We start from the raw sequence: 109,867 nt of genomic DNA on the forward strand, positions 1-109,867 counted from the left end.
GGAAGGGACTCGAGCCGCACGTGGCGCGGGTGCTGTGGGGCGTCCAGCCGGAGTTCCTGCAGGCGGCCTTCGATGCCATCGAGGAAGACCATGGCGGGCTGGACCGCTACCTGCGCGACGCGCTCGGCGTCGGACCCCGCGAACGGGATCGCCTGCACGCCCTGTACGGCGCCGGCGCCCCGGACCAGTCCTAGCGCGGCCGTTTCCTACTTCATCGGTTGGGCGGCGCCGACAGGTCGCGGCTGGGCCTGGGCGCACCATCGACTGCAAGAAACCGGCATCGCAGCCGGTGCTCGCGAAGGGAGAGGTCATGGCAGTCGGCTACCCGGCATCGTGCAAGCGCGATGCGACCAACGCAGGAGCAGCGCCATGGCACGCCTCATGCACCCGCTGATCGCGCTGCCCGCGGTGGGCGCGGCCCTCTACGGCGCGGCGCTGGCCTGGCTCTGGTTCCGGCAGGAGCGGCTGCTGTTCGAGCCGGAGCAGCTGGCGCAGGACGAACCCGTCTGCTCCGATGCCGACACCCGCGAATTCACGGTCGACGTGCCCGGCGCGCAGCTGTCGGTCGCACAGCTGAGGCGGCCCGGTGCCCGCGGCGTGGTGTTCTACCTGCACGGCAATTCGGGCAACCTGCGCAAGTGGTTCGTGGGCCTGGACGCCTTCCGCGAGCTGAACTTCGACGTGGTGATGATGGACTACCGCGGCTACGGCAAGAGCACCGGCCGGATCGAAAGCGAGAAGCAGCTGCAGGACGACGTGCTGGCGGTCTGGCAGGCGGTGGCGCCGCAGTACGAGGGACGGCGCATCGTGGTGTCGGGCCAGTCGCTCGGCACCGGCCTGGCCGCGGGACTGGCCGCCGAGCTGTGCGCTGCCGGCCACGCGCCGGACCTCACGATCCTGGTCTCCCCGTACAGCAGCATGCGCGCGCTGGCCGACGAACACTATCCCTGGGTGCCCAGCGGCGTGCTGCGCTACCGGCTGCCGACCATGGACCACGCGTGCCGCGTCACCGGGCCCGTGATGCTGGTGCACGGCGACAAGGACGAGCTGATCGGCTTCCATCACAGCGAGGCCATCCTGCGCGCGCTGCCGCAGTGCCGCCTGTTGCGTGTCGAGGGCGCCGGCCATGGCGACGTGCACCAGTTTCCTTCCTTCCGCGAGGGCGTGGCCTCCGCGCTGATCGGCCTGGCGGGGCTGGCGCAGGCGCCGGCCCCGGCTTCCTACGCCCCTTCCGGCGAGATGCCTACAGTCGCGGCGGCCTGAGCGCGCCACGATGGCTGGACACACGGCCCGGGCGCCGGCTGGCCGCAGGCCTGCCGTCGCGCCGCAGGGCCCAACACAAGGAGCCAGCATGCCGAACCAGGAACAATCGAACGACGGCCGCCCGCACGTGAGCGGCGACCGGCCCGCGCCCGACGTGGAGCGCTACGCGACGGATGGCCAGTCGAACGCGCGCGGCAAGGGCGCGAGCGACGAGCAGGGCGAGATGCCGCCCCGCGCGGCCGAACGCCCGCTGGAGCGCCGTGCCGAGGCCTACGAGGGCGACGGGCCCGGCAAGGTCGGCCTCACCAGCGACCGCCAGCCCGACCTGGTCGCGCCCAGTGGCGTGAACGAAGGCGACCACGGCATGGCCGGCGACAAGCCGATGGGGGGCGGGTCGGTCAACTTCGACGACTTCGACGAGGAACGGCCCCGCGGCAACACCACCCGCACCGGCGGCACCTGGCAAGCCCAGGGCGGCGACGCCGGCGAAGTCGGCAAGGCGCCCGGCGCGGGACTGTCGAACCGCAACGGCCCGAGCGACCCCGACGCCAAGAACGTCAGCGACCGGCCCGGGTCCTGATGCCGCTGGGCGCGTGGCGTGACGGCCTCCTGCCTGCATCCCGCGCCGTGAGCCGGAGCGCGGGCCCCGCCCACGAGGGATGACCTTCGCCCTCTGGTCGATCCTGATCGGCGTGCTGCTGATCGTGATGGCGCTCGCGTCGACGGCGCTGCCACGGCTGCCGCTGTCCACCGCGATGCTGTACCTGGCCGTGGGGGTCGCCGTCAGCCCCGTCGGGCTCGGCTGGGCCCGCTTCGGCCCGCTCACCCACACCGTCCTGCTCGAGCGGCTCACCGAAGTCGTGGTGCTGGTGTCGCTCTTCACCGCAGGCCTGAAACTCAGCCATGGGCTGAAGGACCGGCGGTGGCTGTTGCCGCTGCGCCTGGCGACGCTGTCGATGCTCGTCACGGTCGGCTGCATCGCGCTGGTGGCCTGGGGCCTGCTCGGATTGCCGCCCGGCGCGGCCATCCTGCTGGGCGGGATGCTCGCGCCGACCGATCCGGTGCTGGCCTCCGACGTGCAGGTCCAGGCCCCGGACGACCGTGACCAGCTGCGTTTCGCGCTGACCGGCGAGGGTGGCCTGAACGACGGAACCGCGTTCCCGTTCGTGATGCTGGGCCTGGGATTGCTGGGGCTGCACGAGCTGGGGGAGCTTGGCTGGCGCTGGGTCGCCGTGGACCTGCTCTGGGCGGCGGCCGCGGGGCTGGGCATCGGGGCCGGCCTGGGCTTCGTCACCGGCCGGCTGGTGCTCTACCTGCGGCGGGAGCATGAGGAAGCGGTCGGCATGGACGACTTCATCGCGATGGGCCTGATCGGTCTGGCCTACGGCACTGCCGTGCTGGCCCATGCCTATGGGTTCCTGGCGGTGTTCGCGGCCGGTGTCGCGCTGCGGCACCTGGTCCAGCAGCAGAGCAGTTCGCCTGAGGAAAGCCGCAGCGCGGTGGAGCAGGCCGTCGCCGTCCCCGACCGCACCGCGGCGCAGAGCATCGCCGTCGACCCCAAGCACGCGCCGGCCTACATGGCCCATGCGGTGCTCGGGTTCAACGAGCAGGTCGAGCGCATCGGCGAGGTGGCGGCCGTCGTCGTCATCGGCGCGCTGCTGTGGGCCGTGCAGTGGGGGCAGGTGCCCTGGTGGTTCGTGGCCCTGCTGTTGCTGGGCATCCGGCCGCTCTCGGTGAGGATCGGGCTGGCCGGTTCCGGCATCAGCGGTTCGCGGCGGCGCCTCACCGCCTGGTTCGGCATCCGCGGCATCGGTTCGCTGTATTACCTCATGTATGCGGTCAACCACGGCTTGCCGGCCGACCTGGCCGGGCAGCTGACAGCGATCACGCTCGCGGTCGTCGTGACGTCCATCGTGGTGCACGGGATCTCGGTCACGCCGCTCATGGCCGCGTATGAGCGGCGCACCGTGCGCACCCGCTGAATCACCGACCCACTGTCCTACACCGGCGGCAGAGGCACGCTGACAGGGCTGGCGGAAGGCCCTGCCTACATTGTTGCGATGGCACAGGAAAACCCGCAGCAGCGCTCGACCCCGCCGGAGGCCACGACGCCTCGCGCCCAGGACGTGCCGCCGCAGCCGCCGCCGTCGAACGACAGCGCCGACGCCGGCCGCGGCACCGCGGCCGAGAGCGCCATGAAGCAGACCAGCAAGACCGAAGCAGAAACCGGCAGCCGCGGCTGAAGCGGCCTTCAACGCACGAGGAAGGACAGACCATGACCGACAGGACCGAGGATGCGCTCGAATTGCTGGACGCCGACCACAACGCCGTCCGCAAACTGTTCCAGGCCTACCGCGAACTGGCCGCCAACGACGCGTCGGAAGCCCGCCGCAAGGCGCTGGCCGAGCAGATCTGCATGGAGCTCACCATCCACGCCAAGCTCGAGGAAGAGCTCTTCTATCCGCCGGTGCGCGACGCCATCCGCGACGACGACCTGCTGGACGAGGCCGAGGTCGAGCATGCGGCAGCGCGCGACCTCATCGTGCAGATCCTGTCGATGGATCCGCACGAGGAGCTCTACGACGCCAAGGTGACGGTGCTCGGCGAATACATCGACCACCACGTCAAGGAAGAGCGCGACGAGATCTTCCCGAAGGTGCGCAAGAGCGGCCTGGACCTGGTCCGGCTGGGCGAGCGGCTGCGGGTGCGCCGGCGCGAGCTGGAGGCGGTGCCCGAGGCGCTGCGCGAGGAACTGTTGGTGTCGCTGGCGGCCTGAAGGCCGCGGTCGGCGGGTGTCGCGGCCGGCCGAGCCCGAGTCTGCGCTTGTCCTACAGGGTTCGACAGTGCCAGACGACAGCTTGCCCGGCGGCGCTCCTTAGAGTCAATGGCAGGCAGCAAGGGCTGCCGTTTCCATTCCATTCCAACGACCTCCAAGGAGTTCCCCGATGAACGCAACCTACCTTTCCCGCAGCGCCGCCCTGGCCCTGGTGGCGGCCGCCGCCCTCTCGCTGTCCGCCTGCAACCGCGGCGGCGAGTCCGGCAGCGCCGGCGCCGGCGGCACCTCGCCTGGCAGCTCCAGCACCGCCGGCGGCTCCGGCGCCGGTGGCAGCGGCAGCGGCGGTGCCATGGGTGGCTCGGGCTCCTCCGGCTCGGCCAGCTCGGGTGCCGGCGGCGCGGGCGGCAGCAGCGGCTCCGGCACCACCGGCAGCGCGAGCAGCGGCTCCACCGGCGGCGCGACCGGCGGGTCCACCGGCGGCACCAGCAGCATGGGCGGCTCGGGCGCCACCGGCGGCGGCAGCAGCACCACCACCCCGGACACGTCCGGCGCCTCGAGCTCGGGCGGCACCGCCGGCAGCTCGGGCGGCGCGACCGGCAGCTCGGGTGGCATGGGCTCCTCCAGCTCGTCGAACAGCACCGGCACCACCACGCGCTGACATGACGGTTCGCGCGCTCGCTCTCACGATGGCCGTCGCGGCCGCGCTGGCCGGCTGCCAGCGCGGTGCCGACACCGGTGCCTCGGCCAACCCGAACGCGCCCGGGAGCCCGGGCTCGAACGCCGCCGTGACCACGGCGCCGCAAGGCGGCGAGGGTCCGCCCGGCGGGCCCTCGGGCGTCGCCGGGTCCGCGGCGCATCCGGGCGCCTCGGGCGGTGATGTCGTGCCCGGCACCAGCGGGCGCGGCATGGCGGAAGCCTCGGGCCAGGCGCAGACCGCCCAGCCCGGGTCGGGACTGCAAGGAGGACTGGGTGCCAGCAACGGCACCGCCGCGCTCGGCGCCGGTCCGTCGGCAACCAACCCGATGAAGACCGGCGGCGCCGACCAGGCCAACCAGCAGGAATCGGCGGCGCAAGGCACGAGCAACCGCACGTCAGCGGGGGCGGTCGGGCGGCGCTGAAGCGTCCAGCGACACCGGCCCGTCAAGCGGGCCACGCCGAACGGGACGCAAGGCGTCCCGTTCGCGCTTCGGGCCCGCGTCAGCCCCGCGCCACGGGCCGCGACGGATCGCGGCACCACTCGCTCCAGCTGCCCGCATACAGCGCCGTCGGCGCGAAGCCGGCCAGTTCCATCGCGAGCAGGTTGGGAATCGCGCTCACGCCGCTGCCGCAGTGGTGCACGACCGTCGACGGATCGCGGCCCTGCAGCAGCTGCTCGAACTCGGATCGCAGTTGCGCGGCGGGCTTGAAGCGGCCATCCGGCCCGAGGTTCTGCGCGAACGGACGGTTGAACGCCCCCGGGATGTGGCCGGCCACCGGGTCCAGCGGCTCGACCTCGCCGCGAAAACGAGGCGTGGCGCGTGCATCGATGAGCGTCTGGGCACCACCCAGGCCGGCCTGCACATCGGACGTGGCGACCAGCCGGCGCAGCGGCGGGCCGAGGCGGAAGTTGGCCTGGAAGTGTGCCGGCTCCTCACCCGCCGACACCGCCCCGCCCGCGGCCTGCCACGCCTGCAGCCCGCCATCGAGCACGGCCACCGCATCGTGGCCGGCCCACTTGAGCATCCACCACAGCCGGCCGCAGTAGTTGGCGTTCTGGCGGTCGTACACCACCGCCTGCATGGCATTGCCGAAGCCCACCTTGGACAGCCACATCGCGAACTTCTCGCGGCTGGGCAGCGGGTGCCGCCCGCCCGAAGCAGCGTCGGCGTGCGGGTGGTGCGTGCCGTCCGGCTCGACCACGCCGGCATCGGCCAGGTCGGTGTCCAGGTTGGCGTACACCGCGCCCGGGATGTGGCGCTCGAGGTACTGATGGGCGCCGGCTGCCGGGTTCATCAGGTCGAAGCTGCAGTCGAAGACCATCAGCGGCGCGCCCGAGGACTTCAGGGCGAGCAGCTGCTCGGCGGTGATCAGGGTGGTGAACATCTCGGTCTCCTGTGGATGGGCCACCGCCGGGCGATCGGCGGTGCGGTTCGCCTCAGTGTTCCTCGGCCGGCGCGTCCGGTGCCGCGCGCGACCGCAGCACGGTCGCCCCGACGCCGCTGGCGACGATCAGCGCCATGCCGAGCCAGCCCATCGGCGTGATGGTTTCGTCGAACAGGGCCACGCTGTAGAACGCGCCGAACACGATGCCGGAGTATTGCAAACTGGCGACCACCAGCGTGGCGCCGTGGCTGTACGCGCGCGTCATGCACCATTGGCCGAGCGAGGCGAGCAGGCCGACCGGCACGAGCCACAGCGCGTGCAGCCAGTTCCAGGACGACACGCCGGTGAAGAGCATCCCCACCGCGCCTGCCGCCGCCGAGCCCACCGCGAAATAGAACACCGTGCGCGCTTCCGGCTCGCCGATCCGGCCCAGCGCCATCACCTGCATGTAGGCGAAGGCGGCTGTGAGCCCCGACAGCAGGCCGACCAGCCCCGCGAACACCTGGTTCTGGTCGATGGTGGGGCGCAGCATCAGCAGCACGCCGGCGAAGCCGGCCAGCACCGCCGCGGCCAGCGGACCCTGGCGCAGCATGCCGGTCCTGGGATTCCACGCGAGCAGGGCGCCGCCGACCAGGAACGCCGCGATCCACACGCTGCTCATGTAGTTGAGCGTCATGGCGGTCGCCAGCGGCAGGCCGGCGATGGCGTAGAACCAGGCACCCAGCGAGATCACCCCCACCAGGCTGCGCCATGCGTGCATGCCCACGTGCGCCGTGCCCAGCGACACCTTCTGCCGCCGCGCGAGCATCCACATGAAGAGCATGCCGAGCAGCCCGCGCCAGAACACCAGTTCGGCGCTGTTGAACCAGGCCGAGGCGACCTTCACGCAGACCGCCATGGTGGCGAATGAGAACGCCGCCAGGACCATCCAGAGCGATTGCATCAGCGGGACGGCCCCGTGCGGCCGGGCGGGCGACCCGCGGACGCCGGCATCAGGCGGCGAAGCGGCTCGCGCCCAGCTGCGTGCGGTACCACTCGTGGAAGTGCTGCATGCCGTCCTCCATCGGGCTCTGGTAGGGGCCGACCTCGTTGTCGCCGCGCTTCATCAGCGCGAGCCGGCCGGCATCCATGCGCAGGGCGATCTCGTCGTCCTCGACGCAGGTCTCCATGTAGGCCGCCTGCTGGGCCTCCACGAAGCCGCGCTCGAAGGCGGCGATCTCCTCGGGATAGAAGAACTCCACCACGTTGAGCGTCTTCTGCGGCCCTTGCGGGTACAGGGTCGAGACGGTGAGCACGTGCGGGTACCACTCGACCATGATGTGGGGGTAGTAGGTCAGCCAGATCGCGCCGTACTTGGGCGGTTCGCCGTTGCGATAGCTGAGCAGCTCCTTGTGCCAGCGCTCGTACACCGGGCTGCCGGCGCGGCCCAGGCGGTTGGCCACGCCCACGGTCTGCACCGAGTAGTGGTCCTTGAACTCCCAGCGCAGGTCGTCGCAGGTGACGAAACTGCCCAGTCCCGGGTGGAACGGGCCGACGTGGTAGTCCTCGAGGTAGACCTCGATGAAGGTCTTCCAGTTGTAGTTGCACTCGTGCAGCTCGACGCGGTCGAGCACCATGCCGGAGAAGTCGAGGTCGGCACGCGGCCCCATGTCGGCCAGCTCGGCGGCGACGTCGCGCCCGTTGTCCTCGAACAGCAGGCCGTTCCACCCGCGCAAGCGGTAGTTGTTCAGGTTCAGGCAGGGATCCTGGGCGAAGTGGGGCGCGCCCAGCAGCGTGCCGGCCTTGGCGCCATGGCCCGCGCTGTAGGTCCAGCGGTGCAGCGGGCACACGATGTTGCCGCCGGCCGACGGCCCGCTGTCCACGTTGCCGCGGCCGCGCAGGATCACGGCCTGCCGGTGGCGGCAGACGTTGGAGATCAGTTCCACGCCATCGGGCGTGCGCAGCAGCGCGCGGCCCTCGCCCTCGTGGGGAAGGGTGTGGTAGTCGCCGATGTTCGGAACCGCGAGTTCGTGCCCCACATAGCGGGGCCCGTGCTGGAAGATGGTGGACATCTCCCGCTCGAAGAGCGCCTGGTCGAAGTAGCTGGAGACTGGAAGTTGGCTTGTGGCCTGCTGGAGCTGAAGACTTAAATCAGACATTTCACCTGACCTAGAGACTCCCCCTATGAAGGGGCAGGTAAGCGCTTGATCCGGGGACTTGGGCGCGGAGAGGGACGGGGATTGTACCCCTGGGGTGCACGCGGGGATGCCCGGCCTAGAATCCGTCCTTTGCCCGCAAGGAACCGATGGCCAAGGACCCGTTGAACCCACCCGCCAGCTACGAGGCAGCCCTGGAAGAGCTCGAGCAGCTGGTGCAGGTGATCGAGTCCGGGCAGCTGCCGCTGGAGCAGCTGCTGACGGGTTATCAGCGCGGCGCCGAACTGCTCGCGTTCTGCCGCGGCCGGCTCGACGCGGTGGAGCAGCAGATCAAGCTGCTCGACGAAGGCTCGCTCAAGCCGTGGGCACCCCAGTGATGCACGCGCCCTCCACCTCGTTCACCCTGACCGACTGGAGCCGCGAGCGCCTGGCGCGCACCGAGGCGGCGCTGTCCGCGTGGGTCGTGGCCGATGCGCCCGCCGGCCTGGGCGAGGCGATGCGCTACGCCGTCCTGGACGGCGGCAAGCGGCTGCGGCCGCTGCTGGTGCTGGCGGCCAGCGAGGCGGTCGGCGGCAACGAAGCCGCAGCCTTGCGGGCCGCCTGCGCCGTCGAGCTGATCCATGCCTATTCGCTCGTGCACGACGACATGCCGTGCATGGACAACGACGTGCTGCGGCGCGGCAAGCCGACCGTGCACGTGAAGTTCGGGCAGGCCCGGGCGCTGCTGGCCGGCGACGCGCTGCAGGCGCTCGCGTTCGAGCTGCTGGCGCCCGAGGACGAGGGCATCCCCGCCTCGGTCCAGGCCACGCTGTGCCGCCTGCTCGCGCGTGCGGCCGGACACAACGGCATGGCGGGCGGGCAGGCCATCGACCTGGCCAGTGTCGGCGTGGCGCTCGACGAGGAGCAGCTTCGTCGCATGCACCGCCTGAAGACCGGTGCGCTGCTGCAGGGCAGCGTGATGATGGGCGCGGCCTGCGGACGGCCCGACGCGACCGCCGCCCGTGAACTGGAGCGCTACGGCGCCGCGGTGGGCCTGGCGTTCCAGGTCGTCGACGACATTCTCGACGTGACGGCCGATTCGGCCACCCTCGGCAAGACCGCCGGCAAGGATGCCGAGCAGGACAAGCCCACCTACGTCTCGCTGCTGGGCCTGGAACGTGCGCAGGCGCATGCGAAGGAGCTCCTGGCCCAGGCGTTCGAGGCGCTGGACGCCTGCGGCCTGCCCGACACCCGTGCGCTGCGCGCGCTGGCCCGCATGGTCGTCGAGCGGGACAACTGAACACTTCAACTCCATGGCAGCCTTGCTCGAAACCATCCACTCCCCGGCCGACCTGCGCCGGCTGCCGCGCGCGCAGCTCGGCCAGCTTGCCGACGAACTGCGCGCCTACGTGCTCGACAGCGTGGCGCGCACCGGCGGCCACCTCAGCTCCAACCTCGGCACGGTCGAACTGACGATCGCACTGCACTACGTCTTCAACACGCCGCACGACCGGCTGGTGTGGGACGTGGGCCACCAGACCTATCCGCACAAGATCCTCACCGGCCGGCGCGAGCGCATGGCCACGCTGCGCCAGCTCGGCGGGCTGTCGGGCTTCCCGCGCCGCGACGAGAGCGAGTACGACACCTTCGGCACCGCGCATTCGTCCACCAGCATCTCCGCGGCGCTGGGCATGGCGGTGGCCGCCAAGCGCAAGGGCGAAGACCGCAAGTCGGTCGCCATCATCGGCGACGGCGCGATGAGCGCCGGCATGGCCTTCGAGGCACTGAACAACGCGGGGGTCGCCGAATGCGACCTGCTGGTGATCCTGAACGACAACGACATGTCGATCAGCCCGCCGGTGGGGGCGCTCAACCGCTACCTGGCCCAGCTGATGAGCGGCCAGTTCTATGCCGCCGCCAAGAGCGTCGGCAAGAACGTGCTCAAGGTGGCGCCGCCGCTGTTCGAGCTGGCCAAGCGCTTCGAGGAGCATGCCAAGGGCATGGTCGTGCCGGCCACGCTGTTCGAGAAGTTCGGCTTCAACTACATCGGCCCGATCGACGGCCACGACCTCGAGTCGCTGGTGCCCACGCTGGAGAACATCCGCCACCTGAAAGGCCCGCAGTTCCTGCACGTGGTCACCAAGAAGGGCCAGGGCTACAAGCTCGCGGAAGCCGACCCCGTGGCCTACCACGGGCCCGGCAAGTTCGACCCCAAGGTCGGCATCACCAAGCCGGCGGGGCAGTCCAAGCCGACCTTCACCCAGGTGTTCGGCAACTGGCTGTGCGACATGGCCGCGCAGGACAAGCGGCTGGTGGGCATCACGCCCGCGATGCGCGAGGGCTCCGGCCTGGTGGAGTTCGAGCAGCGCTTCCCCGACCGCTACTTCGACGTCGGCATCGCCGAGCAGCATGCGGTCACCTTCGCCGCGGGCCTGGCCTGCGAAGGCCTCAAGCCGGTGGTGGCGATCTACTCCACCTTCCTGCAGCGCGCGTACGACCAGCTGATCCACGACGTGGCGCTGCAGAACCTGCCGGTGGTGTTCGCCCTCGACCGTGCCGGGCTGGTGGGCGCCGACGGCGCCACCCATGCCGGGGCCTACGACATCGCGTACCTGCGCTGCATTCCGAACGTCAGCATCGCGTGCCCCGCCGACGAGAACGAGTGCCGCCGCCTGCTCACCACCGCGTTCGAGCAGGAGCACCCGGTCGCGGTGCGCTATCCGCGCGGTGCCGGCGCCGGCGTCGCCATCGAGCCGGGGCTGCGACCGCTGCCCTTCGGCCGCGGTGAAGTGCGCCGCCAGCGCGAGGTCGGCGAGGGCGCGCCGCAGGGCGTCGCCATCCTCGCCTTCGGGACCCTGCTGCACCCGGCCTTGCAAGCGGCGGAACGACTCGATGCCACGGTCGTCAACATGCGGTGGGCCAAGCCGCTGGACACCGAGCTGCTGCTGCAGGTGGCACGCACGCATGCGGCGCTGGTGACGGTGGAGGAGGGCTGCATCGCGGGCGGGGCCGGCAGCGCGGTGGCCGAGGCGCTACACGCCGCTGGCCTCGAGCGGCCGCTCCTGCAGCTGGGACTGCCGGACCTGTTCATCGAGCATGGCGATCCGGCCAAGCTGCTGTCGCTCGAGGGGCTGGACGCCGCGGGCATCGAGCGCTCGGTGCGCGAACGCTTCGCCGACCTGGTGCCGCGTCCGACGCTCAAAGTGGTCGGCTGACGTCCGCCGCCGCCCTGGCTGGAGGGGCGGCGTGAGCGTCCGGTCCTGGAGGGTCAGGGCCCGGTCAGGTTGATTCGAAAGTGTTCGGGGTAGCCCTTACGGGCAAACCCCTGAATACGAAAGTGTGGGGCGTCCCGAGAATGGGGATGACACTTTGTCACGCCAACAGACATCGGTCATCTCGAAGAGGAGCCCCCATGGATCGTCGTTCCCTGATCAAGCACGCGGGCATTGCCGGCGTCCTGGCTGCCGGCGCCGCGCCCGCGGTGCACGCGCAGGCCGCCCTGCGCTGGCGCCTGGCCTCCAGCTTCCCCAAGTCGCTGGACACCATCTTCGGCGCCGCCGAGACCTTCTCCAAGGCGGTGCGCGCGATGTCGGGAGGCAAGTTCGAGGTGTCGGTGCATGCGGCCGGCGAGCTGATGCCGGCCTTCGGCGTGGTCGACGGCGTGCAGCAGGGCACGATCGAGTGCGGGCACACCGCGCCCTACTACTTCTTCGGCAAGGACGAGTGCTTCGCCCTCGGATGCGCGATCCCCTTCGGCCTGAACAGCCGCCAGATGTCGGCGTGGATGTACGAAGGCAACGGCCTGAAGCTGATGCGCGAGTTCTACGCCAAGTACAACATCGTCAACTTCCCCGGCGGCAACACGGGCGCGCAGATGGGCGGCTGGTTCCGCAAGGAGGTCAAGGGCCTGGCGGATCTCAAGGGCCTGAAGTTCCGCATCGGCGGCTTCGGCGGCAAGGTGATCGAGCGCCTGGGCGTGGTGCCGCAGAACATCCCCGGCGGCGAGATCTACCAGGCGCTCGAGAAGGGCACCATCGACGCGGCCGAGTGGATCGGCCCCTACGACGACCAGAAGCTGGGGTTCGCCAAGGTGGCGCCGTTCTATTACTACCCCGGCTGGTGGGAAGGCGGCCCCGAGCTCGACTTCTTCATCAACCAGAAGGCCTTCGACGCCCTCTCGGCCGAGAACAAGGCGATCGTGGAAGCCGCGGCGGCGCAGGCCCACGTGGTCATGCAGGCGCGCTACGACGCGCTCAACCCGGCCGCGCTCAAGCAGCTGGTGGGGCAGGGCACCAAGCTGCGCCCGTTCCCGAACGACATGATGAACGCCGCCTTCAAGGCCGCGATGGACCTGTACGACGAACTGAACACCAGGAACGAGAGCTGGAAGAAGATCTACGCCGACTATTCCCGGTTCCGCGCCGAGCAGAACCTGTGGTTCCGCTTCACCGAGGCGACGTTCGACCGCTTCATGCAGACCCAGAAGCTCTGACCTCCCGCCGGGCGGCTGGCGCTCCGCCAACCGCCCGCCTGGGACCCGCGAGCAGGCCGCACACCCGTGCGGCCTTCGTGTTTTCCGGACGCTTGCAGAAGGCTGACACGGGCCGGCGCCGCGTCAGGAGGCTGCAAGACTCCCCCAGGGGGCCAGGGGATCATCGCGCGCGCGCCACTGCGGTGCGCGCATCCACAAAGCCACTAGGAGACTCCCCATGGATCGCCGTTCCCTCATCAAGCACGCCGGCGTCGCCGGCATCGTGGCCGCCGGCACCGCCCCCGCGGTGCATGCCCAGCAGGCCATCCGCTGGCGCATCGCGTCCAGCTTCCCGAAGTCGCTGGACACCATCTACGGCGCGGCCGAGGTGTTCGCGCAGAAGGTCAAGGCGCTGTCGGGTGGCCGCTTCGAGGTCTCCGTGCACGCGGCTGGCGAACTGATGCCCGCCTTCGGCGTGGTGGACGGCGTGCAGAACGGCACCGTCGAGGCGGCGCACACCGCCCCCTACTACTTCTTCGGCAAGGACGAGACCTTCGCCATCGGCGGCGCCATCCCCTTCGGCCTGAACAGCCGCCAGATGAGCGCGTGGACCTTCGAGGGCAACGGCCTGAAGCTGATGCGCGAGTTCTACGCCAAGTACAACATCATCAACTTCGCCTGCGGCAACACCGGTGCCCAGATGGGCGGCTGGTTCCGCAAGGAGGTCAAGGGCCTGGCCGACCTCAAGGGCCTGAAGTTCCGCGTCGGCGGCTTCGCCGGCAAGGTGATCGAGCGCCTGGGTGGCGTGCCCCAGAACATCCCCGGTGGCGAGATCTACCAGGCGCTGGAGAAGGGCACCATCGACGCGGCCGAATGGATCGGTCCGTACGACGACCAGAAGCTGGGCTTCAACAAGGTGGCGCCGTTCTACTACTACCCCGGCTGGTGGGAAGGCGGCCTGCAGCTGGACCTGTACATCAACCAGAAGGCCTATGACGCGCTGAACGCCGAGCAGAAGGCGATCGTCGAGGCGGCCACCGCCTACGCGCACGTCGAGACGCAGGCCAAGTACGACGTCAAGAACCCGCAGGCGCTCAAGCAGCTGGTGGGCGCCGGCGCCAAGCTGCGCCCGTTCCCCAACGACGTGATGGCGGCCTCGTTCAAGGCGTCGATGGAGCTGTACGAGGAACTGAGCAGCAAGAACGAGAACTGGAAGAAGGTCTACAGCGACTACGCCAAGTTCCGCGCCGACCAGAACCTGTGGTTCCGCTTCACCGAAGCCACCTTCGACCGGTTCATGCAGAGCCAGAAGCTGTAAGCGCTCCGCGCACCAGCCCGCAAGCCGCACGCCGTGCGGCTTTTTCTTTGGTCCGGCCCGCGGCGGGCGAGACGCGGCAGGTTGCCGCCGGTCAGGGCGGCGGCACTGCCGGCGCGCGCTGCGAAGCGGCCCCGGGCAGGTCCTTCACCTGGCCAGCGTGGCGTTGTCGATCACGAAGCGGTACTTGACGTCGCCCCGGAGCATCCGCTCGTACGCGGCATTGATCTGGTCGGCCCGCACCAGCTCGATGTCCGCCACGATCCCGTGCTCCGCGCAGAAATCCAGCATCTCCTGGGTCTCGGGGATGCCGCCGATCATCGACCCCGCGAGCGAGCGCCGTTTCATGATGAGGTTGAAGACGTTCGGTGACGGGTGGGGCGTGGCCGGAGCGCCGACCAGCGTCAGGGTGCCGTCGCGCTTGAGGAGCACCAGCAGCGCATCGAGATCGTGCGGCGCCGCCACCGTGTCCAGGATGAAGTCGAAGCTCCCGGCATGGCGGGCCAGCTCCTGCGGATGGCGGGACACCACGACCTCGCTCGCCCCCAGTGCCCTGGCCGCCTCGCGCTTGGACTCCGATGTCGTGAAAGCCACCACGTGCGCGCCCATGGCATGGGCCAGCTTGACCCCCATGTGGCCGAGGCCGCCGATGCCCACCACGCCCACCTTCCGGCCCGGACCTGCATTCCAGTGGCGCAGCGGCGAGTAGGTCGTGATCCCGGCGCACAGGAGCGGTGCGACGGCGGCCAGCTGCGACTCGGGGTGCCGGATGCGCAGGACGTAGCGCTCGTGCACGACGATCTTCTGCGAGTAGCCGCCCAGCGTCCAGCCCGGCTCGTCGGGGGTGGGGGAGTTGTACGTGCCGACCATGCCGTCGCAGTAGTTCTCCAGGCCCGCGCCACAGTCGTGGCAGTGCTTGCAGCTGTCGACGATGCAGCCCACCCCCACCAGGTCACCGACCCGCAAGCCCGAGACGTCGGGCCCGACGGCCGCCACCCGCCCGACGATCTCGTGGCCCGGGACGCAGGGAAACCGGGTGCCCGCCCACTCGGCGCGCACCTGGTGCAGGTCCGAGTGGCAGATGCCGCAGAACGCGATGTCGATCTGGACGTCGTGCGCACCCGGTGTGCGGCGGGGGATCTGCAGCGGCTCCAGGGGCTTGTCGCCCGCGTGCGCGCCATACGCTTCGACCAGCATCGCATGTCCTTCCGTGGGTTGGAGGGTCGCCATTCTGGGCGGGATCCGGCCCGCGGACTGCAACGGAATGGAACCCCTGTCGTCGCGCGTCTCGCCCGGCATCCGGTCGCCTGTCGGGCACCACCCGGGCCGGCCCGCACCCCCGGGAAACCCCGTCCGTGCTGGTGCGCCGGGTCCAATAGAGTGCGCGCTGAAAGCCTTTTGACAGCTTTCTCCGGTGGGCAAGCCCATCATGGCGCGCGCATTTCCCTCGAACAGAACACAGGAGCACTCATCCATGGATCGCCGTTCCCTCATCAAGAACGCCGGCATCGCCGGCGTTCTGGCCGCTGGCGTCGCGCCGGCCGTCCACGCCCAGGCCGCCGTGCGCTGGCGCCTGGCGTCCAGCTTCCCGAAGTCGCTGGACACCATCTTCGGCAGCGCCGAGACCTTCTCGCGCACCGTCAAGGCCCTGTCGGGCGGCAAGTTCGAGGTCTCGGTGCATGCCGCCGGTGAACTGATGCCGGCCTTCGGCGTGGTGGATGCCATCCAGAACGGCACCATCGAGATGGCCCAGACCGCCCCGTACTACTTCACCGGCAAGGACCCGATCTTCGCGTTCGGCTGCGCGGTGCCCTTCGGCCTGAACGCCCGCCAGATGGACTCCTGGATGGAGCACGGCAACGGCCGCAAGCTGATGGACGCGTTCTACGCCAAGTACAACATGAAGAGCTTCAGCGCGGGCAACACCGGCACCCAGATGGGTGGCTGGTACCGCAAGGAGATCAAGTCGGTGGCCGACCTCAAGGGCCTGAAGATGCGCATGGGCGGCGGCCTGTTCGGCGAGGCGATGGCCAAGCTGGGCGTGGTGGCACAGAACATGCCGGCCGGCGAGGTGTACCAGGCGCTCGAGAAGGGCACGCTGGACGCGACCGAGTTCGTCGGCCCCTACGACGACGAGAAGCTGGGCTTCAACAAGGTCGCGCCGTTCTACTACTACCCCGGCTGGTGGGAAGGCGGCGCCGAGCTGGAGTTCTTCGCGAACACCAAGGCCTACGAGGCCCTGTCGGCCGAGAACAAGGCCATCGTCGACGCGGCCACCCAGGTGGCGGCGCGCGACATGACCGCCAAGTACGACGCCCTGAACCCGGTCGCGCTCAAGCGCCTGGTGGCCGCCAAGACCCAGCTCAAGCCGTTCAGCAAGGACGTCATGGACGCCGGCTTCAAGGCGTCGATGGAAGTCTTCGCCGAGCACGAGGCGAGGTCGCCGGAGTTCAAGAAGATCCACCAGGACATGCGCGCCTTCCAGCGCGACCAGCTGCTGTGGACCCGCTTCTCGGAGTACCGCTTCGACAGCTACATGACCAACGTGAAGATCTGACGCGTCACCGGACGCTGTCGACCGAGGGCCGCGCATGCGGCCCTTTTTTTCGTCCGGGCCCAGGCGGGGCCGGCCTGTGCGCCGGTCGCCGCCTCTCGGGCTTCTGTTGCATCTGGAGGCCGCCGGCCCGCCATGGGCACGCGCCGGCGTGCGATAGATTCCAAGCATGGATCACCATGTGCCACTCATCGCCACCATCGCGGCGGGCCTGGGCCTTGCCCTGCTGCTCGGCTTTCTTGCCGCCCGCCTGAAACTCCCCGCCCTGGTCGGTTATCTGCTGGCTGGCGTGCTGATCGGCCCCTACACGCCCGGCTTCGTCGCCGACACCGGGCTGGCTGCCCAGCTGGCCGAGATCGGGGTGATGCTGCTGATGTTCGGTGTGGGCCTGCACTTCTCGCTGGGTGACCTGCTGGCCGTGCGCAAGCTTGCCGTGCCTGGAGCGATCGTGCAGATGGTGGTGGCCACCGCCATGGGCGCCGGGCTCGCCGTGTGGTGGGGCTGGAGCGTGCTGGCCGCGGCGGTGTTCGGCCTGTCGCTGTCGGTGGCCAGCACCGTGGTGCTGCTGCGGGCGCTGGAAAGCCAGGGGCTGCTCGAGAGCTTCAACGGCCGCGCGGCGGTCGGCTGGCTGGTGGTCGAGGACCTGGCCATGGTGCTGGTGCTGGTGCTGCTGCCGCCGCTGGCCGCGGCTTTCGGCCCGCAGGGCGGGCAGGGCGTCGGCAGCCTGTGGCGCACCATCGGCCTGACGCTGGTGCAGGTGGGCGTGTTCGTCGCGCTGATGCTGGTGGTCGGCCGCCGGCTCTTCCCCTGGCTGCTCTGGCACGTGCAGAAGGTCGGTTCGCGCGAGCTGTTCACCCTGTGCGTGGTGGCCGCGGCCGTGAGCATGGCCTGGGGCGCCACCCAGCTGTTCGGCGTGTCGTTCGCCCTCGGCGCGTTCTTCGCCGGGATGGTGCTGCGCGAGTCCGAGTTCAGCCACCGTGCTGCCGAGGAATCGCTCCCGCTGCGCGACGCGTTCGCCGTGCTGTTCTTCGTGTCCGTGGGCATGCTGTTCGACCCGGCCGTGCTGCTGGAGGACCCGCTGGGCGTGCTCGCCGTCACGGGCGTGATCGTGGTGGGCAAGTCGCTGGCCGCCGCGCTGGTGGTGCTGCTGCTGCGCTATCCGCTGAACACGGCGCTGACCGTGTCGGCCAGCCTGGCGCAGATCGGCGAGTTCTCATTCATCCTCGTCGGGCTGGGTGCTTCGCTGCAGGTGCTGCCGCCGCAGGCCCAGAGCCTGGTGGTCGCCGGTGCCATCCTCTCCATCGCGGTCAATCCGGTGCTGTTCCGCGCGGTCGCGCCGGTGCAGCGCTGGCTGCTGCGGCGCTCCGCCCTTGCGCGGCAGCTGCACGCCCGTGCCGATCCGCTGGCCGAGCTGCCGATGGCGACCGATGCCAGGTACCTGTCGCGCCAGGTGGTGCTGGTGGGCTATGGCCGGGTGGGGCGCGAGATTGCGGCTGCGCTGCGCGCCGCCGGCCTGCCCTTCGTGGTGGCCGAGACCAACCGCGAACTGGTCGAGCGGCTGCGGGCCGAGGGCACCCCGGCGGTGGCGGGCGACGCTGCCGAACCCGAAGTGCTGATCCAGGCCCACATTGCGCATGCGCGCATGCTGGTGATCGCGACGCCCGACACGCTGGGTGTCCGACGCATGGCACAGGCCGCGCGCCAGCTCAACCCCGACGTCGAGATCGTCGTGCGCAGCCACAACGACGCCGAGGCCCGGCTGCTGGAGGCGGAGATGCGCGGGCGGATCTTCCTGGGCGAGCGCGAACTGGCCCTGGCGATGAGCCGCTACGTCGTCGAGCGCTGCGCGGCCTAGCAGCCCGCCGCGCCGCGGCGCACCGTCCTAGAGGTGGAAGGCGACGACGGCCACCAGCGTCGGCGCCAGGGCGCCCAGCAGCAGCCCGCCGGCGCCGATGGTGCCGTCGTTGAAGCCCGGGCGCAGCAGGGCGACGCCGGCCGGATTGGGCGCATTCGCGATCACCGTCAGGCCGCCACCGGCCACCGCGCCCGCGACCAGGGCGTAGCGGGCCTGCTCGCTGAGGCCCTCGATCAGCGAGCCCAGGTAGGTCAGCGCGGCGTTGTCCGTGATCGCCGTCAGCGCCAGGGCACCGAAGAACAGCGCCTGCGGGCCCAGGCTGGACACCAGCGGCTGCAGCCACCACTGCTGCAGCCCGCCCAGCACCACCAGGCCGGCGAGGAAGAACGCCACCAGCAGCGCCTCCTTCAGCAGCAGCGGGTCCTGGTGGCGCTCGTACGCCTTGGTGTAGCCCATGAAGAAGAGGAACAGCCCGATGAACGCCACCGGGTGGTGGGCGAACACGACGACCGCCGCCAGGAACCCGAGGTGGACCGCGCTCACCACCAGCGGCACCGGTTGGCGGCCCTGCTCCGGCCCGGCCGGAACCGCGGGGAGATGGCGACGCAGCAGCAGGGTCACCACCGTCGCATTCACCAGCACCGCCAGCGCGGCCTTCCATCCGAAGTGCGCGGCCATGAAGGCCGAGTCCCAGCCCCAGGTGCCGGCCACCATCAGCACCGGCGGCGCGGCATACGAGGTGAGCGTGCCGCCGATCGACACGTTGACGAACAGCACCCCGAGCGCCGCGTACTTCAGCCACTCGGGGATGCCCGGCCGGAACACCCGCGGCGCCAGCATCAGCGCCGCCAGCGTCATCGCGGCCGGCTCCGTCACCAGCGATCCGATGAGCGGCAGCAGCGCCAGGCCCAGCCACACCGCCGCCGTCCCGGTGGGCACCGGCGCCAGCCGCGCGAGCCCCTGCACCAGCGAGCGCATCGCCTCCAGCACCGGCCGCGAGGCGGCCACCACCATCACCACGAACACGAACAGCGGTTCGGTGTAGTGGCGGGACTCGACGTATTCCAGCGCGGTGTCGCCGCCGCCCAGCACGGCCATCGCCACCACCAGGACGAAGGCCCAGAACCCGAACACCACCTCGACCTCGCCAAGCAGGTGGAAGACGCCCTCATGGCGCGGGAACCGGTGGCTCAGGCGCTCCAGCTGCTTGGCGGCGAAGGTGTGCAGCAGCGCCAGGGCAAAGAGGGCTGCCGCGAGGAGATCGGTGGTGGTGGCGTCGGGCATCGGCCGAGTCTAGCGAGCCGCCCGCCATCCAGAGCTGCTCCATCCGGCAGGGCCTGGCCGGTGCGGCGGCGTTCCCGAACTGCCTTGCGGCCGCGCGGGCACCGAGGCTTTCAAACGCAAGAGGCCTCCCGAAGGAGGCCTCTTGCGCAGCGGCGGGGTGCCTACCGCTTGATGTTGAACAGCTCGTCCATCTTCTTCTGCTCGTCCTCGCTGCTGGTGTCCGGCGCCGGCGGTGCGAGCGGATCGGAGGCGGCAGGGGTGGCGGGGGCGGCCTGCGGCTCGGTGCCGGAGGGCGTGTACTCGATGTCGGCAGGCATCTCGATCTTGACCTTGTCGAGATCGATCTTCTCCTCCTTGTCGCGCGACACGATGCCGGGGAACGCGATGATCAGCGCCACCATCAGGATCTGGATCAGCACGAACGGCACGGCGCCCCAGTAGATCTGCATCGTCGTGACGGGTGCGATCGTGCGGTTGGTCACCTTGTCGGTGTACTCCTTGTGCGGGGCCACGCTGCGCAGGTAGAACAGCGCGAAGCCGAACGGCGGGTGCATGAACGAGGTCTGCATGTTCACGCCCAGCAGCACGCCGAACCAGATCAGGTCGATTCCCAGCTTGTCGGCCACCGGCGCCAGCAGCGGCACCACGATGAACGACAGCTCGAAGAAATCGAGGAAGAACGCCAGCACGAAGATCAGGATGTTCACCACGATCAGGAAGCCGAGCTGGCCGCCGGGCAGGCTGGTCAGCAGGTGCTCCACCCAGCGCGGGCCGTCCACGCCCTGGAAGGTCAGGCTGAAGATGGTCGAGCCGATCAGGATGAACACCACGAAGCACGACAGCTTGGTGGTCGTGTTCAGCGCCTGGGTCAGCAGCGAGAAGCTCAGGCGGCCGCGGGCCACCGCCATGATCAGGGCGCCCAGCGCCCCCATCGCGCCGCCCTCGGTGGGGGTCGCGATGCCCAGGAAGATGGTGCCCAGCACCAGGAAGATCAGCAGCAGCGGCGGGATCAGCACGAAGGTGACGCGTTCGGCGATGCGCGAGAGCAGGCCCAGGCGGGTGGCCTTGTTGACCAGCGCGATCACGAAGGCCAGCAGCACGCCGGCGCACAGCGACACCACGATGGTTTCGTCGGTCGCCACGCTGGTGATCTCGCGGCCCTGGAGCCAGCCCAGCACGCGGGCCCAGTTCTCGCCGAGCGTGATGGCCGCTGCCGCCGAGACGAGGGTCAGCACGACCAGCGATGGCAGGCCGGACTTGCCGTTGTCTTCGCGGATGGTGCGGGCTTCCAGCGGCAGCGCCGGGGCCCAGTTCGGCTTGAAGACGGCCACGGCGATCACGTACAGCAGGTAGAAGCCGGTGAGCACGAAGCCGGGGATGAAGGCCCCCTTGTACATGTCGCCCACGCTGCGGCCCAGCTGGTCGGCCAGCACGATCAGCACCAGCGACGGCGGAATGATCTGGGCCAGCGTGCCCGACGCCGCGATCACGCCGGAAGCGAGCCGCCGGTCGTAACCGTAGCGCAGCATGATGGGCAGCGAGATCAGGCCCATCGAGATCACCGAGGCGGCCACCACGCCAGTGGTCGCCGCGAGCAGCGCGCCCACCAGGATGACCGCGATCGCCAGGCCGCCGCGCAGCGGGCCGAACAGCTGGCCGATGGTGTCCAGCAGGTCCTCGGCCATGCCGCTGCGCTCGAGGATCAGGCCCATCAGCGTGAAGAACGGGATCGCCAGCAGGGTGTCGTTCTGCATGATCCCGTTGATGCGCAGCGGCAGCGCCTGCAGCAGCGACTCGGGCAGGACGCCCAGCTCGATGCCGATGAAGCCGAAGAACAGGCCGCAGGCGCCGAGGCTGAAGGCCACCGGGAAGCCCAGCAGCAGGAAGATGATCAGGCCGCCGAACATGATCGGGGCCAGGTTCTGGGTGATGAATTCCATCATGTCTCCTCGTGACGCGGGCCGCTCAGGCCTCGCCCCGCGCCTTGGCCTCGGCCAGTCGGCGGATCTCCTCGGCAAGCTCCTCCTCGGCCGACTTCTCGCCCTTCTTGGCTGCGGGATCGGCGATCAGGCCCATCTGGAACGCGATGCGCTTGATCAGTTCCGAGACGCCCTGCAGCGTGAGCAGGACGAAGCCCACCGGGATCATCAGGTAGACCGGCCAGCGGATCAGGCCGCCAGCGTTGGAGGACACCTCGCCCGAGCGGTAGCCCTGCAGGAAGAAGGGCACGCCGTACCACAGCACGACCAGGCACACCGGCAGCAGGAAGACGGCGAAGCCGAAGATGTCGATCATGTTCTGGGTGCGGCGCGACAGCCGCCCGTAGATGACGTCGATCTTCACGTGCTCGCCCTGCAGCAGGGTGTAGCCGGCGGCGAGCAGGAAGGACGCTGCGAACAGGTACCACTGCACTTCGAGGTAGGCGTTCGAGCTCGTGTTGAACACCTTGCGGATGATGGCGTTCACGGCGCTGATCACCGTGGAGCCCAGGATCAGCCAGATGACCCACTTACCGACCAGGGATGTGAGCCAGTCGATGGCCCGCGACAATTTCAGCAATGGCTGCATGTGCTGTCTCCGAGTGCTTGCGTTGGATGTCCCCTGCGCGCAGCTCCTTGCTTCGCCGCTTGCCAGCGAAGTCCCGCGCACTTTCGTTGTAGTGTCAAATTGTGCGACGGACTATAAGTGCAAGCTGACGCCTGATTGACGCCGGCCACCCCGTGTTTGTCCCGTAGCATCCATTCCGCCATGCCTCCACCCGTGCTCGGCCTGGCCCCCCAGGGCATCGATCTCGCCGACGTGCGGCGGGCGGGAAGCGACCGGCTGTCCCTGGCATTGATGGACGCGCGCAACCAGACGCTCCAGCTTCTCGCGCTCTGGGAGGATGCGATCGCCCAGGGCGCGCCTGTGCCTTGCGAGCCGGGCCTGGAACTGCCGCAGTGGCTGGCCGGCCACGTGGCCTGGTTCACCGAATTCTGGATCGCGCGCAATCCGCGTCGGGCCCAGGGCCGCCGCTGCGCGGCCGACGCGCCGCGCCTGCCGTCGCAGGAGCCCACCGCCGACCGCTGGTGGAACCCGTTGCTGGCGCCGCATGCGCGCCGCTGGGACATGCCGCTGCCCGAGCTGGGCGAACTGCGGCGCTACCTCATGGAGACGGTCGAGGCAACCCTGGCGCTGCTCGAGCATGCGGAGCCGGACGACGATGGTCTGTACTTCTACCGTGCGGCCCTGTTCCACGAGGACCTGCGGGGCGAGCAGCTGCTGCGCCAGGCGCAGGCGCTGGGCGTGGCCATGCCGCTGCCGCTGCCGGGCGCCGTCGCGGCGCGGGAGCCCCTGCTGCTGCCGGCCTGCCGCTGGGTCCTCGGCGCGCCCGAGCCCGGTTTCGTGTTCGACGTCGAGCGCGGTCCGCTGGAGGTCGCCGTGCCGGCGTTCGAGATCGACGCCCAGCCAGTGGGGTGGGGCGCGTTCGTGGAGTTCGTCGACGACGGCGGCTACGACCGGCCGGAGCTGTGGCATCCCGAGGGCTGGGCCTGGCTCACCGCGCTGGCGCAGGGCGAGGGCCGGCGCGGACCGCGGCACGTCGAGCAGATCGGGGTGGCCAGCGGCGCGGTCATGCAGACGATGTTCGGTCGGCCCACCCGCATGGCCGCCAGCCAGCCGGCGCTCCATGTCAGCTGGTGGGAGGCCGATGCCTGGGCCCGCTGGGCCGGCCGCCGTCTGCCCACCGAAGTGGAGTGGGAGATCGCCGCCACGCAGGCCGGCAGCCGCGGCTTCCGCTGGGGCGACGTGCATGAATGGACGGCCGGGACGCTGCGTCCGTGGCCGGGCTTCGAGCCCGATCCCTGGACCCGCCACGGCGAGTTCGAGGCCGAGCCGCTGTTCGGCCAGGCGCGGGTGCTGCGGGGGGCGTCGTTCGCGACCCGCGCGCGGCTGAAGTGGCCGCGCCGCCGGGCGTTCGCGCTGCCCGGCCGTGACGACCTGTTCGTCGGCTTCCGCACCTGCGCCGTCTGACAGGCAGAGGCTGGCGCTGCCTACAGCGGCCGCCCAGCCTGCTGCCTAAGGTGGTTCCATGCCCGCTCCCCCCAGCACCCGCGCCGTCTGGAAAGGCGCCATCAGCTTCGGGCTGGTCCACATCCCGGTCGTGCTGTACAGCGCGACGGCCGACACGCGTCCCAAGTTCAACCTGATCGATCCGTCGACGATGAGCCCGGTGGGCTACAAGCAGGTCAGCAAGACGACCGGCGAGTCGGTCCAGCGCGACGAACTGGTCAAGGGCGTGCAGGTCGACGAGGGCCAGTACGTGGTGCTGTCCAAGGAGGAGATCCGCAGCGCCTTGCCCAAGTCCACGCAGACCATCGAGATCGAGGCCTTCGTCGACGCGGGCGAGATCCCGGCCACCTTCTTCTCCAAGCCGTACCACGTGGCGCCCGGCGCGCGCGGCCTCAAGCCGTTCGCGCTGCTGCGCGACGTGCTGCAGCGCACCGGCAAGGTGGGCGTGGCGCGCATCGTGATCTCGACCAAGCAGCACCTGGCGGCCCTGATGCCCGCAGGGGACGGCCTGGTGCTGGAGCTGCTGCGGTGGTCCGAGGAGGTGCGCGAGCCGCCCGCATCGACGCAGGGCGACACCGCTCCGGCCGCGCCGAGCGAGCGCGAGCTGAAGATGGCCGAGCAGCTGGTCACCGACATGGCCACGGCCTTCAGTCCGGACCTGTTCCACGACGAGTTCCGCGAGAAGCTGCAGCAGCTGGTGCAGGCCAAGGCGAAGGCCGGCGACGTGGCCGCGCTGCAGCCGCTGCCGGGCGAGGAGCCGCCGGCGCCCAGCGCCGATGTCCTGGACCTGACGGAACTGCTGCGCCGCAGCCTGCAAGGCAAGACGGCGGAGGCGGCGAAACCGGCCACGCCGGCCCGCCGCGCCGCGGCCAACGACGAGCCGGCCCCGGTGCGCAGGAAGGCCGCGGCCAGCAAGGCCCCGGCCAAGGCACGCGCCACCGCCAAGCCGGCGCCGAGGAAACGCAACCCCTCCTGAGCGCACGCCTGCCTGCGCGCGGGTGGTCAGCGCGCCGTCCGTTCTGCCACCAGCAAGCCCTGGCGACGACGCGCGAACCCGATGATCTTGTGCACCCCGAGCCGCAGCGGCTGGTCGGTGCGCTGTGCGCAGGACCCTGGCGCGGGGCTGGGCGGCGCATGGAAGCCGGCGACCGTGCAGCGGCCCTCGTTGCGCGCCGCGATCGCATCGACGCTGCCGGTGAAGCGGATGGCCAGGTGCGGCCGCGCCAGCGCGGCAGCGTGGCCACGCTGCCGCATCAGGTCATCGTCGTGGCTGGCGTAGAGCGTGAGCACATGCGCGCCGCCGAAGGCCACCGCAAAGGCCCGCTCCAGGTCGGCATGCAGCGGCGGCCGAGGATCCGGTCTGCACGTCGTGTCATCAGCGAAACAACGGATCGCGGTCGCCGGCGGCGGCACCTACGATGCCGCCATGCTCCGCTTCCTCCTGTCCCCCCGCGGCTGGTCCGCCCTCGTGCTGCTGGCTGCGTGCGGCCTGGCCGCCGCCCAGCCGTCGTCCATCACCGTGGCCTCGACCACCTCCACCGAGCAGTCGGGACTGTTCGCGCACCTGCTGCCGGCCTTCACCCGGGCGACCGGCATCGCCGTCAAGGTCGTGGCCGTCGGCACCGGCCAGGCGATCGACATGGCCCGGCGCGGCGACGCCGACGTGCTGTTCGTGCACGATCAGCCGGCCGAGGAGAAGTTCGTGGCCGACGGCTATGCCGCACGCCGCCATCCGGTCATGTACAACGACTTCATCCTGCTCGGGCCCCGGGACGATCCCGCCGGCGCCAGGGGCAGCGACATCGTGGACGCCTTGCGCAAGGTTGCGGCCGCCAACGCCGCCTTCGTCTCGCGCGGCGACAAGAGCGGCACCCATGCCGCCGAGCTGCGCTACTGGGCACTGGCCGGGGCCGGCAAGGGCGGCGGCTACCGGGAATGCGGCTGCGGCATGGGCCCGGCGCTGAACATCGCGTCCTCGACCGGCGCCTACACGCTGGCCGATCGCGGCACCTGGCTCGGTTTCAGGAACCGCGGCGATCTCGCGGTGCTGGTCCAGGGCGACAAGCGCCTGTTCAACCAGTACGGCGTGATGGCGGTCAGCCCGGCGAAATTCCCGCACCTCCAGGCGGCGCAGGCCCAGCGCTTTGTCGACTGGGTGGTCTCGCCCGAGGGCCAGCAGGCCATCGCCGCCTACAAGATCGGCGGCGAGCAGCTGTTCTTCCCCAACGCGCAGCGCTGATGCGCCGCGCCGGCGCCACCGCCGGGCGCCCGGTGATCAGCGCAGGAGCCCGGCCGACTTCACCTGCGCCCACACCGCCTGCCCCGGCGCCAGGCGCAGGGCATCGGCTGCGCGGGCGGTGATGCGCGCGACCAGCACGCTGCCGCCGCAGGCCACCTGCACCAGCACCTGCGAGGGGTGCGCTGCGGGGCCGAGGGCCCGCACGGTGCACGGCAGCACGTTCTGGATGCTGGCGATGCCGGGCGGCGACGCTTCGGTCGCCAGGCTGACGTCGCGCGCCAGCACCCGCAGCCGCACCGCGCGGCCGGCCGCCAGCCCGTCGTCGCGCAACCAGAGGGAGCCGCCGTCGAAGTCGATGCGTGCCAGTTGCCAGCGCGTGTCGCGCTCGGCGATGCGCCCGTGCAGCAGGACCGCGGCGTCGTCCTCGTGCGCGAGCGGCAGGTCCAGCCGGGCCAGTGTCGGGACCGGCTCGCCGCAGGCCCGCACCCGCCCCTGCTCCAGCAGCACCAGCGTGTCCGCCAGCCAGGCCATCTCGTCGGCCGAGTGGGTGACGTACAGCATGGGCAGCGCGAGCTCGTCGCGCAGCTGCTCCAGCCAGGGCAGCACCTCGCGGCGACGCGCCGGGTCGAGCGAGGCGAGCGGCTCGTCCAGCAGCAGCAGCCGCGGCTGCGTCGCCAGCGCGCGCGCAATCGCCACCCGCTGGCGTTCCCCGCCCGAGAGCTCCGCCGTGGGGCGGCGCAGCAGGTGGCCGATGCCCAGCAGCCCCACGGCCGCGTCCAGGGACGCTGCACCGTCGCCGCGGCGCGCGCGCCGGCTCGCATAGTCGAGGTTGCCCTGCACGTCCAGGTGCGGGAACAGACCGGCTTCCTGGGTCACGTAGCCGAGCGGGCGCCGCCAGGTGGGCAGGAAGATGCGGCGGGCGTCGTCCTGCCAGTCCTGTCCGGCGAACCGCAGCTGCCCGCGGGCGCGCTCCAGGCCGGCGACGCAGCGCAGCAGCGTGGTCTTGCCCGACCCGGAAGGACCGAACAGCACGGTGATGCCGCGCGGGGGCAGCTGCAGGTCGGCGTCCAGCACGAAGCCGGGCCGGTCCAGCGCCAGCCGCAGGTGCAGCCCCGCGTCGCTCACGGGCCCAGGCGCGCCGTGCGGCGCGTGAGAAGGCCCAGGGCCAGCAGGACCACGAAGGAGAACAGCAGCATCGCGGCCGAGAGCCAGTGCGCCTGCGCGTACTCGAGCGCCTCCACGTGGCCGTAGATCTGCGTGGAGACCACGCGGGTCTGCTCGGGGATGTTGCCGCCGATCATCAGCACCACGCCGAACTCGCCGACGGTGTGCGCGAACGCCAGGATGCCGGCGGTGGTGAAGCCGGGCCGGGCCAGCGGCAGCGCCACGGTGAAGAACGCATCCAGTGGGCGCGCGCGCAGGGTGGCGGCCGCTTCGAGCGGGGCACGACCGATCGCGGCGAAGGCGTGCTGCAGCGGCTGCACGGCGAACGGCAGCGAATAGAGCACCGACGCCACCAGCAGGCCGCCGAAGGTGAAGGGCAGCAGCCCCAGCCCCAGCGACTGCGTCAGCCGGCCGCCCCAGCCCTGGGGGCCGAACACGACGAGCAGGTAGAAGCCCAGGACGGTGGGCGGCAGCACCAGCGGAAGCGCGACCACCGCGCCGACGACGGCGGCCCAGCGGCTGCGGGTGCGGGCCAGCCACCACGCGATCGGGGTGGCGACGAGCAGCAGCAGCAGCGTGGTCGCTGTCGCCAGGCGCAGCGTGAGGCCGATGGCCTGGAGATCGGTGGCGTCCAGGGACATGCGGTCAGAGCTCGTAGCCGTGCGAACGGATCACGGCACGTGCGGTCTCGGCGCGCAGGTAGGCCAGCAGGGCGAGCGCGGCCGGCTGCCCACGGCCGGCGGCCAGCAGCACGGCGTCCTGCCGGATCGGGGCGTGCAGCCGTGCGGGCACCAGCCAGCCCGACCCCTGTGCGATGCGGCCGTCGCGCGTCACCTGGGACAGTGCCACGAAGCCGAGCGGGGTGTTCCCGCTGCGCACGAACTGGTGCACCTGGGCGATGCTGTCTCCCTGCACCAGGCGGGGCCGCACCTGCATCGTGAGACCCAGCGCTTCGATGGCCTGCTCGGCAGCGCGGCCGTACGGCGCCAGGCGCGGGTCGGCGATCGCGATCCGGCCGCTCTCGCGTGCCAGGACTTCGCCCTTTGCATCCACCAGCCCGGGCGTCGCGCTCCACAGCACGAGGCGGCCGGTGGCATAGGTGAAGCGGGTGCCGCTGACGGCCAGTCCTTCCTGTTCGAGCCGGGCCGGCGTCTCGGCGTCCGCGGCCAGCAGCACCTGGAACGGCGCGCCGTGCCGCACCTGGGCGGCGAAACGTCCGGTGGAGCCGAATGCCAGCACCGCCCGGTGCCCGGTGTCGCGCTCGAATGCCGCGGCGATCGCCTGCATGGGCGCGGTGAAGTTGGCGGCCACCGCCACGCTGACGTCGGCCGCACGGGCGGTGCCCGTCGCGCCCAGCGCCGGCACGGCGAGGACGGCCGCGGCAAGACGGCGGGCGAGGGCCAGGAGGGAGGCGCAAGCGCTATTCATCGCAGGAATAGCGCCAGTGTACGGCCGCGTCCGGCGGCGCCACAATCGCGGCCATGGCTCCACGATTGCAGCTGGCCGGCGCGCTCGGCCACCAGCCCGCCGACAAGCGGCTGGAGATCCTGCGCCGCGTCGGTGAGAGCGGTTCGATCTCGCAGGCCGCGCGCGAAGCGGGCGTCAGCTACAAGGCCGCGTGGCAGGCGCTGGACATGCTGTCGAACCTGGCCGGGGTGCCGCTGGTCGAGCGTGCGGTCGGCGGCGCCGGTGGCGGTGGCGCCAGGCTCACCAGGGAAGGTGCCCGCCTGCTGGTGGCCGCCGGCGAGATGGAGCGTGCGCGCGAGCAGGTGCTGGCACGCCTGGCCTCGCCCCGGCGGCCGGCCGGGCTGGACGCCCTGGGGCTTCGCACCAGCATGCGCAACCAGCTGCCTTGCACGGTGGCCGCAGTCCACCTCAGCGGTCCGCTGGCGCGGGTCGTGCTCGCGCTCGACGACGACACGTCGGTGGCGGCGCGCATCACGGCGGAAAGCGCCGAGCTGCTCGGTCTCCAGCCGGGTCAGGCCGTCATTGCCCTGTGCAAGGCCACCGCCGTGCGCGTCGACCGGGCCTCGAACCCCGCACCTTCCAGCGGGAACCGCCTGCCCGCACGCGCGACCCGGGTCTCGCGCAGCGACGCGGGCGACGAGATCGCGGCCCGCCTGCAGGGTGGGCAGGGCCTGGTGGGGTTTGCGGGCGCGCGCAGCGGCCTGCGCGCCGGCAGCCGGGTGCTGCTGCACCTCGACGAAGCGGCCGTCGTCATCGCGCTGGCCAGCTGACCCGCCGCCGTCACTTGGGCGTGCGCCGTCCCAGCTTGCGATACACCGTCGCACGGCTGATGCCCAGGGCGCGGGCTGCCGCCACCACGTTGCCGCGGGCGTCCCGCACGGCCTGCCGGATCAGTTCGGTTTCCAGGTCGCGCAGCGGCAGCCGCCCGTCGGCGGTCGCTGCCTGCGCAGTGCCGAGCTGGCCGGCGGCGCGCGGCAGGACCTGCAGCGCCAGGCCCGACCACAGCGGCACGTCCAGCGTCTCGTCACGGCGCACGGCGTCGAACAGCGACTCCCAGGCCATGGCGAACAGCTCGCTGCAGTGGGTGCGGGCGCGGGCGTCGGACAGTGGCGCCAGCATCTGCCGCGCGCCGGGGTTGGCGCCGACGACCCAGCCGTCATCGTCCAGGCACAGCAGACCGTCCTGCTCGTCGCCCAACCGATGGCCGATCCAGCCCAGCCGCAGCAGGAGCGCGTGCGGCCGGGCGATCGCGAGCGCGTTCTCGATGCTGCGCGCCGACTGCGCCACCAGGTGCCGCAACTCCGGGCGCTCGGCGGCATCGATCCCGGTGAGGTCGAGCATGCCGACGGTGGCGCCGTCCGGCCCCACCAGCGGGGCGCCGGCGCAGCTGTAGCAGCCGGTGTCCTCGAAGAAGTGTTCGCCGCGGTGCAGCCACACCGGCTGCAGTTCGGCCAGCGCTGCACCGATCGCGGTGGTGCCGACCGCCGGCTCCGACAGGTCGACGCCGATGCGCGTGATGAGCTGGGCGCGGCGGTCGCTGCGGTCGATCGCGCCGTCGACGCCGACCACGATGCCCTGCGCATCGGTGAGCACGGCGAAGTAGCGGCTGCCCGCGATGGCGCGCGCCAGCTTCGACATCACCGGGCGTGCGGCCTCCAGCAAGGTGTGGCTCGCCTCCTCGGCGCGACGGCCGGCCTGCGCGGGCACGATGTCGAAGGCGACCGGCTCGTCCGGCCGGTGCCCCCGGGCCAGGCAGCGCCGCCACGAGCGCTCGATCCAGGCGGCTTCCGGCCTGCGTTCGAGCAGCCCATCGGTGGCGGCGGCGCCCTCCGCGAGCACGGCCTGCCGCGCCTGCGCGATCGCCTGCAACCGGGGCTCGGACGCGAGGGACATGGTGGGGTTCCGCTGGTTCCTGCTGGGTGACGCCCTGAGGCGCGCTGTTCCATTTTGAGAATTTCGCTCCGCACGGTCCATCCCCCTAGGGTTTCGCCTAGGTAGGGTGGGGAGGGTGGCTTCAACAATGGCCGCGCCAAGTGAACACAGGAGACAGCATGCAGGTCCAATTCACCGTCAACGGCAAGCCCGCCAGCATCGACGTTGCGCCCAACACGCTGCTGGTGCAGGCCATCCGCGAGCAGCTGCGCCTGACCGGCACGCACGTGGGCTGCGACACCGCGCAGTGCGGCGCCTGCACCGTGCTGGTCGACGGCCGCGCGATCAAGTCGTGCAACACGCTCGCGGTCCAGCACCAGGGCGCCGCCATCACCACCATCGAGGGCCTGGCCGCGGCCGACGGCGCCATGCATCCGATGCAGGCCGCGTTCAAGGAGTGCCATGGCCTGCAGTGCGGCTTCTGCACGCCGGGCATGGTCCTGAGCGCGATCGATCTGTGTCGCGATCACCCGCAGGCGGACGACGCGAAGATCCGCGAGCTGCTCGAGGGCAACATCTGCCGTTGCACGGGCTACCAGAACATCGTCAAGGCGGTGCAGCAGGGCCGCCAGGCCATGGCAGCGGCCTGAGGCCGCCCGCCCACACCGAAGGAGACCGACCATGGGTGCATCCGACCTCTCCAAGCTGCCGCACATCGGCCAGGCGCTGCGCCGCAAGGAGGACTACCGCTTCCTCACCGGCTCGGGCCAGTACACCGACGACATCAACCTGGCCAACCAGCGCTGCGCCGTGTTCGTGCGGTCGCCGCACGCCCATGCCGCGATCCGCGCGATCGACGTCTCGCGCGCCGAGGCGATGCCGGGCGTCGCCAAGGTGTTCACCGGCCGGGACGTGGAAGGCAAGATGGGCGGGCTGCCCTGCGGCTGGCTGATCACGAGCACCGACGGCACGCCGATGAAGGAGCCGCCCCACCCGGTGCTGGCGCAAGGCAAGGTGCGCTACGTCGGCGACCACGTCGCGATGGTGGTGGCCGACACGGTCGAGCAGGCCAAGAACGCGGCCGAGGCCGTCGAGGTCGATTACGACGTGCTGCCGGCGGTGGTCGACGTGCGCGATGCGGCCAGCGCCACGGCGCTGCACGACGCGGCCCCGGACAACCACTGCTACAAGTGGGCCATCGGCGACAAGGCCCAGGTGGACGCCGCCTTCGCGAACGCGGCGCACGTGACCCGGCTGGATCTCACCAACAACCGGCTGGTGCCCAACCCGCTGGAGCCGCGCGCCGCGATCGGCAGCTACAACCGGGCCAACGACGAGTACACCCTGTACGTGTCCAACCAGAACCCGCACGTGGAGCGCCTGCTGATGACGGCGTTCGTGCTGGGCCTGCCCGAGCACAAGGTGCGCGTGATCGCGCCCGACGTGGGCGGCGGCTTCGGCGCCAAGATCTACCTCTACGCGGAGGACGTGGCGCTCACCTGGGCCGCCAGGCAGCTGAACTGTTCGATCAAGTGGGTGTGCGAGCGCAGCGAGGCCTTCCTGTGCGATGCCCATGGCCGCGACCACGTGAGCCACGCCGAGATGGCGATGGACCGCGACGGCAGGTTCCTGGCCTTGCGGGTGCACACCGACGCCAACCTGGGCGCCTACCTGTCGACCTTCTCGACGGCCGTGCCCACCATCCTCTACGCCACGCTGCTCGCCGGCCAGTACACCACGCCGCTGATCCACGTCGAGGTGGACGCCTGGTTCACCAACACCGCACCGGTCGACGCCTACCGCGGCGCCGGCCGCCCCGAAGCCACCTACCTGCTGGAGCGGCTGGTGACGCGCTGCGCGTGGGAGCTGGGTCTGTCGCAGGACGAGATCCGCAAGCGCAACTTCATCACCCAGTTCCCGTACCAGACGCCGGTCGCGCTCCAGTACGACACCGGCGACTACCACGCGTGCATGGACAAGGCCAAGGCGCTGCACGAGGTCGACGGCTTCGCCGTGCGCAAGGCCGCCAGCGAGGCCAGAGGGCTGCGGCGCGGGCTGGGCTACAGCAGCTACATCGAGGCCTGCGGCATCGCGCCGTCCAACATCGCGGGTGCGCTCGGCGCACGGGCGGGCCTGTTCGAGTGCGGCGAGATCCGCGTGCACCCGACCGGCAGCGTGACGGTGTTCACCGGCTCGCACAGCCACGGCCAGGGCCACGAGACCACGTTCGCCCAGGTGGTGGCGGGACGGCTGGGCATTCCGGTCGAGAACGTCGACGTGGTCCACGGCGACACCGGCCGCGTGCCGTTCGGCATGGGCACCTACGGTTCGCGGTCGATCAGCGTGGGTGGGGCGGCGATCATGAAGGCGCTCGACAAGATCGAGGCCAAGGCCAAGAAGATCGCGGCGCACCTGATGGAGGCCAGCGACGCCGACATCGAGTTCTCGGGCGGCGAGTTCAAGGTCAAGGGCACCGACAGGAAGATCCCGTTCGGCCAGGTGGCGCTCACGGCGTACGTGCCGCACAACTACCCGCTCGACAAGCTCGAGCCTGGGCTGAACGAGACGGCCTTCTACGACCCGACCAACTTCACCTTCCCCGCCGGCACCTACATCTGCGAAGTCGAGGTGGACCCCGCCACCGGCGTGGTGCGCGTGGACCGCTTCACCGCGGTGGACGACTTCGGCACCATCATCAACCCGATGATCGTCGAGGGCCAGGTGCACGGCGGGCTGGCGCAGGGGCTGGGCCAGGCGCTGATGGAGAACTGCGTCTACGACCGCGAGAGCGGCCAGCTGCTCACCGGCAGCTTCATGGACTACGCCATGCCGCGCGCCGACGACCTGCCGTCGTTCCGGCTGGCCACCAACGCCACGCCCTGCACGCACAACCCGCTGGGCACCAAGGGCTGCGGCGAGGCCGGCGCCATCGGCTCGCCGCCCGCGCTGATGAACGCGGTGCTGGATGCGCTGCAGGACCTGGGTGTCCGGGACCTGGACATGCCGGCCAGCCCGTCCCGCGTCTGGGAAGCCATCCGCGCGGCCGCGCACTGAGCCGACGAGCACAGGAGACGAGCATGTACGCATTCACCTTCGAGCGTCCCCCCACCCTGGCCGACGCCGCGCAGCTGGCGGCCGCCGGCGGCAAGGTGCTGGCCGGTGGCCAGACCCTGCTGGCCTCGATGAAGCTGCGTCTGGCCAACCCCGACCAGCTGGTCGACCTGGGCGGCGTGCGCGAGCTGTCGGGCATCCGGCATGAGGGCGGGCAGGTGGTCATCGGCGCGATGGCCCGCCACGCGGAAGTGGCCGCCAGCCCGGACGTGCGCGGCAGCATCCCGGGGCTGGCGGACCTGGCCGGCCAGATCGGCGACCGGCAGGTGCGCGCACTCGGCACGCTGGGCGGCTCGGTCGCCAACAACGATCCCTCGGCCTGCTACCCGACCGCGGTGCTCGCGCTCGGCGCGACCGTGGCCACCACGCGCCGCCGCATCGCGGCCGACGACTTCTTCGCCGGGATGTTCACCACCGCGCTGGAGGACGGCGAGCTGATCACCTCGGTGGCGTTCCCGCTGCCGCGCCGGTCGGCCTACATCAAGTTCAAGCAGCCCGCATCGCGCTTCGCGCTGATCGGTGTGTTCGTCGCGCAGTTCGACAAGGGCGCGCGGGTGGCGATCACCGGCGGCGGCAACGGCGTGTTCCGCCACCCGGGGCTGGAGCAAGCCCTGACCACGAGCTTCACGCCCGAGGCCGCGGCCGCGGTGGAGATCTCGGACGAGGGCCTGTCCAGCGACCTGCACGCCAGCGCCGCCTACCGCGCCAACCTCATCGGCGTGCTGGCCCAGCGCGCGGTCGCCAAGGCGCTCGGTTAACCTCGTCTCGCCGGTGCCCCGCCGCGCAGCGGCGCGATCCTGCTCCATCCGATCCACGTGCCGTTCTCCATCGATGCGCTCACCCAGGCCCTGCAGCAGGCCGGCTATTTCGCCGATCGGCGGCTGGCGGTGGCGGCGTTCCTGGCGTTGAAGCTGCAGCGGCCCTTGCTGCTGGAAGGCGAGCCGGGCGTCGGCAAGACGGAGCTGGCGAAGGCGCTGGCCCTGGCACTTGGTCGCGAGCTGCTGCGGCTGCAGTGCTACGACGGGCTGGAGCAGCGCGAGGCGCTCTACGAGTGGAACTACGCGGCGCAGCTGCTGCACCTGCGCGCCGCCGAGGGCAGCGGGAGTGCCGCCGAAGCCGAGCGTGAGGTCTACCAGCCGCAATACCTCATCCGGCGTCCGCTGCTGCAGGCGCTGCAGGCACCCGCGCCGGGCGCGCTGCTCCTGATCGACGAGATCGACCGGGCCGACGAGCCGTTCGAAGCCTTCCTGCTGGAATACCTCGGCGAGTACCAGGTGAGCATCCCGGAGCTGGGCACCGTGCGGCCGGTCGTGGCGCCGGTGACCATCCTCACCAGCAACCGCACCCGTGACCTGCACGACGCGCTCAAGCGCCGCTGCCTGTACCACTGGCTCGACTACCCGGACCGCGCGCGCGAGCTGGCCATCCTGCGCGCGCGCGCGCCGGCGGCCGGCGAGGCCCTGTCGGCGCAGGTGGCGAGCTTCGTCGCGCGGCTGCGCAGCCAGCCCTTCGCCAGTGCGTTCCAGCGCGCACCGGGAATCGCGGAGAGCGTGGAATGGGCCAAGGCGCTGGTCGCGCTCGACACGCTGGAGCTGGACCCCGACGTGGTGTCCGACACCGCCGGCATCCTGTTCAAGCAGCGCGAGGACGTCGCGGCGCTCACGCGCGACCTGGCGGGCAGCCTGCTGCAGCCGCAGGAGGACGGCGGCCAGGACATCCGGCCATGACACGGACCACGCCGCGTGGCGGGAGCGCGTGATGCAGCTGGGCGATGCGCGCAGCGGCAAGCTCGCCGGCAATGTCGTGGCCTTCGGTCGCGCCCTGCGCCGCGCGGGCGTGCCGGTCGATGCCGCGCGCATCGGGATGGCCGTCGAAGCCGCGGGCCTGGTCGGCGTGGCGAGCCGGTCCGACCTGGGCGCTGCGCTGGAAGCGGTGCTGGTCGGTCGCGAGCAGGACCGGGCCGTGTTCCGCGAGCTGTTCGACGCGTTCTTCCGTGACCCGGCGATGGCGCAGAAGCTGCTGGCCCAGATGCTGCCGCGTGGCGAGGGTCAGGCCGAGCCGGTGCCCCGCCGGCCCCGGGTGCAGGACGCGCTGGCGCCGCGCCGGACGCCGGATGCTGCCGGGCAGCGCCGGCCCGACCGCGACGTGCGGTTCGATGCCGTGATGACCGCCAGCCGCCTGCAGCGCCTGCGCCACGCCGACTTCAATGCGCTGAGCGGCGAGGAATACCGGCTGGTCGAGCGCATCGCGCGCGACGTGGCGCTGCCGGTGCCGCAGGTGCCGGCGCGCCGCACCCGGCCCGGCCTGCGGGGCGACCGGCCCCACTGGCCCGGCGCGATGCACGAGGCGGCCCGCACCGGCGGCGAGCTGGTGCGCCTGCCGCGCCGCAGGCGGGTGCGCCAGCCGCTGCCGCTGCTCGTGCTGGTGGACGTCTCCGGGTCGATGGAACGCTACGCCCGGCTGCTGCTCGCGTTCCTGCATGCCGCCACCCGCCGTGGGCAGGGGCCACGTGGCCGCTGCGACGTGTTCGCGTTCGGCACCCACCTGACCGAGTTGACGGCGGCGTTCCGCATCGCGGACACCGACGAGATGCTCGCGGTGGCCGGCCGCGCCATCGACGACTTCGCGGGCGGCACGCGCCTGGGCGACTCGCTGGCGGCGCTGCGCACGCGGCATGCGCGCCGGCTGGTGGGACGCCGCACGCTGGTGCTGCTGATCACCGACGGGCTGGACACCGGCGAGCCCGAGGTGCTCGCGCGTGAACTGGCCTGGCTGCGGCTGCACAGCCGGCGGCTGCTGTGGCTCAATCCGCTGTTGCGGTTCGCGGGCTACGAGCCGCTGGCGCGCGGCGCGGCTGAGCTGCATCGGCAGGTGCACGGCATGCTCGCCGTGCACAACATCGAAACCCTGGAGCAACTGGCCGCCAGCGTGGCGGCCGTGATGCACCGCTGAGCACGACAGGACGCACGACATGGACATGCAAGGAAGCCGCGAACTGGCCGCCACGCGGGAGCAGGCCTGGGAGGCGCTGAACGATCCGCAGGTGCTCAAGGCGTGCATCCCCGGATGCGACAAGGTCGAGCCCACGGGCGAGAACCAGTACGCCGTCGGCATGTCGGTGAAGGTGGGGCCGGTCTCGGCCAAGTTCGCGGGCAGGATCCTGTTGCAGGACGTGCAACCGCCCTCCAGCTACACGCTGAAGTTCGAAGGGCAGGGTGGCGCTGCGGGCTTCGGCAAGGGCCAGGCGCAGGTGCGGCTGGCGCCGCGCGCTGCCGGCTGCGAACTGTCGTACACCGTCAACGCCCAGGTTGGGGGCCGCATCGCCCAGGTCGGCCAGCGGCTGATCGACGGTGTCGCCCGCTCGATGGCCGAGGACTTCTTCAAGCGCTTCGAAGCCCAGTTGCAGCAGCGGCATCCACCGGCCGTGGACGGCACGCCGGGCAGCGCCGGAAGCACCGGAAGCACCGGAAGCACGGGTGGCACCACCGCCGCCCGCATGGCAGCGACGTCCGCCGGGGCGGCGCAGCCGGCGGGCACGGGCACGCCGGTGGAGGGCGTGAACGGGGGCGCCGCCGTGTCGTCCGGGTCGGTCGTGCCGCTCTGGGTCTGGGCTGCCGCGGCCGTGCTGGTGGCGGTGCTTGCCTATTCGGTCCTGCAGTGACGCGATCGGCGACCCGGTGGAGCCGGCGGCACGCCCGCGACGGCGGCCGCTCGATGAGAATGCCGGCAGGAGGAGACACATGAAGCAGTCCTTGGTGGCCGCAGCGGCATTGGCCACGCTGCAGGTCGCGGCGCAGGCGCCGACACCCCCCGCGAGCCCGGCCGGTGAACGCACGCTGAACCCGGTGGTCGTGACGCCGGGGCTGGGCAGCGCGCAGGCGGCCTTCGACACGCCGGCCTCCGTCGACGTGATCCGCGGCGACACGCTGCGCGACGCGCAGCTGGGCATCAACCTGTCGGAGTCGCTGCAGCGGGTGCCCGGCATCAGCGTGCTGAACCGGCAGAACTACGCCCAGGACCTCCAGATTTCCTCGCGCGGCTACGGCGCCCGCTCCACCTTCGGGGTGCGCGGCCTGCGCCTGTACACCGACGGCATCCCCGCCACGGCCCCGGACGGGCAGAGCCAGGTGTCGCACTTCGACCTGCTGTCGGCCGACCGGATCGAGGTGCTGCGGGGTCCGTTCTCGGCGCTGTACGGCAATTCGTCCGGCGGGGTGCTCAGCCTCTTCACCGCCGACGGCGGACCGCAGACGGTCGCCGAACTCGGCACCGCCTTTGGCAGCAACGGCACCCGCCGCCACAACGTGCGGCTCTCGGGGCAGGAAGGCCGGATCCAGTACAACCTGAGCGCCACGACGTTCGACACCGACGGCTGGCGCGAGCACAGTGCCGCGCAGCGCACCGGCTTCAACGGCAAGGTCCGCTACAGCGCGGACGAGGACACCCGGGTGACGGTGGTGCTGAACCACGTGAACCTGCCCGACGTGCAGGACCCGCTCGCGCTCGAACGCCGCCAGTACGAACGGGATCCGCGGCAGGCGCCGCTGGCCGAGCAGTTCAACACGCGCAAGTCCGTGGAGCAGCTGCAGGCGGGTGCCATCCTGGAGCACCGGGTCGACCGGGCCAACTCGCTGAAGGTAACGGGCTGGCGCGGGCAGCGCAGCACCGAGCAGTTCCAGGCGATCCCGCCGGCCAACCAGGTCCTCAATTCGAGCGGCGGTGTGATCGACCTGGCGCGTGACTACCAGGGACTGGATGCCCAGTGGGTGCACCGCGCGCAGCTGCTGGGCTCTCCGCTCACGCTCACCGGCGGCCTCTACGCCGACGAGCTGGAAGAGCGGCGCAAGGGCTTCCTGAACTTCCTCGGGCCGGCCGCCGCCCCCACCCAGCTGGGCGTGCTGGGGCCACTGCGCCGCGACGAGGACAACCGGGTGCGCAGCTTCGACCAGTATCTGCAGGCCGTGTGGACCCGGGCACGCGTGAGCGTCACGGCGGGACTGCGCCACTCGACCGTGAAGTTCGCGTCGCGCGACCGCTTCATCCAGGGCACCAACGGCGACGACAGCGGCAGCGCCCGCTACAGCGCCACGACGCCCGTGCTGGGCGTCGTCCTGCATGCGACCGAGCGCCTGAACCTCTATGCCTCGGCGGGACGCGGCTTCGAGACGCCGACCTCCAACGAGCTGTCCTACCGGCCGCTGGGCGTGCCCGGGCTGAACTTCGACCTGCGCAGCGCCGACAGCCGCCAGTGGGAGCTGGGCGCCAAGGCGCAGCTGGCCGAACGGTGGCACGGCAACCTGGCGCTGTTCCAGGCGCGGACCGACGACGAGATCGTCGTCTTCAGCAACAACGGCGGCCGCAGCACCTTCCAGAACGCCGGCCGCACCGAGCGCAAGGGACTGGAAGCCGCGCTTGCCGGCGACCTGGGCGCAGGGTTCACGGCGGCCCTGGCCGCCACCTGGCTGCAGGCGCAGTACGACACCGGGTTCCTCACCTGCGTGGCGGCCGGCTGCACCGCCGCCACGCGGCAGGCGGTGGCCGCCGGCAACCGGATCCCCGGCGTGCCGGCGCGCACCGCCTTTGCCGAGCTCGCCTGGCGGCACCGTCCCCTGGGCCTGCTGGCAGCGGTCGAGCTGCGCCACGTGGGGCGGATCTACGCCAACGACCTCAACGACGAGTCCGCGGAACGGTCCACCACGGCCAACGTGCGCGTCTCGCTCAGCCAGCCCCTGGGCCGCTGGACCCTGAGTGAATTCCTGCGGGTGGACAATGTCACCGACCGGCAGTACGTCGGCTCGGTGATCGTGAACGAAGGCAACCGGCGCTACTACGAATCGGCGCCGGGCCGCACCTGGCTGGTGGGCGTGAACGCGGCCTACCGGTTCTGACCGGGCCCGCACCGGGGAGCAAGACGCATGGAAAACCTCGACGTGACGGTGCTGCGCACGCTGCGCGACTGGCGCGCAGCCGGCCGGCGCGCGCTGCTCGCGACGGTGGTGCGCACCTGGGGCTCGTCGCCGCGGCCGGTGGGGTCGATCATGGCCCTGGCCGAGGACGGCGCGGTGGTCGGCTCGGTGTCGGGCGGCTGCATCGAGGACGACCTGATCGATCGTTTCACCCGGGCCTATGCCGGCAAGTCGCGGGACCGGGCGATCCCGTCCGGTCCGCCCGAGCTGGTGAAGTACGGCATCACCGCCGACGAGGCGCACCAGTTCGGGCTGCCGTGCGGCGGTACCCTGGAACTCCTGCTGGAGTTCGACCCCGATGCGCGCGGCCTGGCCGACCTGGTGGCGGCGCTCGAGGCCGGCCGCCTGATGCGGCGCACCGTGGTGCTGGCCGACGGCAGCGCCATGAACGAGCCGGCCGACACGCCCTCTGACCTGGCCGTCGACGAGGCGCGGATGGCCAACACCTTCGGCCCCGAGTACCGCATGCTCCTGATCGGCGCCGGGCAGCTGACCGAGTACCTGGCCACCATGGCGCTGTTCAGCGGCTTCGCCGTGACGGTGTGCGATCCGCGCGAGGAATACCGCGGGGCCTTCCACGTCCCCGGCGCGACCCTGGTGCAGGACATGCCCGACGACGTCGTGGCCGCCTTCCGCCCCGACCGCCGCAGCTGCGTGGTCGCGTTGACGCACGATCCCAAGCTCGACGACCTGGCGCTGCTGGAGGCGCTGGACACGGACGCCTTCTACGTCGGCGCGATCGGCAGCCGACGCAACAACGACGCGCGCCGGCAGCGCATGATGGAACACTTCGGCAAGACCGAGGCGGCGCTCGCGCGGCTGCGGGGGCCGATCGGGATCTACATCGGCAGCAAGACGCCGCCCGAGATCGCGGTCAGCGTGATGGCCGAGATCCTGGCCGTCAAGAACGGGGTGCCGCTGCCGCGCGACATGGACGTCGCGCAGGCCAAGAACCAGCGGCAGCTGGTGGCCGCGGGCGAGGCGGACCCGCTGGCCTGCGCCGTGCGCGGCTGACGCCGGCGCACGGGCCGGGCGCTATTTCTCGGCGCCCATCACCAGGTTGGGCAGGATCGTCACGATCTGCGGGAACACCGTGATCAGCACGATGCAGGCCACCAGGCAGCCGAAGAACGGCAGGGCCGCCCTGGCCACGGTGTTGCTGTCCTTGCCGGTCATGTTCTGCAGCACGAACAGGTTGAAGCCGACCGGCGGGGTGACTTCGGCGATCTCGACCAGCAGCACGATGAAGATGCCGAACCACACCAGGTCGAAACCGGCCTTCTGGATCATCGGCAGGACCACCGCCGAGGTCAGCACGATCATGCTGATGCCGTCGAGCGCCGTCCCCAGCACCAGGTACACCACGGTGAGCACCGCGATCAGCGAGAACGGCGAGAGGTTCATGTGGTTGACCCACTCGGCCAGCTCGCGCGGGATGCCGGTGAACGCCATGGTCTTGGTCAGGAACGCGGCGCCGGCCAGGATGAACATGATCATGCAGCTGGTGCGGGTGGTCCCCATCAGCCCTTCCCAGAAGTTCTGCCAGGTCAGCGAGCCACCCCACCACGCGATGGCCAGCGAGCCGGCCACGCCGTAGGCGGCGCATTCGGTGGCGGTGGCGTAGCCGGCCACCAGCACCCACACGATGAACACGATCAGCACGGCGCAGGGGATCAGGCTGCCGGACTGGCGGAACTTCTCGCGCCAGCTGCTGGGCGCGTCGGGTGGCGGCACCTGGTCGGGATGCCGCAGGCTCCACCACATGATGTAGCCGGAGAACAGCGCCATCAGCAGGAAACCGGGCAGGAAGCCGGCCAGGAAGATGCGGATGATCGACGCGTCAGCCGCGACGGCATACACCACCATCGTGATCGACGGCGGGATGAGGATGCCCAGCGTGCCCGCCGTCGCCAGCGAGCCGAGCGCGATCTTCTCGCTGTAGCCACGCTTGACCAGCTCGGGCAGGGCCACCTTGCTGATGGTGGCGCAGGTGGCTGCCGACGAACCCGAGACCGAGCCGAAGATGCCGCAGCCCAGGATCGTGGTGTGCATCAGGCGCCCCGGGACGCGGTTCAGCCAGGGACGCAGGCCCTCGAACATCTCCTCGGACAGCCTGGTGCGGAACAGGATCTCGCCCATCCAGATGAACAGGGGCAGGGCGGCCAGCTCCCAGCTGGCGTTGCTCTCCCAGAAGGCCGAGAACAGGTTGTTGCCCGGCGAGGTGCTGGTGAAGAAGGCCTGGCCGACCCAGCCGCAGATGGCAAGGGTCATCGCGATCCAGACGCCGCCGGAGAGCAGCAGCATCATGACCAGCAGCAGCAGGCCGCCGACGAGAAGGATGTCCATGGAAAGTCCGCAAGAAGGTCAGACGTCGGAGGAGAAATCGCCCTTGGCATGGCGTTCCTCGACCGCGACCACGTAGGTGGGCTTGCCGCCGCGCAGCACGATCACCAGTTCGTCGAGCACCGCGATGAGCAGCAGGATGGAGCCGAGCGCGAAGCTGGCCTGCGGGATCCAGATCGGGATCGGCAGCAGGCCCTGGGCCACTTCGTTGAAGCTCCAGCTGTCGTAGGTGAAGCGGTTGGCCCACCATGCGAGGTAGCCCACGCTCACCGCGGCGATCGCCAGGCAGGCCGCCTCGACCACGCGCCGCGCGCGCGCGGGCAGCGAGTCGAGCAGGAGCGTGACGCGCACGAAGTCGCCGTGCTTGAAGGCGTGGGCCATCGCGAAGAACGAGGCCGCGGCGCAGAACCAGGCGACGATGTCGTTGACGGCGCCGGTGCGCACGCCGAACTCGCGCAGCACGCTCTGCGCGATCATCAGCACGCCGATCAGCAGCACGAAAACGGCGCCGATGGCGCCGCATGCGAGATAGAGCCGGTCGAGGAATCGGCGCATGGGCTCACTTCTTGTTGTAGGCCTCGATCAGCGCCTGGCCGTCGGCGCCCGCCTTCTTCTGCCAGTCGGCCAGCATGATGGAGCCGACCTGCTTCATGTCGGCCATCAGCTTGGGGGTCGGCTTGACGATCTTCATGCCCTTGTCGGCCAGCGCCTTCTTGTACCACTCGTTCTTTTCCTCGCTGACCTTCCAGCCGCGCGCCTCGGCCGCGGCGGCCGACTTGAGCAGTGCTTCCTGGGTTGGCTTGTCGAGCGCGTCGAACGCCTTCTGGTTCATCAGCACGGCGTTCTTGGGCATCCAGGCCTGGGTGTCGTAGAAGTACTTGATGCTCTCGTACGTCTTGGAGTCGTAGCCGGTGGAGCCCGAGCTCATGTAGCTGTTGATCACGCCGGTGGCCAGGGCCTGGGACAGCTCGGCCTGCTGGATGGTGACGGGCTGCGCGCCGACCAGCTCGGCGATCTTGGCGGTGGCGGGGCTGTAGGCACGCCACTTCAGGCCACGCATGTCGGCCACCGAGGTGATGTCCTTGTTGGCGAAGATGCCCTGCGGCGGCCAGGCCACGGTGTACAGCAGCTTCATGCCCTGGGCCGCGAGCAGCTTGTCGAGGATCGGCTTCTGGGCGGCCGCGAGCTTGCGCGCCTCGGCGTAGCTGGTGGCCACGAACGGGATGCCGTCGGCGCCGTAGATCGGGTTCTCGTTCTCGGCGTTGACCAGCAGCATCTCGCCGATCTGGGCCTGTCCGCTCTGGACGGCGCGCTTGATCTCGTTGGCCTTGAACAACGAGGCATTCGCGTGCACGGTGATCTTCAGCTTGCCCGCGGTGGCCTTGTCGACGTCGTTGGCGAACTGCACCAGGTTCTCGGTGTGGAAGTTGGAGGCCGGGTAGGCGGCCGGCAGGTCCCACTTGGTCTGGGCGAAGGCGGTGCCCGCGGCGACGGCGGTGGCGGCGATCAGGGCGTGCTTGAATGTCATGGACTCTCCGGGGCGATGGCACGGAATGGATGGGGAAGCGAGCATACGTGCAAGTCTCGGGCCAGCGCCACGGGTGTTTCCCGGCCACGGCGGGTTCGCCGCCCTGCCGAGCCTGCCGGCCGGGTCGCTGCGGCGCCGCTGCGGGAGAATCGCGCGATGACCGAGCCCGATGCACCGCCGCCCCAGGCGACGTTCCTGGACAACTACCGCTGGCTGGCACGCTACAACCGCTGGTTCAACGAGCGCCTGTACGACGCTTGCGAACAGCTGACGGATGCCGACCGCCGCCTCGACCGGGGTGCGTTCTTCGGCTCGATCCACGGGACGCTGAACCACCTGGTCTGGGCAGACCGGCTGTGGCTGCGCCGGTTCGCCGGACAGCCGACGCCCGCACCGGCCCTGCGGGCCGAACTGCTCGCGCTGCCGGCGGACGCGGTGCACGAGACGGTGCTCCACGCCGACTGGGCAGGACTGCGTGCCGCGCGCCGCGATCTGGACGCCGCCATCGAGACCTGGACGCAGCAGATGCCGCCCGGCTTTCCCGCGTCGACCATGCGTTACGCCAACACCCGTGGCGCAGTGCGCGAGCACCCGGCATGGCAGGCGCTCACCCACTTCTTCAACCACCAAACGCACCACCGCGGGCAGGTCACCACGCTGCTGGTGCAGGCCGGCGTGGATCCGGGCCTCACGGATCTGATCGCCCTGGCCTGAGCCGCGGGCGCTCCTGTCGTCCGGCGTGTCGCGCAGCGCTGGCGCCGCGCCGTGCCCGGTATCGGCCACCGGTGGCCGGCGGCCGCTCGGGCCAAGCAAAAGGCCCGCCGAAGCGGGCCCGGGGCTGCGGCGTGTGCCGACTTACTTGCTGGCGCTGGCGGCCGGCTTGGCGGCGGCAGCGGCCTTGGCGTCGGCCCTGGCTTCCTTCTTGTCCGCCTTGGCTTCGGCGCTGGCGGCCTTCTTCTCGGCCTTCGCATCGGACTTGGCCGCGGCCTTGTCGGCGCCGGCTTCGGCCTTCGCCGCCTTGGCGTCGGACTTGGCATCCGACTTGGCACCCGTCTTCGCGGCCGCCTTGTCGTCCTTGGCGGCGCCCGCTGCCGCCGGCGTGTAGCCCTTGCCACCGACCGTCAGGCCGGCTTCGGACAGGTTGCCGGCGCGCTTGTCGCCCACGCCCTTGACCCGGGAGATGAAGTCGTCCCAGCTCTTGAATTCACCCTTCTTGCGCTCGGTGATGATCAGCTTGCTGGTGCCCGGGCCGATGCCCTTGACGCTGTCGAGCTCGGCTTCGCTGGCCTTGTTGACGTCCACCGCGGCCATGGCCAGGGCGGTGTACAGCATGGCGACGACGGCCAGGATCTTCTTGAACATGGGGGACTCCTCGGGAGTGATGGGTCTGCCCTCAACGAACCGTCGGCGCGGCCGGTTGACCGCGCCGGGGCAGGGCTGACCCTAAGCCGGATTGCCGAGCCAGTCCATGTAGTGGCCCACGCCGGTGCGCACGTCCGCGAACGCGTGGTCGCAGCCGGTCGCGCGCAGCCGCGCCAGGTCGGCCTGGGTGTAGCACTGGTACTTGCCGCGCAGCGCGTCGGGGAAGGGGATGTACTCCAGCAGGCCTTCGGCGGCAGCGGACTCGGAGGTGTGCTCCTTGCCGGTCAGGGACGAGATCACCGCGGTGGCGACGTCGTTGAACGGCTGGGCCTTGCCGCTGCCGAGGTTGAACACCCCGCGCTGCTCCGGGTGGTCGAAGAACCAGAGGTTGACCGCCACGACGTCGTCGACGAAGACGAAGTCGCGCATCTGCTGGCCCGGGCCGTAGCCGCCGTACTCGCCGAACAGCCGCACCTTGCCGGTCTCGCGGAACTGGTTGAACTGGTGGAACGCCACGCTCGCCATGCGGCCCTTGTGCTGCTCGCGCGGGCCGTAGACGTTGAAGTACCGGAAACCGACCACCTGGTGGGCGGCGCCGGCGAAGTCGGGGCCGAGTTCGCGGCGCAGGCGCTGGTCGAACAGCAGCTTGGACCAGCCGTACACGTTCAGCGGCTTCTCGAACTCGGGCGATTCGCGGAAGGCTGCGGACCCGCCGTAGGTCGCGGCCGAGGACGCGTACAGCAGCCGGGAGCCGCGCTCCTGGCAGGCGCGGAACAGGCCGCAGGACAACGTGTAGTTGTTGTCCATCATGTACTTGCCGTCGCTCTCCATCGTGTCGCTGCAGGCGCCCTCGTGGAAGACCGCCTCGACCTGGCCGAAGTGGCCGTCGGCGAACGCGTCGTAGAACAGGTCGGCGTCCACGTAGTCGGCGATCCGCAGGTCGGCCAGGTTCCTGAACTTGTCGCCCTGCGTGAGGTCGTCGACGGCGATGATGTCGTCGATGCCGCGGGCGTTCAGGCCCTTGACGATGTTGCTGCCGATGAAACCGGCGGCGCCGGTGACGACGATTCGGGTCATGTGGTGGCTCCGATGGTGGCGGGGGGACGGGGCGGGGCGGCCGCGCGGCTCATGCGAACAGTTCTTCGTAGGACACGGTGGCGGTGCCGAACTTGCCGACCACGATGCCACCGGCCCGGTTGGCGATCGGCACCGCATCGCGCAGGCTCAGCCCGGCGGCGGCCATGGCGGCCAGCGTGGCGATCACGGTGTCGCCCGCACCGGTGACGTCGAACACCTCGCGTGCCTGCGCCTTCACGTGCAGCTCGCCCTGGGCGTCGTAGAGCGTCATGCCTTCTTCCGAACGCGTGACCAGCAGCGCCTGCAGGTCGAGCGCCGCGCGCAGGTTCTGGGCCTTGGCGCGCAGCTCTTCCTCGCCGCTCCAGCGGCCGACCACGTCCTGCAGCTCGGCCCGGTTCGGCGTGATCACGGTGGCGCCGCGGTAGCGGTTGTAGTCGGACCCCTTGGGATCGACCAGGACCACCTTGCCGGCCTGGCGGGCGCTGGCGATCATGGCCGGGATGTGGGCCAGGCCGCCCTTGCCGTAGTCGGAGAAGAGCAGCGCGTCATGGGCCGGCGCCAGCTCGGCGAAGGCCTCGCTCTGCATGGCGAGCACCTCGTGGTCGGGTTCGTTCTCGAAGTCCATGCGCAGCAGCTGCTGCTGGCGCCCGATGACGCGCAGCTTGACCGTGGTGCGCAGCCCCGCATCGCGCTTGAGGTGGGTGCGGATGCCGGTCTCCCGCAGCAGGGTCTCCAGCCGGTGCCCGGGCTCGTCGTCCCCGACCACGCCCAGGAAGCTGGCCTGGGCGCCCAGGGTGCTGACGTTGTAGGCCACGTTGGCGGCCGCGCCGATGCGCTCCTCCTCGCGGCTGACCTTCACGACGGGCACCGGCGCCTCGGGCGAGATGCGCTCCACCGCGCCGTGCCAGTAGCGGTCGAGCATCGCGTCGCCGACGACGAGCACGCGGGCGCGCGCGAGTTGGTCCTTGGTGGGCTTCATGTTCTGACGATCCTGTGGACGTGCACCTGCACCCGCGCGCTCGCTGCGCAGGCAAGAAGGTCGCGTGCGAAAGGGCTCCGGCCCTGCGGGCCGACGGGCGACGTTGCGACAGGCCGGGGGGCCCGGCGGCGGCTAGCGATGTTCACAGCTCCTCCACGCGTCGGGGCGGGTAGCTGTCCCAGGCCTGGCAGCCGGGGCACTGCCAGAAGTGCTGCTTGGCCTCGAAGCCGCACGCCGCGCAGCGGTAACGCACCAGCGGCCGCGCCGCATGTTCGAGTGCCCGCTGCACCTGCGGGTGGTACTGCTCGTGCTCGAGCTTCTCGCCGGCCAGCCACTTGCTGGCCGCGACCAGCGAGGGCTCGCGCTCCAGATGGCGGGCATACCACTGGCGGGCTTCGTCGGCCGGCACCAGGGTCACGATGGCCTCCAGCACGTCGAGGGTGGGGGACTGGTCGTAGCCGGCCTGCAGCATGACCAGGGCGCGCGCCTCCAGCCCGCACGCTGCGGCATTCTGGGCCAGCGGCCGGGCGATCAGTCCCAGCGAAGCCGGCGAGGCCTGCGCGAGCCGCGCGAGCGTCTCGAAGGCCGTGCGCCCGTCGCCTGCACGGCGCTGCAGCGCGGCAAGTTCGATCACCGGCCGGGCGGCGCCCGGGGCGATGGTCATGGCCTCGCGGAGCAGCCCTTCGGCCTCGGCATCGGCGGCATGTGCTGCGAGTTCGCACAGGTAATGCGCGCGGCGTCCGCTGAAGTTGCCCTGGCCGGCCGTCTCGAGCTTGCGTGCCACGTCGGCGGCCTGGGCCCAGTCGCGCGAGCGCTCGTAGATCGCCAGCAGGGCGAGCAGCGCCTGGCCCTCGTAGGCGGTGCCCTCCAGCTTTCGCAGCGCTTCCTCGGCCCGGTCGAGCAGGCCGGCCTTCAGGAAGTCGAGCGCCAGTGCGTGCTGGGCCCGGTGACGTTCGGCCCGGCTGAGGTCTCCGCGCGAGAGCAGGTGCTCGTGCACCCGCACCGCCCGCTCGTACTCGCCGCGCCGGCGGAACAGGTTGCCCAGCGCGAAGTGCAGCTCGGAGGTGTCGGGGTCGTTGCGCACGGCCTCGATGAAGGCATCGATGGCCTGGTCCTGCTGCTCGTTCAGCAGGAAGTTCAGGCCGCGGAAGTAGGCCTTGGGCGCCTGCCGGTTCTCCATGCGCAACTGGCGCAGGTCCAGCCGCGAGGCCAGCCAGCCGAGCACGAACGCGATCGGCAGGCCCCACAGCAGCCAGCTCAGGTCAAAGTCCATGGGCGTCCGAAGGGGTCGGGGGCGCCGCCGGCGCGGCCTGCCGCTGCGCCGCGGCGCGGTGCCGCCACCAGCGCGGGACCATGCCCAGTGCGCCGACCGCCAGGCCGGCGGCGAAGGCGGCCAGCACCACGAGCACGAGGGGGGCGCTCCATGCCGTGCCGAAGAAGAAGTGCACCGTGGCCGGATGCTGGTTGTTCAACGCGAAAGCGAACAGGGTAAAAAAAATGGCTGCCTTGAGCAGCCACATGAGGTATTTCATTGCGCTCCTCGATCCCGAGGAATTGTAGAAGGCCCGCAGGAGCCTTCGTGGCGCGTCAGCCGCGGCCTTCCATCTCCTCGGTGCGCTTGTCCACCGCCTCGCGCAGGGCCTTGCCCGGCTTGAAGTGGGGGACGCGCTTTTCCGGGATTTGCACGCTCTCGCCGGACCGCGGGTTGCGGCCCAGGCGGGGCGGACGGCGGTTGATCGAGAAACTGCCGAAGCCGCGGATCTCGATGCGGTGCCCCCGCACCAGCGCATCGCCCATCGCGTCGAGGATCGCCTTGACGGCGTACTCGGCGTCCCGATGGGTCAGCTGGCTGAAGCGGGCCGCCAGTTCTTCGACGAGGTCGGAGCGGGTCATGCGTTCTGGAAAAGCGGGGAAGAGCGTCCGGTGGTGAAGGCTGGGGCAGGCGGGGAGGGGAGGCCGCCGGCAAGCCGGCGGCCTCCGACGCGCCGGGACCTTACTTCTCCAGCTTGGCGCGCAGCAGCGCGCCGAGGCTGGTGGTGCCCGCGTTCTCGCGCGAGGACTGCTGGCTCAGGTTGGCCATCGCACCCTGCTCGTCGGCCATGTCCTTGGCCTTGATCGACAGCTGGATGTTGCGGGTCTTGCGGTCGATGTTGACCACCATGACGGTGACCTCGTCGCCTTCCTTCAGCACGTTGCGCGCGTCTTCCACGCGGTCGCGGCTGATCTCGGAGGCACGCAGGTAGCCCAGGATGTCCTGGCCCAGGTCGATCTCGGCGCCCTTCGGGTCGACGGTCTTGACCTTGCCGGACACCACGGAGCCCTTGTCGTGCACCGACACGAAGGTGGTGAACGGGTCGGCGTCCAGCTGCTTGATGCCCAGGCTGATGCGCTCGCGGTCCACGTCCACGGCCAGCACGATGGCTTCGACTTCCTGGCCCTTCTTGTAGTTGCGCACGGCCTGCTCGCCCGGCTCGTTCCAGGACAGGTCGGACAGGTGCACCAGGCCGTCGATGCCGGCGGCCAGACCGACGAACACGCCGAAGTCGGTGATCGACTTGATCGGGCCCTTGACGCGGTCGCCGCGCTTGGTGTTCTGCGCGAACTCCTGCCACGGGTTGGCCTTGCACTGCTTCATGCCCAGGGAGATGCGGCGCTTGTCCTCGTCGATCTCGAGGATCATGACCTCGACCTCGTCGCCCAGCGACACGATCTTGGACGGGGCCACGTTCTTGTTGGTCCAGTCCATCTCGGACACGTGCACCAGGCCCTCGATGCCGGGCTCGAGCTCGACGAACGCGCCGTAGTCGGCGATGTTCGTGATCTTGCCGAACATGCGGGTGCCCTGGGGGTAGCGGCGCGAGACGCCCATCCACGGGTCGTCGCCCATCTGCTTGAGACCCAGCGACACGCGGTTCTTCTCGGTGTCGAACTTGAGGATCTTGGCCGTGATCTCCTGGCCGGCCTGCACCACCTCGGACGGGTGGCGCACGCGGCGCCAGGCCATGTCGGTGATGTGCAGCAGGCCATCGATGCCGCCGAGGTCGACGAACGCGCCGTACTCGGTGATGTTCTTGACCACGCCGCGGACGATGGAGCCTTCCTTGAGGGTTTCCATCAGCTTGGCGCGCTCTTCGCCCATCGAGGCCTCGACCACCGCGCGGCGGCTCAGCACCACGTTGTTGCGCTTGCGGTCCAGCTTGATGACCTTGAACTCGAGGGTCTTGTTCTCGTAGGGGGTCAGGTCCTTGATCGGACGGGTGTCGATCAGCGAGCCCGGCAGGAACGCGCGGATGCCGTTGACCAGGACCGTCAGGCCGCCCTTGACCTTGCCGGAGGTGGTGCCGGTCACGAATTCGCCGGACTCCAGCGCCTTCTCCAGCGCCATCCAGGACGCCAGGCGCTTGGCCTTGTCGCGCGACAGGATGGTGTCGCCATAACCGTTCTCGATGGCGTCGATCGCCACCGACACGAAGTCGCCCACCTGGACTTCGGTTTCGCCCTTGTCGTTCTTGAACTCGTCGATCGGCACGTACGCCTCGGACTTGAGGCCGGCGTTGACGACGACGAAGTTGTGTTCGATGCGGACCACCTCGGCGGTGATCACCTCGCCGGCGCGCATTTCCGAGCGCTGCAGCGATTCTTCAAACAGGGCGGCAAAAGATTCAGACATTCAGGTTCCTTGCACGTCGCCAGGTTTCCAACGGCACCATTGCCGGAGTTTCTATGGCTGGGACGGCGGTCTTGTGCGGCTTGCGCCGCGGTTCGTTGATGAACCGCACGGCCATGCGCTGTCGCGCGAGGGGGGCTGTGCGGACCCGGTTGCGGCCTTGCGGCCACGCAGCCGCGAGGCTGCCAGTGGTGATGGCGGCCGCGGGCGGCTGCCACCTGTCCCCGACGAGGCAGCCGTCAGGCCGCTTCGCCGCCGGGCGCCGCGAACGGCTGCCTGGCTTCCCACCAGGACAGGACCCGGGCGACCGACTCGTCGACGGTCTGCTCGGAGTTGTCCAGCAGGAGGGCGTCCGGCGCGGGCTTCAGGGGGGCGACGGCGCGCTGTGAATCGCGGGCGTCGCGGGCCTCGAGGTCGGCGCGGAGACTGTCGATTGTAACCGCGACACCCTTGGCGATCAATTGACCGTGCCGGCGCTCGGCCCGGCGGGCCGCGCTGGCCGTGAGGAACACCTTCAGCGGCGCGTCCGGGAAGATCACGGTGCCCATGTCGCGGCCGTCGGCCACCAACCCCGGAAGGCGGCGGAAGCTCTGCTGCAGGGCCACCAGCGCGGTGCGCACGGCGGGCAGCGCCGACACGCGCGACGCGTCCATCCCGGCCTGCTCGGTGCGGATGGCGTCGGTGATGTCCTCGCCGGCCAGCAGCACCCGGCCGTCCGAGAAGCGGATCGCCAGCGCCTGGGCCATGTGGGCGATGCGGTGTTCGTGGGCCTCGTCGAACGGCAGGCCGGCGCGGTTGGCCGCCAGCGCCGTGATGCGGTACAGCGCGCCCGAATCCAGGTAGTGGTAGCCCAGGCGGCGGGCGGTTTCCGCAGCCAGCGTGCCCTTGCCCGAGGCGGTCGGCCCGTCGACGCAGATCACCGGCACCCGCGGCCCGGGCACCCTGGCCACCGAAAAGAGAGTCTCGAAGTAGTCGGGGAAGGTCTTGGCCACGCACTTCGGATCGTCGATCCGCACCGGCGCGCCGGCGGGGTTGAACGCCGCGAGCGAGAAGCACATCGCCATGCGGTGGTCGTCGTAGGTGCGGATGCAGGCGGCGCGCCAGGCCGTGGGCGGCGCCACCCGCAGGGAATCGGGACCTTCCGCCACTGCCGCGCCCAGCTTGCGCAGCTCGGCCGCCATGGCGGCGAGGCGGTCGGTTTCCTTGACCCGCCAGCTGGCGATGTTGCGCAGCGTGCTGGGGCCGTCCGCGTACAGCGCCATCATCGCCAGGGTCATGGCGGCGTCCGGGATGTGGTTGCAGTCCAGGTCGATGGCCCGCAGCGGCCAGGCACCTCGGGACACCTCGACCCAGTTCGGACCGCTGTCGACCTGCGCGCCCATCTGCCGGGCCGCCTCCAGGAAACGGATGTCGCCCTGGATCGAGGCCGAGCCGACGCCCTGGATGCGGATGCCGCGGCCGGGCACCGTCGGTGGGGCGATCGCACCCAGCGCGGCGAAGTAGCTGGCCGAGGAGGCGTCGGCCTCCACGTGCACGGCGACGGGCGAGCGGTAGCGGCTGCCGGCCGCAATGGTGAAGCGCTGCCAGCCGTCGCGGCGCACCTGGACCCCGAAACGCGCAAGGAGATCGAGCGTGATCTCGATGTAGGGCTTGGAGATCAGCTCACCGACGACCTCGATCACGATGTCGCGCTGTGCGACCAGCGGAAGAGCCATCAGCAGGGCGGTGAGGAACTGGCTGGACACGTCGCCACGGACCCGGATCGGCTGGTCGAGCCGCAGCTGGGGCTGGCCGATGCGCAGCGGCGGATAGCCCTCGTTGCCCAGGTAGTCGACGGCGCAGCCCAGCGGACGCAGGGCGTCGACCAGATCGCGGATCGGACGCTCGTGCATCCGGGCCACGCCGCTCAGCTCGAAATCGCCGCCCAGCACGGCGAGCGCCGCTGCCAGCGGCCGCATGGCAGTGCCCGCGTTGCCGAGGAAGAGCCGGGCCTGCCGCACCGGCCCGCGGGCGCCGAACCCCGTGATGTGGACGGTGGCCGGGCCGGCCGGCTGGACCGTGCATCCCAGCGTGCGCAGCGCATCGAGCATGACGCGCGTGTCGTCCGAGTCGAGCAGGTCGTGCAGCCGCGTGGTGCCGTCGCACAAGGCGGCCAGCAGCAGCACGCGGTTGGAGATGCTCTTGGAGCCAGGCAGCGTGACCTGGCCGCCCGCTGCCTCGAGCGCCGGAATGTCGAGGAAGGCGGTGTCGAACATCGTCTTCGCGTCAGGCCTTGCGGCTGCCCAGTCGCCAGCGCGAGCGGATGTCGCTTGCCTGGGCGATCGACTGCTCGAGCGCGTCGCCACTGCCGGCCTCGATCATGGCCTCCATCGACTGCAGCGTGCGCTGGAAAACTTGTGACTGGGCCAGCAGTTCCTGGCGGTTGGCCAGCAGGATGTCGCGCCAGACCTTGGGATCGCTGGCGGCGATACGGGTGAAATCGCGGAACCCCGGGCCGGCCAGCGAGAGGAAGGCCTCGCGCTGCTCCTGCGATGCGATGCCATTGACCAGGGCGAACGCGATCAGGTGCGGCAGGTGGCTCACCGCGGCGAATGCCGCGTCGTGCGCTTCCGGCGCCATCTGCACGACCGTGCAGTCGAGGGCCTTCCACAGCTCGACGGCGCGCGACAGCTGGGCCACCTGGGTGCGCTCGATCGGCGTGATGATGACCTGCTTGCCGGCGTACAGGTCGGGGTCGGCGTGTTCGACCCCGGAGACTTCCTTGCCGGCGATCGGATGGCAGGGCACGAAGGAGCCGACGTTGTCGCGCAGCACGCGGCGCGCCGAGTCGATGACGTCGCGCTTGGTCGAGCCCACGTCCATGATCAGCATGTCGCGGCTGACCAGGTGGCGGATCGCCTTCAGCGTGGCCTCGGTGGCGGCCACCGGCACCGCGACGAGCACGATGTCGGCGCCCGAGACGGCCAGCAGCGCGGAAGGCGCCTCGACGTCGATCACGCCCATCTGGCGCGCCCGCTCGGTGGTGGAGGGCGACTTGCTGTAGCCCACCACGCGCTTGACCAGGCCGGCGCGCTTGAGCGCCAGGGCGAACGAGCCCCCCATGAGGCCGCAGCCGATCAGACCCAACTGCTCAAACATGCTCAATCACCTGCAGGATACGTGCCGAGCACCTTGTAGAAGGCACACAGGCGCTGCAGGTCGGCCAGCGCGGCCGCGACGTGCGGCTGCGAGGGATGGCCCTGCATGTCGATGAAGAAGAAGTACTCCCACTGCCCGGACTTGGCCGGGCGGGATTCGAAACGGGTCATGGACACGCCGTGCTGCTTGAGCGGCACCAGGATGTCGTGCACGGCACCGGGCCGGTTGGGCACGGACACCACCACGCTGACGCAGTCCTTGCCCGATGCCTGCGGCGCCGACAGGGTCTGCGGCAGGCAGACCACCGCGAAGCGCGTGCGGTTGAAGGCGTCGTCCTGGATCGCGTGCGCCGCGATGTGCAGGCCGAACTCGCTGCCGGCGCGCTCGCCGGCGATGCCCGCCCAGGCCGGATTGCCCGCGGCCAGCCGGGCCCCTTCGGCGTTGCTCGACACGGCCCGGCGCTCGGCCTGCGGCAGGTGCTTGGTGAGCCAGCCCTGGCATTGCGCGAGCGCCTGCGGGTGGGCGAGCACCGCCTCGATGCCCTCCAGCGAGCGTTCCTTGCGCAGCAGGTGGTGCCGCACCAGCAGGCTGATCTCGCCCACGATGTGCAGCGGTGAGGCGAGCAGCAGGTCGAGCGAGCGCGTGACCACGCCTTCGGTGCTGTTCTCCACCGGGACCACCCCGAAGTCGGCGGTGCCGGCCGACGCCGCCTGGAACACCTCGTCGAAGCTCACGCAGGGCACATGCTCGATGCTGGAGCCGAAGAACTGCACGGCTGCCTGCTCGCTGAACGTGCCCGCCGGACCCAGGTAGGCCACGCGCTGCGGCGCCTCGAGCGCCCGGCAGGCCGACATGATCTCGCGCCAGATCGTGGCGACGTTGGCGCCCTTCAGCGGGCCCGGGTTGCGTTCCTGCAGCCCGTTGATGACCTGCGCCTCGCGCTCCGGGCGGAACACGGGCGAGCCCTCGTGCCGCTTGAGCTCGCCGACCTCATTGGCCAGCCCTGCGCGGCGGTTGAGCAGCGCCAGCAACTCGCGGTCGACGGCGTCGATCTCGGTGCGCAGCTGCGCGAGGTCCCTGGGCATGTCTCAGCCTTCGCCGTCCGTGGGAGCGGCATCGGCATCCGCATCGGCTGCGGTGTCGCCATCCGCGCCCTGCGCGTCGTTCTCGACGATGCGCTGCAGGCCGCCGAGCTTGGAACCCTCGTCCAGGCCGATCAGCGTCACGCCCTGGGTGGCCCGGCCGAGCTCGCGGATCTCGCTGACGCGGGTGCGCACCAGCACGCCCTTGTCGGTGATCAGCATGATCTCGTCGTCGGCATGCACCAGCGTGGCGGCCACGACCTTGCCGTTGCGCTCGCTCTGCTGGATGGCGATCATGCCCTTGGTGCCGCGGCCGTGGCGGGTGTATTCACCGATCGGCGTGCGCTTGCCGTAGCCGTTCTCGGTGGCGGTCAGCACGCTCTGCTGTTCGTCCTCGGCCACCAGCATGGCGATCACGCTCTGGCCCTCGTCGAGCATCATGCCGCGCACGCCGCGGGCCGCGCGTCCCATCGGGCGCACGTCGTTCTCGTCGAAGCGCACCGCCTTGCCGCCGTCGGAGAACAGCATCACGTCGTGCTTGCCGTCGGTCAGGGCGGCACCGATCAGGTAGTCGCCCTCGTCCAGGTCGACGGCGATGATGCCGGCCTTGCGCGGGTTGCTGAACTCGTCGAGCGCGGTCTTCTTGACCGTGCCCATCGAGGTGGCCATGAACACGTAGTGGTCGGCCGGGAAGCTGCGGAACTCGCCGGTCAGCGGCAGCACCACGTTGATCTTCTCGCCGTCGGCCAGCGGGAACATGTTGACGATCGGGCGCCCGCGCGAGCCGCGCGAACCGGATGGAACCTCCCAGACCTTGAGCCAGTAGAGGCGGCCCCGATTGGAGAAGCACAGCATCCAGTCGTGCGTGTTGGCGATGAAGAGCTGGTCGATCCAGTCGTCTTCCTTGGTGGCCGTGGCCTGCTTGCCGCGGCCGCCGCGCTTCTGGGCGCGGTACTCGGACAGCGGCTGGCTCTTGATGTAGCCCAGGTGCGACAGCGTCACCACCATGTCGGTGGGCGTGATCAGGTCCTCGGTGCCGATGTCCTGCGCGTTGTGCTCGACCTGGCTGCGGCGTTCGCCGATCTTGGTCAGACCGAACTCCTGGCGCAGGGCGGTGAGCTCCTCGCCGATGATGGTCGAGACGCGCTCGGGCCGGGCGAGGATGTCGAGCAGGTCGTCGATCTCGGCCATGACCTCCTTGTACTCGGCCACGATCTTGTCCTGCTCCAGACCCGTCAGGCGCTGCAGGCGCATCTGCAGGATTTCCTGGGCCTGCGTGTCCGACAGCCGGTAGAGGCCGTCCTGGCCCATGCCGTACTGGCGGTCCAGCCCTTCGGGGCGGTAGTCGTCGGCGTTGATCACGCCGCCGTCCGCCTTGGCGCGGGTGAGCATCTCGCGCACCAGCTGGCTGTCCCAGGCGCGGGTCATCAGTTCGGCCTTGGCCACCGGCGGGGTGGGCGACTCGCGGATGATGCGGATGAACTCGTCGATGTTCGCCAGCGCGACCGCCAGGCCTTCCAGCACGTGGCCGCGCTCGCGCGCCTTGCGCAGGTTGAAGACCGTCCGGCGGGTCACGACCTCGCGTCGGTGCTGCAGGAAGACCTGGACCAGGTCCTTCAGGTTGCACAGGCGGGGCTGGCCGTCGATCAGCGCCACCATGTTGATGCCGAAGGTGTCCTGCAGCTGGGTCTGCTTGTAGAGGTTGTTCAGGACAACCTCGGGGACCTCGCCGCGCTTGAGTTCGATCACCAGCCGCATGCCGGACTTGTCGCTCTCATCCTGGATGTGGCTGATGCCTTCGATCTTCTTCTCGTGCACCAGCTCGGCCATGCGCTCCTGCAGCGTCTTCTTGTTGACCTGGTAGGGGAGCTCGTCGACGATGATCGCCTGACGCTGGCCGCGGTCGATGTCCTCGAAGTGGCACTTGGCCCGCATCACGACCTTGCCGCGGCCGGTCCTGTAGCCTTCCTTGACACCCGAAATGCCGTAGATGATGCCGCCCGTGGGGAAGTCGGGGGCCGGCACGATCTCCATCAGCTCGTCGATGGTCGCGTCCGGGTTCTTCAGCAGATGCAGGCAGGCGTCGACGACCTCGTTGAGGTTGTGCGGCGGGATGTTGGTGGCCATGCCCACCGCAATGCCGCCCGAGCCGTTGACCAGCAGGTTGGGCAGCTTGCTGGGCAGGACCAGCGGCTCCTTCTCGCTGCCGTCGTAGTTGGGTCCGAAGTCGACCGTTTCCTTGTCGATGTCGGCCAGCATCTCGTGGGCGATCTTGGCCAGGCGGATCTCGGTGTAGCGCATCGCCGCGGCGTTGTCGCCGTCGACGGAGCCGAAATTGCCCTGGCCGTCCACCAGCATGTGGCGCATGGAGAAGTCCTGCGCCAGCCGGACGATGGTGTCGTAGACCGACTGGTCCCCGTGCGGGTGATACTTGCCGATGACGTCCCCGACAATACGCGCCGACTTCTTGTACGGGCGGTTCCAGTCGTTGTTCAATTCGTGCATCGCGTACAGCACACGCCGATGCACAGGTTTCAGTCCGTCACGCGCATCTGGCAGCGCACGACCCACGATCACGCTCATCGCGTAGTCGAGGTAGCTCCGCCGCATCTCCTCTTCGAGGCTGACGGGCAGGGTTTCTTTGGCGAATTGGGTCATGCGGGGAGGGCTGGCGCGGCGCTGAAACGCGAGATTTTACCGGTCGCGGGGCCTTGTCGCGACCCCGCAACAGATGCTGGGTAAAGCGGTTTTGTCCTACGGGGCGTCTGGACCGTGCGCGTTGATTGTGTAAGGACGTGTGGCACAATCAACCGGACGCTTTTGGTGAATGGTCACCTGAATCGTAGTTTTCACGCAGCGCGGCTGCGGCTTTTTCCCCTCAAGAGGAGAACCATGAAGAAACTGAACAAAGTAGCGCTGATGTTTGCCGCCGCTGCGCTGGCCACTGCCGCAGGCGCGCAGACCCGTGTCGCTGCCGCCGATGGTGGCACCCGCGTGGACAACTGGCAAAATGGCAGCGGCGAACTGACCTGGAAGAACGGCACCAACGAACTGTGCTGGCGCGATGCCAGCTGGACGCCCGCTTCCGCCGCCCGTGGTTGCGACGGCGCCCTGGCTCCGGCTCCGGCTCCCGTGGCTGCGCCGGCTCCTGCCGCCGCCCCGACGCCCGCCCCGGCTCCTGCCCCGGCCCCGGCCGCTGCTCCCCAGCCGCCCGCTGCCACCAAGGTGACCTACGCGGCCGACGCCTTCTTCGACTTCGACAAGGCCGTCCTCAAGCCCGAAGGCCGCGCCAAGCTGGACGATCTGGTCGGCAAGGTCAAGGACATCAACCTGGAAGTGATCATCGCCGTCGGCCACACCGACTCCGTGGGTGGTGACTCCTACAACCAGAAGCTGTCGGTCCGCCGCGCTGAAGCCGTCAAGGCCTACCTCGTGTCCAAGGGCATCGAGAAGAACCGCGTGTACACCGAAGGCAAGGGTGAGAAGCAGCCCGTCGCCGACAACAAGACCTCCGATGGCCGCGCGAAGAACCGCCGCGTGGAAATCGAAGTGGTCGGCACCCGCGCCAACCGCTAAGCCTTCCGGCTTCGCCACGAAAGGCCCCGCTCGCGGGGCCTTTTCCTTTGCGCAACAGAATCCCGCTCCACTCTTGTCCCCGCGAGCCGGTCGGTGGCGGCGGGGCGCCACAATCGACTCCATGACCGAAGGCACCCTGAACGCCGATCCGGCCGAGCTGGCCAAGTTTTCCGAACTGGCCCACCGCTGGTGGGACACCGAAAGTGAGTTCCGTCCGCTGCACCAGATCAATCCGCTGCGCCTGGGCTGGATCGAATCGATGGTGCCACTGGCGGGCAAGCGCGTGCTGGACGTGGGGTGCGGCGGCGGCATCCTGGCGGATTCCATGGCCCGCCGAGGAGCGCAGGTGCTGGGGATCGACCTGGCCACCAAGGCCCTGCGCGTCGCCCAGCTGCATGCCCTGGAGGCCGGGACGCCTGGCATCGCCTACCGCGAGGTGAGCGTCGAGGCGCTAGCCGCCGAGCAGCCCGGCCAGTACGACGTGGTCACCTGCATGGAGATGCTGGAGCACGTCCCCGATCCCGCCTCGGTGGTGCGGGCGTGCTCGGCGCTGGCCAAGCCGGGCGGCTGGGTGTTCTTCTCCACCATCCACCGCAACCCCAAATCGTTCCTGTTCGCGATCGTTGGCGCCGAGTACGTGCTGAACCTGCTGCCGCGGGGCACCCACGAGTACCTGAAGTTCATCCGGCCCGCCGAACTCGCGGCGTACTCGCGGGAGGCCGGCCTGGACTGGGCCGCAACGCGCGGCCTCTCGTACAACCCGCTCAGCCGGCGTTATCGCTTGAGCGACGACACCTCGGTCAACTACTGGGTCGCGACCCGCAAGCCATGACCTTCAGCCGTGTTCGCGCGGTGCTGTTCGACCTGGACGGCACGCTGATCGACAGTGCGCCGGATCTGGGCGCCGCCGCCGACCGGATGCGGGTGGCGCGCGGCCTGCCATCGCTCCCGCTTGATGACTACCGCCCGATGGCCGGCGCCGGCGCACGGGGCATGCTCGGCATTGCCTTCGGCATGACACCCGAGCACCCCGAGTTCGCCCACCTGCGCGAGGAGTTCTTCCGCAACTATGAAAGCCGGATGACCGAGAACACCCGGGCATTCGACGGCGTCGAGGCGCTGGTGCAGGCACTGCTGCAACGCGGACTGGACTGGGGCGTGGTCACGAACAAGTCGATGCGCTTCACCGGACCGCTGACCGCCGCCATGCCACTGTTCGCCACCGCGCGGGCGGTGGTCGGGGGCGACAGCACGCCGCATTCGAAACCGCATCCGGAGCCGCTGTTCGAAGCGGCTCGGCGGCTCGGCCTGGCACCAGAGGTGTGTGTCTATGTCGGCGACGACGAGCGCGACATCATCGCGGGCCGGGCCGCCGGCATGCCGACGGTGGCGGCGACCTACGGCTACCTCGGCGGTCGTCCCGACGTCGACAGCTGGCGGGCCGACGCCAGCATTTCCTCACCATTGGCGCTGCTGGATCTCTTGAAGTGAGCGCGCAGGGCCTAAAATACCGGGTCCTGGGGCTGCACTGGTTTCGACGTGGGTTCGGACACGCAGCAGGGCATGTCGAGGTTCAGTCACCTCGTTAATCCGCTGAAACCAAGTAACTGCAAACGACGAACGTTTCGCACTCGCCGCTTAAACACCGGTGAGCCTCACAACAGTTGGCCGATGGGCTGGGCAAGGGGCGCAAGCTCCCGGCTGTGAGGGAATCTACATTGGCTGGTCCCGATCCGGGTGCCTTGGATCGGGACGAGAACATAGGGCACTGGCGGCCTGGGTAGCGTGCGTCTGCGCGACTCCGGCGGCGAGATCCAAATCAGAGCGCTAAACATGTAGAACTGCGCGGAGAAGGCTTGCGGACGCGGGTTCAATTCCCGCCAGCTCCACCACCACAGCGTTGAAGGCCGTCCAGTGACATCCACTGGGCGGCCTTTTTCCTTTGTGGTCAGGCACTTGCAGTCCACCGACCTCCGGGGCCGTCGTTTTGACATCCAGCAGAGCCCTGGGGGAGCCATCCGGGCAACACGATGAAAAGTGGCCGGGGAACCAGGTCCTATTCCCTGGTCTGGCTGGATCGCCCCGATGCTCACCGACACACACTGCAAGAACGCTGTCTGCCCTGCAGACAAGCGCGGCTCAAGACGGCGGACGGGTGGGCTCTACCCGGCGGTGAGTCCCGGCGGAAGGGGTTCGGCGAACGCTTGCCGAAAAGCGCAGGTGCGGGTGCTCGTCCAGCCGTACGACTTTGGTCGAACCGCACGCTGCCGAAGATCGGTGCGTGCCGGGTCTCGGCCCGGCGGCGCCGATACTGCAGCCATGCTCAGCTGGTTCACCATCCCCGATGCGGCTCGCGAGCGGCCGGTGTTCGCCGTGATGTTCCGCTGCGCGCTGCAGGGCGCGCGCAGCGGCCTCGTGGGCGGCACGCTGCTCGCGGGGGCCATGGTCTGGATGTTCTGGGAGCAGCGCACGCGCCCGCAGGCCCTGGCCTGGATGGCTGCCGTCGTGCTGGTGATCGCCTCCCGCGTCCTGATGCTGCGCCGGTGGGGCCGGCTTTCCGATGACCAGGTCGGTCAGCCGCAATGCCGCGCGATGGTGCTGGGCTATCTCACCGCGGGCGTGACCTGGGGCCTGGCGGGCTGGGTCTTCCATCCGCACGCGCCCGACTGGGCGCGCTATGCGCTGGTGGCCTCGCAATACACGATGCTGGTCATGTCGGTCGTGGCGCTGTCCTGGTACCTCCCGGCCTTCGTCGCCTTTGCCACGCCCGCCGCGCTGCTCATTCCGGTTCCATGGCTCCTGCATTCGCCGCACGTGGGCTGGGTCGTGGCGATCGGCACCCTGTTCAACTACGGCGCGTGGCTGGCGTTCGCAAGGCGGCACGCCACCACGCAGGCCGACTCTCTTCGGATCCGTTTCGAACGGCAGGAACTGGTCCAGCAGCTGGAGCGGCATGCGCAGGACATGGAACTTGCGCATCGCGCGAAAACGCGCTTCCTCGCGTCGGCCAGCCATGACCTGCGGCAGCCGTTGCACGGGATGGCGCTGCTGCTGTCGGGTGCCCGGCAGGGCGGCCGCGGCCTGGCGGCCGCCTCGGTTCCGGCGATGGAGGCCATGGTCCGCTCGCTGGAGGAGATCCTGGATTCCTTCATCGAGGCCGCCCGCACGGAAGCGCCGCACCCCGAACTGCCGCTGCAACCCTGCGATGCGCAGGCGCAAGTCGACCAGGTGGTGGAGGAGCTCGCCCCCCTGGCTGCCCAGGCGCAGCTGTCTCTGCGCGTCCACCGCCAGGCCGGCGTGGTCCGGTCCCACCCCGGTGCGCTGCTGCGCATCGTGCGCAACCTGCTGTCGAACGCGCTGAAGTACACCGATGCGGGCGGCGTGCTGGTCGCCCTTCGCAAGCACGGCCCCACGCTGCGGCTGGAGGTGTGGGACACCGGTCCCGGCATCGCCGCGCAGGACCTGGAGCGTGTTTTCCGGCCGTTCGAGCGGGCGGGCGCCCGCGGCGCACCAGGCGCGGGTCTGGGCCTGGCGGTTGTGCGGCAGCTGTGCGACGCACTGGGCCATCGCGTGGAAGTCCTGTCGCGCCCGGGCCGGGGCAGTCTGTTTCGCGTCAGCCTCGGCGCTTGCGCGCCTGCCATGGTGCCGGCGGCCGGGACCGCGCCGGCGACGGACGCAGAGGCGCTGCCGGTCCTGCAGGAAGACCGTGGGCCGGGCATCCTGCTGCTGGTGCGCGACCCCGTGCTTCGCGAGCACACCGCTGGCTTGCTGGACCACTGGGAGCTGCCCTGGCAGCCCGTGGACGACGTCGCCGTCGGTGCGCGGGTGTTGCAGGCCGGTGGCGGGCGGCTCGTGCTGGTCGACGCGGCCGCCGTGCGGGAGCACGGCGGGTTCGAGGTCCTGCTGGCGCAGGCGGCGCTGCCCTGCGTCTGGCTCGGCCAGGCACCGTCCGGGAGCATGCCGTCGCCGTCCGCTTCGGCGGCTCCCGTGGTCGAGTTGAGGCTGCCCCTGGAGCCGGTCGCCCTGCGGGCGGCCGTCAATCGCCTGCTGCGTCCCGCGGCTGTCGCAGCGTCGCCGCGATCGCCTGAGAACGCGAGTTGACCTTCAGCACCCGGAAGATCTGCGTCAGATGCGCCTTGACGGTGGCCTCCGTCAGGCCGAGCTCCGCCCCGATCTGCTTGTTGGACAAGCCGCGGCACACCGCGCCGAGCACTTCCTGCTGCCGCTCGCCCAAGAGCGGCTGTGCCGCACATGCGCTCCGCACCACCGCGGCCCGCGGCCAGTAGCTGCCACCGGTCAGCAGCAGGCGCATTGCGTTCTCCGTCAGCTCCGCGTTGGTCGACTTGGGGATGTAGCCCACCAGCCCCAGCGCCATCGCCCTGCGCACCACGGCCGGATCTTCCTCGCTGGACACGATCGCCACGGGAAGCAGGGGACGCAAGGCCAGGACTTCCTCGGCGGTGCGCAATCCCTGGCCGTCCGGGAGATTCAGGTCCAGCAACAGCAGGTCGAGCTCGGGTTCCTCGCGCGCGACCGAGAGCGTGGCCAGGCGGGAGGACGCCTCCAGCACGACCGTTCCGGGCAGCAGGTGCTGGAGCAGCCGGACCAAGCCCATGCGGATGATCGCGTGGTCGTCGGTGATCAGGATCTTCTTGAGCACTTCGGCCGCAGGTCTGGCGAGAGGACACGCAGGCCGAGGCCGAAAGGCCCTCCGTGCGCCGGCGCAGCTGCTGGATCTTGCATCATCGTCGGGACCGCGGGGATGGGATGCCAGCGGCGCCGAAAGCATAGCCTGCGAGGGCGGCCGGCAGTCCGGGGCCCCCGCGTGCGCCCCGGGCCGTGCCAGCGGGGTATCCCGTGCCGCGCGCCGCACTCCGCGGCAGATTCGACCAAAGTCGAGTGGCCCGGGAACGGCCGTGCCCGTAGACTTCGCACTCCAGCCGCAACCGGATGTCCGAGTCGGACGTCCCCCGCGATCACATCCCGCGCATGGGGCCCGGCCCGGCGATGACACACGAGGAGACCCGCATGCCGACATCTGACCGTGCCCTGCCGCGGCCGCTGCCCGTGGGCCCGACGCCGGCTGCTCCGCGGAGCAGCGCATGACGCTGCGCCAGGCCGAGGCTTGCCTGCGGGATTTCGGTGAGCGTCTGGGCATGCCGGGACTGCGGCTCGACGACCAGGGGTGCTGCCAGCTCCTGTTCGACCAGCGTTGGCTGCTCACGTTGGCGCTCGAGCCTGGCGGCGCAGGCCTCTGGCTGCAGTGCCCGGTGACCCTGCCGGGGCAGGCCGAAGCGCTGGGCGGCGCAGCGCTGATGTCGCTGCTGCGGGCCAGCTTCCTGGGTGGCGCGACCGGTGGGGTTGGCAGCGGTGCCGCTGCCGGGCCCGATGGCCGGATCTACCTTCAACGACCGGTGCCACTGGCCGACGGCGCCGCGCTCCACCACGCCGTGGAGCGCATGCTGGACCTGGCCGAGACGTGGAGCGAGCGGCTGGCAGGCGGCCCGCATTCGGCCGCGAGCCAGCCCAGCCCGCGCGAGTCGGTCGACTGGCTCGCGCGCAGGGTCTAGCCGCGCGGCGCTGGCGACGCCAGCCGCTTGACGATCCGCAGCTCGTTCGTGCCGGCGGTGCGGCGGTAGCTGACTTCGTCGGCCATGCGACGAACGAAATGCACGCCCAGGCCCCCGATCTCCCGGTCCTCCAGGCTGGACGTGGTATCCGGCGGGGGCGCCTGCAGCGGATCGAAGGCGAATGCGTGGTCGGTCAGCAGGAGCACCAGCTTGTCGTCCTCGATGCAAGCCTCCAGGCGCACGTCGCCGGCGCCCGTGGCACCGTAGCCGTGCGTCACGATGTTGGCGACCAGTTCGTCCACCATCAACGACACGCTGGCCATCGTGCGTGGCGGCACGCCCGCCGCTTCGGCCCACTCGGCCAGCGCCTCGGTCATTGGCGGGATCTCCTCCAAGCGAGCCGGCACCGTGCGCGTGAACGGCACGGGCGGTGCGGTGTGCGGGGAGGGCTCCATGCGCGCCGGTGCAGCTTTCGTTGGACTCGGTGATTGATGAGGCGGCCGATACAATTCTCGCATGGACGGGGACACCGAGGCCGCGGCGCAGCAGCGGGCCGCGGCACATGTGGTGCCGTGGCCGCGCCCGGCCGTCACGCTCGGCGCGTGCCTCGAGGTCGCCGGGTGGTGGTGGGCCCTGGTCACCGCGGGCCTGCTGCTGCTGGTCGCCGTCCTGATCGCCGTGCAGCGACTCGAAGCGCAGTCCCTCGGCAACGCCCGCCTGGAGATCACGCTCGAGGAGGTGCGCGAGCGCCTCGAGGCGGACCTGTCCCTCGGCTTCGAGCTGGGCGCCAGCAGCCGCGCACAGCCCCTGCTGGAAGACATGCTGGCGCGTGATCCGCGGCTGCTCGCGGCCGAAGTGTTCGATCCGGCCGGCGTCTCCCTGTTCAACACCGACCGCGGCGCGATCGGTGAGCGCATCCCCGATGCCTGGCGCGGCGCACTGGCTGCTGCCGGCGGGCGCTGGTCCGCCGAGGCATTCGACGAGGTCACGCTCGGCCTGCCGATCCGTGGGGCCTTCGGCGAGATCGCCGGGCACGTGAGCGTGACGGCACCGCTGGTGCAGGCGCCGCCGCCGTGGATGCTGTTCGGCTTGGCGGCGGTGGTGTGGCTCGCGCTCTCCGGCGTGGCATGGCTGCTGGTGCGCCGCTCCCTGCGCGCCCAGCTTCCCGCGCAGCAGGACGACCCGCTCGGCCCGGCCGCGGAGCGCCTGGCGCGTGCGCATCGCCGGATGGACGCCACCCTCGCGGCGCTGGCGCGCGACGAAGGCGCCGCGGGATGAGCGGCATCACGCCCCGCGGCCCCGTCGGCCGGCTCATCTGGCAGCTGTCCTCGGTCCTGTTGCTCGCGACGGTCGCGCTGGTGTGGACGGCGATGCACCAGTTGCGCGACGCGGCGCGCGAGGAAGCACAGGCACGCGCGCAGCTCGTGGCCGACGCGGTCGCCTCGCGCATCGAGCGGGCGGTGGCCATCGGCATCCCGCTCACGCGCCTCGAAGGCGTCGAGGCGCTGTTTGCACAACGCATGCGCGGCGGTGAACCGGCCGCGCTGGCGCTGCTGGACGTGCAGGGACGGCAGCTCTGGGTGCGCAGCCACGAGGGCCTTGCCGCGCTGCCCGCTGGCCCCCGCACCAGCGCGCGCGTCGCGCCCGGCGGCCAGCAGGTCGCCTCGGTGGTCGTGGTCTGGCGCGATCCGGGCGTCGGCACGTTGCTGCGGCGATGGGGGCTGCCACTGGCCGCCCTCGCGGCGGCGCTCGCCGTGTTCGCGGCCGAGGCGGTGCGGGACGCCTGGGCGACGGGTCCTGCCGCCCGGGCGGACGTGCTGCGCCGGGCCGGCGCCCGGGTCGCGCTGGGTGACCTGCGGGTGCGGCTGGCAAGGCTGCCGCGGCGCGAGTTCGATCCGCGCGTGCCCTGGCTGCAGCGCGAGCTGCGTTTCGTGCGCGAGCAGTTCCTGCGCATCGAACGTCTGGTGCAGTCCCTGCGCACCACGGAGCCGGAGGCGGCACGCCGTGCGCTGCTCGACCAGGCTCAACTGCAGGCACGTGCAGACGATCTGTTCGACGAGGACATCGGCCCCGGCGCCATTGACGCAGCCGGCCGGGCCGCAGCGCGTGCGCGCTGGTGCGGCCTGGTTGCCGGTGTGGCGGCCTGGCTGGCCGCGGCGCTGGTGTTCACCAGCTGGAACGCGGGCGAGCCGCTGCGGCTCGGGGCCACGGCCGCGCTCCTGCTCGGCACGGGCGGGCTCGTGGCGCGCATGGTGCGGCGCATGCCGGGCTGCGGGCCCGGCCTCGTCACCGGCCTGGCGCTGGTCGGGCCGGGCGTCGCCATTCCCTCGCTGCTGCTTGCGGTCGGCGCCGCCTACGAGCGCATGGGAGCCGGCGCCGAGGCCCTCCTCGTGTGGGTCCTGGTCGCGACCGCGCTGCGCCTGGCGCTCGCCTTGCAAAGGCCGGAGGAGCGCAGTGCCGCTTAAGAGCCGGATCACGCTCCTGGTGCTGGCCGCGGTGACGGCGCTGTGCGCAGTGCTCGCCGCGCTGCTGTGGTGGCGCGACCAGGAACTCACCACCCAGTACCACGAGTCGCTGCTGCAGGGGCAGCGCGCCACCTGGACCAAACTGCAGGAGCAATCGCTGGCAGCCCTGCGCGACGCGCTGGACACCGTCATCGCGCAGGAGGCGTGGCAGCGTGCCTGGCACATGCAGGACCGGCAGGCGCTCGGAGCCCTGCTGCAGCAGGCGCTGGCCCGCCATCCCCACTGGCGCGCCGACCTGTTCGACGCCCGGCGCGCCCTCGTGTCTTCCACGTCCACCGAGCTGCGGCAGGATGCGCTGGTCGAGACGGGGTGGGTGGCGCGCGCGCTGCGCGACGGCGAGCAGTCCGGGGTCAGCCAGGCGTCGCGCGAGCGCTACTACCTCGTCTCGGCCCGCGCCTTCGGACCGGACGGCGAACGCGGCGTCCTGGCCGTCGGCCTGGACCTGGCCAGGCTGCTCCCCGAGCTGGCCGGTGCGCTCGCGGGCGACACGTTCCTGCTGAACGTGCGCGGTCGCGAAGTGGCCGGCACGCGCCCCGGCCTGCTGCCTGCCGAGGGGCTGGCGCCGGCAGTGCGCCAGCCGCGGGTCGGCACCTTGCCGCTGCCCGCCGGCGGGGCCGGGCTGGCCATCGTGCAGCCGCTGGCCGGGCCCGACGCACGCCGGGTGGGCGCGTTGCTGCTGGTGCGCGACGTCACGGCGCAACGAGCCGCGGACCGCCGTGCCGTCGCCACCATGGCGGGCGGCACCCTTGCGCTCATCCTGCTGCTCGGGCTGGTGGTCTTCGCCTACCTGCGACGCGCGCTGCGCCCCCTGGAGCGCTCGGTGCAGGTGCTGGGCGCGCTGTCGCGTGGCGACCTGCGCACGGCGCTCGACGACGAGGACCAGGCGCTTGCGGACGAAGCCGGCCACATCGCGCGTGGTGTCGAGACGCTGCGCAACGAGCTGCTGAACCTGCAGATGCTGCGCGAGGAGCGCATCCGCACGCGCCAGCAGCAGGAACGGCTCATTCGCCGCCAGCTGAAGCTGCTGGCAGAAAGCCTGGACGAGGCGTCGCGCGGTGAGATCCTGGCCGCGCTCGGGCCCGAGCGCGCACCGGACAGTGCGGGCAGCGGCAACGAGCTGGCGGACCTCGCGCGCATCCTCGGCAGGATGTCCGGCCTGGTGACCACGCAGCAGGACCGGCTGGTCGGCCTGCTGCGCGAGTTGCGCGAGGCGATGGAGCGCCAGGCCATGCTCGTCGGCCTGCAGCAGGAACTGGAGATCGCGCGGAACATGCAGCTGTCCATCCTGCCGCGGCAGGCGCCCGCGACCGCGGCGGTGGATGTGTCCGCGCTCATGATCCCGGCCAAGGAGGTCGGCGGCGATTTCTACGACTACTTCCTCATCGACGACGAGCGCCTGGCGCTGGTGGTGGCGGACGTCTCGGGCAAGGGGATCCCCGCCGCCTTCTTCATGGCCATCTCGCGGACGCTGCTCAAGAGCAACGCGCTGTTCCTGCGCGAGCCCGCCGAGGTGATGGCCCGCCTGAACGAGCAGCTGTGCGCCGAGAACGAGCAGATGATGTTCGTCACGGCCTTCCTGGCGGTGCTGCACCTGCGCACCGGGGAGGTCGACTACGTGAACGCCGGCCACAACCCGCCGCTGCTGCGGCATCCGGATGGCTCCGTGGACCTGCTGCCGTCCGGTCAGAACACCGCGCTGGCGGTGATGGAAGGCCTGCGCTACACGCAGGGGCGCATCCGTCTGGCGTCCGGAGACACGCTGCTGCTCTACACGGACGGCATCACGGAGGCCACCGACGCGGCCGGCGTGCTGTTCACCGAGGGGCGGCTGGTGGCCGCGGTCCGCGCGCACCAGCCCGAGGGCGGTGCGCTGCCCGCGGCGGTGCTGCAGGCCGTGCGCGCCTTCGAGGCCGGCGCGGCGCAGGCCGACGACATCACCTGCGTGGCGGTGCGCTACGTCGGGACGGCGGGAGTGGCGGGCTGATGGCGCGCGAACACGAGCTTGTCGGGGCCGCGGCCCTCCATCTCGCTGATGCCCCACCAGCCTTGCGCCGTCAACGAGCGCTGCCGCTCCCAGTCGAGCGGGTCGACCAGCCGCAGGTTCTCTTCGTCGAAGTCCCACGGCCGCGCCAGGTCGATGGCCAGCAACTGGCGGCGCAGGCCGCCCAGCTGGCCGACCCAGGCGATCCGCATGCCTTCGCGCAGCAGGTTGTGCCGGCTCGCGTGGTTGTGCAGGGACACCATCGCCACGCACACCACCTTGCCGTGCGCCTGCGCCAGCGAGAAGCGCGCGGCGAGCAGGGTGCGCTGGAGCCCGCGGCCGCGGTAACCCGGGCGCACCATGCAGCTGGCGATGTTCGCGGCGTCGCGGCCGCGTGCCAGCACACGGCCCAGGTTGTCCGGATGGTCGGGGGAGGGCAGGCCCAGCATCGCGTACGCCGCCAGGCGGCTGCCGTCGAAGACGCCGATCGTTTCGCCGCTCGACGTCGGATCGGCCCCGATGTGCGCACGCACGAAGGCCTCTTCGTCGTCTTCCCGCACGTACAGATCGGGATCGGCCAATCCGGCGAGGACCTCTTCGCGCAGCGCCAGCACCAGGGGCACGTCCTGCGGCGCCAGCAGCCGCAGCTGGAAATCACCGAGCCGTCGGCGATCGGCGGCCAGCAGCGCGGGCGGGTGGGCAGCGACGGACAACAGACGCATCGACCGGAGGTCTCGTGAAGGCGGGCATCGAAATGTATCCGACGGCCCGATCGGCACTGCGCTTCGTGGTGGCCGTGGTGCTGGTCCTGGTGGCACTGTCCACCGCGCTGATCGCGCTGCGCATCGAGCAGGTGCTGCTGGAACTCGCCGAGGCGCGGGCGTTGCGCACCGCGCAGCAGCTGCGCGCGCAGGTGGAAGCGGGTTTCCGCTTCGGGCTGGCGCTGCCGGACCAGGCCGCCCTGCCCGGGCGCGTGCAGCGCCTGGTCGCCCAGGACGCCGCGCTGGCTGCGGTGCGCGTGCAGGCGGAGCAGGGTGAGACGGTGGCGCAGGCGGGGCGGCCGCAGGCCTTCGCCGGCCTGAACCCGTCCTGGACGCAGCAGCTGCTGGGGCAGGGCGCCCACGCGCGCAGCCCTGCGTCGTCGGTGGTGCGTCATGCCGGTCCGATCTCCTTCATCGGCGTGCCCACCATCGACGCGTCGGGGCGCCGCAGCGGCGTGCTCTGGCTGGTGCACGACCGCGCCGCCCTGCAGCAGGCCGCGTGGTCGGTGCTGGCCAGCCTCTGGCCCTGGGCGGCGGGCCTGGCGGCGGTGCTCTCCGCCGTGCTGGCCGCACTGGCGGTCCGCTGGATGGGGGCGGCGCACGGCCGGCTGGCCGCCGCCGCGGGGGCGCTGGCGCAGGCCGATGCCCAAGGGCCTGTCCGCGGGCCCGCCGACGTGGTGCGCCTCGTGGATGGCCGGGGCGGGTCCGGACGCGCGCTGGCACGCGAGTGGCTGTTGGTCCTGCTGGCGGTGGTCTTCACGTTCAGCGGCCTGGCCGGGCTTGCCTGGAAGGCGCGCGAACTGGCGCGCCCCATGCTGCTCGCCGAAGTGGAAGAAGGCGCGCAGGGCGTGCTGCGCCAGGCGGTCGCGCACATCGAGCGGGCACTTGCCCTGGGCATCCCGGCCGACGGCCTGGTGGGTGTCGAAGCCATGCTGCAGGCCGAGCTCGCGCCGGCGCAGGAGCTTGCGTTCCTGGCCTTGCAGCGCCCGCACGGCAGCCAGCCGGCATTGGCCATCCACGAAGGTGGCGATGTGGCTGGCGCGCGTGCAGCGCTCGGTGCCGCGGCGCCGGGCTACCTGCTCGCGAGCCAGCCGGTGCCAGGGGTCGGCCAGCTGCTGGCGGGAACGCGCAAGGAGGACGTGGACGGACGCCTGCGCTCGATCCTGCTGGACCTGCTGTTCGCCGTGGTCGTCAGTCTGGTGCTCGTGCGCGAAGTGCTCGCCGCGCTGTGGTCGCGGTCGGGCCTGCGGCCCTACGTCGCGTTCGAGAGCGCTTGGCGGGGTTGGCGGGCTCGCGCGGTGCGGCTGGGCGCCGATTCCGCGCCGCAACGCGTGCGGGACTGGATCGCGGAGGTGCGCGGCGGCGTGCGCAGGCTGCTGGAGGACGGCTCGCGGACCGATGCCGGCGAGGGGCCGGTGCGGGCGTTGGCGCGCCTGCGCCTGATCGTCTTCCTCACGGCCTTGTCCGACGAACTGCTGAGGCCTTTCTTCGCGGTCTTCGCTTCCGAGGCGCGGCCGATGGTCGTCGAGCTGTCGCCCACCATGCTGGCCGCGCTCCCGGTGGCCGCCTTCATGCTGACGCTCACGCTCGCGCAGCCGCTCGGACCCTGGATCACCCGACGCGTGGACGTGCGCCGGGCGCTGCTCGTGGTGGCCGTGTGCGGTGCCGCGCTGCTGGCAGCGACGGCGGTCACGGCCAACAGCCTGGGGCTGGTCCTTCTGCGGGCGGGGAGCGGCGCCGCCTACGGGCTCCTGCTGATCCTGGCCCAGACCACCGTGCTGCGCATCACCGATTCGCGCAATCGCGCACGCGGACTGGTCGAGGTGTCGGGGGCCATCGTGGCCGCAGGCGTCTGCGGGCCGGCCCTGGGCGGCCTGCTCGCCGACGGCCTCGGCACCGCCGCGGCATTCGCCGCCTGCGCGGCCTGCCTGGGCATGGCCGCAGTGCTGAGCACGGGGCTGGCGCCCGTGCCGGGAGGCAGCAGTGGCAACCTCGCCGGCCTGGGCGGCTGGCGCGGACTGGCCGCCGTGCTGCGGCATCCGCGCGCGATGGCCGTCACCTGGCTGGCAGCGGTGCCGGCGCGTCTGGCCGCCGCCGCCGTGCTGCTGGTGGCCGCGCCGCTCTACGTGCAGCAGATCGGGGAGACGCCCGCGATCTCCGGGCGCGTGCAGCTGCTGTACTTCCTCGCATTCATGCTGACCGCTCCATGGGTGGCGCGCTGGTCGGACATCGGCCGCAGCCGTCGACCCTGGATCCTGTGGGGTTGCGCGCTGTCGGTCGCCTCCTGTGCGGCGCTCCCGCTGGTGGGCGGGGTGGCCGGCATCGCGCTCTGCTGCGGCCTGCTGGGCGTCGCACAGGCCCTGCTGTCGGCTCCGCAGCTCGCACTGGTGACGGAGGCGTTCGATCGCGACCCGCAGGCAACGCAAGCGGCGGGCGCGACGCCGGAACAGGCGCTCGCCGCGTTCCGCTTCATCGAGCGTTTCGGCAGCATCGTCGCCCCGTTCGTGGTCGCGCTCGCCGTGTCCCGCCTTGGACTGGGCGGCGCCGTCGGGGCGATCGGCGTCGTGCTGGCGCTGGCGTGCGCCGGCCTCGCCCTCGTCCTGTTCCAAACGTCCCCGCCCGTGAACGACCGCCATGTCCAAGCCTGATCCCGTCGCGTCCCTTCTCCGCCGCGCGCTTGCCGTGCTGCTGCTTGCGTGGATGGCGCCCGCAGCCGCGCAGGTGCAGCCCCGCACCATCGTCATGGTCCTGCCACGCGACGAGCAGAACATCGAGGCGGGATTCCGCGACTACCTCGCCAAGCGCAACCTGCCGCTCAAGATCCTGACGGTGCGGTTCTCGGGCCGCGGCGAGGATGGCCCCGCGCTGGTCGCCCAGGTGCGCCGGCTGGCCCCCGACCTGGTCTATTCGTGGGGAACCGGCACTACGCTGGCCCTGGCGGGGGCGCACGACGCCCCCAATGCCGGGGACTTCATCCGCGATGTGCCCATCGTCTTCACCGAGGTGACCGACCCGGTGGGCAGCAAGCTGGTGCGCCAGCTCGATCCGCCCGGGCGCAACGTCACCGGGGTGAGCCACGTCGCGCCGCTGCCGGTGCAGCTCAACGCGATGCGCAACTACCGGCCGTTCTCGCGCGTCGGCTACATCGTCAATCCGAAGGAGCCGAACACGCAGCTGGTGCTGCAGTCCATGCGGCAGCTGGCGGCGGGCATGCACTTCGACATCGTGGCGGAGACGGTGCCGCTGGACCCGGCGGGCAACCCGGACCCGACGGCGCTGCCCGCGATCGTCCGGCGGATCGCGGCGCAGAAGGTGGATTTCCTCTACGTGCCCCCCAGCACCTTCCTGGCCTTCACCCACCGCGACCTGCTCACGCAGGCGGCGCTGGAGGCGAAGGTGCCCACCTTCTGCTCGACCGAAAGCGTGGTGCGGCAGGCCAGGTGCATGTTCGGCCTGTTCTCCAATGGCAGCAACATCGGGCGGTTCGCGGCCTACAAGGCCGTGCAGGTGCTCGCCGATCGCACCCCGGTCGAGCGCATCCCCGCCGAGACGCTGCAGCGGTTCTCCCTGCTGATCAACATGCCCACCGCCAAGGCGTTGCAGCTGTATCCGCCCCTGGGCCTGCTGAACGTGGCCGAAGTGATCGAGTAGCGCCGGCCGGGAACCGTCCGGGCCGGCCGGTTACTCACTGGCGGAACATCCCAAGGAGCCGCCATGATCGAGACGTACAACCGAGTCCTCCAGTCGTTCGCCGAGCAGATGGGGATCGACCCCCAGGCGTTCGCCAAGACCCAGGAGGTGGTGGTGGACGACGTCGCCGTGGGCCTGGCCTACGAAGGCGACGAGCAGGTGGGCGACCTCCTCTACTTCACCGATCTGGGCGCCCCGCAGGCGCACCGCGCCCCGGACGTCCACCGCACCCTGCTGGAGGCGAACAACCTGTGGGCAGGCACGGGCGGCGCGACGCTCGGCCTGCAACACGAAACCGGCCATGTCGTGCTGTGCGGGCGCATCGACGTCGCCGGGGTGACGGGAGAGAGCCTGGCCATGCTGCTCGACGCCTTCGTCGACAACGCCCAGGTCTGGCGCCGGTTCGTCCAGGACGCCCTGCCGTCCGGCGCTGCGCCCGCGCCCGGCCATTTCGTCCGCGCCTGACCCGGCCCGACCAGGAGAACCGCATGTACGTGCATGGCAACAGCCCCCTGTCCCCGGTGGTCCTCGACGGCCACGGGCCGATGGACTCCATCAACCTCAACGAGCGCAACACGAGCGTCACGGTCGGCCGGGGCGGCCTCGCGGGCCGCACCATCTCGGTCGGGGACGGCCAGCAGCGCGGCGAGGCGAGCAGGACGGCGGAGAAGACGGCCAACCTCTTCAAGAAGGCCGGCCTTGTCACGGGCGCCATCGTGGCCGCGCCGGTCGCCGGGCCGCTGCTGCTGGCGGCCAAGGCCATCAGCCTCATCCCGCGCCTGGTGAACCAGCACATCCTGGAGCCCCGGGCGGAGCGAACCTACCGGCTCGCGAACGCCGTCGCCCTGAACGCACTGGCGCAGCCGGGCGCCAACAGCATCCTGGAGCGCGGCGACGTCATGGCGCGCCTGCGCGCCCACGCCGACGCCACCGGCCGGTCGGCGCTGGCCGACGCCGACATCCGCGAACTGGTGGCCACCGGCGAGCACATCGCCCGCGGGCTGGCCGACCACCCGATCGATCCGTCGACCAAGGTCCTCAAGCTGGACATCGGCGGCGTCACCCACGACGTGAAGGCGAGCGTCCACATGGCTCGCGCCGTCGGCTGGTTCATGATGGCCCGAGCCGCCGGCCAGGACGTGTCGCGCGCCGGCAGCGGCGATGCCAGCGGTACCAGCGACATGGTCACCAGCGGCTCGTTCGTGATGAAGGACCCCGGCAACCGCATGTACGACTTCCTCAACAGCGCGCCGACGGCGGCTGCGCGCATGTCCACGCATTTCGAGGAACGCATCGGGCACCAGGAGGTCTTCAATTTCGGCATCACGACGAAGACCAAGCAGCGCGGCATCGAGGACTACCAGAGCCGGATGCCCGGGGCCGGCGGCACCATGCTGTTCGACAAGCTGCGCCCGGACCAGCGGGGCACCGAGGAGCTGTTCGTGAAGTTCGAGAGCGTCGGCTGTCCGCCGTACTTCCAGTCCGAGCCGCAGCATGGGATCGGCGCCAAGTTCGCGCGGATGTTCGCGGCGCTGGACCGCAACATCGGCCATGCGACCAACTTCCTGCACAGCGTCACCGGCAAGGGACCGAACGGCGCCGGCGTGGTGAGCCGCCAGGAGCACGTCTACAAGGGCGCACTGAAGAACACCGTCAACCGCGAGTTCAAGGAGCTTGTCTCCGCCGCCATCCGGGCCGGCGTGGTCAACGCCGATGCCTCCGCCGTCGGCAAGTCGGTGCACAAGCTCGGGCTGCCCTACGTGGAGGACGCCACCAGTGCGATCCGCGAGGCGGCGGCGAAGCTCGGCAACGCCGAGATCCGCGCCCAGTGCAACGCCGTGATGGACACGATCCAGGCCGAGAGCCGCCGGCTGGGGCTGGCGTCCGACGTGCATGGCATCGAGCGCCGCGGCGCCGAAGTCCACATCTCGATCCTCTAGGGGGGCCCCATGCCGCAGAACATCGCTGGCGCGTCGCTGCACGGCGTCGCCCTGAATCAGGATTTCGGACACAGCCCAGTTGGCCGGCTCGGGACGCGCACCGTGCAATCGGCGTCCGCGCAGGGGCCGCGCGCCGGTGCTGCCGGCGGGATCGTCGCGCAGGCGAAGGGGCTTGCCACCCGCGTGCTGGACGCCGCGACGCCGCACGGGTTGCGCGCGCAGTCCAAGGTGCGCGCCGGCCTGGAGGCCACCAGCGCACGCGTGGGCGACCTGATCGGTGCGCTGTCCAAGACGGGCTCCCACAAGGTCGACGGCGCCGCGGCGCTGGCGGCCATGCGTGACATCGCTGCCGCCGCCGAGCCGCTCACCAGCCGGGGCGCCGCTTACGACGCGGTGCTGCAGCAGCGGATCGACGTGCACCTGACGAACATGAGCACGCGCCAGCTCACCGAGCTGAAGGACGGCCTGGCGTTGGCGCGCAACAGCGCGCTGCAGGCCGACGCGTCCGCCGCGGGTCACCTGGCATTGCTCGCCACGTCGACCCAGAAGGAACTGGTGCAGCGGATGGTGGGCGAGGCCGTGCAACGCATGCAGCCGGTGCTGGACAAGAGCATCGCCGAAGTGCCGCGAGGGCCGGCCGCGGTCGACTACCAGTACGGCGCCTGCTACGGCATCGCGGCCAACCTGCTCGCCGAGCACGGCCAGGATGGCAGCCGCGACATGCAGCGCGCCCTGGTGAAGGAGGCCATCAACACGCTGGTCGACAGCGGCACGCTCGATGCGGTCGCGGTCGGCCAGGCCGTGAAGCTGCTGCCCAGCCGTGAGCAGCGCGATCTACTGGACACCACGACCCACCTGGGCGCCGAGCCACCGTTCACGCTCGAGCGGCTCCTGAGCGGCGCGGTTGGCGTGCGGGCGGAGCAATCGGAGACGTCCTTCCTGGCGGCGGCCGACCGGCTGCTCGCGCACGGCGAGCCGGCCGTCGACGACCCGCGCGGGCCGTTGCGCGATCCCCGCGGCTTCGCCGGCGAGATCGTCGAGGCCGCACGTCACCTGCACGCGTTGCGCACGCACAGCGACGTGCACGACCTGCGGATCGGCACGCAGGTCGATCCCAAGCTGGCGCGACTGGTGGCGCATCTCGAGGGCATGCTGCGCCCCTCGAACCTGCTGCCGGGCGAGCTGAACCACGAGCAACTGCGCGACGTGCGCGACGGGCTCGCCAAGCTCGGCGTCGAGCGCGGCAGCGACCAGCTGAGCGCGGAAGTCGACCTGCGCAAGGCCGCCGTCGTCGGCGCCTGCGACACCGAGGTCCTGGCGGCAGCCACCGCTGCTGCGCGCGGCGAACTGGGCGGAATGCTGCGGGCGCTGGAGCGGGCCCAGGAGCGCGGCACCACGGCGCTGCTCACGCACCAGAAGCTGGGTGAGCGCATCGACGACGCCGACAAGATCATGCAGTTCCGCCACCGCCTGGTGATGGGGGCGGTCGCCCAGCTGCCGGAGGCCCAGCTGCAGCAGGTGTTCGCGGTCCTGAACAGCCCCGAAGGGCGCGCCCTGGCGGCAGCCTGCTCGGAGGCCGGCATGGCCCTGCTGCCCGGCATGGACAGCATGGAGGGCCGCGACCCCGCCCTCGGCAAGCGGATGTTCGACACGGGCATCGACCTGCAGATGCTCGAACTCGCCGTGGGCGACACGCTGCGCGCAGGGGGTATCGCGCTGCCGAGCCTGCCCGATGACCACGCCTACGCCGTGGCGGACCTCGGCCCGCGCGGTCAGGCGGCGCTGCGCGAGGCGTTCGGTGCGGACGTCTCCACCGACGGCCGGGTGAACGTGAAGATCGGCGTGGCCGGACCGGCGGCGCAGAAGATCTTCCAGCAGAACCTCGCGGCCGTGGCCGCCGGGCGGCCGCCGGAACACGTCGAAGCGCAGCTGGGCACCGGCGTGTGCGAAGCGTTCTGGAAGGACCTGCCGCGCGCGCACTACGTGGTGCGCGAGGACGGTGGCACCCGCAGCCTGCTGGAGCGCGCCGCGCGGGCCGACGACGCGCCGGCCCGCGAAGGTCAGCTGCGCGCCGCGATCGCGCAAGTGCGCGCCCTCGCCGGTGGCAGCGACGCGCTGCTGATGCACCTGTCCCGCTACGCGAACCAGAACCTGCTGGCCGGCATCCAGGAGATGATGCTGTCGCCCGAGAGCCCGGTGCGCCTGCCGGACGGAACGCCCGGCCGCCTGATGGGGCCGGAGCGGATCACCTACACGATGGGCCGGGATGGCGAGGACGGGTTGTCGCTGCGGGTCGACTACGCGATCCGCGCGGCTGATTTCTTCATGGATCCTGCCGGCGGAACCATGCATCCGCTGGACCCGCAGGGCAGCCATGCCCATTTCACGTTCGAGATCGCCATCGCCCCCGATGGTCAGGCCCGGGTGTCCGATCCGCTGCAGTTCCTCTACGAACTCCAGCCCGGATCCCCGTCCCAGGAGCACGCATGACCGCCGACCAACTTCTCATCGACCTGGGCCAGGCCACGGGCCTGCCCGGGCTCCGGCTCGACGCCGCAGGCTGCGCACGACTGGTGTTCGACGGCCATGTCGCCGTCAACCTGGAGCACGACCCCGACGCGCGCGCCATGCACCTGTACACCACCGTGGGCACGTTGCCGGCCCAGGGGCGCGAGGCGCTCTATGTGGAGTTGTTGCAGGCCAACCTGTTCGGTGCGGGCACGCACGGTGCGACCCTCGCAGTGGACCCGGCCCACCACGAGGTGGTGCTGTGCCGCACCGTCGGCCTGGACGATGCGAGCGGGCCTGGCGTCCTGGCGGTCGTGGAAGGGTTCGTGGCCGCGGCCGAGGAATGGATCACCCGGCTGGACGCGCGGCGCGCACCGGCGCCAGCGGCCGAAGGGGCGCCGTCACCGCGCGAGCTCGCGTCCTTCCTGCGCGCCTGAACGCTGGCACGCCCGGCCGGCGCGGCAGCTGCTGGCCTCAGCCGGCCTTCTGGATGACGCCCTTCATGGCGTCCGACACTTCCTTGACCAGCGTGCTCTGGATCTGGGTCATCATGGTCCACTGCTGGACCTCCTGCTGCAGCAGGAGCAGGTCTGTCGTCGTGGGGTTCTGCCCCATGCCCGAGATGCGGGTCTGCAGCGAGCTCTCCTTCGCCTGCACCGCGGTGGCCACGGAATTGTTGATGTAGTCGAACGTCAGCGAGGACGACGGCGAATTCACGATCATGGCTTGCTCCTGCTTGAGGCGAAAAGGGATTGTAGGTCGGGGGTCTGTCCAGGCGGGCCCGTGACGGGCCAGGTTTCCAGCACTTCGCGCGCCGCCCGGGCGGCTTGCGCCAGTGCGGTCGCGTTGGCGAACTCGTCGCGCGGCAGGCTGGCAGCCATCTGTCCGCGCAGGCGATCCTCCAGGGCGGCGAGCTGCTGGATGAGTTCGGTGCGCAGGGCGGCGCCACCGGGTTGCGCCAGCCGCTCCTCGAGTTCCGTCAGTGCCGTCATGTCAGCGCCGCACCTGCACCCGCCGCGCGCCGGGGCCTTCGAACAGGGCTGCATCGGCCGAGACATCGGCGAGCCGCCAGCCGCTGCGGCTGCCGCCCACCACCAGCTTGCTGCCGTCCGCCAGCACCACGTAGGCCGGGTCGCCGCCGACGATGCTTCGGATGTGCAGGGGAAGTTCCGTCGGCAACGGGGCCGCCGCGGCGGTGAAGGACAGGTCGGCCCGGAACGGCACCGGATGGCGCGCCGAGGCAGCGGTCAATGCACGTTCCCAGGCAGGGACGTCCCGGGGCGCGAGTTGCACCCGCATCCGCAGCGTTCCATCCACCCACGCGCCGTCCACGCGGGCCGCCGCCTGGCTGCGCAGCTCCGCGAGCAGCGCGGCCGCGGCGGACTCCGGGGTGTGCAGGGCATCCTCGAAGACGGCACCAGCCGGGAACTCGGCGCGCAGCTGCGCCAGCAGGCGGTCGCGCGTGGCGGCGTCCGGCACCTGGCCCTGCAATCGGAAGCGGCCCTGGCCCAGCGCCTGCACGGACAGTGGGAGTGCCAGCTGCGCTGCCTGGCGGTCCACCCATTCGCCGATCTCCAGGGCGATCTCGCGCCCGCTCGAGATGCGCAATCCGGGCCTTGGCGACAGGCGCGAGAGCGCCTCGGCGAGGGTGTCTCCTTCCTCGTCGGACAACATGGAGGCGCGCACCCGCCAGCTGCCGTCCGGCAGTGGGTCGAGGGCGACGCGGTCCTGCAGGCGAAGTGCCGCGGCGATGGCGAGGATCTGCTCGCGCTGGTTGGCCGGGCGTGACGGCGCGGCGACCCCCGGGGTCATCGGGCGCGGTGAAGCGAGCACCGTCCAGACCGCCAGGATGCTGCCCACGCCCGCCGCCGTCACCAGCGCGAGCAGCCAGACGGGCGTGCCGCGGCGGCGTGCCGGGACGGGGGCAGGCGCGGGCGCCTGGACCTGGTGCGCTGCTTCGGCCCGCGCAGAGAGCGCCGCGGGTGCGTCCGGGGGCTCCACGGCCGGCGCCGCTTCGGGCGCACCGGGCAGGGGCTGCGCCGGCCAGGGCGCGTGCGCCGCATCGATCGTCAGTGCCACCGGGCCGATCTCGGCCACCGCGCCGGGCGACAGGCGCAGCGGCTCGGAGGACCCGTCCATCCAGTGCAGCAGCACGCCGCCGTCCGGCTGCGGCTCCAGGCGCAGGTGCTCGCGACCGATGCCCTCGTCGCTCAGGACGAAGTCGCATTCGGGGCTGCTCCCCAGCACGTGCACGCGATCCGCGAGGGGCGCACGCGCGCCGGCATGGGTGCCGGAGAGGATGCGCAGTTCGGGCAGATCGTCACGCTTCATGGCAGCCCCGGCCTACAATCGCCCACCCTCATTGCCAACGGCTGCACACCATGACCCTCGACCAGGAAACCCGCGGAGACGTGACCATCCTGCGCCCCGTCGGCCGCCTGGACAGCGCCAGCTCGCCCGAACTCGAACGTGCCGTGCTCGAGCGGCTGGAGCAGGGCTGCAAGCGCATGGTGTTCGACCTGGCCGACATGGACTACGTCAGCTCCGCGGGCCTGCGGGTGATCCTGCTGGCAGGCAAGAAGCTGCGCGCCGGCCAGGGCAGGCTGGCGATCTCGGGCATGCGCGAGATGGTGCGGGAGGTGTTCGAGATGAGCGGTTTCCTCACGCTGTTCGCGGTCACGCCCACGCTGGACGAGGCGCTCTCGAAGGTCTGAGCTGGGAAGAGAGGGCTTCACAGCTCGATCCTCGCGAGCGGCTGGATGTTGATCTCCTGGGTCAGCTCCTGGTAGCTCAGGACCGGCAGTTCGTACAGGTCCTGCTCGATCATCTTGCGCAGGTAGCGGCGGATGTCCATCGAGGTGAGCAGCACCGGCTTCTGGGCGCTGGCGCCGAGGTCGCCCACCGTGCGCTTGATGTTCTCCACCAGCCGCTTGCCCGCGGCGGGGTCGAGCGCCAGGTAGCTGCCGGCACTGGTCTGGCGGATCGCGCCACGGACCGTGTCCTCCACGTTCGGGGCGAGCAGGTAGGCCGGCAGGATGTTCTGGCCGGTCGAGTACTTGTAGCTGATGTGGCGCTTGAGGCTGGAGCGCACGTACTCGGTGAGCAGCACCGAGTCCTTCTCCTTCTGGCCCCAGTCGATCAGGGCTTCCATCACGGTGCGCAGGTTGCGCACGGAGATGTCCTCGGAAACCAGGCGCTGCAGGATCTCGGCGATCTTCTGGATCGGGAGCACCCGGGTGACTTCCTTGACCAGGTCAGGGAAGCGGCCCTCCATGGCCGACAGCAGGAACTTGGTCTCCTGGATGCCGATGAACTCGCCGGAATACTTCTTGAGGACGAAGGCCAGGTGGTACGTGAGGACCTGCCCGGGCTCCATGAAGGGGATGCCGGCGTTGGACAGCGGTGTGCGCAGCGACTCCGGCACCCACAGGGTCGGGATGTTCGGCAGGAACTTCCGGTCGGTCTCGTACGCGATCTGCAACGCGCCCAGGTTCTGGGGATTCTCCCGGACCAGCAGGAAACCGGGCCGCAGCTTGCCCTGCGAGACCGGCACCTCGGACAGCAGGATGTTGTAGCTCTCGGCCGGCAGCGTCTCGTTGAAGCGCAGCTGGATGCCGGGGAAGGGCACGCCCAGGTCGAAGTACAGCGCGCGCCGGATCTTGAGCAGCTCTTCGTTGAGCATCTCGGGGTCGAAGCTGTCGCGCAGGTGGGCCGCGACATCCATCAGCAGCGGCACCGTGGGCGCGAACTCCTCGCCCGCCTCGTTGCGCTGCTTGCGCGGTGGCTCGGCGGCGGCCTGCATCGCCGGGACCTCGGTGACTTCGCCGGTCTTCTCGTCGACCACCTTGCGCGTGGCGCGCAGCAGCGTGAAGCCGACGCCGCCCAGCACGACGCCCAGGGTGACGAAGATCAGCGTCGGCATGCCCGGGATCAGGCCCATGCCGACCGCGACGGCCGAGGCGATCACCAGCGCCCGCGGCTGGGAGAGCACCTGCGCGCCGATGTCCTTGCCGACGTTGGAGGGCCCCTCTTCGGATTGCACGCGCGTGACGATCATGCCGGCGCAGATCGCGATGAACAGGGCGGGGATCTGGGCGATCAGGCCGTCGCCGATCGTCAGCACGGAATAGGTCTTCACCGCGCCCGCGGCAGTCATGCCGCGCTGCATGGTCCCGATCAGGATGCCGCCCAGCAGGTTCACGGCGACGATGATGAGGCCGGCGATCGCGTCGCCCTTGACGAACTTCATGGCGCCGTCCATGGCGCCATAGAGCTGGCTCTCCTTCTCCACGATCCGGCGGCGGCGCTTGGCTTCCTCCATGTCGATCGTGCCGGCACGCATGTCGCCGTCGATCGACATCTGCTTGCCCGGCATGGCGTCGAGCGAGAAGCGGGCCGCCACTTCGGCCACGCGCTCGGCGCCCTTGGTGATCACCACGAACTGCACGATGGTCAGGATCAGGAACACCACCAGGCCGACGATCAGGTTGCCGCCGACCACGAAGTTGCCGAAGGTGTAGATGATGTGCCCGGCGTCCGCCTGCAGCAGGATCAGCCGGGTGGTGGCGATCGAGATGCCGAGCCGGAATAGCGTGGTGACCAGCAGCACCGACGGGAAGCTGGAGAACGCCAGCGGCGAGGGCAGGTACATGGCCACCATCAGCAGCATCGCCGAGACGGTCATGTTGACGCCGATCAGGACGTCCACCAGCCAGGTGGGCAGCGGCAGGATCATCATGAAGATGATCGCCACCAGCATCACGGCCAGGACGATGTCGTTGCGGCTGGTGGCCAGCAGCACGAGCCGCTGGAGTCGGGGCTGCAGGGTCTGCATCGTCAGGCGCTCGCGGCCGGGGCGGCGGCGCCGCGCATCTGCACGTAGGTCTTCATCGCGACGGCGGCTTCCTCGGTGCGCTGGGCGGCGCCGAGCGCCTGGGCACGCAGCAGGTGGAAGGCGGCATCCACGCCGCCCGCCATGGCCAGCCGGTCCAGGGTTTCCAGTGCCTTGTGCGGCTTGCCGCTTCGCACCTGTGCCACCGCCAGGCCGCGCAGCACGCGCGGCTGTCCGCCCGCCAGCACGTCCAGGGCGGCGAGCACGCTGGCAGCCTTGTCGGGCCGTGCGTTCTGGAGGAAGACGTACCCCAGCAGGGCCAGCAGGCGGGCTTCGGATTCGGCCATGCGTCCCTCAGCCCTGGTACAGGACCGAGCGGTACATCTGCACCAGGTCGCGCAGGCCCTGTTCCTCGGCGATCACGCGGCTGGCGCGCCCGAGCACGCGCGCGCTCTCGGGGTCGGAAGCCTGCAGCCGTTCGGCCTCGTCACGCAGCGAGGCGAGCGCCGAATCGAGCGTCTGGCGAAATCGCTGCGGCATCAGCAGTTCACGGTCGCCGATCTCCGGCCGGATCGCATCCTCCAGGAATGCATCGAGATTGGGCATCGCGAGCAGCTGTTCGAGCTGCGGCCGCTGGCCCTGTTCGGCCGGCACCAGCTCCTGCTGGCCGGGCAGGCCCTGCGATCCCTCGCTGCCCCGGAAGGTGATGCTGTCGATGCCCCGGTCGAAGAAGGGGCCGCTGCCAATGCGAAAGTCCGACATGTGTGTCCGCTTCTGGGGTGGGCTCGGATTCTAAGTAACGGGCGCGCCGGATCGGTTCCCGCGTTCAGGCGCCGGCCTCGTCCAGCCAGCGCTGCAGGAAGTCCACGGCGCGGGCGAGCGCCTGCGGGGTGAAGGCGCGCTCGGGCAGGCGCACCAGGGCGAGCAGGATCGCCTCGGGTCCCTCGCCCCGGAGGGCGACCTGCACCTGCATCGGACCGCCGTGGCGAAAGTGGGCATTCGCCAGGGCCGTGCGCAGGACCGATGCCGCCTGATGGCCGACCGGGCGGCCGAGATAGACGAGGATCTCGTCCTGGTCGCCCCGGCGGGCCGGCTCCACCGCGATCAGCCCGCCCGAGGCCAGCTGCAATTGCGCCACGCCGTGGCGGCCGAAGTCCAGCCGGTCGATCCCGAGCTGGCGGCCGAATTCGGCCAGGGTGTCATGGACCCAGGTCACTCATTCCTCCTCGCGGTCGATCGCCTGGTCCAGCGCATCCTGCGCGGCACCCAGGATGGACTGGCGCACGTCGGCGTCCGGGAAGACCTTCGGGGGCATCTCCCGCAGGAGATTCTTCACGCCGGTCTGGAAGGCGATGCAGGCGCCGACGTCGTGCAGGCCTGCCCGGTCCGCCATGGCCGTGAAGCGGCTGGCGCCCACCCACTTCTCTCCCGTGACGGCCACCAGGTTCTTCATCAGCTCGAACGGGTGCAGCGCGGCGCCCGGCTGCCGGTCGGCCACGGTGCGGGCCAGCTCCCTGCAGCCGTCGACCACGGTGGACACGACTTCCAGCTGGTACAGGTCCTGGACAAGGGCCTGCAGCCGGGTGGGGTCGGCCGAGGGCCGCGCCGCGGCGAGGTCGGTGCCGATCGCCTGGATCAGCGCCTGCAGACCGCGCCCGAAGTCGCCGCCGGCGGGGCCGCCCAGGCGCTCCAGCACGAGGCGCAGCGTGGCCGAGAGGGTGTTGTCGCCCAGGACCACGTCGCGGTACGCGGCCTGGAAGTCGGCGACGTCCTGCCCCGTGTGCCCCCAGTCGGCCGCGGTGCCGATCGTGTTGAGCCCCGCCCGGATCCTGGGGCCGTGGTCCGCCTCCAGGTCGGCCAGCGCGTCCTCGATGCGCTCCAGCACCTCCTGCGGCGCGCCGCCCGCCTCGCCCTGGTGCCGGCCGTACTGGAGTAGTACGTATTGCTGCGTGGGATCGCCGGTCTGCTGGCGCGCAAGCTCGCGCGGGTTGGCCCCGGACTCCTGCATGCGCTTGGCCAGCTCCGCCAGCTTGCCCGGGTCGTCGAACGCCTTGGCGGCCTCCAGGTAGGCGTTGATCTGCTCGATCTGCATCGCCTGCGCGTGCGGGTCGGTCTCGACCTTGCGCTCGGAATGGCGCTTGCTCTCCGCCTTCTCGCTGTGGTGCAGGCTGATCTCCTCGGCCGCATCCGCGAGCACCGAGAGTTCGTCCTTCACCTGCAGCTGCTCGCCACGGAAGGTGCCTGTGGACAGGGGGGCGCCGCCCGCCTGGCCCGCACTGGTGCCCAGGCCCTGCGAAAGTCCGCCGAACGGGTTGCCTTCGATGCGTGTCATGGGGGGGGCGGGCTGCGGGCGCTCTTTTTCCGTGCTGTCGGGTGGTAGTAACCGGCGGCCGCCAGCGGTTCCATCCGCGCCGCGGGAAATTTCTTGCCGGCCGGCGGCGCGCCCTGGAACCGAACGCCGGGGCCCGTTACTCAACGCAGGTGCCGGGCAAATGCGACCGGCGCCCCGATCCCAGCCCACACGACAAGGAGCAACCATGGCACAGGCCGAAGGCTACGCAGCCAAGATCATTTCGGAAACCGAGGCACTGCTGGCGAAGGTCCAGGGCGACCTGCAGCAGCGCTCGCAGTTCTTCCGGGACGCCGGCATCGACCCGGCCAAGATCGCCCCCGCCCTGGAGCAGTACATGGGCCCCAAGGAGAAGGAGGAGCTCGCCCGCCTGCTCCGCGCCGACCAGGAGGCGATCCAGCGCGAGGTCGACGAGGCGGCCGCCCGGGCCCGCTTCGCCGCCCCGCCCGCGACCGGCGGCGCCCGCAAGCCGCGTTCGATGGTCTGAACCCGTCCACCCCACAAGGAGCCACCATGTCCGTCACCCCCGTCGCAGGCATCACCACCATCAACATCCAGGGCATGGATCTGGAGACCGCCCTGCTGGCCGTCCAGACCAACCGCGCCAACGTGCTGGAGACCCAGCTCATGGAGCAGATGAAGGCGGTCCAGGAGAAGAACGAGACCATCGCCAAACTGAACCTCGCGCTGGGGCAGCTGAGCGGGCTGTCCGCCAAGTTCAAGTCCGACATGTCGGCCACCACCGAGGTGCGGGACTACATCAAGGCCGACGACTACCAGGCGGAAAAACCGATCAACAACGCGCTCAAGGATGCGGGGCTGACGATCGACACGGGCAAGGCCGGCCGCACGACCGACAACGCCAACTACTGGGGCGGCGTGAACGGATCCACCACCAAGGGCGAGATCGAAAGCCTGATCCAGACGGTCAAGTCGCGCATCGACGCGATGGGCAACACGCAGCAGCAGGACATGCTGCGGCTCCAGAGCCTGTCCAACAAGCGCAACGAGGCATTCGACATCATGACGAACTTCGTCAAGAAGATGCAGGACAGCCGCAGTTCCATCCTCTCGAACATGCGCTGACGCGGCAGGAGGAGAAGAACCATGCAAGCAAAGCCACAGGCCGCGGTGCCCGCGGACAGGTTGATCGAGCAGATCGGCGAGCTGCTGATGCACGGCGGCACGCTGGGATCGGTCTACGACTACACCGACCAGGACTACGAGGTGCTGTACGCGCTCGGCCACAGCCTGTATTCGCAGGGACGCTACGACGATGCCGTCAAGGCCTTCGGCTTCCTGTGCATCCACAACCACCTGGAGCGCCGGTTCGTCAACGCCTTCGCGGCCAGCCTGCAGATGGTCAAGAGCTACGAGGAGGCGCTGAAGTACTACACGCTCGCCTCCGTGATGGACATGTCGGACCCGGCGCCGACCTTCCACAGCTGCGAGTGCCTGATCGCGCTCGGCCGCATCGCCGAGGCGCGTGAGGGGCTCGAGATGGTGATCGCACAGTGCGAAGGCGCCGAGCATGCGCCGCTGAAGTCCCGGGCCGAGGCGCTGCGCGGCCTGATCGACAGCCAGAGTGCCGCCAAAGAGGAGAGCCAGGCATGAGCGCCATCGGATCCAACATCGGACGCCCCGAACTCGGCAGCCTCGCGAGCGCGGCGGGCCAGGATGCAGCGGCCCTGGCCGCGGCCGCCGGCGCGGGCGTCAGCCAGATCGACTCGGCCAAGATGCTGGCCGAGCTGGCCAAGCTGGCCCTGACGCTGCAGACCCAGAACCCGGCCGGCACGCCCGGCGTGACCAACGCCAACGGCGCACCCGCGATCGATTCGGTGGGTGTCGGCTTCTCCGCTGAGGACATGGCGGCCGCCTTGCTCTACCTGCAGGGGAAGACGCAGGACGCGCAGCTGGCGACGGCCAAGGAGGGCCTGAACGTCAGCAAGAAGAAGCTCGAGGACAGGAACCAGGAAGCGATGAAGAAGATCGACGAATGGATCCAGAAGTGCAAGGATGCCGCCTCCAAGCAGAAGGCGATGGGCATCTTCGGCTGGGTCGCCAAGATCGCGGGCTTCATCGCGGCGGCCGCGGCTGTGGCGGTGGCTGCGGTGGCCACCGTCGCCTCCGGCGGCGCGGCTGCGCCCTTCCTCGCGCTGGCGATCGTCGGCCTGGTGGGCGCCACCATCAGCCTGGCCAGCCAGATCAGCAAGGCGGCGGGCGGGCCCGCCCTCGAAGTCTCGAGCCTGCTGGCCAAGGGCTTCGCGGCGGCGCTCGAAGGCATGGGGGTGTCCAAGGAGAAGGCCGAGTCGATCGGCGAACTCGCCTCCGGCATCGTCGGCTGCTGGACCGGCGCCGTGCTGGTCGACCCGGCATTTGCCGGCCAGATCATGGGCGGCGCACTGGAGCTGTCCGGCGTCGACCCGGCCAAGGCTGCGCTGGCCGCCGGCATCACGACCGCCATCGCCACCATCGCCATCTCCATCGTGCTCGTGGTCGCCACGGCCGGCGCCGGCACCGGCGCGGCGGTGTCGCAGATCGCCAAGGTCGTCGACACGGCGGCCCGCATCGGCCAGGCCGCCGCCACCGTCACCGCGGGGGCGGCCACGGTCGCCAGCGGCGCGCTCCAGATCGGCAAGGCCAAGGACGAGAACGCCGCGGCGAACGCGCAGGCCGACAAGAAGATGATGGACGCGATCATCGCCAAGCTGCAAAAGCAGATGGAAGACGACCGGGAGCAGATCAAGAAGGTGCTCGACGAGATCATGGAAGGCGTCAGCGTCGTCAGCAAGATGATCAGCGCGGCGGCCGAAAGCCGCACGCAGATCAGCTCGAACCTCGGTGGCAAGGGCATGCTGGCCTGAGCCGCACCCACCGCACAGACAAGGAGAACACCATGGGAATCGATGGCATCAACGGCGGCTACATCCCGAACCTCGGCGTGCCGGCGGGGGCGGGCGAAGCTGGCAAGGCGGCCGCCACGGGCGCGGGCCGCGAGATCGACGGCGCGAAACTCGCGCTGCTGGCCGAGCAGCTCAAGGCCGGCGTGGCCGTGGGCAACCGTGCGGCCACACTGGCGCCGCCGGCGGAGGTCGGGCCGCAGGCGGCCGCCGGTGCGGCCAAGGGCCTGGCGATGCTGCAGGGCGACCAGGTCAACGCGGACATGTTCGCCTTCCTGGCGCTGTTCCAGAAGCTCGCGCAGACCATGCGCGACAGTGCCCGGACGGAGCGGGCCGCCAACCTGCAGCAGCAGGTCGCCTCGCTCCAGAGCGCGGCCGACGAGATGCGGTCGGCGGCGGCCGACCGCCTGACGGCCGGCATCCTGCAGGGCGTCGGCTCCATGGCGGCGGGCGCGTCGCAGATGGCGGGCGGCATCAAGGGAACGCAGGCATCGATCGCCACCGGCACGGGCACCGGCCAGATGATCCAGGGTGGCTTCGGCATCGCCGCCTCGGGCTTCACCTATGCGGCCGACATGCACGACGCCAAGAAGACCGACTACGAGACCGCCGCCAAGGTCGCCGAATCGGGGGCGCAGCAGGCCAACGACATGATGCAGCAGATGATGGACATCATCCGCGACGTGCGCGACAAGCTGCAGTCGATCCAGCAGGCGTCGCTCGAGACCAACCGCGGCATCGCACGCAACATCTGAAGGAGCCGCGCATGACCCAAGCCAAGAACCAACCTGCCGTCGCGGCGGTCCTGGAACTGAAGGATGCCCTCGAGGCGCTGCCGGGCAGCGCGCGGCTGTCCAATGCGGACGTCGAGGCCGTCTACGCGCTGGCGCACCAGCTGGTCGCGCAGGCCCGGTACGAGACCGCCTTCCGCTACTTCTCGCTGCTGACGCTGTACCGGCCCACCGAGGTCCGCTACCTGCGGGGACTGGCCCTGTGCCACCGGATGCTGGAGCGCTACGGCGAGGCGATGAACGTCTATGCCTTCCTGGCCACCATCGAGCCGCACGAGCCGCAGCACTCGCTGGACATTGCCGAGTGCCTGCTGCTGCAGCGCGATCTCGAGGAAGCCCGCAGGACCGTGGAACTGGTGATCCGCTACTGCCAGCAAGGCGCCGCCGGCGGCGAGCGCGTCAGGAAGCGCGCCGAAGCGCTCGCCGGCCTGATGGCGGCCAAGGGAGAGGCCACTGCTTGACTCGCGCGAGATCCGGCTGCTGACCGAGGTGGGCTTCCTCGCAGCCGCCCGGGCCGACGTGCCGCGCGCCAAAGCGATCTTCGGCGCGCTGGTGCGCCTGCGCCCGGCGGGGGCGTACTGCTACGTCGGCGCGGCCATGGCCACGCTCAATGCAGGGCGCGCGGACGACGCGGTGCGCGTCCTGGACCGCGGACTGGCCGCCGTCGGTCAGGACGACCAGCCGCAGCTGCACGCCTTCCGGGCGCTGGCGCTGCAGCTCGCCGGCCGCGCGTCGGAAAGCCGGCGCGCACTCGGCGAGGCAGGGGACGCATCGCTCGCGAAAGGCATGCGCGGCCGAGGCACAATCGAGCCCGAGGGGAACTGAACATGGACATTGCGGCAGCAGCAAACCTGGCGGCCCTGGCCGCGCCCGCGCCGGCACCCGCCGTGCACGCACCGACGGCAGCGCCGGACGACCTCGCGGCGGCCCGCTTCTCCGAGTTGATGGACGTGCAGCCCACCGCGACTGCCCAGGCGGTCCAGGAGGCATTCGCCCCCGCGGCCGTGGCCGGCCCCCGCACCTTGGGCGACGCGATCCTCGGCGGCATGCAGAACCTGTCCACCGAGTTCCAGCAATCCTGGCGTACCGTGAACGCGGCTCTCGACGCGGGCGCGAACATGACCATGGCCGAGATGCTGAAACTGCAGATCGGCGTCGCGCAGATGTCCGTGCAGTACGACATGGTAGGCAAGGCGATCAGCCGCTCCACCCAGAACATCGACCAGCTGGTGAAGATGCAATGAGGTCCTCCATGACGCGCTGGCTCCTGGCGGCGCTGTTCGCCCTGCTGCTCGCAGGCTGCGGGCGCAAGGTGGAATTCATGGCTGCCATGCCCGAGCCGGAGGCCAACGAGGTCCTCGCCGCGTTGCAGAACGCCAGCATCTCCGCGGAGAAAGTCCCGGGCAAGGAAGGCATGGTCGGCGTCAGCATCGACGCGGAGCAGGTCGGCCGTGCCGTCGAACTGCTGCGCCAGCAAGGGCTGCCGCGCGAACGCTTCGCCGGCATGGGCGACGTGTTCAAGAAGGAAGGCCTGATCTCCTCGCCGCTGGAGGAGCGTGCCCGCTACCTCTACGCGCTGTCGCAGGAACTCGGCGCCACGATCTCGCAGATCGACGGCGTGGTGGTGGCGCGGGTGCACGTGGTGCTGCCCGAGCGCAATGGCACCGGCGACCCGTCGCTGCCGTCCTCGGCCGCCGTGTTCATCAAGCACCAGGAAGGCTACAACCTGGACACGGTCCAGCCCATGGTGCGCCGACTGGTGACCAACAGCATCCCCGGGCTGACGCCCGACAAGGTGTCCATCGTGCTGGTGAGCGCGCAGCCGCCGCGGGCACGTGCTGCGACGCCCGCCGCAGCCGCCGGCGGCGCGCCGGGCGCACTGGTGGCCGTGCTGGTGGTCCTGCTGCTCGCCGCGAGCGCGGCCGCCGGCTGGCTGGCCTGGAAGTTCTGGTGGCCGCATCGCGCCGCCCGCGCCCGGCTTGCCGGCACCGCCGAGGCCGCGTAAGCCATGTCCATGGCCGCCGCCTTCTCGCTGGGCCACCCCCTGGCCGAAAGCCTGCTGCGTTTCGAGCTGCTGCCGTCGCTGTTGCTGCACCCGGCGCAGGCGGCACGCCTGCTGCCCGACCCGCTGCGCCGGCTGCTCGCACAGGATCCGGCGGCGGTCCCCGGGCCCGTCCTGCATCGGCACTGGTCCGCCGCACTGCGCCGCGAGCTGCGTCTGGGGCCGGTCATGGGGCTGGGAGAGGAGGCGCTCGCCATCGCGCTGCTGCCGCAGCCCGCCTTCGACCGACTGGTCCTGCATTGCGGCATCGCGCTGCTGGCGCCCGCCGTGCGACGCACGATCGCACGTGAAGACGTCGCCGCCCTGCGCGATCAGCTGGGCGAGGCCGGCTGGCAGTTCGCCCTTCGCGGCGCGCCGCAGGCGCCGGCCGTCGGGCAAGCGCTTGACCACCGGGACGCTGCCGCCCAGGCGCAGCGGCTCGGCGCCGCGGTGCTCGACGCCGCATTCGATGCCGCCGCTGCCCCTGTGGCCGACCGTGCCCGACTGCGTCTCGCACCCGGAGCCGCGGCCGGCCGGGCGCTGCTGCCCATCCCGCTCGCTGCCGGCACGGGTGCGCTCGCCCTGGCGCTTTCCGTCCTCGCATCCCTCGATCCCGCATGGCTTTCCTCGTTCCGCGCGACCCGCTGACTCCCGCGCGCAAGCTGGCGCTCGGCCTCGACCCCGCCCGCAAGATCGTGCGCGCGGAGGAGCTCGGCGCCCTGCGTTCGGCCGAGGATGCCGTCGCCCTGGCCAACGCGCAGGCCGATGCCATCCGGCAACAGGCGCAGGAGGCCTACGAGGCGGAGCGCCGGCGTGGCTACGAGGAGGGCAAGGAGGAAGCCCGGCTCGAGCAGGCCGAGCAGATGATCGAGAACGTGTCGCGCACCATCGACTACTTCGGCAAGGTCGAAGGCCGCATGGTCGACCTCGTCATGCAGGCGGTGCAGAAGATCGTCAGCGACTTCGACGACGAGGAGCGGGTGCTGATCACGGTGCGCAACGTCCTGTCCGTGGTGCGCAACCAGAAGCAGATGACGCTGCGGCTGCCGCCCCAGCAGGTCGAGACCGTGAAGGCGCGCGTGAACGAGCTGCTGGCCGACTATCCGGGCGTCGGCTACCTCGACATCGTGGCGGACAGCCGGCTCAAGGCCGACGCCTGCATCCTCGAGAGCGAGATCGGCCTGGTCGAGGCCAGCATGGAGGGGCAGCTCGCCGCCTTGCGTTCCGCGTTCCAGAAGGTGCTGGGCAGCCGCGTCTGAGGCCCGATCCACCATGCGCCAGTTCGAATACGTGACCGAGATGATGTCCCTGGCCCTGCAGGACACCCCGACCCTGCGGATCAAGGGTCGCGTCACGCAGGTGATCGGCACCATCATCAAGGCGGTGGTGCCCACCGTGAAGGTCGGCGAGGTGTGCCTGCTGCGCAACCCGGACGAGGATTTCGAGATGAAGGCCGAGGTGGTCGGCTTCGTCAAGGACGCCGCGCTGCTCACGCCCATCGGCGACATGTACGGCATCAGCGCCGCCACCGAGGTGATCCCCACCGGCCGCGCGCACATGGTGCCGGTGGGCTCGGGCCTGCTCGGGCGCGTGCTGGATGGCCTCGGGCGGCCGCTGGACGAGAAGGAGCGGGGCCCGCTCGAGTCGGACAAGTTCTACCCGGTGTTCGCGGATGCGCCCGACCCGCTGCGGCGCCGCCTGATCCACCAGCCTCTGGAGCTTGGCGTGCGCGTGCTGGACGCGACGCTCACCTGCGGCGAGGGCCAGCGCATGGGCATCTTCGCCGCTGCCGGCGGTGGCAAGTCCACGCTCATGGGCATGCTGGTGAAGGGCGCGGACGTGGACGTGACCGTGATCGCCCTCATCGGGGAGCGCGGCCGCGAGGTGCGCGAATTCCTGGAGCACGAGTTGGGGGAGGAGGGGCGGCGCAAGAGCGTTGTCGTTTGCGCGACCTCCGACAAGAGCTCGATGGAGCGCGCCAAGGCGGCGTACGTGGCGACGGCCATCGCCGAATATTTCCGGGATCAGGGCAAGAAGGTGCTGTTCCTGATGGACAGCGTCACCCGCTTCGCGCGCGCCCAGCGCGAGATCGGCCTGGCCGCCGGCGAGCCGCCGACCCGCCGCGGCTATCCGCCCAGCGTGTTCGCCACCCTGCCCAAGCTGATGGAGCGGGTCGGGATGAACGAGCGCGGCTCGATCACGGCGCTCTACACCGTGCTGGTCGAGGGGGATGACATGACCGAGCCCATCGCCGACGAGACGCGCTCCATCCTCGACGGCCACATCGTGCTCTCCCGCAGACTGGGTGCGGCCAACCACTATCCCGCGGTCGACGTGCTGGCATCGGCCAGCCGGGTGATGAACAACGTGGTCACGCCCGAGCACCGCAAGGCCGCCGGGCGCCTGCGCGAACTCATGGCCAAGTACGCGGAAGTGGAACTGCTGGTCAAGATCGGCGAGTACAAGCGCGGCGGCGATGCCACCACCGACGAGGCAATCGACAAGCAGGAGGCGATCCGGGCGTTCCTGCGCCAGCGCACCGACGAACAGTCGGGATTCGATCAGACGCTGGCGCAATTGCGTGCCATCGTGGGCCAGTGAGGGCTGCATGAGCGTCTTCGGCGAGCTCCTGGCGATCAAGTCCTTCCGCGAGAACAAGGCGGAGCTGGCGGTGCGCAAGCAGCGCACGGTGCTGGCGGATGCCACGGCGCGGCGCGACGGCGCGCAGCAGACGCTGGAGGCGTTCCGCGGGTTCGCCCAGCAGCGGGAAGACGACCTGTACGCGGACCTGTGCACGCGCGTGGTGCGCCTGCGCGAGATCGAGGACGTGCAGCTTGCGGTGGTGTCGCTGCGCGGCGAGGAGCGCCGCCACGAGGAGGCGCTGGCGCAGGCGCAGGAGCGCCGCCGGCAGGAGGCTGGTGCCCTGGAGACCTGCCAGGTGGTGCATGCCGAGGCCTCGCGCATGAAGCAGAAGTTCATGGAGCTGGCGCAGGTCTACGCCGACGAGCACCTGCGCGAACTCGAGCGCAAGGAGGACGCGGAGCTCGAAGAGGTGGCCGAGACGCGGCGCGACCGGGCCGACTGGGACGAGCGCGAGGACACCGCGCCATGAGCGTCGATCGCCCCCTGCGCCTGGATGTCGCGGTGCCGGACTTCGGCGCCCGTTCGGGTGACGGCTTCGCCCCGGGGCAGCAGCCCCGGCCCGATCCAGGCGACCGTGAACGCTTCGAGCAGGCGATGGCCGCCGCGCCCGCGGCACAGGACGGCGAAGCAGACCAGATCCCGCGCCCATTCGCGCTGTTCGGCGGCATCGCTCCGGCCGCGCCTGCCGCCCCCGCCGTGAATCCTGAGTTCGCGCGCCAGGTGGCCGACACCCTTGCGGCGCTCATGGTGGACGACGAAGCCGGCTCCCGCCAGGTGCGGATGGAGCTGAAGGATGACCACCTGCCTGGGGTGACGGTGGTCGTCCGGGAGGCCGACGGGCGCCTGCAGGTGGATTTCGTCTGCAGCGTGGAGGCCTCGCGCCTGCGCCTGAATGCCGCCGTCCCCGAGCAGGCCCCGCTGCTCGCGCAGCGATTGGCCCGCCCCGTGCTGCTGCGCGTGCAGACGGACGACGACGAGGATCCCTGCCTGTTCGAGGTCGCCGCTTCGCCATGACCCGCCGCATCTCCGATTCCGCCGAATGACCACATCCCATCCGCCCGCCGAGAAGCTGCGACTGACGCGCCTGAGCCGCAACGAGGCACAGGCCCGCAGCGCCATCGCGCAGCGCGCCCGTGGCTGCCGCTTCGGCTGGGCCGGCCGCGACTGGGAGCTCACGCTGGTTCCGCGGTCGGACGTCCAGCCGCCGGAACCGGCCCACTGGACGGTGCAGGCCCAGTGGGCTGGCGCTGATTTCGCGCTGCGCCTGCCGGCGGCGGCGGCGCGCGGCTGGATCGCGGCGCGCTTTCCCTCGCTGGACGCGGGCGAGCTGTCCGACGAACTCGCGGCCGCCGTGCTGGAGACCGCGTGTGGCGACCTGCTTGCCATGCTGTCCGGACTGCAGCGCGGCCCGGCCCAGCTGCTGGCGCTGACGCGCGATCCGGTGGCGCTGGACGCGCCGCACGCCTTCGATGTCGAACTGCGGCAGGATGCCGGCCAGGTCGTGCGCGGATCGCTCGCCACGGGCTCGCTCGGGCTGATGCTCGTCGCCGGCCTGCTCGCGCGCACGCCGCCCGTGACCAACGCCCTCGACGCGGACTCCCTCCCGGTGCAGCTGCGCGCGGAGATCGGCGGCACCTGGCTGCCGCCCGAGGAGCTGCGTTCGCTGCGGATCGGGGACGCCGTCCTGCTGGAAGACGTCTTCCTCACCCCGGATGGCCACCTGTGCCTCACGCACGAAGGCGGCGCGATGCGCGTGCGCCGCGACGGCGCCGCCCTGGTCGTCACCGAAGCCTTCACCCCCAAGGGATCCACCATGCCATCGACCCCCACCGCTCCCGCCGGCGATCAGCCGCTCGCCGCGGACCAGCTTCCTCTGCGGCTTGCCTTCGACCTCGGCGAGCGCCAGCTGACGCTGGGTGAACTGCGCGGGCTGCAGGTCGGTCAGTCGATCGACCTGGCACGACCGCTGTCCTCGGCCGTCAGCCTGCGTGTCAACGGTGCGCTGGTCGGCACGGGCGAGCTGGTGGAGATCGACGGCCGCCTGGGCGTGACGATCACCTCGCTCGCGGGCGCAGGCGCATGAACGGCTTCGACCCGATCACGCTGGCGATCGTCCTGGCGCTGATGGCGCTGCTGCCCACCCTGGTGGTGGTCACGACGTCGTTCCTGAAGATCTCGGTGGTGATGATGCTGGTGCGCAACGCCCTGGGCGTGCAGCAGATCCCGCCGAACCTCGCGCTCTACGGCCTGTCGCTGATCCTGACGGCCTACATCATGGCGCCCATCGGCAGCCGGATCTACGCGAACACGATCGAGCAGCCATCGTCGCTCAAGAGCGTCGAGTCGCTGGTGGCCGCAGTGCGGCGCGGCGGCGAGCCGCTTCGCGGCTTCATGGAGCGCAACAGCAAGCCGGCCCAGCGCGACTTCTTCGTGCGCACGGCGCAGAAGATGTGGGGCCCGGAGCTGGCCGCCGACGTGAAGCCCACCGACTTCCTCGTGCTGATGCCGGCCTTCGTCGTCTCGGAGCTCACGGCGGCGTTCCAGATCGGCTTCCTGCTGTACCTGCCGTTCGTGGTGATCGACCTGGTCGTCTCGAACATCCTGCTCGCAATGGGGATGATGATGGTCTCCCCCGTGACGATCTCGTTGCCGCTCAAGCTGTTCCTGTTCGTCGCCGTGGACGGCTGGACGCGCCTCATCCAGGGCCTCGTGCTCACCTACACCTGAGGACGCCCATGGGCACCCCCGACCTCGTTTCCTTCCTCACCAAGGCCTTGTACCTGGTGCTCTGGCTGTCGCTGCCGACCATCATCGTGGCGTCGCTGGTCGGCACGCTGTTCTCGCTGTTCCAGGCCCTCACCCAGATCCAGGAGCAGACGCTGTCCTTCGCCATCAAGCTGATCGCCGTGATGGCCATGCTGGCCCTGTCGGCGCGCTGGATCGGCGGCGAGCTCTACAACTACACCCTGTCGGTCTTCGAGATGTTCCCGCAGGTGGGGCGCTAGCGACCATGGACGCGGCGGGCATGTACACCGAAACCAAGGCCTTCGTGCTCGCGCTGGCCTGGACGCAGCCGCGCCTGCTCGCGATGTTCGTGCCCATCCCGATCTTCAACCGCCAGCTCCTGCCGGGGCTGTTGCGCATGTCCGTGGCGGCCGCGCTGGGGCTGGTGGTCGCCCCGACGCTCATGCCCGCTGTCGCCGCAAGCGAGCTGGGGGGGCTGCAGATCCTGATGCTGATCGTCAAGGAAGCCTTCGTCGGCTTCGTGCTCGGCTACCTGGTGGCGATCCCGTTCTGGGCATTCGAGGCCATCGGCTTCCTGATCGACAACCAGCGCGGCGCCAGCATCGCGGCCACCCTCAATCCGCTGACCGGGAACGACAGCTCGCCGCTGGGCGTGCTGTTCAACCAGGCGTTCATCGTCTTCTTCTTCGTCAGCGGCGGCTTCCTGCTCATGCTGGACCTGCTGTACGACAGCTACCGGCTCTGGGACGTCTTCACGTGGGCGCCGACCCTGCGGGCCGAGACCGTGCCGCTGCTGCTCGACCAGCTGTCTCGCCTCGTGCGCGTCGCGCTGCTGCTGGCCGCCCCGGCGGTGGTCGCCATGCTGCTGGCCGAGGTCGGCCTGGCGCTGGTGAGCCGATTCGTGCCGCAGCTGCAGGTGTTCTTCCTGGCGATGCCGATCAAGAGCGCGCTCGCGCTGCTCGTGCTGGTGCTCTACATGGCGACACTGTTCGAGCATGGCGTCGACCAGCTGCAGCAGCTGCGCAAGGTGATCCCCACCCTCGAAGGCCAGTGGCGCACGGGGGTGCCGCGATGAGCGAGAAGACCGAGCAGCCCACCGCCAAGAAGATCCGCGAGGCGCGCAAGGAAGGGCAGGTGGCCCACAGCAAGGACTTCACGCAGACCCTGCTGATCCTGGCGATCTTCGGCTACATGCTGGCCGACGCGCAGGACATCGTGCGGCGCCTGGGGCAGATGATCGTGCTGCCCGCCGGCATGTTGACCATGGAATTCGGCGATGCCCTCGATGCGCTGGTCTCGCAGCTGCTGCACGAGGCCATCGCCCTGATGCTGCCGTTCCTGCTGATCATCATCGGGCTGGGTCTGTTCGCGGAGATGCTGCAGACAGGGATGCTGTTCTCGTTCAAGGCCCTCATGCCGTCGGCCAAGAAGCTGAACGTCGTGACCAACCTGAAGAACATCGTCTCGGCCAAGAACCTGGTCGAGTTCCTGAAGAACATCCTGAAGATCGGCCTGCTGTCGGCCATCGTCTACGCCGTCCTGCGCGAGTCCCTGCCGACGCTGATGACGCTGCCGCAGGCCGGCGTGGTGGGCGTGGGTGTCGCCCTCGCCATGCTGCTCAAGGCGCTGATCGTGCGCATCTCGGTCGGCTACGCGGTCATCGCGGCGGCCGATTTCGCCTGGCAGCGGTACCAGTACACCAAGGGCCTCATGATGAGCAAGGAAGAGGTCAAGCAGGAATACAAGGAAGCCGAGGGCGACCCGCACATCAAGCACCAGCGCAAGCACATCCACCAGGAGATGCTGCAGGAAGGCGCGGTGCAGAAGACGCGCCAAGCGTCGGTCGTGATCACCAACCCCACCCACCTGGCGATCGCGGTGCGCTACGAACAGGGCGAGACGCCGTTGCCGGTGGTGCTGGCCAAGGCCGAGGGCGCCGTGGCCGAGCGCATGGTGCGCGCGGCGCGGGAGGAGGGCATCCCGGTGCTGCAGAACATCCCGCTGGCGCGGGCGCTGATGGCCACCGCCGAGCCCGACCAGTACATCCCCAGCGAGCTGCTCGAAGGCGTGGCCGAGGTGCTGCGCATGGTGCAGCAGATGAAGCGAGAGGACTGAACCCATGACGAGGTCTCCCGGAGCGCCCGCCACCCATTCCGCCGTTTCGGCCTACGCGGCCAGGCATCGCCTGGACGGCAGCGCGTTGCGCTCGGACGGCCGTCTCACGCTGCGGTTCGACGGGCGCTATCGTGTCCAGCTGCGCCCGGCGGCGGACGGCCGGATCGCCGTCGTGTCGCGCCTGCTGGACCTGTCGGGGCGCCCGCGCGCCGACGCCGACGAGGCGCTGCGGCAGCTCGCGACGCTGGCCTGCGGGCTGCTGCGGCAGGACGCCGCCGCACTGTGCATCGACACGCCGGAGTCTGCTCTCGTGCTGCAGCAGGTGCTGCCCGCCGACACCGACGTGGAGCAGCTCGAGTCGCAGCTGGCGGCGTTCGTCAACGCGCTGGCGTTCTGGACCCGTGCCTGCGCCCCCCACGCCGTTTCCGCCTGAGCCCGTTCTCCCCATGCCCGTGCACCTGCCCACCTTCCGATGCTCCCGCTGGCTGCGTTCGGCGCTGCTGTCCGCCTGCCTGGCCGCCGGCGCCGCGACCGCCGCCCCCGCCCCCTGGCCCGACGCGCCGTTCACCTACTACGCGCAGGGCGAGCCGCTGGCCAAGGTGCTCGCCGACTTCGCGTCCGGCTTCAGCCTCTCGCTGTCGGTGCAGCCGGGCCTCGGCGGGACCGTCAACGGCCGGTTCACCAGCCGCAACCCCACCGAGTTCATCACGCGCCTCGGTGGTGTCTACGGGTTCACCTGGTACACGCATGCCGGCACGCTGCACGTGAGCAAGGCGAACGACATCGTCACGCGCAGCCTGCCGGTGCCCGGGGGCAGCGTCGGCACCCTGCGCCAGGCGCTCACGGACCTGGGGGTGCTGGAGCCCCGCTTCGGGTGGGGCGAACTGGGCCAGCAGGGGGTGGTCATGGTGTCGGGTCCCGCCAGCTACGTCAGGCTGGTGGAAGCCACGCTGGCGCAGCTGCCGCCCGCCTCCGGTGCGCAGCAGGTGGCGGTGTTCCGGCTGCGGCACGCCTCGGCCGAGGACCGCACCATCCAGTACCGTGATCGCCAGATCACCCAGCACGGCCTTGCCAGCGTGCTGCGGGACCTGGTGGCGCGCAGCGGCTCGGCCGGGACGACGACCGATGGCGCGGCGAACGCCGGTGCGGGCCTCGGCGTGGCGCTGCGTTCCGGTCCGGTCGTGTCGGCCGACAGCTCGGGCGTCCTGCCCTCGGCGGCCCGTGGGCCCGTGGCTGCCGGCGGCGAGCCCGGGGGGGCAGCCGCGCCGGCGGGCCCTGCGGCAGCCAACCGGCCGCCTGCATCGGTGGCCGCATCCCCGGCCCCGTCGATCCAGTCCGACCCGCGCCTCAACGCGCTGATCGTGCAGGACGTGCCCGAACGCCTGCCGATGTACGCACGCCTGATCGAGCAGCTCGACGTGCCCACGGCGCTGATCGAGATCGAGGCCATGATCATCGACATCAACACCGACAAGGCGCGCGAGCTCGGCATCAGCTGGGCCGGCCGCGACGGCCGCACCGCTGCGGGCTTCGGCGCCCTGACCCAGCAGCCGCAGGCAGGAACGCTGGCCGTGGTGCGCGGCCCGGCCGGCGCCGCCTTCAGCACCAGCACCCTGGTGCTCGACACCGGCAACTACCTCGTCAGCCAGATCCGCCTGCTGGAGACCAACGGCGAGGCGCGCGTGCAGAGCCGGCCGTCGGTCCTGACGACCGACAACATCGGCGCGCTGCTGGACCTGTCCGAGACGTTCTACGTCCGGCTGCAGGGCGAGCGCGTCGCCAGCCTGATCCCGGTGACGGCGGGCACGACGCTGCGCGTCACGCCCCGGGTGGTGGAGCGCGGCACCGACCGCGCGGTGCAGCTGACGGTCGACATCGAGGACGGCCAGATCCAGGACACGCAGGTGGACAGCCTGCCCACCGTCCGCCGCAGCGCGGTGAGCACGCAGGCCATCGTGCGTCCGGAGGACACCCTGCTGATCGCCGGCCACAGCAGCGACCAGAACGTCGAGAGCACGCAGCGCGTGCCCGTCCTTGGCGACATTCCCGGCGTGGGGCTGCTGTTCTCGAACCGGGCGCGCAGCGTGCAGAAGCGGGAGCGCCTGTTCCTGATCAAGCCGAAGATCCTGACCGCGCCGGGCCAGGTGGCGCCCGACGTCCGGGTGCTGCCGCCCCAGGTGCTGCCGCCCCAGGTGGTGCCGCCGGAGCGGGTGCCGACGCCTTGAGCCGGCTCAGAAGCCCAGGTCGTGCTGCGCGGCGCCGAGCCGCTTGCGCAGCGTCGCCCGGGCGCGCGAGACGCGGCTGCGGACGGTGCCCACCGGCACCGACAGCATGACGGCCGCCTGCTCGTAGCTCAGTTCGTCGAGCGCGACGAGCAGCAGCACCTCGCGCATCTCGGGCGGGAGTCCTTCGAGCTCCTGCTGCAGCGCGCGCACGATCTGCGATTGCGCCAGCTGCTCGGACGGGTCGGGCGTCTCGGACGCGGAATCCGCCAGCGATTCCTCGTCCTCGAAGGTGTAGCGGCGGTGTGGCGCGCGTGAGAGATAGTTCCGCACCAGGTTCATCGCGATGCCGTAGAGCCAGGTGGACAGCTCCGACGCGCCACGGAAGGTCTGCAGGGCCTGGGCGGCTTCGACGAATGCCTGCTGCGTGAGGTCCTCGGCATCAGTGCCGGTGCCGATGTTCTTGACCACGAAGCGGTACAGCCGCTGCTGGTGGTCGCTCACCAGCTGCCGGAACAGCAACTCGGGGTCGATGGCCGCGGCCGCCGCGAAACCGGGCACGGGCTCCGATGCGCCAGGACCTGGCGGCGAAAGGCTCAAGACGGCACTCCGGGAATGTTTTTTTCGTTGCAGGGCGACGCAGCCCGCAACGGTGCCTCAGCCGAGCTGATCCGTCAACCCGGAGATGCGACTGCGCAGCCAGTCGCTGGCGGTGCTGGCGGGCACCGGCGACGCGCCTGCCGCGGCGGCAGCGGCGAACTGCGCGCGCAGCCCGTCGTCGATCTGCTGCTTGTGCGCCGGGCTGACCGACTTCGGATCGATGCCGGCGTCGGCGAGCAGGCGGCGGTATGCGCCGCCTCCGGTCGTCGCCGAGTGCTCGATGAAGGTCAGGAAGTCGACCCCTGCCAGGGCCTTCTGCCCCGTCTGCCCCATGTCCAGCGCCTGCTGGACCAGCCGCGAGGCCAGGGGCTTGCCCGGAGCCGGGTCCAGGCCCAGTTCGCGGGCCACCGCCGTCGACAGCGCCCCGCCGTACGACTGCTGGAGCGCCTGGACGAAGACGCTGGTGGTGTCCACGTCGCCCTGGATCCAGGCCACGCTGCGCGCGCCTTTCTCGCCGGACAGCTGGCCCTGGGCAAGCACCCGGTACTCCTGACCGTCCACCGACACCCGGACTTCGGGCGCGCGCTGGGCGGCTTCACCGAAGGCGCTCGCCGGCGGCAGGCCGGCGGGCGCTCCGGAGGAGGGCTGGATGGGGGGCATATCGCTCCTTGGGGCGGGCCGGCGGGCCGGTCCGCGTTGTTTTATCTCAGCGTGTCAGTGACCGAAGGCGTGGAACGGTTCCATTGGCGCCGGAAAATCCCTGGCACCCGCCAAAAAAACACGGCCGACCTGGCGAGGTGAGTGCAACGCACCCGGGACGACACCGCAACCCCGCGCCCCAGACTGTGCCGCTGCCGTCCTACACGCCTGCGGCGACGTCCTACACCCGACAGCAACCTGCTTGCCTAGATTGCGCGCGGCGGCCGCAGTCGCCGCTTCTTCCAGCAGTAAGGACGAGCCATGCACCGATCTCCGCAGAAACAGCTCGGCGTCCGGCGCGACCGGAACACCGTGTACGCCGCCTTCGAGCTTGCAGACGACGAGACCGTGAGGCCGCAGCAGCGCGGCGGCCAGCCCAAGACGCGCAAGACACCGCGGCGGGATGAGTTCACCGGCGAGGAGCGCCTCGCCCGATCCCCGCACCCGACCCGCGGTTGACATCCGGTTGACGGACGCGGGCCGCCACAGCGGCCGCCCGGCACGGGCCGCCTACACTGCGGCCCGATGCAGTTGCAGCAGATTCTCTACAGCCAGGGATTCGGCACCCGGCGCGTGTGCGCGGGTCTGGTCGAACAGGGCTACGTGGCCGTCGCCGGGGTGCCCTGCACCGACCCGGCGGCGGACTTCGAACCGGACGGGCTGCGGTACACCGTGCAGCGGCAGGACTGGGTCTTCCACGAGAAGGCCTACGTCATGCTGCACAAGCCAGCCGGCTACGAATGCTCGGCCAAGCCTTCCGCCTGGCCGAGCATCTACACGCTCCTGCCCGGACCGCTTCGGCAGCGGCCCAACCGCCTCGGCCAGCCGGGCGTGCAGGCGGTCGGCCGGCTGGACCAGGACACGACCGGGCTGCTGCTGCTGAGCGACGACGGCGCCTTCATCCATCGCATGAGCTCGCCCAAGCGGCACGTGCCCAAGGTCTACGAGATCGTGGCGAAGCACCCGGTCGACGACCGGCTCGTGCGGCGCCTGCTCGAGGGCGTGGTGTTGGACGACGATCCGAAGCCGGTGCGGGCCGCCGCCTGCGAAGTGCGGGGCGAGCATGCCCTGGCGATGACGCTGACCGAGGGCAAGTACCACCAGGTCAAGCGCATGGTGGCCGCGGCCGGCAATCGGGTGGAGGGCCTGCACCGCGCGCGCATCGGCGGCCTGGCGCTCCCGGCCGATCTGGCGCCGGGCCAGTGGCGCTGGCTCGGGGAGGCGGAGCTCGACCTCCTGCGCCCCGGCTAGGGCAGGGCGGCCAGGAACGAGGCGATCCGGGCGGTGACGACCCCGGGCTGGTCCCGGTGCGGCGAATGGCCGCAATCGGGCACGACCTCGGTCTCGAACCTTCCGGCGGTCGGGGCGATCTCCTCGATCTGCCGCAGCGTGCCGTAGGCATCGTCCAGTCCCTGCATCGCCAGCACGGGCGCGGCGATGCGGCGGCAGTCCGCACGGATGTCGAAGGCGCGGAACCCCTGGCTCAGCCAGACGTCGTTCCATTGCCAGAACGCGACGTCGACGTCCCGGTGGTAGCGGGCCAGGCGCTCGCGCAGCGGCCCTGCGAGGAAGGCGTCGCGGGCCTGCGCGATCGAGGCGATCGACACGTCCTCCACCAGCACGTGGGGCGCCATCACCACGCAGGCGCCCACCGGGTGGCGGCTGGCGTGGAGCAGGGCGATCGTGCCCCCGTCGGAGTGCCCGAGCAGCACGGGCGCCGCGACGTCCAGCGCCCGCAGGAGCCCGGGCAGCACTTCGAAGGCCTCGCGGTGCATGTAGTCCGGCCGCAGGCGGCCGGTGCCCCGGACGTCGGGCACCGGGTCGGAGGCGCCATAGCCCTGGCGCGAGTAGACGATGCCGGCGCGGCCGGTGGCCTCGCACAGCTGCTGCGGCCAGTCGCGCCACATGGCCACCGAGCCCAGGCCTTCATGCAGGAACACCAGCGGCGCGCGCGCCGGCGCGCCGGCGGGAGCGTCGAGGCGCCGGACCTCGAGCCCCACCCCGTTGACGAAGATCATCTGCATCGCAGGGATGTTACGAGAGCAGCGGGGAGCGCGGACTACACTCGCGGGTTGTCCAGGAAGTGCCCGTGACCCGTTTCTTGCGTTCTCTCGCCCTGGCCGCCGCCGCGCTGGCCGCATGCCATGGCGCCGCGGCCCAGACCGCACCCATCTTCGTCCTCAACTCGCTCGATGCCGACGTCAGCGTCATCGACCCGGCGGGCTGGAAGGAGGTGCGCCGCCTGCCCACCGGCAAGGAGCCGCACCATCTCTACATGACGCCCGACGAGAAGTCGGTCATCGTCGCCAACGCGCTGAGCGATTCGCTGACCTTCATCGACCCCAAGACGGCCGAGATCCAGCGGGTCGTGCGCGGCATCATCGATCCGTACCAGCTGCGTTTCTCGCCTGACATGAAGTGGATGGTCACGGCGGGCAACCGCCTGAACCATGTCGACATCTACCGCTGGGACGGCAAGGACCTGCAACTGGCCGCGCGCGTGCCCACCGGCAAGACGCCCAGCCACGTGTGGATCGACAGCCGCAGCACCGTGGCCTACGTCACGATGCAGGACAGCGACGAGCTGGTCGCCGTCGATCTCGCCACGCAGGCGCTGCGTTGGCGCATCAAGACCGGCCCGATGCCGGCCGACGTCTACGGCACCGCGGACGACCGCACGCTGCTGGTCGGCCTGACCGGCAGCGACAGCGTGGAAGTGTTCGACGTCAGCGGCGCCAAGCCCCGCGCCGTGCGCCGCGTGAAGACCGGCGACGGTGCCCACGCCTTCCGGGCGGCCGGCGACAAGCGCCACGTCTTCCTCAGCAACCGCGTGGCCAACACCATCAGCAAGATCGACCTCGACAAGCTCGAGGTGGTCGCCACCTATCCCGCCCCCGGCGGGCCCGACTGCATGGAAGTCACCGCCGGCGGCAAGCTGCTGATGGTCACTTCGCGCTGGGCGCGCAAGCTCACCGTGATCGACACCGAGTCCGGCAAGATCGTGCGCCAGGTCGCGGTGGGCAAGTCTCCCCATGGCGTCTGGACCCTGGACCACGCGGCGCGCTGACCGGCGCCGCCTGGGTGCCGCCGTCTTGGCCGCGGCGGTCCTCGTGGCGGCCGGCCCGGCAGCTGCGCAGGACTGCGCCAAGCCGGTCTACCTGACCCTGGACACCGGCCACATGGAAGTGGCCCCGCTGATGGCGGACGTGCTGCGCCGGCACCAGGTGCGGGTGACGTTCTTCGCGGCCAACGAACGCACCAAGACCGGCGACGGCAGCCTCGGCAGCGCCTGGGCCGCCTGGTGGAAGGCGCGCGCCGCCGAAGGCCACGAGTTCGCCTCGCACACCTACGACCACGTCTACTGGCGCGCCGACCTGCCTGGCGAGCCGGCGCGCTTCCGGGTGCGGCCCTCGGCCGGCCCGACGGAGGGGCGCGACCAGGCCTGGACCGCGCAGCAGTACTGCGAGGAGATCGGCCGTTCGGCGGCGCGGCTGGAGGAGATCACCGGGCGCAAGCCACTGCCCCTGTTCCGCGCCCCCGGTGGCAAGACGTCGCCGCGCCTGCTGGCGGCCGCGAAGGCTTGCGGCTGGGAACACGTGGGCTGGTCGCCCGCCGGATTCCTGGGCGATGAACTTTCCAGCGAAACCGTGTCCAATGCCGAGTTGCTGGCGCGCGCGCTGCGCAACGTGCGAAGCGGCGACATCCTGCTGGCCCACCTGGGCATCTGGTCGCGCCGGGACCCGTGGGCACCGGCGGTGCTGGAGCCGCTGGTTGCCGGGTTGAAGGAGCGGGGCTTCTGCTTTCGCACCTTGCGCGAGCACCCGCAGTACGCCGCCTGGATCGAGCGCAAGGGAACGGAGAAGAGATGAGTTGGCTGGAAGACGGCTTCGGTGCCGCGCAGCAATGGCTGTTCGAGGCGGTGGTGCAGCCCGTCATGTTCGTGCTGGGGATGGGACACCTGCTGGAGGACGGCTATGCCGCCACCGGCTGGCTGCTGGTCGGCCTGGTCCAGATCCTTCTGATGCTGCTGGTCATCGGGCCGCTGCAGCGCTGGCGGCCGGTGGAGCCGGTGACCGACCGGGCCGCGGTGCGCACGGACGTGCTCTACACGCTGGTGCACCGCCTGGGCCTGTTCCGGGTGGGGCTCTTCTTCACGCTGCAGCCGGTGTTCGACGAGGTGTTCGGTCGCCTGCGCGTCGCGGGCTTCGCCGGCGTCCACATCGACAACCTCTGGCCGGGCGTGAGCGACCTGCCGCTGGTCAGCTTCGCGATCTACCTGATTGCCTTCGACTTCGCCGACTACTGGATCCACCGCGGCCAGCACACCTGGCGCTGGTGGTGGAGCCTGCACGCGCTGCACCATTCGCAGCGCCAGATGACCATGTGGAGCGACAACCGCAACCACCTGCTGGACGACGTGATCCGCGACGTGCTGCTGGTCCTGCTGGCCCAGTTGATCGGGGTGGCGCCGGGGCAGTTCGTCGCGATCGTCGCGGTCACCCAGCTGTCCGAGAGCCTGCAGCATGCGAACCTGCGGCTGTCGTTCGGCCGCTGGGGCGAGCGCCTCTGGATCAGTCCGCGGTTCCACCGCCTGCACCACAGCATCGGCATCGGGCACGAGGGCCGCGGCCGGGGCTCGCTGGGCGGCCACAACTTCGGCGTGCTCCTGCCCTGGTGGGACATGCTGTTCGGCACGGCGAACTTCGAGCATCGCTTCGACCCGACCGGCATCCGCGACCAGGTGGAGAAGGGCCGTGACTACGGCCGCGGCTTCTGGTCGCAGCAGTGGCTGGGGCTCAAGCGGCTGGTCCGCCGGGCCTGAGTGCCGCGGTATCCTGCCCGCATGGGTCTGGTCCTCGATTCGTTCTGGCGCGCTGTCGCCTACTGCCTGCATCCGCGGGTGGTCGCCCTGTCGATCCTGCCGCTGCTGCTGATGGTGCTGGCCGCCATCGGGCTCGGCTGGCTGTTCTGGGATCCCGCGGTGGACGCCGTCTTCCGCTGGCTGGAGTCGTCGGCACTCCTGAGCCGCGCCGGCGACTGGCTGCGGGATCTCGGCCTGGGCGGTCTGCGCACGGTCGTGGCCCCGCTGGTGGTGATCTTCCTGGCGACGCCGGTGATCGTGCTGTGCTCGCTGCTGGCGGTGGCCACGCTCATGACGCCCGCGCTGGTGCGGCTGGTGGCGGAGCGGCGGTTCCCGGGGCTGGCGCGCGAGCAGGGTGGTTCGCTGCTCGGCAGCATCGCCTGGTCGCTCGGCTCGACGCTGCTGGCCCTGGTGGCGCTGGTCGTGTCGCTGCCGCTGTGGCTGATCCCGCCGCTGGTCTTCGTGCTGCCGCCGCTGATCTGGGGCTGGCTGGCCTACCGCGTCATGGCGTTCGACGCGCTGGCCGAGCACGCCACCCGCGAGGAGCGGCGCCTGCTGCTCAAGCAGCACCGCCTTCCGTTGCTGGGCATCGGCGTGCTGACCGGCTACCTGGGCGCGGCGCCCAGCGTCGTCTGGGCATCGGGGGCGCTGTTCGCCGCCGCCTTCGTGATCCTGGTGCCGCTGGCCATCTGGATCTACACCCTGGTCTTCGCGTTCTCCTCGCTCTGGTTCGGCCACTACTGCCTGGCCGCCCTGGAGCAGCTGCGCGCCCGGCAGGGACCGCCGCCCGTCCCGGTGCAGCCGGCCCCGGTAGCATTGGAGGATGTCCACTCGACCTGAATTCGGGCTCGTCATCGTCGGCGACGAGATCCTGTCCGGCAAGCGCGCCGACAAGCACCTGCCCAAGGTCATCGAACTGCTCGGCGCACGGGGGCTGCAGCTGGCCTGGGCCGACTACGTGGGCGATGCGCCCGATCGCATCACCGCCACCCTGTCCCGGGCGTTCGCCTCCGGCGCGGTGGTGTTCTCCTGCGGCGGCATCGGCGCCACCCCGGACGACCACACCCGGCAGTGCGCGGCCCGGGCCCTGGGCGTCGAGCTGGCCTTGCACCCCGAGGCCGAGGCACTGATCCGCGAGCGGATGCAAGACGTCGCGCGGGAGCAGGGCGTGCCCTACGAGCCGGACCGGCCCGACAACGTGCACCGGCTGAACATGGGCGTCTTCCCGCGCGGCGCCCGCATCATCCCGAACCCGTACAACAAGATCCCCGGCTTCAGCTGCGGGGACGTGCACTTCGTCCCGGGCTTTCCGGTCATGGCCTGGCCGATGATCGAGTCGGTCCTCGACGGCCAGTACGCCCACCTGTTCCAGCGCGGCGCCTACCTGGAGCGCTCGGTCATCGTGTTCGGGGCGATGGAGGCCACGTTGACGCCGCTGATGGAGCAGCTGGAGCGTAGCCATCCGGAGATCAAGGTGTTCAGCCTGCCCAGCGTCGACCATCCGCAGTACGGCCGGCACATCGACCTGGGGGTCAAAGGCCCGCCCGGAGCCGTCGGCCCGGCCTATGCCGACCTGCTGGCGGGCCTGCATCAGATCGGGGCCAAGCTCGGCCCCGAATTGGTGCGCGAAGGGTGATGCACCAGGAGCGTGCATCGGCCAGAATGCACCAGAAAGGTTCTCCGCCGTCCCGCCGGGCTTGAGCCTTTCGTCAGGAATCCCCCCAAACATCACCGACAATCGCCGGGCTCCGCCGGACCGGGCCATGCACCAGCTTTGGCACAGAACCTGCATTCCAGCACCCCGCTTCTCTCTCAATCAACCATCCAACCGGAGAAAACCTGATGGCAGCCAAGACCGTCGCAGACGTGATGAAGATGGTGAAGGACAACGAAGTCAAGTTCGTCGACTTCCGCTTCACCGACACGCGTGGCAAGGAACAGCACGTGACCGTTCCCGTGTCGCACTTCGACGAAGACAAGTTCAGCTCCGGCCACGCCTTCGACGGCTCCTCCGTGGCCGGCTGGAAGGGCATCGAGGCATCCGACATGCTGCTGATGCCGGATCCTTCCACCGCGAACATCGATCCCTTCTTCGAAGAGACCACGCTGCTGCTGACCTGCGACGTGCTCGAGCCGGGCGACGGCAAGGCCTACGACCGCGACCCGCGTTCGATCGCCAAGCGTGCCGAGGCCTACCTGAAGTCCACCGGGCTGGGTGACACCGCCTTCTTCGGTCCGGAACCCGAATTCTTCATCTTCGACGACGTCCGCTGGGGCGCCGACATGTCCGGCTCGTTCGTCAAGATCGACGAGTACGAGGCTTCCTGGAACACGGGCAAGAAGATCGAAGGCGGCAACAAGGGCCACCGTCCGACCGTCAAGGGCGGCTACTTCCCCGTGCCCCCGGTCGACAGCACGCAGGACATGCGCGCCGAGATGTCCCTGATCCTCGAATCGCTGGGCATCCCCGTCGAGGTGTTCCACCACGAGGTGGCGGGCGCCGGCCAGAACGAGATCGGCACCAGGTTCAACACCCTGGTGGCCCGCGCCGACTGGAGCCAGCTGCAGAAGTACGTCATCCAGAACGTGGCCAACGCCTACGGCAAGACGGCCACCTTCATGCCCAAGCCCCTCGTGGGCGACAACGGCTCCGGCATGCACGTGCACCAGTCCGTGTGGAAGGACGGCAAGAACCTGTTCGCGGGCGACGGCTACGCCGGCCTGTCGGAGTTCGCGCTGTTCTACATCGGCGGCATCATCAAGCACGCCCGTGCCCTGAACGCCATCACCAACCCCGGCACCAACAGCTACAAGCGCCTGGTGCCCGGCTTCGAGGCACCGGTCAAGCTGGCCTACTCGGCCCGCAACCGCTCCGCGTCGATCCGCATCCCGTACGTGGCCAACCCGAAGGGCCGCCGCATCGAGGCGCGTTTCCCGGATCCCCTGATGAACCCGTACCTGGGCTTCGCCGCTATGCTGATGGCGGGCCTGGACGGCGTCGAGAACAAGATCCACCCGGGCGAAGCCGCCACCAAGGACCTGTACCACCTGCCGCCGGAAGAGGACGCGAAGATCCCGACCGTGTGCCACAGCCTCGACCAGGCGCTGGAGTACCTCGACAAGGATCGCGCGTTCCTGACCAAGGGCGGCGTGTTCACCGACTCGATGATCGATGCCTACATCGAGCTGAAGATGCAGGAAGTCACGCGTTTCCGCATGACCACGCACCCGATCGAGTTCGACATGTACTACAGCCTCTGATGGGGCCCCTGCGCCGGACGTCCGTCCGGCGCTCTGCGGAAAAGGACGGCTCGCGCCGTCCTTTTGTCCTTTCCGACCCACCCGGCACCGTTCCGTGTGCGCATCAGGTGTCCCAAAAGCATGGCAGCCGCCGCGAATTGTTGTTTGGAATCATGGACTTGGTTGGCCGATCGGAAGAGTTCAGCCATACTGGCAGACCATCCTGAACCCCTCGGTGAAAGGAGCCAAACCATGAAGTACGCCCTCACGATCTCCCTGACCCTGCTGCTGGCCGCCGCCCAGGCCCAAGCCCAGACCACGCGTATCTGGCGCTGCGGCAACACGTACACCAACAACAGTTCCGAAGCCGCGGCCCAGGGCTGCAAGCCGGTCGAAGGCGGCAACGTGACCGTGGTCGAGGGCACGCGCGTCAACGCACCGGTGCGGGTGGCCAACGCCGCCCCGTCCGCCTCGGCCGCCCAGAAGGTGGAGGCCGCCGACCAGAAGGCGCGCGACGCC

General features: G+C 70.6%; 113 protein-coding genes and 1 other RNA gene (2 of these 114 only partly in view). 74 read left to right on the plus strand and 40 right to left on the minus strand.

Going from position 1 to position 109,867, the window contains the following annotated elements:
• The 8 genes from VFE82_RS18280 to VFE82_RS18315 all read left to right on the plus strand — a co-directional run.
• On the plus strand, window positions 1-194 hold the end of the coding sequence (locus VFE82_RS18280) for a tyrosine-protein phosphatase (RefSeq protein ID WP_325001765.1). Its footprint begins 553 nt before the window's first position; 194 of the gene's 747 nt are visible here — the last part of the coding sequence; its start codon lies beyond the left edge, outside the window; the stop codon is at window positions 192-194.
• A gap of 175 nt (window positions 195-369) precedes the next feature.
• The gene (locus tag VFE82_RS18285) at window positions 370-1,263 is read left to right on the plus strand and encodes an alpha/beta hydrolase (RefSeq protein WP_325001766.1); all 894 of its coding nucleotides are present in this window, start codon (window positions 370-372) and stop codon (window positions 1,261-1,263) included.
• 88 nt (window positions 1,264-1,351) lie between these two features.
• Window positions 1,352-1,843 (plus strand): hypothetical protein, encoded by a 492-nt coding sequence (locus tag VFE82_RS18290; protein ID WP_325001767.1) that lies wholly within the window; start codon window positions 1,352-1,354, stop codon window positions 1,841-1,843.
• 79 nt (window positions 1,844-1,922) lie between these two features.
• Window positions 1,923-3,245, plus strand: coding sequence for a cation:proton antiporter (locus VFE82_RS18295; RefSeq protein ID WP_325001768.1), 1,323 nt, complete (start codon window positions 1,923-1,925; stop codon window positions 3,243-3,245).
• 78 nt (window positions 3,246-3,323) lie between these two features.
• Window positions 3,324-3,506, plus strand: a complete 183-nt coding sequence (locus VFE82_RS18300; protein ID WP_325001769.1) for a hypothetical protein — start codon at window positions 3,324-3,326, stop codon at window positions 3,504-3,506.
• A gap of 32 nt (window positions 3,507-3,538) precedes the next feature.
• Window positions 3,539-4,039: a hemerythrin domain-containing protein gene (locus VFE82_RS18305; RefSeq protein ID WP_325001770.1), complete on the plus strand. Its 501-nt coding sequence runs from the start codon at window positions 3,539-3,541 to the stop codon at window positions 4,037-4,039.
• A 169-nt stretch (window positions 4,040-4,208) separates the two neighbouring features.
• Entirely contained in the window at window positions 4,209-4,697 is a 489-nt protein-coding gene (locus VFE82_RS18310) for a hypothetical protein (protein WP_325001771.1), read from the plus strand.
• Between the two features lies 1 nt (window position 4,698).
• Window positions 4,699-5,157: a hypothetical protein gene (locus VFE82_RS18315; protein ID WP_325001772.1), complete on the plus strand. Its 459-nt coding sequence runs from the start codon at window positions 4,699-4,701 to the stop codon at window positions 5,155-5,157.
• 79 nt (window positions 5,158-5,236) lie between these two features.
• Here VFE82_RS18315 and VFE82_RS18320 read toward each other — a convergent pair whose 3' ends face one another.
• The 3 genes from VFE82_RS18320 to VFE82_RS18330 are packed head-to-tail and all read right to left on the minus strand — an operon-like array spanning window position 5,237 to window position 8,259.
• Entirely contained in the window at window positions 5,237-6,121 is an 885-nt protein-coding gene (locus VFE82_RS18320; protein ID WP_325001773.1) for a sulfurtransferase, read from the minus strand.
• A gap of 52 nt (window positions 6,122-6,173) precedes the next feature.
• Entirely contained in the window at window positions 6,174-7,064 is an 891-nt protein-coding gene (locus tag VFE82_RS18325) for a DMT family transporter (RefSeq protein ID WP_325001774.1), read from the minus strand.
• Window positions 7,065-7,113: 49 nt separating this feature from the next.
• A complete protein-coding gene (locus tag VFE82_RS18330; protein WP_325001775.1) occupies window positions 7,114-8,259 on the minus strand; it encodes an aromatic ring-hydroxylating dioxygenase subunit alpha in 1,146 nt (381 codons plus the stop codon).
• Between the two features lie 146 nt (window positions 8,260-8,405).
• On the opposite strand from VFE82_RS18330, the gene xseB reads away from it, so the two are divergent.
• The 5 genes from xseB (at window position 8,406) to VFE82_RS18355 (ending at window position 14,024) form a co-directional block, all read left to right on the plus strand.
• Window positions 8,406-8,633: an exodeoxyribonuclease VII small subunit gene (gene xseB, locus VFE82_RS18335; RefSeq protein ID WP_325001776.1), complete on the plus strand. Its 228-nt coding sequence runs from the start codon at window positions 8,406-8,408 to the stop codon at window positions 8,631-8,633.
• Entirely contained in the window at window positions 8,633-9,535 is a 903-nt protein-coding gene (locus VFE82_RS18340) for a farnesyl diphosphate synthase (RefSeq protein WP_325001777.1), read from the plus strand. Before xseB ends, VFE82_RS18340 begins: the two co-directional genes overlap by 1 nt.
• Window positions 9,536-9,548: 13 nt before the next feature.
• The gene (dxs, locus tag VFE82_RS18345; RefSeq protein ID WP_325001778.1) at window positions 9,549-11,450 is read left to right on the plus strand and encodes a 1-deoxy-D-xylulose-5-phosphate synthase; all 1,902 of its coding nucleotides are present in this window, start codon (window positions 9,549-9,551) and stop codon (window positions 11,448-11,450) included.
• 197 nt (window positions 11,451-11,647) lie between these two features.
• Window positions 11,648-12,727 (plus strand): TRAP transporter substrate-binding protein, encoded by a 1,080-nt coding sequence (locus VFE82_RS18350; RefSeq protein WP_325001779.1) that lies wholly within the window; start codon window positions 11,648-11,650, stop codon window positions 12,725-12,727.
• A 217-nt stretch (window positions 12,728-12,944) separates the two neighbouring features.
• Entirely contained in the window at window positions 12,945-14,024 is a 1,080-nt protein-coding gene (locus tag VFE82_RS18355; protein ID WP_325001780.1) for a TRAP transporter substrate-binding protein DctP, read from the plus strand.
• Between the two features lie 144 nt (window positions 14,025-14,168).
• Here the strand turns inward: VFE82_RS18355 and VFE82_RS18360 are convergent, their stop codons facing one another.
• Complete coding sequence (locus VFE82_RS18360) at window positions 14,169-15,218, minus strand: NAD(P)-dependent alcohol dehydrogenase (RefSeq protein WP_325001781.1); 1,050 nt, start codon at window positions 15,216-15,218, stop codon at window positions 14,169-14,171.
• A gap of 277 nt (window positions 15,219-15,495) precedes the next feature.
• Between VFE82_RS18360 and VFE82_RS18365 the strand changes: the two genes are divergently transcribed.
• Together VFE82_RS18365 and ybaL are read left to right on the plus strand one after the other, a co-directional pair.
• Window positions 15,496-16,578, plus strand: a complete 1,083-nt coding sequence (locus VFE82_RS18365; protein ID WP_325001782.1) for a TRAP transporter substrate-binding protein — start codon at window positions 15,496-15,498, stop codon at window positions 16,576-16,578.
• A gap of 166 nt (window positions 16,579-16,744) precedes the next feature.
• Window positions 16,745-18,430, plus strand: coding sequence for a YbaL family putative K(+) efflux transporter (ybaL, locus tag VFE82_RS18370; protein ID WP_325001783.1), 1,686 nt, complete (start codon window positions 16,745-16,747; stop codon window positions 18,428-18,430).
• 27 nt (window positions 18,431-18,457) lie between these two features.
• Here the strand turns inward: ybaL and VFE82_RS18375 are convergent, their stop codons facing one another.
• The 3 genes from VFE82_RS18375 to VFE82_RS18385 form a co-directional block, all read right to left on the minus strand.
• On the minus strand, window positions 18,458-19,714 hold the full coding sequence (locus VFE82_RS18375; protein ID WP_325001784.1) for a putative Na+/H+ antiporter: 1,257 nt from the start codon (window positions 19,712-19,714) through the stop codon (window positions 18,458-18,460).
• 161 nt (window positions 19,715-19,875) lie between these two features.
• On the minus strand, window positions 19,876-21,654 hold the full coding sequence (locus VFE82_RS18380) for a TRAP transporter large permease subunit (RefSeq protein ID WP_325001785.1): 1,779 nt from the start codon (window positions 21,652-21,654) through the stop codon (window positions 19,876-19,878).
• 25 nt (window positions 21,655-21,679) lie between these two features.
• A complete protein-coding gene (locus VFE82_RS18385; RefSeq protein WP_325001786.1) occupies window positions 21,680-22,282 on the minus strand; it encodes a TRAP transporter small permease subunit in 603 nt (200 codons plus the stop codon).
• Between the two features lie 180 nt (window positions 22,283-22,462).
• Here VFE82_RS18385 and VFE82_RS18390 point away from each other — a divergent pair, with 180 nt between their 5' ends.
• Together VFE82_RS18390 and VFE82_RS18395 are read left to right on the plus strand one after the other, a co-directional pair.
• Window positions 22,463-23,725, plus strand: coding sequence for an SUMF1/EgtB/PvdO family nonheme iron enzyme (locus VFE82_RS18390; protein WP_325001787.1), 1,263 nt, complete (start codon window positions 22,463-22,465; stop codon window positions 23,723-23,725).
• Between the two features lie 58 nt (window positions 23,726-23,783).
• A complete protein-coding gene (locus VFE82_RS18395) occupies window positions 23,784-24,740 on the plus strand; it encodes a Ku protein (protein WP_325001788.1) in 957 nt (318 codons plus the stop codon).
• 26 nt (window positions 24,741-24,766) lie between these two features.
• Here VFE82_RS18395 and VFE82_RS18400 read toward each other — a convergent pair whose 3' ends face one another.
• On the minus strand, window positions 24,767-25,075 hold the full coding sequence (locus VFE82_RS18400; RefSeq protein WP_414708779.1) for a substrate-binding domain-containing protein: 309 nt from the start codon (window positions 25,073-25,075) through the stop codon (window positions 24,767-24,769).
• Window positions 25,076-25,190: 115 nt separating this feature from the next.
• Here VFE82_RS18400 and VFE82_RS18405 point away from each other — a divergent pair, with 115 nt between their 5' ends.
• Window positions 25,191-26,003, plus strand: a complete 813-nt coding sequence (locus VFE82_RS18405) for a substrate-binding domain-containing protein (protein ID WP_325001789.1) — start codon at window positions 25,191-25,193, stop codon at window positions 26,001-26,003.
• Between the two features lie 36 nt (window positions 26,004-26,039).
• On the opposite strand, the gene modC is transcribed toward VFE82_RS18405, so the two are convergent.
• Genes modC through modA form a run of 3 tightly spaced genes read right to left on the minus strand, consistent with a single transcriptional unit; the run spans window position 26,040 to window position 28,595 of the window.
• The gene (gene modC / locus VFE82_RS18410; RefSeq protein WP_325001790.1) at window positions 26,040-27,128 is read right to left on the minus strand and encodes a molybdenum ABC transporter ATP-binding protein; all 1,089 of its coding nucleotides are present in this window, start codon (window positions 27,126-27,128) and stop codon (window positions 26,040-26,042) included.
• Complete coding sequence (modB, locus tag VFE82_RS18415) at window positions 27,125-27,808, minus strand: molybdate ABC transporter permease subunit (RefSeq protein ID WP_325001791.1); 684 nt, start codon at window positions 27,806-27,808, stop codon at window positions 27,125-27,127. The genes modC and modB overlap by 4 nt, the downstream gene beginning before the upstream one ends.
• A 4-nt stretch (window positions 27,809-27,812) precedes the next feature.
• Complete coding sequence (modA, locus tag VFE82_RS18420; protein WP_325001792.1) at window positions 27,813-28,595, minus strand: molybdate ABC transporter substrate-binding protein; 783 nt, start codon at window positions 28,593-28,595, stop codon at window positions 27,813-27,815.
• A gap of 53 nt (window positions 28,596-28,648) precedes the next feature.
• Between modA and VFE82_RS18425 the strand changes: the two genes are divergently transcribed.
• Window positions 28,649-29,404, plus strand: coding sequence for a TOBE-like domain-containing protein (locus VFE82_RS18425; protein ID WP_325001793.1), 756 nt, complete (start codon window positions 28,649-28,651; stop codon window positions 29,402-29,404).
• A 10-nt stretch (window positions 29,405-29,414) separates the two neighbouring features.
• Here VFE82_RS18425 and VFE82_RS18430 read toward each other — a convergent pair whose 3' ends face one another.
• A complete protein-coding gene (locus VFE82_RS18430; RefSeq protein WP_325001794.1) occupies window positions 29,415-30,527 on the minus strand; it encodes a helix-turn-helix domain-containing protein in 1,113 nt (370 codons plus the stop codon).
• A gap of 158 nt (window positions 30,528-30,685) precedes the next feature.
• On the opposite strand from VFE82_RS18430, the gene VFE82_RS18435 reads away from it, so the two are divergent.
• The 8 genes from VFE82_RS18435 to VFE82_RS18470 all read left to right on the plus strand — a co-directional run bounded on the left by VFE82_RS18435 (window position 30,686) and on the right by VFE82_RS18470 (window position 40,597).
• Window positions 30,686-31,156 carry a (2Fe-2S)-binding protein gene (locus VFE82_RS18435; RefSeq protein ID WP_325001795.1) on the plus strand — a complete coding sequence of 157 codons (471 nt, stop codon included), beginning with the start codon at window positions 30,686-30,688 and terminating at the stop codon, window positions 31,154-31,156.
• Window positions 31,157-31,187: 31 nt separating this feature from the next.
• Window positions 31,188-33,560, plus strand: coding sequence for a xanthine dehydrogenase family protein molybdopterin-binding subunit (locus VFE82_RS18440; RefSeq protein WP_325001796.1), 2,373 nt, complete (start codon window positions 31,188-31,190; stop codon window positions 33,558-33,560).
• A 23-nt stretch (window positions 33,561-33,583) separates the two neighbouring features.
• Window positions 33,584-34,375 (plus strand): xanthine dehydrogenase family protein subunit M, encoded by a 792-nt coding sequence (locus VFE82_RS18445; protein WP_325001797.1) that lies wholly within the window; start codon window positions 33,584-33,586, stop codon window positions 34,373-34,375.
• Window positions 34,376-34,432: 57 nt separating this feature from the next.
• A complete protein-coding gene (locus tag VFE82_RS18450) occupies window positions 34,433-35,344 on the plus strand; it encodes a MoxR family ATPase (RefSeq protein WP_325001798.1) in 912 nt (303 codons plus the stop codon).
• 31 nt (window positions 35,345-35,375) lie between these two features.
• Window positions 35,376-36,569: a vWA domain-containing protein gene (locus VFE82_RS18455; protein ID WP_325001799.1), complete on the plus strand. Its 1,194-nt coding sequence runs from the start codon at window positions 35,376-35,378 to the stop codon at window positions 36,567-36,569.
• Window positions 36,570-36,588: 19 nt separating this feature from the next.
• A complete protein-coding gene (locus VFE82_RS18460) occupies window positions 36,589-37,278 on the plus strand; it encodes a carbon monoxide dehydrogenase subunit G (protein ID WP_325001800.1) in 690 nt (229 codons plus the stop codon).
• A 79-nt stretch (window positions 37,279-37,357) separates the two neighbouring features.
• Window positions 37,358-39,505, plus strand: a complete 2,148-nt coding sequence (locus tag VFE82_RS18465; RefSeq protein WP_325001801.1) for a TonB-dependent receptor — start codon at window positions 37,358-37,360, stop codon at window positions 39,503-39,505.
• Window positions 39,506-39,532: 27 nt separating this feature from the next.
• Entirely contained in the window at window positions 39,533-40,597 is a 1,065-nt protein-coding gene (locus VFE82_RS18470; RefSeq protein ID WP_325001802.1) for an XdhC family protein, read from the plus strand.
• A 21-nt stretch (window positions 40,598-40,618) separates the two neighbouring features.
• On the opposite strand, the gene VFE82_RS18475 is transcribed toward VFE82_RS18470, so the two are convergent.
• From VFE82_RS18475 to VFE82_RS18485, 3 genes are read right to left on the minus strand one after another with little or no spacing between them, the layout of a single operon-like run.
• Window positions 40,619-41,929 (minus strand): TRAP transporter large permease subunit, encoded by a 1,311-nt coding sequence (locus tag VFE82_RS18475; protein ID WP_325001803.1) that lies wholly within the window; start codon window positions 41,927-41,929, stop codon window positions 40,619-40,621.
• A gap of 18 nt (window positions 41,930-41,947) precedes the next feature.
• Window positions 41,948-42,481 (minus strand): TRAP transporter small permease, encoded by a 534-nt coding sequence (locus VFE82_RS18480; RefSeq protein ID WP_325001804.1) that lies wholly within the window; start codon window positions 42,479-42,481, stop codon window positions 41,948-41,950.
• 4 nt (window positions 42,482-42,485) lie between these two features.
• Window positions 42,486-43,454: a TRAP transporter substrate-binding protein gene (locus tag VFE82_RS18485; RefSeq protein ID WP_325001805.1), complete on the minus strand. Its 969-nt coding sequence runs from the start codon at window positions 43,452-43,454 to the stop codon at window positions 42,486-42,488.
• A 156-nt stretch (window positions 43,455-43,610) separates the two neighbouring features.
• On the opposite strand from VFE82_RS18485, the gene VFE82_RS18490 reads away from it, so the two are divergent.
• Window positions 43,611-44,168 (plus strand): DinB family protein, encoded by a 558-nt coding sequence (locus tag VFE82_RS18490; protein ID WP_325001806.1) that lies wholly within the window; start codon window positions 43,611-43,613, stop codon window positions 44,166-44,168.
• 141 nt (window positions 44,169-44,309) lie between these two features.
• Here VFE82_RS18490 and VFE82_RS18495 read toward each other — a convergent pair whose 3' ends face one another.
• From VFE82_RS18495 to gyrA, 11 genes are all read right to left on the minus strand, one after another.
• Window positions 44,310-44,816, minus strand: coding sequence for a ComEA family DNA-binding protein (locus tag VFE82_RS18495; RefSeq protein WP_325001807.1), 507 nt, complete (start codon window positions 44,814-44,816; stop codon window positions 44,310-44,312).
• 81 nt (window positions 44,817-44,897) lie between these two features.
• Complete coding sequence (gene rfaD / locus VFE82_RS18500) at window positions 44,898-45,893, minus strand: ADP-glyceromanno-heptose 6-epimerase (protein WP_325001808.1); 996 nt, start codon at window positions 45,891-45,893, stop codon at window positions 44,898-44,900.
• A gap of 49 nt (window positions 45,894-45,942) precedes the next feature.
• Window positions 45,943-46,872: a D-glycero-beta-D-manno-heptose-7-phosphate kinase gene (gene rfaE1 / locus VFE82_RS18505; protein ID WP_325001809.1), complete on the minus strand. Its 930-nt coding sequence runs from the start codon at window positions 46,870-46,872 to the stop codon at window positions 45,943-45,945.
• 142 nt (window positions 46,873-47,014) lie between these two features.
• Window positions 47,015-48,145, minus strand: coding sequence for a lipopolysaccharide assembly protein LapB (gene lapB / locus VFE82_RS18510; protein ID WP_325001810.1), 1,131 nt, complete (start codon window positions 48,143-48,145; stop codon window positions 47,015-47,017).
• A complete protein-coding gene (locus tag VFE82_RS18515) occupies window positions 48,135-48,404 on the minus strand; it encodes a LapA family protein (RefSeq protein WP_325001811.1) in 270 nt (89 codons plus the stop codon). The genes lapB and VFE82_RS18515 overlap by 11 nt, the downstream gene beginning before the upstream one ends.
• Window positions 48,405-48,459: 55 nt before the next feature.
• Window positions 48,460-48,765: an integration host factor subunit beta gene (locus tag VFE82_RS18520; protein ID WP_325001812.1), complete on the minus strand. Its 306-nt coding sequence runs from the start codon at window positions 48,763-48,765 to the stop codon at window positions 48,460-48,462.
• Window positions 48,766-48,865: 100 nt separating this feature from the next.
• Window positions 48,866-50,542 carry a 30S ribosomal protein S1 gene (rpsA, locus tag VFE82_RS18525; protein WP_325001813.1) on the minus strand — a complete coding sequence of 559 codons (1,677 nt, stop codon included), beginning with the start codon at window positions 50,540-50,542 and terminating at the stop codon, window positions 48,866-48,868.
• A gap of 236 nt (window positions 50,543-50,778) precedes the next feature.
• Window positions 50,779-52,794, minus strand: coding sequence for a bifunctional 3-phosphoshikimate 1-carboxyvinyltransferase/cytidylate kinase (locus VFE82_RS18530; RefSeq protein WP_325001814.1), 2,016 nt, complete (start codon window positions 52,792-52,794; stop codon window positions 50,779-50,781).
• A 10-nt stretch (window positions 52,795-52,804) separates the two neighbouring features.
• On the minus strand, window positions 52,805-53,677 hold the full coding sequence (locus VFE82_RS18535) for a prephenate dehydrogenase (protein ID WP_325001815.1): 873 nt from the start codon (window positions 53,675-53,677) through the stop codon (window positions 52,805-52,807).
• A gap of 2 nt (window positions 53,678-53,679) precedes the next feature.
• Complete coding sequence (gene pheA / locus VFE82_RS18540; protein WP_325001816.1) at window positions 53,680-54,762, minus strand: prephenate dehydratase; 1,083 nt, start codon at window positions 54,760-54,762, stop codon at window positions 53,680-53,682.
• A gap of 3 nt (window positions 54,763-54,765) precedes the next feature.
• On the minus strand, window positions 54,766-57,417 hold the full coding sequence (gene gyrA, locus VFE82_RS18545; RefSeq protein ID WP_325001817.1) for a DNA gyrase subunit A: 2,652 nt from the start codon (window positions 57,415-57,417) through the stop codon (window positions 54,766-54,768).
• A gap of 234 nt (window positions 57,418-57,651) precedes the next feature.
• On the opposite strand from gyrA, the gene ompA reads away from it, so the two are divergent.
• The 5 genes from ompA to VFE82_RS18570 all read left to right on the plus strand — a co-directional run bounded on the left by ompA (window position 57,652) and on the right by VFE82_RS18570 (window position 62,436).
• Complete coding sequence (gene ompA / locus VFE82_RS18550; protein WP_325001818.1) at window positions 57,652-58,335, plus strand: outer membrane protein OmpA; 684 nt, start codon at window positions 57,652-57,654, stop codon at window positions 58,333-58,335.
• Window positions 58,336-58,456: 121 nt separating this feature from the next.
• Window positions 58,457-59,167: a bifunctional 2-polyprenyl-6-hydroxyphenol methylase/3-demethylubiquinol 3-O-methyltransferase UbiG gene (gene ubiG, locus VFE82_RS18555; RefSeq protein ID WP_325001819.1), complete on the plus strand. Its 711-nt coding sequence runs from the start codon at window positions 58,457-58,459 to the stop codon at window positions 59,165-59,167.
• Complete coding sequence (gph, locus tag VFE82_RS18560; protein WP_325001820.1) at window positions 59,164-59,826, plus strand: phosphoglycolate phosphatase; 663 nt, start codon at window positions 59,164-59,166, stop codon at window positions 59,824-59,826. Before ubiG ends, gph begins: the two co-directional genes overlap by 4 nt.
• A 28-nt stretch (window positions 59,827-59,854) precedes the next feature.
• Window positions 59,855-60,227: a transfer-messenger RNA gene (ssrA, locus tag VFE82_RS18565) on the plus strand.
• A gap of 427 nt (window positions 60,228-60,654) precedes the next feature.
• On the plus strand, window positions 60,655-62,436 hold the full coding sequence (locus VFE82_RS18570; RefSeq protein WP_325001821.1) for a HAMP domain-containing sensor histidine kinase: 1,782 nt from the start codon (window positions 60,655-60,657) through the stop codon (window positions 62,434-62,436).
• Here VFE82_RS18570 and VFE82_RS18575 read toward each other — a convergent pair.
• Entirely contained in the window at window positions 62,372-62,995 is a 624-nt protein-coding gene (locus tag VFE82_RS18575) for a response regulator transcription factor (RefSeq protein ID WP_325001822.1), read from the minus strand. The genes VFE82_RS18570 and VFE82_RS18575 overlap by 65 nt on opposite strands.
• Before the next feature lie 442 nt (window positions 62,996-63,437).
• On the opposite strand from VFE82_RS18575, the gene VFE82_RS18580 reads away from it, so the two are divergent.
• Window positions 63,438-63,905, plus strand: a complete 468-nt coding sequence (locus VFE82_RS18580) for a type III secretion system chaperone (protein ID WP_325001823.1) — start codon at window positions 63,438-63,440, stop codon at window positions 63,903-63,905.
• Here VFE82_RS18580 and VFE82_RS18585 read toward each other — a convergent pair.
• A complete protein-coding gene (locus VFE82_RS18585; RefSeq protein WP_325001824.1) occupies window positions 63,902-64,423 on the minus strand; it encodes an ATP-binding protein in 522 nt (173 codons plus the stop codon). The genes VFE82_RS18580 and VFE82_RS18585 overlap by 4 nt on opposite strands.
• Here VFE82_RS18585 and VFE82_RS18590 point away from each other — a divergent pair.
• Genes VFE82_RS18590 through VFE82_RS18600 form a run of 3 tightly spaced genes read left to right on the plus strand, consistent with a single transcriptional unit; the run spans window position 64,422 to window position 68,414 of the window.
• Window positions 64,422-65,183 carry a hypothetical protein gene (locus tag VFE82_RS18590; protein ID WP_325001825.1) on the plus strand — a complete coding sequence of 254 codons (762 nt, stop codon included), beginning with the start codon at window positions 64,422-64,424 and terminating at the stop codon, window positions 65,181-65,183. The two genes, VFE82_RS18585 and VFE82_RS18590, sit on opposite strands and share 2 nt — an antisense overlap.
• On the plus strand, window positions 65,180-66,370 hold the full coding sequence (locus tag VFE82_RS18595) for a hypothetical protein (RefSeq protein ID WP_325001826.1): 1,191 nt from the start codon (window positions 65,180-65,182) through the stop codon (window positions 66,368-66,370). Before VFE82_RS18590 ends, VFE82_RS18595 begins: the two co-directional genes overlap by 4 nt.
• Entirely contained in the window at window positions 66,360-68,414 is a 2,055-nt protein-coding gene (locus VFE82_RS18600; RefSeq protein ID WP_325001827.1) for a PP2C family protein-serine/threonine phosphatase, read from the plus strand. The genes VFE82_RS18595 and VFE82_RS18600 overlap by 11 nt, the downstream gene beginning before the upstream one ends.
• Here the strand turns inward: VFE82_RS18600 and VFE82_RS18605 are convergent.
• On the minus strand, window positions 68,384-69,133 hold the full coding sequence (locus tag VFE82_RS18605; RefSeq protein WP_325001828.1) for a GNAT family N-acetyltransferase: 750 nt from the start codon (window positions 69,131-69,133) through the stop codon (window positions 68,384-68,386). The genes VFE82_RS18600 and VFE82_RS18605 overlap by 31 nt on opposite strands.
• A 14-nt stretch (window positions 69,134-69,147) precedes the next feature.
• Here VFE82_RS18605 and VFE82_RS18610 point away from each other — a divergent pair, with 14 nt between their 5' ends.
• The 6 genes from VFE82_RS18610 to VFE82_RS18635 all read left to right on the plus strand — a co-directional run bounded on the left by VFE82_RS18610 (window position 69,148) and on the right by VFE82_RS18635 (window position 77,747).
• Window positions 69,148-71,820, plus strand: a complete 2,673-nt coding sequence (locus tag VFE82_RS18610; RefSeq protein WP_325001829.1) for an MFS transporter — start codon at window positions 69,148-69,150, stop codon at window positions 71,818-71,820.
• Window positions 71,821-71,872: 52 nt separating this feature from the next.
• Window positions 71,873-72,823 carry an ABC transporter substrate-binding protein gene (locus VFE82_RS18615; RefSeq protein ID WP_325001830.1) on the plus strand — a complete coding sequence of 317 codons (951 nt, stop codon included), beginning with the start codon at window positions 71,873-71,875 and terminating at the stop codon, window positions 72,821-72,823.
• A 63-nt stretch (window positions 72,824-72,886) separates the two neighbouring features.
• Window positions 72,887-73,327 (plus strand): CesT family type III secretion system chaperone, encoded by a 441-nt coding sequence (locus VFE82_RS18620; RefSeq protein WP_325001831.1) that lies wholly within the window; start codon window positions 72,887-72,889, stop codon window positions 73,325-73,327.
• Between the two features lie 23 nt (window positions 73,328-73,350).
• Complete coding sequence (locus VFE82_RS18625) at window positions 73,351-74,802, plus strand: hypothetical protein (protein ID WP_325001832.1); 1,452 nt, start codon at window positions 73,351-73,353, stop codon at window positions 74,800-74,802.
• A 9-nt stretch (window positions 74,803-74,811) separates the two neighbouring features.
• Window positions 74,812-77,292 carry a hypothetical protein gene (locus VFE82_RS18630; protein WP_325001833.1) on the plus strand — a complete coding sequence of 827 codons (2,481 nt, stop codon included), beginning with the start codon at window positions 74,812-74,814 and terminating at the stop codon, window positions 77,290-77,292.
• A complete protein-coding gene (locus VFE82_RS18635; protein ID WP_325001834.1) occupies window positions 77,289-77,747 on the plus strand; it encodes a type III secretion system chaperone in 459 nt (152 codons plus the stop codon). Before VFE82_RS18630 ends, VFE82_RS18635 begins: the two co-directional genes overlap by 4 nt.
• 37 nt (window positions 77,748-77,784) lie before the next feature.
• Here VFE82_RS18635 and VFE82_RS18640 read toward each other — a convergent pair whose 3' ends face one another.
• Genes VFE82_RS18640 through sctD form a run of 3 tightly spaced genes read right to left on the minus strand, consistent with a single transcriptional unit; the run spans window position 77,785 to window position 79,641 of the window.
• Complete coding sequence (locus VFE82_RS18640) at window positions 77,785-78,033, minus strand: EscF/YscF/HrpA family type III secretion system needle major subunit (protein WP_325001835.1); 249 nt, start codon at window positions 78,031-78,033, stop codon at window positions 77,785-77,787.
• Window positions 78,030-78,302 carry a hypothetical protein gene (locus VFE82_RS18645; RefSeq protein WP_325001836.1) on the minus strand — a complete coding sequence of 91 codons (273 nt, stop codon included), beginning with the start codon at window positions 78,300-78,302 and terminating at the stop codon, window positions 78,030-78,032. Before VFE82_RS18645 ends, VFE82_RS18640 begins: the two co-directional genes overlap by 4 nt.
• 1 nt (window position 78,303) lies before the next feature.
• Window positions 78,304-79,641, minus strand: a complete 1,338-nt coding sequence (gene sctD, locus VFE82_RS18650; RefSeq protein WP_325001837.1) for a type III secretion system inner membrane ring subunit SctD — start codon at window positions 79,639-79,641, stop codon at window positions 78,304-78,306.
• Window positions 79,642-79,691: 50 nt separating this feature from the next.
• Between sctD and VFE82_RS18655 the strand changes: the two genes are divergently transcribed.
• Window positions 79,692-80,024: an STAS domain-containing protein gene (locus VFE82_RS18655; protein WP_325001838.1), complete on the plus strand. Its 333-nt coding sequence runs from the start codon at window positions 79,692-79,694 to the stop codon at window positions 80,022-80,024.
• 17 nt (window positions 80,025-80,041) lie between these two features.
• On the opposite strand, the gene sctV is transcribed toward VFE82_RS18655, so the two are convergent.
• The 5 genes from sctV to sctW form a co-directional block, all read right to left on the minus strand.
• Window positions 80,042-82,144, minus strand: coding sequence for a type III secretion system export apparatus subunit SctV (sctV, locus tag VFE82_RS18660; protein WP_325001839.1), 2,103 nt, complete (start codon window positions 82,142-82,144; stop codon window positions 80,042-80,044).
• Window positions 82,145-82,146: 2 nt separating this feature from the next.
• On the minus strand, window positions 82,147-82,488 hold the full coding sequence (locus VFE82_RS18665) for a tetratricopeptide repeat protein (RefSeq protein WP_325001840.1): 342 nt from the start codon (window positions 82,486-82,488) through the stop codon (window positions 82,147-82,149).
• Window positions 82,489-82,495: 7 nt separating this feature from the next.
• Window positions 82,496-82,903, minus strand: coding sequence for a hypothetical protein (locus VFE82_RS18670; protein ID WP_325001841.1), 408 nt, complete (start codon window positions 82,901-82,903; stop codon window positions 82,496-82,498).
• Window positions 82,904-82,967: 64 nt separating this feature from the next.
• Window positions 82,968-83,357: a hypothetical protein gene (locus VFE82_RS18675; protein ID WP_325001842.1), complete on the minus strand. Its 390-nt coding sequence runs from the start codon at window positions 83,355-83,357 to the stop codon at window positions 82,968-82,970.
• A complete protein-coding gene (gene sctW / locus VFE82_RS18680) occupies window positions 83,358-84,473 on the minus strand; it encodes a type III secretion system gatekeeper subunit SctW (protein WP_325001843.1) in 1,116 nt (371 codons plus the stop codon).
• A gap of 205 nt (window positions 84,474-84,678) precedes the next feature.
• Between sctW and VFE82_RS18685 the strand changes: the two genes are divergently transcribed.
• The 21 genes from VFE82_RS18685 to sctC are packed head-to-tail and all read left to right on the plus strand — an operon-like array spanning window position 84,679 to window position 99,951.
• Window positions 84,679-84,978 carry a hypothetical protein gene (locus tag VFE82_RS18685; RefSeq protein WP_325001844.1) on the plus strand — a complete coding sequence of 100 codons (300 nt, stop codon included), beginning with the start codon at window positions 84,679-84,681 and terminating at the stop codon, window positions 84,976-84,978.
• A gap of 26 nt (window positions 84,979-85,004) precedes the next feature.
• Window positions 85,005-85,577 (plus strand): hypothetical protein, encoded by a 573-nt coding sequence (locus VFE82_RS18690; RefSeq protein ID WP_325001845.1) that lies wholly within the window; start codon window positions 85,005-85,007, stop codon window positions 85,575-85,577.
• A 21-nt stretch (window positions 85,578-85,598) separates the two neighbouring features.
• The gene (locus tag VFE82_RS18695) at window positions 85,599-86,105 is read left to right on the plus strand and encodes a SycD/LcrH family type III secretion system chaperone (protein ID WP_325001846.1); all 507 of its coding nucleotides are present in this window, start codon (window positions 85,599-85,601) and stop codon (window positions 86,103-86,105) included.
• A complete protein-coding gene (gene sctE / locus VFE82_RS18700) occupies window positions 86,102-87,355 on the plus strand; it encodes a type III secretion system translocon subunit SctE (protein WP_325001847.1) in 1,254 nt (417 codons plus the stop codon). The genes VFE82_RS18695 and sctE overlap by 4 nt, the downstream gene beginning before the upstream one ends.
• A gap of 32 nt (window positions 87,356-87,387) precedes the next feature.
• Entirely contained in the window at window positions 87,388-88,146 is a 759-nt protein-coding gene (locus VFE82_RS18705; protein WP_325001848.1) for a hypothetical protein, read from the plus strand.
• An 11-nt stretch (window positions 88,147-88,157) separates the two neighbouring features.
• Window positions 88,158-88,643, plus strand: a complete 486-nt coding sequence (locus tag VFE82_RS18710) for a tetratricopeptide repeat protein (protein WP_325001849.1) — start codon at window positions 88,158-88,160, stop codon at window positions 88,641-88,643.
• A gap of 28 nt (window positions 88,644-88,671) precedes the next feature.
• On the plus strand, window positions 88,672-89,007 hold the full coding sequence (locus VFE82_RS18715) for a hypothetical protein (RefSeq protein ID WP_325001850.1): 336 nt from the start codon (window positions 88,672-88,674) through the stop codon (window positions 89,005-89,007).
• 2 nt (window positions 89,008-89,009) lie between these two features.
• Window positions 89,010-89,426 (plus strand): type III secretion system inner rod subunit SctI, encoded by a 417-nt coding sequence (gene sctI / locus VFE82_RS18720; protein ID WP_325001851.1) that lies wholly within the window; start codon window positions 89,010-89,012, stop codon window positions 89,424-89,426.
• A gap of 8 nt (window positions 89,427-89,434) precedes the next feature.
• Entirely contained in the window at window positions 89,435-90,187 is a 753-nt protein-coding gene (sctJ, locus tag VFE82_RS18725) for a type III secretion system inner membrane ring lipoprotein SctJ (RefSeq protein WP_325001852.1), read from the plus strand.
• A 9-nt stretch (window positions 90,188-90,196) separates the two neighbouring features.
• A complete protein-coding gene (locus tag VFE82_RS18730; RefSeq protein WP_325001853.1) occupies window positions 90,197-90,871 on the plus strand; it encodes a SctK family type III secretion system sorting platform protein in 675 nt (224 codons plus the stop codon).
• A complete protein-coding gene (locus VFE82_RS18735; RefSeq protein WP_325001854.1) occupies window positions 90,841-91,482 on the plus strand; it encodes an HrpE/YscL family type III secretion apparatus protein in 642 nt (213 codons plus the stop codon). The genes VFE82_RS18730 and VFE82_RS18735 overlap by 31 nt, the downstream gene beginning before the upstream one ends.
• Before the next feature lie 13 nt (window positions 91,483-91,495).
• Window positions 91,496-92,824, plus strand: a complete 1,329-nt coding sequence (gene sctN, locus VFE82_RS18740; protein ID WP_325001855.1) for a type III secretion system ATPase SctN — start codon at window positions 91,496-91,498, stop codon at window positions 92,822-92,824.
• Window positions 92,825-92,831: 7 nt separating this feature from the next.
• On the plus strand, window positions 92,832-93,335 hold the full coding sequence (locus tag VFE82_RS18745; RefSeq protein ID WP_325001856.1) for a type III secretion protein: 504 nt from the start codon (window positions 92,832-92,834) through the stop codon (window positions 93,333-93,335).
• A complete protein-coding gene (locus VFE82_RS18750; protein WP_325001857.1) occupies window positions 93,332-93,880 on the plus strand; it encodes a hypothetical protein in 549 nt (182 codons plus the stop codon). The genes VFE82_RS18745 and VFE82_RS18750 overlap by 4 nt, the downstream gene beginning before the upstream one ends.
• 25 nt (window positions 93,881-93,905) lie before the next feature.
• Entirely contained in the window at window positions 93,906-94,949 is a 1,044-nt protein-coding gene (gene sctQ, locus VFE82_RS18755) for a type III secretion system cytoplasmic ring protein SctQ (protein WP_325001858.1), read from the plus strand.
• Window positions 94,946-95,593 (plus strand): type III secretion system export apparatus subunit SctR, encoded by a 648-nt coding sequence (gene sctR / locus VFE82_RS18760; RefSeq protein ID WP_325001859.1) that lies wholly within the window; start codon window positions 94,946-94,948, stop codon window positions 95,591-95,593. Before sctQ ends, sctR begins: the two co-directional genes overlap by 4 nt.
• Window positions 95,594-95,601: 8 nt before the next feature.
• On the plus strand, window positions 95,602-95,871 hold the full coding sequence (gene sctS, locus VFE82_RS18765; RefSeq protein WP_325001860.1) for a type III secretion system export apparatus subunit SctS: 270 nt from the start codon (window positions 95,602-95,604) through the stop codon (window positions 95,869-95,871).
• Window positions 95,872-95,891: 20 nt separating this feature from the next.
• Entirely contained in the window at window positions 95,892-96,686 is a 795-nt protein-coding gene (gene sctT, locus VFE82_RS18770) for a type III secretion system export apparatus subunit SctT (protein WP_325001861.1), read from the plus strand.
• The gene (gene sctU, locus VFE82_RS18775; RefSeq protein ID WP_325001862.1) at window positions 96,683-97,726 is read left to right on the plus strand and encodes a type III secretion system export apparatus subunit SctU; all 1,044 of its coding nucleotides are present in this window, start codon (window positions 96,683-96,685) and stop codon (window positions 97,724-97,726) included. Before sctT ends, sctU begins: the two co-directional genes overlap by 4 nt.
• A gap of 4 nt (window positions 97,727-97,730) precedes the next feature.
• Entirely contained in the window at window positions 97,731-98,159 is a 429-nt protein-coding gene (locus VFE82_RS18780; protein WP_325001863.1) for a CesT family type III secretion system chaperone, read from the plus strand.
• A 13-nt stretch (window positions 98,160-98,172) separates the two neighbouring features.
• Window positions 98,173-99,951, plus strand: a complete 1,779-nt coding sequence (gene sctC, locus VFE82_RS18785) for a type III secretion system outer membrane ring subunit SctC (RefSeq protein ID WP_325001864.1) — start codon at window positions 98,173-98,175, stop codon at window positions 99,949-99,951.
• A 6-nt stretch (window positions 99,952-99,957) separates the two neighbouring features.
• On the opposite strand, the gene VFE82_RS18790 is transcribed toward sctC, so the two are convergent.
• Window positions 99,958-100,509, minus strand: a complete 552-nt coding sequence (locus tag VFE82_RS18790) for an RNA polymerase sigma factor (protein ID WP_325001865.1) — start codon at window positions 100,507-100,509, stop codon at window positions 99,958-99,960.
• Between the two features lie 96 nt (window positions 100,510-100,605).
• Complete coding sequence (locus VFE82_RS18795) at window positions 100,606-101,208, minus strand: hypothetical protein (RefSeq protein WP_325001866.1); 603 nt, start codon at window positions 101,206-101,208, stop codon at window positions 100,606-100,608.
• Window positions 101,209-101,508: 300 nt separating this feature from the next.
• On the opposite strand from VFE82_RS18795, the gene VFE82_RS18800 reads away from it, so the two are divergent.
• On the plus strand, window positions 101,509-101,706 hold the full coding sequence (locus VFE82_RS18800; RefSeq protein WP_325001867.1) for a hypothetical protein: 198 nt from the start codon (window positions 101,509-101,511) through the stop codon (window positions 101,704-101,706).
• Between the two features lie 66 nt (window positions 101,707-101,772).
• Window positions 101,773-102,498, plus strand: coding sequence for a 16S rRNA pseudouridine(516) synthase (locus tag VFE82_RS18805; RefSeq protein WP_325001868.1), 726 nt, complete (start codon window positions 101,773-101,775; stop codon window positions 102,496-102,498).
• Here VFE82_RS18805 and VFE82_RS18810 read toward each other — a convergent pair.
• A complete protein-coding gene (locus tag VFE82_RS18810; protein ID WP_325001869.1) occupies window positions 102,495-103,271 on the minus strand; it encodes an alpha/beta hydrolase in 777 nt (258 codons plus the stop codon). The genes VFE82_RS18805 and VFE82_RS18810 overlap by 4 nt on opposite strands.
• Window positions 103,272-103,336: 65 nt before the next feature.
• Here VFE82_RS18810 and VFE82_RS18815 point away from each other — a divergent pair, with 65 nt between their 5' ends.
• The 7 genes from VFE82_RS18815 to VFE82_RS18845 form a co-directional block, all read left to right on the plus strand.
• The gene (locus VFE82_RS18815) at window positions 103,337-104,314 is read left to right on the plus strand and encodes a YncE family protein (RefSeq protein WP_414708780.1); all 978 of its coding nucleotides are present in this window, start codon (window positions 103,337-103,339) and stop codon (window positions 104,312-104,314) included.
• Complete coding sequence (locus VFE82_RS18820) at window positions 104,280-105,116, plus strand: polysaccharide deacetylase family protein (protein WP_414708781.1); 837 nt, start codon at window positions 104,280-104,282, stop codon at window positions 105,114-105,116. The genes VFE82_RS18815 and VFE82_RS18820 overlap by 35 nt, the downstream gene beginning before the upstream one ends.
• A complete protein-coding gene (locus VFE82_RS18825) occupies window positions 105,113-106,069 on the plus strand; it encodes a sterol desaturase family protein (RefSeq protein WP_325001871.1) in 957 nt (318 codons plus the stop codon). Before VFE82_RS18820 ends, VFE82_RS18825 begins: the two co-directional genes overlap by 4 nt.
• A 21-nt stretch (window positions 106,070-106,090) precedes the next feature.
• Complete coding sequence (locus VFE82_RS18830; protein ID WP_325001872.1) at window positions 106,091-106,948, plus strand: EI24 domain-containing protein; 858 nt, start codon at window positions 106,091-106,093, stop codon at window positions 106,946-106,948.
• On the plus strand, window positions 106,932-107,744 hold the full coding sequence (locus tag VFE82_RS18835) for a competence/damage-inducible protein A (RefSeq protein WP_325001873.1): 813 nt from the start codon (window positions 106,932-106,934) through the stop codon (window positions 107,742-107,744). The genes VFE82_RS18830 and VFE82_RS18835 overlap by 17 nt, the downstream gene beginning before the upstream one ends.
• A 206-nt stretch (window positions 107,745-107,950) precedes the next feature.
• A complete protein-coding gene (gene glnA, locus VFE82_RS18840) occupies window positions 107,951-109,369 on the plus strand; it encodes a type I glutamate--ammonia ligase (RefSeq protein ID WP_325001874.1) in 1,419 nt (472 codons plus the stop codon).
• Between the two features lie 231 nt (window positions 109,370-109,600).
• Window positions 109,601-109,867 carry the 5' portion of a hypothetical protein gene (locus VFE82_RS18845; protein WP_325001875.1) on the plus strand. 231 nt of this gene lie beyond the right edge of the window, so the window shows 267 of its 498 coding nt (coding positions 1-267); its start codon is at window positions 109,601-109,603; its stop codon lies beyond the right edge, outside the window.

The sequence above is a fragment of the Ramlibacter sp. genome (assembly GCF_035655895.1).
Taxonomy (GTDB): Bacteria; Pseudomonadota; Gammaproteobacteria; order Burkholderiales; family Burkholderiaceae_C; genus Ramlibacter.

Coding starts and splice junctions, on each gene's coding strand:
- VFE82_RS18285 (WP_325001766.1), top strand. CDS start 370: ATGGCACGCCTCATGCACCCGCTGATCGCGCTGCCCGCGGTGGGCGCG.
- VFE82_RS18290 (WP_325001767.1), top strand. CDS start 1,352: ATGCCGAACCAGGAACAATCGAACGACGGCCGCCCGCACGTGAGCGGC.
- VFE82_RS18295 (WP_325001768.1), top strand. CDS start 1,923: ATGACCTTCGCCCTCTGGTCGATCCTGATCGGCGTGCTGCTGATCGTG.
- VFE82_RS18300 (WP_325001769.1), top strand. CDS start 3,324: ATGGCACAGGAAAACCCGCAGCAGCGCTCGACCCCGCCGGAGGCCACG.
- VFE82_RS18305 (WP_325001770.1), top strand. CDS start 3,539: ATGACCGACAGGACCGAGGATGCGCTCGAATTGCTGGACGCCGACCAC.
- VFE82_RS18310 (WP_325001771.1), top strand. CDS start 4,209: ATGAACGCAACCTACCTTTCCCGCAGCGCCGCCCTGGCCCTGGTGGCG.
- VFE82_RS18315 (WP_325001772.1), top strand. CDS start 4,699: ATGACGGTTCGCGCGCTCGCTCTCACGATGGCCGTCGCGGCCGCGCTG.
- VFE82_RS18320 (WP_325001773.1), bottom strand. CDS start 6,121: ATGTTCACCACCCTGATCACCGCCGAGCAGCTGCTCGCCCTGAAGTCC.
- VFE82_RS18325 (WP_325001774.1), bottom strand. CDS start 7,064: ATGCAATCGCTCTGGATGGTCCTGGCGGCGTTCTCATTCGCCACCATG.
- VFE82_RS18330 (WP_325001775.1), bottom strand. CDS start 8,259: ATGTCTGATTTAAGTCTTCAGCTCCAGCAGGCCACAAGCCAACTTCCA.
- xseB (WP_325001776.1), top strand. CDS start 8,406: ATGGCCAAGGACCCGTTGAACCCACCCGCCAGCTACGAGGCAGCCCTG.
- VFE82_RS18340 (WP_325001777.1), top strand. CDS start 8,633: ATGCACGCGCCCTCCACCTCGTTCACCCTGACCGACTGGAGCCGCGAG.
- dxs (WP_325001778.1), top strand. CDS start 9,549: ATGGCAGCCTTGCTCGAAACCATCCACTCCCCGGCCGACCTGCGCCGG.
- VFE82_RS18350 (WP_325001779.1), top strand. CDS start 11,648: ATGGATCGTCGTTCCCTGATCAAGCACGCGGGCATTGCCGGCGTCCTG.
- VFE82_RS18355 (WP_325001780.1), top strand. CDS start 12,945: ATGGATCGCCGTTCCCTCATCAAGCACGCCGGCGTCGCCGGCATCGTG.
- VFE82_RS18360 (WP_325001781.1), bottom strand. CDS start 15,218: ATGCTGGTCGAAGCGTATGGCGCGCACGCGGGCGACAAGCCCCTGGAG.
- VFE82_RS18365 (WP_325001782.1), top strand. CDS start 15,496: ATGGATCGCCGTTCCCTCATCAAGAACGCCGGCATCGCCGGCGTTCTG.
- ybaL (WP_325001783.1), top strand. CDS start 16,745: ATGGATCACCATGTGCCACTCATCGCCACCATCGCGGCGGGCCTGGGC.
- VFE82_RS18375 (WP_325001784.1), bottom strand. CDS start 19,714: ATGCCCGACGCCACCACCACCGATCTCCTCGCGGCAGCCCTCTTTGCC.
- VFE82_RS18380 (WP_325001785.1), bottom strand. CDS start 21,654: ATGGAATTCATCACCCAGAACCTGGCCCCGATCATGTTCGGCGGCCTG.
- VFE82_RS18385 (WP_325001786.1), bottom strand. CDS start 22,282: ATGCAGCCATTGCTGAAATTGTCGCGGGCCATCGACTGGCTCACATCC.
- VFE82_RS18390 (WP_325001787.1), top strand. CDS start 22,463: ATGCCTCCACCCGTGCTCGGCCTGGCCCCCCAGGGCATCGATCTCGCC.
- VFE82_RS18395 (WP_325001788.1), top strand. CDS start 23,784: ATGCCCGCTCCCCCCAGCACCCGCGCCGTCTGGAAAGGCGCCATCAGC.
- VFE82_RS18405 (WP_325001789.1), top strand. CDS start 25,191: ATGCTCCGCTTCCTCCTGTCCCCCCGCGGCTGGTCCGCCCTCGTGCTG.
- modB (WP_325001791.1), bottom strand. CDS start 27,808: ATGTCCCTGGACGCCACCGATCTCCAGGCCATCGGCCTCACGCTGCGC.
- modA (WP_325001792.1), bottom strand. CDS start 28,595: ATGAATAGCGCTTGCGCCTCCCTCCTGGCCCTCGCCCGCCGTCTTGCC.
- VFE82_RS18425 (WP_325001793.1), top strand. CDS start 28,649: ATGGCTCCACGATTGCAGCTGGCCGGCGCGCTCGGCCACCAGCCCGCC.
- VFE82_RS18430 (WP_325001794.1), bottom strand. CDS start 30,527: ATGTCCCTCGCGTCCGAGCCCCGGTTGCAGGCGATCGCGCAGGCGCGG.
- VFE82_RS18435 (WP_325001795.1), top strand. CDS start 30,686: ATGCAGGTCCAATTCACCGTCAACGGCAAGCCCGCCAGCATCGACGTT.
- VFE82_RS18440 (WP_325001796.1), top strand. CDS start 31,188: ATGGGTGCATCCGACCTCTCCAAGCTGCCGCACATCGGCCAGGCGCTG.
- VFE82_RS18445 (WP_325001797.1), top strand. CDS start 33,584: ATGTACGCATTCACCTTCGAGCGTCCCCCCACCCTGGCCGACGCCGCG.
- VFE82_RS18455 (WP_325001799.1), top strand. CDS start 35,376: ATGCAGCTGGGCGATGCGCGCAGCGGCAAGCTCGCCGGCAATGTCGTG.
- VFE82_RS18460 (WP_325001800.1), top strand. CDS start 36,589: ATGGACATGCAAGGAAGCCGCGAACTGGCCGCCACGCGGGAGCAGGCC.
- VFE82_RS18465 (WP_325001801.1), top strand. CDS start 37,358: ATGAAGCAGTCCTTGGTGGCCGCAGCGGCATTGGCCACGCTGCAGGTC.
- VFE82_RS18470 (WP_325001802.1), top strand. CDS start 39,533: ATGGAAAACCTCGACGTGACGGTGCTGCGCACGCTGCGCGACTGGCGC.
- VFE82_RS18475 (WP_325001803.1), bottom strand. CDS start 41,929: ATGGACATCCTTCTCGTCGGCGGCCTGCTGCTGCTGGTCATGATGCTG.
- VFE82_RS18480 (WP_325001804.1), bottom strand. CDS start 42,481: ATGCGCCGATTCCTCGACCGGCTCTATCTCGCATGCGGCGCCATCGGC.
- VFE82_RS18485 (WP_325001805.1), bottom strand. CDS start 43,454: ATGACATTCAAGCACGCCCTGATCGCCGCCACCGCCGTCGCCGCGGGC.
- VFE82_RS18490 (WP_325001806.1), top strand. CDS start 43,611: ATGACCGAGCCCGATGCACCGCCGCCCCAGGCGACGTTCCTGGACAAC.
- VFE82_RS18495 (WP_325001807.1), bottom strand. CDS start 44,816: ATGTTCAAGAAGATCCTGGCCGTCGTCGCCATGCTGTACACCGCCCTG.
- rfaD (WP_325001808.1), bottom strand. CDS start 45,893: ATGACCCGAATCGTCGTCACCGGCGCCGCCGGTTTCATCGGCAGCAAC.
- rfaE1 (WP_325001809.1), bottom strand. CDS start 46,872: ATGAAGCCCACCAAGGACCAACTCGCGCGCGCCCGCGTGCTCGTCGTC.
- lapB (WP_325001810.1), bottom strand. CDS start 48,145: ATGGACTTTGACCTGAGCTGGCTGCTGTGGGGCCTGCCGATCGCGTTC.
- VFE82_RS18515 (WP_325001811.1), bottom strand. CDS start 48,404: ATGAAATACCTCATGTGGCTGCTCAAGGCAGCCATTTTTTTTACCCTG.
- VFE82_RS18520 (WP_325001812.1), bottom strand. CDS start 48,765: ATGACCCGCTCCGACCTCGTCGAAGAACTGGCGGCCCGCTTCAGCCAG.
- rpsA (WP_325001813.1), bottom strand. CDS start 50,542: ATGTCTGAATCTTTTGCCGCCCTGTTTGAAGAATCGCTGCAGCGCTCG.
- VFE82_RS18530 (WP_325001814.1), bottom strand. CDS start 52,794: ATGTTCGACACCGCCTTCCTCGACATTCCGGCGCTCGAGGCAGCGGGC.
- VFE82_RS18535 (WP_325001815.1), bottom strand. CDS start 53,677: ATGTTTGAGCAGTTGGGTCTGATCGGCTGCGGCCTCATGGGGGGCTCG.
- pheA (WP_325001816.1), bottom strand. CDS start 54,762: ATGCCCAGGGACCTCGCGCAGCTGCGCACCGAGATCGACGCCGTCGAC.
- gyrA (WP_325001817.1), bottom strand. CDS start 57,417: ATGACCCAATTCGCCAAAGAAACCCTGCCCGTCAGCCTCGAAGAGGAG.
- ompA (WP_325001818.1), top strand. CDS start 57,652: ATGAAGAAACTGAACAAAGTAGCGCTGATGTTTGCCGCCGCTGCGCTG.
- ubiG (WP_325001819.1), top strand. CDS start 58,457: ATGACCGAAGGCACCCTGAACGCCGATCCGGCCGAGCTGGCCAAGTTT.
- gph (WP_325001820.1), top strand. CDS start 59,164: ATGACCTTCAGCCGTGTTCGCGCGGTGCTGTTCGACCTGGACGGCACG.
- VFE82_RS18570 (WP_325001821.1), top strand. CDS start 60,655: ATGCTCAGCTGGTTCACCATCCCCGATGCGGCTCGCGAGCGGCCGGTG.
- VFE82_RS18580 (WP_325001823.1), top strand. CDS start 63,438: ATGACGCTGCGCCAGGCCGAGGCTTGCCTGCGGGATTTCGGTGAGCGT.
- VFE82_RS18590 (WP_325001825.1), top strand. CDS start 64,422: ATGGACGGGGACACCGAGGCCGCGGCGCAGCAGCGGGCCGCGGCACAT.
- VFE82_RS18585 (WP_325001824.1), bottom strand. CDS start 64,423: ATGCGAGAATTGTATCGGCCGCCTCATCAATCACCGAGTCCAACGAAA.
- VFE82_RS18595 (WP_325001826.1), top strand. CDS start 65,180: ATGAGCGGCATCACGCCCCGCGGCCCCGTCGGCCGGCTCATCTGGCAG.
- VFE82_RS18605 (WP_325001828.1), bottom strand. CDS start 69,133: ATGCGTCTGTTGTCCGTCGCTGCCCACCCGCCCGCGCTGCTGGCCGCC.
- VFE82_RS18615 (WP_325001830.1), top strand. CDS start 71,873: ATGGCGCCCGCAGCCGCGCAGGTGCAGCCCCGCACCATCGTCATGGTC.
- VFE82_RS18620 (WP_325001831.1), top strand. CDS start 72,887: ATGATCGAGACGTACAACCGAGTCCTCCAGTCGTTCGCCGAGCAGATG.
- VFE82_RS18625 (WP_325001832.1), top strand. CDS start 73,351: ATGTACGTGCATGGCAACAGCCCCCTGTCCCCGGTGGTCCTCGACGGC.
- VFE82_RS18630 (WP_325001833.1), top strand. CDS start 74,812: ATGCCGCAGAACATCGCTGGCGCGTCGCTGCACGGCGTCGCCCTGAAT.
- VFE82_RS18635 (WP_325001834.1), top strand. CDS start 77,289: ATGACCGCCGACCAACTTCTCATCGACCTGGGCCAGGCCACGGGCCTG.
- VFE82_RS18640 (WP_325001835.1), bottom strand. CDS start 78,033: ATGATCGTGAATTCGCCGTCGTCCTCGCTGACGTTCGACTACATCAAC.
- VFE82_RS18645 (WP_325001836.1), bottom strand. CDS start 78,302: ATGACGGCACTGACGGAACTCGAGGAGCGGCTGGCGCAACCCGGTGGC.
- sctD (WP_325001837.1), bottom strand. CDS start 79,641: ATGAAGCGTGACGATCTGCCCGAACTGCGCATCCTCTCCGGCACCCAT.
- VFE82_RS18655 (WP_325001838.1), top strand. CDS start 79,692: ATGACCCTCGACCAGGAAACCCGCGGAGACGTGACCATCCTGCGCCCC.
- sctV (WP_325001839.1), bottom strand. CDS start 82,144: ATGCAGACCCTGCAGCCCCGACTCCAGCGGCTCGTGCTGCTGGCCACC.
- VFE82_RS18665 (WP_325001840.1), bottom strand. CDS start 82,488: ATGGCCGAATCCGAAGCCCGCCTGCTGGCCCTGCTGGGGTACGTCTTC.
- VFE82_RS18670 (WP_325001841.1), bottom strand. CDS start 82,903: ATGTCGGACTTTCGCATTGGCAGCGGCCCCTTCTTCGACCGGGGCATC.
- sctW (WP_325001843.1), bottom strand. CDS start 84,473: ATGACACGCATCGAAGGCAACCCGTTCGGCGGACTTTCGCAGGGCCTG.
- VFE82_RS18685 (WP_325001844.1), top strand. CDS start 84,679: ATGGCACAGGCCGAAGGCTACGCAGCCAAGATCATTTCGGAAACCGAG.
- VFE82_RS18690 (WP_325001845.1), top strand. CDS start 85,005: ATGTCCGTCACCCCCGTCGCAGGCATCACCACCATCAACATCCAGGGC.
- VFE82_RS18695 (WP_325001846.1), top strand. CDS start 85,599: ATGCAAGCAAAGCCACAGGCCGCGGTGCCCGCGGACAGGTTGATCGAG.
- sctE (WP_325001847.1), top strand. CDS start 86,102: ATGAGCGCCATCGGATCCAACATCGGACGCCCCGAACTCGGCAGCCTC.
- VFE82_RS18705 (WP_325001848.1), top strand. CDS start 87,388: ATGGGAATCGATGGCATCAACGGCGGCTACATCCCGAACCTCGGCGTG.
- VFE82_RS18710 (WP_325001849.1), top strand. CDS start 88,158: ATGACCCAAGCCAAGAACCAACCTGCCGTCGCGGCGGTCCTGGAACTG.
- sctI (WP_325001851.1), top strand. CDS start 89,010: ATGGACATTGCGGCAGCAGCAAACCTGGCGGCCCTGGCCGCGCCCGCG.
- sctJ (WP_325001852.1), top strand. CDS start 89,435: ATGACGCGCTGGCTCCTGGCGGCGCTGTTCGCCCTGCTGCTCGCAGGC.
- VFE82_RS18730 (WP_325001853.1), top strand. CDS start 90,197: ATGGCCGCCGCCTTCTCGCTGGGCCACCCCCTGGCCGAAAGCCTGCTG.
- VFE82_RS18735 (WP_325001854.1), top strand. CDS start 90,841: ATGGCTTTCCTCGTTCCGCGCGACCCGCTGACTCCCGCGCGCAAGCTG.
- sctN (WP_325001855.1), top strand. CDS start 91,496: ATGCGCCAGTTCGAATACGTGACCGAGATGATGTCCCTGGCCCTGCAG.
- VFE82_RS18745 (WP_325001856.1), top strand. CDS start 92,832: ATGAGCGTCTTCGGCGAGCTCCTGGCGATCAAGTCCTTCCGCGAGAAC.
- VFE82_RS18750 (WP_325001857.1), top strand. CDS start 93,332: ATGAGCGTCGATCGCCCCCTGCGCCTGGATGTCGCGGTGCCGGACTTC.
- sctQ (WP_325001858.1), top strand. CDS start 93,906: ATGACCACATCCCATCCGCCCGCCGAGAAGCTGCGACTGACGCGCCTG.
- sctR (WP_325001859.1), top strand. CDS start 94,946: ATGAACGGCTTCGACCCGATCACGCTGGCGATCGTCCTGGCGCTGATG.
- sctS (WP_325001860.1), top strand. CDS start 95,602: ATGGGCACCCCCGACCTCGTTTCCTTCCTCACCAAGGCCTTGTACCTG.
- sctT (WP_325001861.1), top strand. CDS start 95,892: ATGTACACCGAAACCAAGGCCTTCGTGCTCGCGCTGGCCTGGACGCAG.
- sctU (WP_325001862.1), top strand. CDS start 96,683: ATGAGCGAGAAGACCGAGCAGCCCACCGCCAAGAAGATCCGCGAGGCG.
- VFE82_RS18780 (WP_325001863.1), top strand. CDS start 97,731: ATGACGAGGTCTCCCGGAGCGCCCGCCACCCATTCCGCCGTTTCGGCC.
- sctC (WP_325001864.1), top strand. CDS start 98,173: ATGCCCGTGCACCTGCCCACCTTCCGATGCTCCCGCTGGCTGCGTTCG.
- VFE82_RS18795 (WP_325001866.1), bottom strand. CDS start 101,208: ATGCCCCCCATCCAGCCCTCCTCCGGAGCGCCCGCCGGCCTGCCGCCG.
- VFE82_RS18800 (WP_325001867.1), top strand. CDS start 101,509: ATGCACCGATCTCCGCAGAAACAGCTCGGCGTCCGGCGCGACCGGAAC.
- VFE82_RS18805 (WP_325001868.1), top strand. CDS start 101,773: ATGCAGTTGCAGCAGATTCTCTACAGCCAGGGATTCGGCACCCGGCGC.
- VFE82_RS18810 (WP_325001869.1), bottom strand. CDS start 103,271: ATGCAGATGATCTTCGTCAACGGGGTGGGGCTCGAGGTCCGGCGCCTC.
- VFE82_RS18820 (WP_414708781.1), top strand. CDS start 104,280: ATGGCGTCTGGACCCTGGACCACGCGGCGCGCTGACCGGCGCCGCCTG.
- VFE82_RS18825 (WP_325001871.1), top strand. CDS start 105,113: ATGAGTTGGCTGGAAGACGGCTTCGGTGCCGCGCAGCAATGGCTGTTC.
- VFE82_RS18830 (WP_325001872.1), top strand. CDS start 106,091: ATGGGTCTGGTCCTCGATTCGTTCTGGCGCGCTGTCGCCTACTGCCTG.
- VFE82_RS18835 (WP_325001873.1), top strand. CDS start 106,932: ATGTCCACTCGACCTGAATTCGGGCTCGTCATCGTCGGCGACGAGATC.
- glnA (WP_325001874.1), top strand. CDS start 107,951: ATGGCAGCCAAGACCGTCGCAGACGTGATGAAGATGGTGAAGGACAAC.